This is a genomic window from Leisingera sp. JC1 (assembly GCF_001679925.1).
In the GTDB taxonomy this organism is placed as follows: domain Bacteria; phylum Pseudomonadota; class Alphaproteobacteria; order Rhodobacterales; family Rhodobacteraceae; genus Leisingera.
This window is the reverse complement of record NZ_LYUZ01000068.1, coordinates 1-92,903: the sequence shown is the minus strand read 5'-3', so window position 1 is coordinate 92,903 and position 92,903 is coordinate 1. Positions and strand designations below refer to the sequence as shown.

The following is a 92,903-nucleotide window of genomic DNA, read 5'->3' as shown; positions in this document are numbered from 1 at the left end:
TTTACACGACCAATGCCATTGAAGCGCTGAACTCGAAAATCCGCCGCGCGGTCCGAACCCGCGGCCATTTCCCCAGCGATGAGGCGGCGGCCAAGTTGATCTATCTGGCGCTGAATGCTACCTCAGCGGAGTGGAAGCGGTCAGTGCGCGAATGGCATGCGGTGAAAAGCCAGCTCGCCATCATGTTCGAGGAACGCTTCCCATTGGCGTAAGAAATGGCGCCGGGGCACAAAATTCCGCACAGTCTCGTTAGTACCATCTATCAGGCAACGACGGCCCACAACCACCATTCAGCATTAAGCCGTATGTTGCCGCGCGGCCTGTCATACTGGCCATTCGCTGCAGGCGCGAAATTCTGATTACGCCAAATTCACCCTGTGCGGACATCATGGCACTACAGCGCGGACTGTGGCAGCATCCTGGCATGATCGAATTCCGCACTCTCGCCGATGACCATCCCGACCTCGCGCATTCTCCGCTGCTTCGGGGCGCTCTGCTTACTCTGCAATATGCGCAGAAGCACGGATCAATCGGTTTGACCAAAACCAAGGCCTTCAAGCGCGTCTTCGTCCATTGGGCCGTCGAGCATTTCGACTGGCCGGGGAGAAGTGCAGAAGAGATGTTCCGCTACAACAAGGTGATCAATGAGTATGAGTTTCCCCCGCTCGAGGTTTTGCATTTCCTGCTGATCTCCCTGCGCCTGGGACGTCACNCTCGCGCATTCTCCGCTGCTTCGGGGCGCTCTGCTTACTCTGCAATATGCGCAGAAGCACGGATCAATCGGTTTGACCAAAACCAAGGCCTTCAAGCGCGTCTTCGTCCATTGGGCCGTCGAGCATTTCGACTGGCCGGGGAGAAGTGCAGAAGAGATGTTCCGCTACAACAAGGTGATCAATGAGTATGAGTTTCCCCCGCTCGAGGTTTTGCATTTCCTGCTGATCTCCCTGCGCCTGGGACGTCACATCAAGGGAGAATTTCGGCTGACCAAGAGTGGTACACAACTGGCACAAGCCCCTGGCCGCTTGTTTTCCAAGCTGATCCCATACTTTGTGTTCCGGATCGATCACGCTGCCTATGCGCGCTTCGACGACCGCCCCATAGGAGAATGGGACGTTTGGATGAACGTGATAAACGTAGAGGCTGATCAGGGAACGACCGAGGCTGCTTTGTTCGAAGCCTTCTATGGTGAGCCACAAGATTGGCACACCGCGGAGTGGCGAGAGATGGCCGCGTTCTCATCTTGCGTGCTGCGACCGCTCGGATGGGCGGGGTTGCTACTCGAGACCCGCGAAGACGGCCCTGACAAGCAGGTGTGTCATGTGTTTAAAAGCCCGCTCTGGCGCAGCGCACTTAACCTTGACACCGATGACATGCTGCGACCGATGTCCGTTCAGTGACGTGTATTTCACTGCTCCGAAGATCCAAGGCTGATTGCGTTTGATCCGGCCCAAAACGGCCGTTCAACCATAGTCACCGTCGCCGCGGTGCAGCCCCTCAGAGGAGACATTCGCTGCAAGCGCAACAAGGCGGGTTCAACGGACGGGCACTGAAGAAGTTCGCGATCTGTATGCAATGGAGCTATAGTATCTGCGATGAACAGCATTCGGCCAATTCCGTCATTCAATATCCATGCTTTGCGACATGGGGGAAAAATTATGTCTCTTCTTCGGCGCACTACGAAGCTTCTAGCGGTGCTTTTTACATGCCAACTGGCGCAAGCGTTGCATGCAGAGGAACTTCCAGATGTGACCATCTTGAGAAGCGCCCCAGATTCTTCCTGCCCAAAAATTGAGTTGGCAGTTAATGGAGTTTTTCGGGCCAACGGCCTCGAGTTTCGGAACGGTTCGGTGTCGTCTGTTCCCAATGGGGTCTACAAAGCCGACGTTTCCGAGGCGAATGGGGTTCTAAGGTTCGACATAACTGAGCCCATCACCAGATCATTCACTCTTCGCCTAAAGCCGAGCCTCGATGAGGAAGGCAATGCTCAGCTCAATTCAAGTGTGAAAGATTGGATCGGTTCAATCTCACCGCCTCAGGGTGGTATCCTAGCGGTCAGCTTGCATTCAAGAGAGTGTGAACTTTCAGTCGGTTGGAACCTAAGTAAACCAAATGGGATATTTGATGGGATATTTGGCTCTGGGAACACCAACCACGATCCTCGGCAGGTTCGGCTTACCTTTGAAAACTACGAAGAAGTCATACTGCGTTCTACAGAAAACGAAGAAGACTTTTTTGTGCAAAGGCGGGATGGAAAATGGGAGCAGGAGTCAAACGGGGCTATCGTGGCCACGTATGTAGAAACGAGTCGGCAACTCCAAGGCTTTCAGCTTCTCGATGACGTGCGAATTGTAACCGAAGTGCTGGGCATTGAAGTTGAGCATCCAAGGATTGTGATGGTGCCGCATGGGTTCGAAACTTGGGTTCCCACCTTGAATAAGCACGTCTATCAGTACAGGCCGGATAATGAATTCATATTCAATGCTCGCCGAGATCGTGTGGCTCATCTAACAGATTTTGAGTCTACCCTACATCAAGCAACGTTCATCGAGCAAATTCTGTCAGATTCTACGCTTGGCTCTCTATCAGTTTCAATTGAAAGCGATAATCGTTTGGGATTTGTTGGTAACACCAATAGGTTCCTTCTGTTGGCATTTGCCCAATCAATCGATAGCGAATTCTCACAATCTCCCGATACCGTCGAAGCTGGGGAATTCATGTCCCTGGCAAGCTTCAAAATTGAAGGAGAATGTGATGGAGACAACATTTCTACAGTGAGCCTTGAAGACATAAGCATAGAATTTGGCCCGGTCATCGATGGAAGCGAGTATGTAGAATTTCCCGATGATTTGAACGTTGAGGACGAGGTAGTTGAAGGTAAGTCAAGATCAGTGGTCAAATTTGAGGCTTGGATTCAATATCAGCCGTTACTTCCTAGACTCCCCGCCCTCGAAAATGCGATGCCCAGAGAGTGTAATAGCATCTGGCAGAAGTCGTCAGTTACCCTCTATTGTGATGAATCCAAAATAAGGTCGAGTTCAACCGTGTCCGCAAGTAATTTCGTTAGCGGCATGATCAACTTAGGGGCCGAAAACGTAAGCCACAAATTCAACGGCTTTGAGAGCCTGTGGCGTTGTAGCGAAACAGACCCCAGCCTGATCGAGTAGTCGAGTTGCTCGAAGTTAGCTCATTCGTCAGAACAGATGTATCGGCCATTTTTGAATACCAAGGAACCGCCTTCGAAACAGCTGTAACAGCCCACAGCTGGATTGTAGCTCAAATCGGACAAGCAACACAGGCAATTTCCTGCGTCCACAACCTTCCCAACGGTGCATTTGCAGCCTGAGTCACTTTTGATCCCTTCGGTTGCAGAAGACGTATATGGCGACGACTCATAGGCAAGTTGTATGTCGCCCTTCGACTGTGGGAGTTCTTGCCGTAGTTCATTCCCAACATCTAAGGTTAGCCGAGCCATCAAGTCTTCCGCATTTGCCACCGAAAACGTAGAAACCACAAAAAGCATACACGAAATCAGAATTCTCATTGTAATGTCGCCTTTATTATCCGTATTGTAGAAAGTTTCCATACAAACCATTATCATATTTTGGCCTATTTGTCACGCCGCGGCTGCATTGATTGACCCCGACTGTCCAGCCCCCAGTTTCAGTACCAGTGATTTGAGTTTTCTCTAAGAAGGTTTCAGGTACTGGTGGGCGCATGTTTAATGCGTGATGAGGTCTGACCCGATTGTACTGCCTGAGCCACAAATTGATGGCGCCCTGAGCCTGCCTGGTGCTGTGGAACCACTCGGCATTCAGGACTTCTCGTCTTAGCGTTCCGTTGAATCTTTCGTTGTATCCGCTCTCCCAAGGGCTCCCGGGGTAGATTTGTATCGGCTGGATGCCGACCTTCTTCAACCAATCCTGCAGATACCCGGCTATGTGTGAACAGGTGTGCAATTTTGCCCCCGAAGTGGACCTGTCGCGGCTTTGTTCCGCTCCTTTGACTTGGTGTTTTGCCACAAAGGAGAGACATCGATGGCATCGAAACCACGCCCGGAATTCCGGGCAGAGGCAGTGCGCGTTGCGTTGACGTTTTAAACGTCCGCTTTTCACTTCCACAAAGGAACCATCGCGGACGCAGCGAAAGTCCGCTTCCCGCCCTTCTTGTGGAAGAAAAGAAGGTCGAAAGGAAGTGGTCTTGTCCTCACCGGGTTGATTGCCGCCGTCTACAGGGGCGTTTGTAACCCGACGTGATGCCCAAGCAATGCAGCCTAAAGGCTATGCCGCTGCAATAGCATTTGCGAACGCAAATCCCAAGCATGCGTGAATTACTCTTACATCTGCAGGGTTTTTCTCGCAGGTGCCGCGTTTAGTGCTTCCTTGAAATCACTTCTGCGCACTGTCGCACTCGAAAAGGGGGCAAGCGCGAGTTTGGATACCCTTGGAAGCAGCCAGTTTTTTTCCACAATGAGGGGTGACCGCTCTCCATCAAAAGGGCCGTAGGTCACCCCTCATTGCATGCCGCGTTAGCGGCATTCGTTCCTAAAAGGCGCGTACTTTAGATGGTTGTGCTTTTACTGTGGAGGTCACCTTGTGAACACAAACATTGAATGAAGTTGCAGCCGGTAAGTAATAGAAAATAAAGGTAAAGGTCCAATATGAACAAAGTTCAGTGTGTATTTAGGGGGGCTGTATCTACTGTTTTGCGCGACCCACTCATGCCTATCTGGGGCTGTCGCCAGGGATGGATTTTGAGACCCGGCTGATTGCACGGCCCAATGCCGCCGAGGTGCTGCGCAAGGAGCTGTCAGCGCCGCGCTACAAGGCGGCCGCGATTGCGCTTGGCACCAACACGGATCCCTACCAGCCCTGCGAGCGGGATCTGCGTATTTCACGCGCCTGCCTGGAGGTGCTGAGCGACTTCAACCACCCGGTGGCAATTGTGACCAAAGGCGCCATGGTAGAGCGGGACCTGGATATCCTGGCGCCAATGGCGGCGAAGGGGCTGGTAAGGGTGGGTATTTCCGTTACCACGCTGGACCCGGACCTTTCCCGGCGGATGGAGCCGCGGGCGCCGCTGCCCGCCCGTCGGCTGGCCGCCATCCGGCGTCTGACAGAGGCCGGCGTGCCGGTGCGGGTGATGACATCGCCGGTGGTGCCGGGGCTGACGGATCATGAGCTGGAGGCGCTGCTGGCGGCCGGGGCAGAGGCGGGCGCGGATGCGGCCAGCTGGATCATGCTGCGTCTGCCGCGGGAGGTGTCGGAACTGTGGCAGGAATGGCTGGCAGAACACGAACCGGGCCGCGCCGCCAAGGTGATGGCGCGGCTGCGGGAAATGCACGGCGGGCGCGATTATGACCCGCGCTGGGGTCACCGGATGCGGGGCGAGGGGCGCTACGCCGAGATGACCGCGCAGCGGTTCAAGGCGGCTTGCAAGCGGCTGGGGCTGCAGGAGCGGACGGAGGCACTACGTTGCGACCTGTTCGCGCGGCCTCCGCAGCCGGGTGATCAGCTGGCGCTTTTCTGACCCTTTCTTGACCAGCCGGGCAGCGTTTTGTGCTATTCTGGAACCCTTCATGACGGAAAGGAAGGTGTCCCATGGCTCCTGTAGCTGTGACGGCGCGTGTCACAGGGCGCGTGCAGGGCGTGGCTTTCCGCACCTGGGCGCGGGCGGAGGCTTTGCGTCACGGGCTGTCAGGCTGGGTCCGCAATGAACCGGACGGCTCGGTTCGGGCCTTGCTGATAGGACCTGCAGCCAGCGTTGCGGATATGGTGCGCAGAATGGGCCGCGGCCCCGGGGCGGCCTCGGTCAAGGACGTTCTGACGGAAAGAACCGATCCGGACCCTGGGATCAGCGGTTTTCGTATCACCGGATAAGCTGAGCCGGAGGGGAATAGGCAGCGCCGCGTGTGAAGACGCGGCGCCAATCGTTCTGTCTGTGCCTGCTTGCGGTCAGGCGCGGCGGCGGCCGCGGCGGCCGCGGCGCTCACCGCCGGCGTTCGCATCTTCGCCGGTGCCGTCGCTGTCAGAAGTGAAGGGGCCCAGCACCTCGACGATTTTCTCCAGCGCCGGCGCGTCGCCGCGCGGGCGGCTGTCCAGCGCATCGCGCATGGAGCGGAGGTGATCGGGCATGGTGCCGCAGCAGCCGCCGACGATCTTGGCACCTGCATCGCGGGCCATCACCGCATATTCACCCATCAGCTCCGGGGTGCCGTCATAGTGGATGTGGCCGTCGACATATTTCGGAATGCCGGCATTGCCCTTGGAAATAATCGGGCGTTCAGTGCCTTGCGCGGCAAAGCCCAGCACAGTGCGCAGGATGTCGGAAGCGCCGGTGCCGCAATTGGCGCCAAAAGCCAGCGGCGCGTTTTCAAACTCTTCCACCAACTGCGCCAGGTCTGAGGAGGTCACCCCCATCATGGTGCGGCCTGCAGTGTCAAAGCTCATGGTGCCGCACCAGGGCATGTCCGCCAGCTTGAAGGCCTCAGCTGCGGCGCGGAATTCTTCGGGGGCGGAAATGGTTTCCAGCCACAGCACATCGGCGCCGCCCTCCTTCAGGGCATCGGCCTGTTCGTGGAACATCTCAACCGCAAGGGCGTGGGACATCTCGCCGACCGGCTCGAAGATCTCGCCGGTCGGCCCAACGGAGCCGGCAACGGCGATCTTGCGTTCCGCCTTGTCGGCAACTTCGCGGCCCAGCTCTGCAGCGACCCGGTTCAATTCGCGCACACGGCCCTGCGCGTCGTGTAGTTTCAGGCGCGCGGCTGTGCCGCCAAAGCTGTTGGTCAGAAACAGGTCGCTGCCGGCATCCACCGACCCCTGGTACAGCGCCAGGATCTTTTTGGGCTCATCAACGTTCCACAGTTCCGGCGCATCGCCGGATTGCAGGCCCATGGCAAAGAGATTGGTGCCGGTCGCGCCATCCGCCAGCAGCACGTCCCTGGTTTCCAGCAGGTGTTTGAAGGTATTGGTCATCGGTTCTGTTCCGTATCATCAGGCCGCCCCGGCGGACCGGGCGGCAAATAGGTCTGTTTCCCCTGTCTCACGCCAAGCGTGGAACGGCAATTTCATTTTCCTCATCTTCATTATGAGAGCGCTGCCCGGCTGCCGCAAAGCTGGCAGCCCGGAGAGGAATGCGGCGCGAAGCCGTGCAAGATCCACTGTATCCAGAGTAGATTTCTGCAACAGCAGCAAATAATAGGTAAAGGCGGTGCGCCGCTGGAAGCCGTTGGGCCTCAGCCGGTCTCGCTCAGGATCTGGTCCTTGGCTTGCGGCAGCAGTTCTGCACGTTTCGCCCTGATCTCATCGGCGGAGGCTTTTCCCTGCAGCTCGCCTTCCAGTTTGCGAACAACATCCTCGTGGCCGGCTTCTTCCAGATCCGCCGCTACAATTTCACCTGCAAAGGCTTCGGCGTCCTTGCCGCCGAGCCCCAGGAGGCCGGCAGCCCACAGACCCAGCAGCTTGTTGCAGCGGGCCTGCGCGTTGAACTGCATCTCCTCATCATGCGCGAACTTCGCTTCAAAGGCCTGCTCGCGCTCGTCAAATGTCGTCATATCGCGTCCTCATTAAACCTGTTGCACCCCAATATATGATAGGAGCATGATAGCAGCTTAGGGCAAGAAAAAATTGTGTCCGGTTAAACCCTTGTACAGCAGTGCAAGCGGAGCGGCGGGGTGCGGTCCATCCTCCGGGCACCAGACGTTGCGGCTCCTGGCGGGGGTGGCATTCACCCTGGCACTGCAGCACGCTTGCGGCTGAAGCCCCCTTGCACTATGAGAGCGGCACATCGCAGGGCCGGATTCCCGGCATTGACCCGAAAGGTTCCCAATGGCGCGTCGCAAGAAGATTTACGAAGGCAAGGCCAAGACTTTGTATGAGGGCCCCGAGCCCGGCACCATCGTGCAGTACTTCAAGGATGACGCCACCGCCTTCAACGCCGAGAAACACGACGTGATCGAGGGCAAGGGTGTCCTGAACAACATCCTGAGCGAATTCTTCATGCTGGGGCTGGCGCAGATCGGCGTGCCGACCCATTTCCTCAAGCGCCTGAATATGCGCGAACAGCTGGTGCGCAGCTGTGAGATCATTCCGCTGGAAGTGATCGTGCGCAACTACGCGGCCGGCTCGATCTCCAAGCGCCTGGGCATCGACGAGGGCACCCAGCTGCCGCGCCCGGTGGTGGAATACTGCTACAAGGACGACGCCCTGGGCGACCCGCTGGTCACCGAGGAGCACATCGCCGCCTTCGGCTGGGCCAGCCAGCAGGACATGGACGACATCCTGAGCCTGGCGCTGCGTGTGAATGATTTCCTGTCCGGCGTGTTCCTGGCCGTCGGCATCCGCCTGGTCGACTTCAAGATCGAGATCGGCCGGATCTACGAGGGCGACTTCCAGCGCCTGGTGATCGCGGATGAGATCAGCCCCGACAGCTGCCGCCTGTGGGACATCAAGACCGGGCAGAAGCTGGACAAGGACGTGTTCCGCCGCGACCTGGGCAGCCTGACGGATGCTTATTCTGAGGTCGCACGCCGCTTGGGCGTGATGCCGAACAATCCGCCTGCGCCGGGTAAGCCGACGCTGGTGAACTGAAATAGGGACCCGCAGCGCCTGCCGCGCCGCGGGTCTTTGAGTATTTTTGGAAAGATGAAGCCCGGCAGGGCTTCGCCATCGAAAACCTGAGGGATAATGCGATGAAGGCACGGGTGCATGTGATGCTGAAGAACGGGGTTCTGGATCCGCAGGGCGAGGCCGTGCGCCACGCGCTTGGCGCTCTGGGCTTTGACAAGGTCGAAGGCGTGCGCCAGGGCAAGGTGATTGACCTAGATCTGGCAGAGGGCGCCACCGAGGCAGACGTGACCGCAATGTGCGAGAAGCTGCTGGCCAACACCGTGATCGAATCCTACAGCATCGAGATGGCCTGATGAAGGCGGCGGTTGTTGTTTTCCCGGGCTCGAACTGCGATCGCGATCTGGCGGTAGCGTTTGAGCAGGCCGGTTTCGACGTGTCGATGGTCTGGCACAAGGACAGCACGCTGCCCGAGGGCGTGGACATCGTCGGCGTGCCGGGCGGGTTCTCCTATGGCGATTACCTGCGCTGCGGCGCAATCGCAGCCCAGTCCCCGATCTGCAAGGCCGTGATCGAGCATGCGGACCGCGGCGGTTATGCGATTGGCGTCTGCAATGGCTTCCAGATCCTGACCGAAACCGGCGTGCTGCCGGGCGCACTGCTGCGCAATGCAGGTCTGAAGTATATCTGCCGCACCGTGAACCTGAAGGTAGCGACCTCCGAAAGCGTCTTTACCCAGGGCTATAATGCAGGTGATGTGATCGGCGTGCCGATTGCCCACCACGACGGCAATTACTTTGCCGATGCGGAGACCGTGAAGGCGCTGCAGGACCAGGATCGCGTGGCCTTTACATACGAAGAAAATCCGAATGGGTCGGTAGCGGATATTGCCGGCATCCTGTCGGAAAACCGCCGTGTTCTCGGTATGATGCCGCATCCGGAGCGGGCTGCGGACGAGGGCCATGGCGGCACCGACGGTGCGGCAGTCTTCCGCGCATTGGCGGGGATGGTCACCGCTGCGTGACTTGAGGATATGCGGCGGCGGTCATAGGGTGTCTTTATGACCGCTCCGCGCTCTACTATGACCCAGGGCAAGTCCAAGTCCGGATCCCGCACGATTTCGTGGCGGGCGCGGCTGGCGCTTGTTTTGTTCATGGCTGTGGCTGCGGTCACGGTCTGGACCACCAACCGGGCGCTGACTCACAGATTCACCGAAAGCACCCGTAACCGCGCGGAATTGCGGCTGGCGCTGTACTCCGGCAACCTGCTGAGCGAGCTGCGCCAGCACGCCATCGTGCCGCAGCTGCTGGCCCGCGACCAGACGCTGATCTCAGCCCTTCAGTCCAGCGACTTCTCCTTGTCCACCCAGCGGCTGATTTCCTTTGTTGATGAAATCGGTGCCGCTTCGATCATGCTGCTGGCGCAGGACGGGCGGACGGTGGCGGCGACCGACCGCAACCGGCTGGGGGAGAGCCACCGCAACGCCGCCTATTTCGTCGATGCGGTGCGGGCAAAGTCGACGGTGTTTTCAGTCATCCCAAGGGAAGTGGGCGGGTACCGGTTCACCTATTCCCGCCGTGTGATCGACGCGACGGGGGTGCTGGGGGCGATTGTGGTTGAGGTCGACCTGCAGAAGTTCGAACGCGCCTGGGCCGGGATCTCGGATGCGGTTCTGGTCACCGACAGCACCGGCAATATCATCCTGGCAACAGAGGCGCGGTGGCGCGGGTTGCAGGAGGCCGACGCCCTGACCCTGCAAACACCCGAAGGGGCGATCCAGCGGGCGATCCGCGCCACCACCGACTGGACGGCGCTGCCGCCGGATGCCTACCTGCAGGGCGAAGCCGTGATGCGGCTGGAAACCCGGGTCCCGTTCCAGGGATGGCGCATGGCCACTTTCACCACCTATTCATCCGTCCGCGAACGGGTAAATGCGGTACTGGCGCTGGAAATCATGGGATTCGCCATCCTTCTGGCGCTGGCCTTCTATGCGCTCAGCCGCAAGACCGCGTTGCGCATGGCGCTGTTCCAGCGCGAGTCGGCAGAGCTTCGCGTATTGAATGCTCGCCTTCAGCGGGAAATCGCCGAGCGTGAACGCATGCAAAAGACCCTCGCCGTAGCGGAACAAAGCCTGGCGCAAAGCTCGAAGCTGGCCGCCCTCGGCGAGATGTCGGCCGCCGTCAGTCACGAGCTGAACCAGCCGCTGGCGGCGATGAAAACTTATCTGGCCGGTGCGCGGCTGCTGTTGAACCGGAACCGTCCGGACGAGGCGCTGGCCTCCTTTGGCCGCATTGATGACTTGATCGAACGGATGGGCGCAATCACCCGCCAGCTCAAGTCCTATGCGCGCAAGGGCGGTGACGCATTCAGCCCTGTAAACTTGGGTGATGCGCTGGCCTCCAGCCTGTCAATGATGGAGCCGCAGCTGCGTCAGCGGCATGTGAAAATAACCCGCATCCTGCCGGAAGAACCTGTTATGGTAATGGGCGACCGGATGCGGCTGGAGCAGGTGATGGTCAACCTCTTGCGCAATGCGCTGGACGCCACCAAATCCGTGGCGGACCCTGAGGTGGAAATCCTGCTGGCTGCGGGTGAGACAGCAACCCTGTCGGTGCGCGACAACGGGATGGGTATCAAGGACTTCGACAACTTGTTTGAGCCTTTTTACACCACCAAGCAGCCCGGCGACGGGGTTGGATTGGGGCTTGCCATCTCCTCGGGGATCGTCAACGACCTCGGGGGACGGCTGACCGCCCGCAACGGGCAGAACGGCGGGGCGGTCTTTGAAATGCAATTGCCGGTCCTGGTGGACGGTATCGAAGCTGCCGAGTAGGCGGCCCGGAGTGATTAGGAGTGAACGCGCATGGCCCAGGCTATGAAAATCGCGATCGTGGACGACGAACAGGATATGCGGCAGTCGATCAGCCAGTGGCTGGCGCTGTCTGGCTATGACACGGAGACCTTCTCCAGCGCCGAAGAGGCTCTGAAGGTTCTGGGTCCGGACTACCCGGGCATCGTGATTTCCGACATCAAGATGCCGGGCATGGACGGCATGCAGTTCCTGAAGAAGCTGATGGGCAGCGACAGCGCGCTGCCGGTGATCATGATCACCGGCCACGGCGACGTGCCTATGGCGGTGGAGGCTATGCGCGTCGGTGCCTTCGACTTCTTGGAAAAGCCCTTTAACCCGGACCGCATGTCCGAGCTTGCCAAACGCGCGACCGGCGCCCGCCGCCTGACACTGGACAACCGCGTGCTGCGGCGCGAACTGTCGGATGGCGGCCAGATCATGAAGAAGCTGATCGGTCAAAGCCCGGTGATGGAGCGCCTGCGCGAAGACATCCTGGATCTTGGCCAGGCTGACGGTCATGTGCTGATCGACGGCGAAACCGGCACCGGCAAGACGCTGGTGGCCCATGCCTTGCACGCTGTTGGCAGCCGGGCGGGCAAGAAATTCGTGCTGATCTCCTGTGCCGCATTGGAAGAAGAGGCGCTGGCCAAGCGTTTGTTCGGGCCGATGCTGCCCGAGGACAGCATGCTGCCCGCCATTGAGGAGGCCCGCGGCGGCACCTTGGTGCTGGAGGACATCGACGCGCTGTCGGAAACCCTGCAGGCCAAGCTGCTGAGCGTGATCAACGAGCAGGGCACCCCGGCGGAAACCCGGATTGTTGCGATCTCTAACCTGCAGGAAGCAGGCAAGACGTGTGAAGACGCGCTGCGCCCGGATCTGTTCTACCGTCTGGCAGCCCTGCGCATCACCGTGCCGCCGCTGCGCCAGCGCGGCGAGGATATCCTGACCCTGTTCACCCGCCTCTCGGAGCAATTCTCCGAGGAATACGGCTGCGACGCGCCGCAGGTGAGTGCGCAGGAGGCCGCGCAGCTGCTGCAAGCGCCCTGGCCGGGTAATGTGCGCCAGCTGATCAATATTGCCGAACGTGCAGTGCTGCAGTCGCGCCGGGGATCCGGCACTATCGCATCGCTCTTGATGTCTGATCACGAGGAAATGCAACCGGTGATGACCACCGAGGGCAAGCCTCTGAAAGAGTATGTGGAAGCGTTTGAGCGGATGCTGATTGATAATACCATGCGCCGCCACAAGGGCTCAATTGCCAGCGTGATGGACGAGCTGTGCCTGCCGCGGCGGACCCTGAACGAGAAAATGGCGAAATACGGCCTGCAACGGTCCGACTACTTGGCTTGAACCGGCGGTAACTGTTTCCTGGCGCGCCAAACGGTCCGGAAAACCTGTATTTTGCGAAGCGGAATTCGTGCCGAACTCCGCGTCTCTGCAGGAAAACTAACCTGAAATTAACGGCTTGCCTGATACGGGCAGGCCGTTTGCATTTTCAGGCCCCGTGGTGACGAATGTCCATTGTCATTACCTATCCACAGGCCTTATGCTGGCGCAACGGGCCGGAAACCGGCAAGTGGTTCCGCCCGTTCTGATGAGATTCGCTGGCTTCGGCTTTTGTCCGGCATGATCCGAGAAAGCTGCAGCCAGACCGATTGGCCCTCTTGAATAAAGGGGGCAGTTTAGCGCCCAAGCCGGGATTTAAGCCGGTGCAGGGATAACAAGGCAGGCACGGGCATACCCCGACTGCCGGAGAAGAACCGCGATGACGCGCGCGAGAGCGAAGAGCACTGAGGCAGGAAGGCCGGGCATTGACCCCGGGACCACCTGCTGCACCGCGCCGTCTAACATCGCCCTGACAAGACACCACCCGAAACGTGCGCGGCCGCCTGGAAGCAGGAGGCTTGCGGGCGCACAGGGCAGGTGCACCAAGGACCCATGGCAAAGAAGATGCTTATTGACGCCACCCACGCGGAAGAAACCCGCGTTGTGGTGGTCGATGGAAACAAGGTTGAGGAATTTGACTTTGAATCCGAAAACAAACGCCAGCTTGCTGGCAACATCTACCTCGCAAAAGTAACCCGCGTCGAACCGTCCCTGCAGGCGGCTTTTGTGGACTATGGCGGAAACCGCCATGGTTTCCTGGCGTTTTCCGAGATCCACCCGGATTACTACCAGATCCCCGTCGCGGACCGTGAGGCCCTGATGGAGGAAGAGCGCGCCTATGCCGAGGCGATGCGCGCCCGCGACGAAGACGAGGAAGAGAAACCGGCCAAGCCCAAGCGCTCGCGCCGTTCCAAGTCTTCTGCCAAGGCAGCCAAGGCGTCGTCCAAGGATGCCGTGGAAACAAAGGAGGTCGAGGCTTCTGAGACTGCGGCTGGCGAAATCGCCGGCATGGAAACCATTGACCTGACCGACAGCAGCGAGGCTGCGGACGTTCCGGCAGAACTGGCTGAGGTTCCGGAAGGTTCCTCGCCGATGGAGCGTGTCGCCGAAACCCCGGTTGAAGAGCCTGAAGAAGGTGAAGCCGCTGAGGCCGCGCCTGCAGCGGAAGCTGAAGAGCCTGCTACCGCAGCGGCCGAAGCTGCTGAAGAAGTTCCGGCTGAAGACGCCTCAGCTGAGGCAAGCGACGAGAGCGGCTCCGAAGCTGAGGCCGGAACTGCATCCGCGGATGAAGCGGCTGCGGTTGACGGCGAACAGACTGAAGACGGCGCTGCCGACAGCGACGAGGAGGGCGACGACGACGGCGAAACCAGCCGCGCTGATGCCACCTCCAAGGACGAGAGCATCGAGTCGGTTGCCGACGAGGACGACAGCGAGGACATCCGTCCGCCGCGCAAACCGCGTCCGCGCCGCTACAAGATCCAGGAAGTGATCAAGGTCCGCCAGGTGTTGTTGGTGCAGGTCGTCAAGGAAGAGCGCGGCAACAAAGGCGCAGCGCTGACCACCTACCTGTCGCTGGCCGGCCGCTATTGCGTGCTGATGCCCAACACCGCCCGCGGCGGCGGCATCTCCCGCAAGATCACCAATGCAGCTGATCGCAAGAAACTGAAAGACATCGCTACCGAACTGGACGTGCCGACCGGCGCGGGCCTTATCGTGCGCACCGCTGGTGCCAAGCGCACCAAGTCCGAAATCAAGCGCGACTATGAATACTTGCAGCGCCTGTGGGAGCAGATCCGCGAGCTGACGCTGAAATCCATCGCGCCGGCCAAGATCTATGAAGAGGGCGACCTGATCAAACGTTCGATCCGCGACCTCTACAGCCGCGAGATCGACGAGGTTCTAGTGGAGGGCGACCGCGGCTACCGCATCGCCAAGGACTTCATGAAGATGATCATGCCGTCCCACGCCAAGAACGTGAAGCACTACCAGGACGGGCTGCCGCTGTTTGCGCGCTTCCAGGTGGAAAGCTATCTGGCGGGCATGTTCAACCCGACAGTGCAGCTGAAATCCGGCGGCTACATCGTGATCGGCGTGACCGAGGCGCTGGTGGCGATCGACGTGAACTCCGGCCGTGCCACCAAGGAAGGCTCGATCGAGGAAACCGCGCTCAAGACCAACCTGGAGGCCGCCGAAGAGGTGGCGCGCCAGCTGCGCCTGCGCGACCTTGCCGGCCTGATCGTCATCGACTTCATCGACATGGACGAGCGCAAGAACAACGCCGCCGTCGAAAAGCGCATGAAGGACAAGCTGAAGACCGACCGTGCCCGCATTCAGGTGGGCCGCATCTCCGGCTTCGGCCTGATGGAAATGTCGCGCCAGCGCCTGCGTCCCGGCATGATCGAGGCGACCACCGCGCCGTGCCCGCATTGCCACGGCACCGGCCTGATCCGCTCCGACGATTCGATGGCGCTGTCGATCCTGCGCCAGATCGAGGAAGAGGGCACCCGCCGCCGTTCCCGCGAAGTGCTGGTTCGCTGCCCGGTCTCCATCGCCAACTTCCTGATGAACCAGAAGCGCGAGCACATCGCCCAGATCGAGGCGCGCTACGGCTTGTCCGTGCGCATCGAAGGCGACGCGCATCTGGTCAGCCCGGACTTTGTGCTTGAGAAGTTCAAGACCGCGTCGCGTACCGTTCCGGCGGCAACTGCGCCTGTGGTTTCTGTGGATACTTCGATCATGGATCAGGTGGACGCGGAAGAGACCAAGCAGGACGAGGAAGAGAGTGCTGCTGCGGCTGAAGCGGAAGTGCCAGAAGACTCATCTCAGGACGACAAGCCCAAGCGCAAGCGCCGCCGCCGCCGCCGCCGGAAGGGCGGCAATGGCGAGCAGTCTCAGAATGGCGAGACCGGCGATGAGGCATCCGAGGATCAGGAGCAGCCCAAGGAAGAGGCCGCAGAGGCGTCTGAGGCTGCTGCTGAAGGCGAAGAAGCCCCGGCGGAAGAGGTGAAGGAAAAGAAACGCACCCGCACCCGGACCCGCTCGCGCAAGCCGAAGGCTAAGCCTGTGGAGGCGGAAGCTGCTGATGGTGAAGAGGCTGCAGCCGAAGAAGCGGCTCCGGTTGAAACGCCTGAGGAACCTGCCGCAGTTGCGGCGGCTGCCGATGCAGCTGATGCGCCGGAGGCTGAGGCCGCAGAACCTGTGGCAGAGCCGGTATCCGAGGCTGAAGAAGCCACGGCAGACACCGAAGCAGCCACCACTGCGCAGGAAGAGGCCGCTGCGCAAGAGGTCGAGTCTGCAGAACCTGAAGAAGCCCCTGCGGTGAGCGCTGAAGAAGCTGCAGAGGAAAGTGCTGCTGCAGAGCCAGATGCAGAATCAGAGCCCGCTGCTGAGCAGCCTGTCTCGGAAGAGGCCGCACCTGCCGAACCTGCACCTGTGCAGGAGGAGAAACAGCCGGAGCCTGCGATGGCCGGTGCCGAGGCAGAACCGGAACCGGCATCCCCGCCGAAGCCCAAGCGCCGCGGCTGGTGGTCGATGGGCAGCTGAGGCTGACAAGCGATTTTGGAGAAGGCAGGCCGATCGGCCTGCCTTTTTTTGCGCGTGGTCTGTCTGCTAAAACAGAAGGCCTCGCTTGCCGCAGCCGTATTCCGAGCCAGAAGTCAGCCCGAATACCGGTTGCCTCGCGGCATGATGCAGGCTCTGTTTGCGGTTAGCTAGTCTTGCGGATCAAGTAGATCTGATGCTCTGGCCCGGCGCTGTAGCCAAGAAATTCATGGCCGGCCTCATTGCAGAAATGCGGCACGTCGATCACCGCTGCCGGATCATCCGCCAGCAGTTCCAGAATCTGGCCGGGCTGCAGCGATTTCAGCCGCTTGCGGGCCTTCAGGACGGGCAGGGGGCAAAGCAGCCCGATTGCGTCAACGGTCTCTTTGATCTCGGTCATGGTGTGCAGATAAGCGGGATGTTTCATGCTGTCCACAAGGATGTGACCAGCCGTCCCCGTGACGTTGGTCCGCGGCTGGCATAAGTGTTGGAACATGTTTGGAATCGAGATCATCGACGCAGGGCTGCTCCCTGCCATGCTGGTGGCGCTGCTGGGCGGCGTGATCAGTTTCCTGTCGCCCTGCGTGCTGCCGATTGTGCCGCCTTACCTGGCCTATATGAGCGGTGTCACCATCGGCGAAATGCAGGGCACTGTCGCCGCGCGCCGCAAGGCAATCATCGCCGCGCTGTTTTTTGTTCTCGGGCTGTCCACGGTGTTTTTGCTGCTCGGTTTCACCGCCTCAGCTTTTGGCGCATTTGTGCTGAAAAATCAGGAGCTTTTCGCCCAAGTTTCAGGCGTGGTCGTGATCATCTTCGGCCTGCATTTCCTGTCGGTATTCCGTATCCCCCTGCTGGACCGCGAGGCGCGGATGGAGGCAGGCGAGTCGGGTGGTTCGGCTCTTGGCGCCTATGTGCTGGGTCTGGCCTTTGCCTTTGGCTGGACGCCCTGCATCGGCCCGCAACTGGGGGCGATCCTGTCGCTGGCGGCATCGGAGGCCTCTGTCAGCCGCGGCACCATCCTGCTGGGAGTTTATGCTGCGGGGCTGGGCGTGCCCTTCCTGCTGGCAGCGATGTTCCTTAACCGGTCGATGACGCTGATGAACAAGATGAAGCGCCACATGGGGCTGATCGAAAAAGTGATGGGGGGTCTGCTGCTGTTTGTCGGCATCATGCTGGTCACCGGCTTGTTCACCACCTTCTCCTGGTGGCTGCTGGAAACTTTCCCAGCACTGGCAACACTGGGCTGAGACCAAGCAATGCGAGGGGCCTGCGGGCCCCTTTTCTTGAACCCTCCGGGCCTTACTCTTGCCGGATTGCGCTGTTAGTCTGCCCGCAGAGAGGCAGAGCAGGTCAGCGTGGATCAAAGCGGTTCCAATCCTCAGCAGGTGCGCAGACGGCGGGTGTTCTACATCCCCGGCTACGATCCGATTCACCCGCGCCGCTACCGGGAGCTCTACCGCAAGGAAGGTGCCGCGCAGGCGCAGATTTCCGGTTACAGCCTGACACTGGCTCCAAAACAGACCAAGGGTCCATATGGCTGGCATGTTGCCGCGGAGATGGACGGGCAGCGGGCTGAGGCGGACGTTGAGGTGCTGGTCTGGTCCGACATCGTGCGCGGTAGCATGGATGCCACGATACCGGGCACCTACTGGCAATTGGTGCGGACCGCCTGGATCTATATTTCCACCGGCGCGTTGCGGCGGCTGATGCGGTTGCGCAAGGGACCGGTGATCGCGGCGCTTTACCCTGTTGGGATGCTTCTGTTGCAGGCGCTGCTGGCGCTGCTGCTGGCGTGGGGTGTGGCTCGCGCGTTTGGGATTCTTGCCGGACTGCTGAGCCTTGGCGGCCCGCTGACCACTCTGTTGGGCTGGAACCTTGGACTTGGCGCAGGCTATGCGCTGTTGCGCTGGTTCAAGAGGCGAGATGGCAAGTTTTTTGCCTATTACCTGATGCATGACTACGCGCATGCTGCTGCCACCCGTGGTGCAATCGAGCCAGAGATGGAGGCCCGGATGGGCCAGTTCCGTGCTCTGATCGCAGAAGCCTTGCAGGATAAGGGGCTGGAGGAGGTGCTGGTTGTCGGCCATTCTTCAGGCGCGCATCTGGGGGTGTCGGTGCTTGCTGATCTGATCCGGGAAGGGGTGCCGCCGGAACGGCCGGCCCTGGGCTTTCTGACATTGGGACAGGTCGTGCCGATGGTTTCCTTCCTGCCGCGGGCGCGGAGGCTGCGGGCCGATCTGAAATACCTATGCCAGCGTGAGGAGCTCGCCTGGGTGGATGTCACGGCGCCGGGTGACGGCTGTGCCTTTGCCCTTTGTGATCCGGTGGCCGTCAGCGGCGTCGCGCCCGAGAACAAGCGCTGGCCGCTGGTGTTCTCCGCTGCTTTCACCCAGACACTCAGCCCGGAACGCTGGCAACAGCTGCGCTGGCGGTTCTTCCGGCTGCATTTTCAGTATCTCTGCGCGTTCGACCGCCCGGGCGACTACGACTACTTCCGCATCACCGCCGGGCCGCTGACGCTGGCGGAACGCTACAAGAACCGCAAACCTTCGCGGTCACGCATAGATGTTCCGGTTTCCAAATTCACGTCGGTTGCCGCTGAATGACCCAAGTGAAGCCTCCAAAACCATCTGCTCGGCCTGACCGGGTGTCGCTGTGGCGCTATGCGAAACTGTTCCGCCAGGACATCCTCTCGGCGCAGCCCGCCAAGCTCTACCGGGCCTGGATGGCGGAGTTCCGGACGCCGTTCTTTCGTTCCTACCTTGTAAACCAGCCGGATCTTGTAAAGCTTATGCTGAAGGAGCGTCCGGATGATTTTCCAAAATCGGACCGCATCGCCGAGGGGTTGAAACCCTTGCTCGGCAATTCGGTGTTCCTGACCAATGGCGAGGCCTGGAAGCGGCAGCGGCGGATCATTGATCCGGCCTTTGAGGGGGGCAGGCTGAAGGACACTTTTCCTGCAATGCGGTCTGCGGCGGAGGCCGCTGTGGAGCGCCTTGAAGAGCGGCAGGGGCCAGTGGAGATTGAGGAGCAAACCTCGCACGCGGCAGCGGACGTGATTTTCCGGACGCTGTTCTCGATCCCGATCGAACATGAGGTGGCCGGACAGGTCTTTGCCCGCTTTCGCGACTACCAGCGCAGCCAGCCATTATTGAATCTGGCCACCTTTGTGCCGCTTCCGCGCTGGATGCCGCGGTTCTTCCGCAGCGGCACCCGCCGGAACGCATCTGAGATACGGGCGCTGATTGCGCAGTTGACGGCCGAGCGCATGGCGGCAATCGAGGCCGGCACTGCGCCGGATGATCTGGCGACCAAGATCATGACGACCCGTGACCCGGAAACCGGCAGCACTTTTGATACGGCGGAGATGGTGGATCAGGTGGCGATCTTCTTTCTGGCCGGCCATGAAACCAGCGCCTCTGCCCTGGCATGGGCGCTGTATCTAATGGCGCTGAACCCGGACTGGCAGGAGAAAGTGGCGGCGGAAGCGGCTGCGCTGGAGGATGAGGCCTTTGCCGCGGTAACTAAACTGAAGATCAGCCGCGATGTGTTCCGCGAGACCCTGCGGCTCTATCCGCCGGTGCCGATGATGGTGCGCGAGGCCGCCTGTCCGGAGCGCTTCCGGAACCGGGACGTTCCGAAGGGCGCGCAGATGGTGCTGAGCCCCTGGCACCTGCACCGCCATGAGCGGTTGTGGGAGAACCCGGACGGTTTTGATCCTGGCCGCTGGGGGACGGAGAACGGCAAGCAATGCCAGCGCGACGCCTATATTCCGTTTTCCGCAGGCTCCCGGGTCTGCACCGGGGCGGGGTTCGCCATGGTGGAGGGACCGCTGATCCTGTCAATGATCCTGCGCCGGTTCCGGATTGAGCCGGTGGCAGGCAAGGCGCCGGTTCCCGTGGCGCATCTGACGGTGCGGTCGAAAAACGGGATCTGGCTACAGCTGATCAAAAGATAGCCAAGAAAATTCGAATTTTCTTGGCAAATTTCTTCGAAGAAATTTGCGTCATTGAATGAGACGCAAGGCATCCTGATTGCAGAAGATGACAACCTGGCCTGCATTCTCCACGGCGTGATAACCGCGGCGTTTCAACTCGAACCGGAAACGGTCCCAGCCAAGCAGCCGTTCAATGTCACGTTTCTGGCGGCGGACCACACCTCCCTTTGCAGCAGCTTGGGACTGAAAGAGCTGCTGCAGCCAAGCATCTGCTGAAAGAGGAGCGGGCATCGTCATGCAGCCACTGTCCGCGATCGTGGTTAACGCCCTCTTAACCGGCGCAGCACAAACAGCCGGATCGCGGAGGCGAGGCCGGAGTCTTCACCGCGGGTTTCATCAATTTCGGCTGCCAAGTCGTTGATTGCGCGGTTTTCCTCTGCGGCGATCTCGCGGAAGGCATCCCAAAAGTCATCTTCCAGCGACACCGAGGTCCGGTGCCCGCGCAAGGTCAGGGAATGCTTCCTGGGGCGCCCGGTCATTCGTCGCGCTTGTGTTCGTCCAGACGGCGGGCGTCCTGGTCATTGCGCGCTTTGTCCAGGTCTTTCTCTGCCTTGGTCCGCCCGAATGTCACGGAATTCTGGTCAGCGCGGGCCTTCTTCTCAGCCCGCGCTTTTTCTTTTCTGTACCGGTTCAGATTGACCGGCTTGCCCATCAGTCCTTGGGCCCGATCATCTGCTCGGGGCGAACTACGGCGTCAAAGGTTGCTTCGTCCACGAAGCCGAGCGCAATTGCCTCTTCCTTCAGCGTGGTGCCGTTCTTGTGGGCGGTCTTGGCGACCTTGGTGGCGTTGTCATAACCGATGGTGGGCGCCAGCGCGGTGACCAGCATCAGCGACTCCTTCATCAGCTTGTCGATGCGCGGCTCATTGGCCTGGATGCCGTTCAGCATCCGCTCGGTGAAGCTGTCTGCTGCATCACCCAGCAGCTGGATTGACTGCAGCAGGTTGTAGGACATCATCGGGTTGTAGACATTCAGTTCAAAATGGCCCTGGGAGCCTGCAAATTTGATCGCTGCGTCATTGCCCATCACATGGGCGGCCACCTGGGTCAGTGCCTCTGCCTGGGTCGGGTTCACCTTGCCCGGCATGATCGAGGAGCCCGGCTCGTTTTCCGGCAGGACCAGCTCGCCCAGGCCGGAGCGTGGGCCGGAGCCGAGGAAGCGGATATCGTTGGCGATCTTGTAGCAGCTGCCCGCAATGGTCGCGAGCGCGCCGGACAGGAACACCATGGCGTCATGGGCGGCCAGTGCTTCGAACTTGTTCGGCGCGGTGACAAAGGGCAGGCCGGTGATTTCGGCCATGTTCGCCGCCACGGTTTCGCCCCAGCCGGCTTGGGTGTTGAGGCCGGTGCCGACGGCGGTGCCACCCTGTGCCAGTTCGTAGATGCCGGGCATTGCCGCCTCGACCCGCGCCAGGCCCTGACGGATCTGATGCGCGTAACCGCCGAATTCCTGACCCAGGGTCAGCGGGGTCGCATCCTGGGTGTGGGTGCGGCCGATCTTGATGATGTCCTTGAACTCCTCCGCCTTGGCTTCCAGACCTTCAGCCAGTTTGGTCAGACCTGGCACCAGAACGTCGCGCACGGACATCGCAGTGGCGATATGCATGGCGGTGGGGAAGGTGTCGTTGGAGGACTGGCCCATGTTGCAGTGATCGTTCGGGTGCACCGGATCCTTGGAGCCGATGGTGCCGCCCAGGATTTCGATTGCGCGGTTGGCGATCACTTCGTTGGAGTTCATGTTGGACTGGGTGCCGGAGCCGGTCTGCCAGACCACCAGCGGGAAGTTGTCATCGAACTTGCCCTCGATCACCTCACTGGCTGCTTGGATCACCGCATCGGCGATTTTCGCGTCCAGCTTGCCGGAGGCCTTGTTGGCCATGGCACAGGCCTGCTTGATGACGCCAAGCGCGCGCACGATGGCCACCGGCTGCTTTTCCCAGCCGATCGGGAAGTTCATGATCGAGCGCTGGGTCTGCGCGCCCCAGTATTTTTCTGCCGGGACTTCAAGCGGGCCAAAACTGTCGGTTTCGGTGCGGGTTGCGGACATCCGTCTGTCTCTCCGTTGAGTATGCGATTGTATGCCGTTTAGCCTGCGCCGGGCTAGGGCGCAATTGGCCAGTTGCGCGCAGCATAGCCAAAAGGGCCGCAAGGTATAGTGTTGAATTGGCACAACCCTGCGCGTGCCATTGCCTGAGAACATGCTATGCTTAAGGTGCGGGAAACGGGTTATGCTGTATCCGGAAAGGAAATGAATGTGCCAATCCGCTTGTCTCTTGAAATGTCATTGAAATCCCTTGCCGCCTTGGTTGTGGCGGGCGGAATTCTCGCGGCTGCAGCAGGGCAGGGGATTGCAGCCGGGATTGCGCAGTTCGCAGGCGAGTACTCCGGCAGTGTCGAAATCGTCAAGGCTGACGGCGACACTGATCCGCGCGACATGAGCGTGGTTATCCGCGAGATGAAGAAAGGGTTCACCATCAAATGGACCTCCACGACGGAGCGGGACGACGGCAGCAGGAAATCCAAAACTTACGAGATTGAGTTCCAGACGTCCCGTCGCGACGGTGTCTATTCAGCAGCTATGAAGCGGAATGTTTTCGGTCATGAAGTGCCGCTTGATCCGATGGAAGGCGAGCCTTTTGTATGGGGGCGGATCAACGGCGACACCCTGACTGTGTTCTCGCTGTTCATTCATCCGAACGGCGACTACGAGATGCAGCAGTACGACCGGACGCTGGCGGAGGGCGGGCTGGATCTGGTCTATATTTCCCGTCTGAACGGCGAGCCGCAGCGGCAGCTGAAAACTTTCCTCGTCCGGCACTAACGTCCTGCGTTTGCCCTAACAAAAAAGGCAGCCCGCCGGGCTGCCTGATCCTGTGGCCTGAAAATCAGGCGGGTTATTTGCGGAAACTGTCAAGCGACACCACATCAGCGTCCTTTTTCTTGGGTTCCGGCTGGTCTTCAGCACTGACCGGCTCGTCCTCGGCGTCCGGTTCTGCAGAGTAGCCGTCTGCGTCTTCATCGGCGCTTTCAAACCGCAGACCGAATTCCACCGAAGGATCCACAAAGGTGCGGATTGCATCATAGGGGATATAAAGCGGCTCAGGCGAGTCACCGAAGTTCAGCGTGACCCCAAAGCCGTCTTCATCAACCGACAGATTGTCAAACCAGTGTTGCATGACCACGGTCATTTCACCCGGGTAGCGGTCGGACAGCCAATCCGCCAGTTCCACGTCCGGATGGGCAGTGTCGAAGGTTATGAAAAAGTGATGGTTGCCAGGCAAGCCATTCTCGGAAACGTCCTGCAGCACAGTCCGGATAAGGCCGCGCATGGCAGAGTGCATCAGGTTGCCATAGTCGATTTCACGGGACATGCAGTCACCCTTTGTTCATTTGCTGTTAAGCATAAGAGATTCTGCCGGAAACAAAAGAGCAGCCTTGCGGGCCGCTCAATTATTTTTGCTGCAGGGGAAACCCTATGACTATCCGCAGTCAGCTGATTGCAAACGGTAATTCCGCGATGGCCAGGCCAGCAGCCGCCATGATCGCCAGCAAGAGCAGCATATTGCCGCGCACAGCCCGCGCCACCAGCGGGGCAAGCAGAACCAGCACCAAGGCTGGCATGTTCACGCTGTTCCAGACAGGGACAGGAATGTGCAGAACGCCAGCCTCATAAACGCCGGTCCCGGCAAAGGCGACGTGCATCAGGAACCACATTGTCAGGTTCAGGATGACGCCCGCAACGGTGGCGGTTACGGCCTTCAGCGCCATTCCGAGGCGGGGATGCGATGCGATGCGTTCCACATATGGCGCAGCGGCAAAGATCCACAGGAAGCAGGGCATGAAGGTGGCCCAAAGCGCCACCGCGCCGGCGGCGAGGAACAGGCCGGCACCGCCCGCCTGCAGTCCAGACAGCATAGCAACGAATTGGGTAACGAGGATCAGCGGGCCGGGGGTGGTTTCCGCCAGCCCCAGCGCATCGATCATCTGGCCGGCGCTGATCCAGCCGAACTGGCTGACCACGGTCTGGCTGATATAGGCCAGCACTGCATAGGCCCCGCCGAATGTCACCACTGCGAGCTTGGAAAAGAACCAGCCGATATCCGCCAGGAATGACGCATCGGACAGGCTCAAGGCAATCAGCGGCAGCAGCCACAAGGCACCCCAGACGGCAATCGTCCGCACGGTGCCGCCATTGCTGGCGGGCGGGGKATGCAGCGCTTCGGGCGCATTGGCGTTCTGGCGCATCAGGCCGATACAGGCGGCGGCCAGCACCACCAGCGGAAACGGCAGGTTCAGCAGGAACAGCGCGGCAAACCCAAACCCCGCCAGCGCCCAGTCCAACGGTTGCTTGAGCGCCTTTCCGGCAAGCCGGCGCATGGCCTGCAAAATGATGACGACCACGGCCGCCTTGACACCCAGGAAAGCCGACTGCACCGAAGGCATCGTGCCGTAAAGCGCATACAGCCAGACCAGGGCTGCAATTACTGCCGCGCCCGGCAGCACAAACAGCAGCCCTGCCATCAGCCCGCCTGCAGTGCCGCGCATCCGCCAGCCGGTATAGGTGGCCAGCTGCATTGCTTCCGGTCCCGGCAAGAGCATGCAGAAGCTGAGCCCGCGCAGAAAACTCTCTTCGCTCAGCCAGGAGCGGTCCTCCACCAGTTCCTTGTGCATCACGGCGATCTGGGCTGCCGGGCCGCCAAAGCTCAGCACGCCGATGCGCCCGAAGACGCGGAGCATTTCCGTCCAGGAGGGCTGGCTCATGATTTCCGGTCCGCGGGCCAATCGTGGCCTTCCCCGCGCCCGTCCCGGGCCCAGCGGTACAATGCGTCATAAAGGATCATGCCTGCCTCAAGCTGCTGGTGGTCATCCTTGAACTGGCGCGACAGCCCGACCGAGAGTGCGAGAAGCCCCGCTGACTCAGGCGCCAGATCCTGCCGGTTGGTGTCGGCGCCTCTCACAACCCGGGCCAAGGTGTCAAGCGCCGGGGTTCTGAGGCCGAACTCATCCAGCATGGTGTCGAAGGTGCACAATTCGCCGCGGTGCGACCAGAACACATCCTCGACGTCAAAGGGCGTGGCGCCGAAACGCTCAGCCACTCCCGAGACTTCAGGAGGAGAAACAAACAGGAACCGCGCTTTTGGATCCACGAAACGGCGGATGAGCCAGGGGCAGGCGATGCGGTCGATCTTGGGGCGGTGGCGGGTCACCCACAGGGTGCTGCCGCCAATGGGTGCGGGCAGGGCGCCGGCTGGAATGCGCGGCGCGTCTTTGTGGTCACGCCAGCCAAACATGCCGCCTTGCAGGTATTCAGCCGCGATCCCGTCATGGCGCAGCCATGAAGCTACACCTTGCGACAGCTTCAGGCCCTTCTGGCAGATCACAATGCAGCGCCGCCCGCCAAGGTGTTCCTTGAGGTTTTCGATGCCGGTATGCGGGTGCTGGAAGGAGCCGGGGATCAGATAGGGATCCGAGGCAATGTCCTCATCGGTGCAGATGTCCACAAGAACCGGCGCGTCCGGCGTGCCAATCAGGCGCAAAAGCTGGGCAGGGGTGATTTCATTCGGGGCAGCCATGGGCATGTCTCCTCGCGAGCAAGGTTAACATGCGAACCTTGGGCTGTCGCCTCACGGGGCGTTCGCGGTTGTCCCCATATGCCTTTAAGAGCGTGTTTGCACCCGCGTTGTCAAGTATTTGCGGGCCCAGGCTACCGCAGCCGCTCACCCGTCATGCAGATGGCCATCGCCTCAGGCGGCAGCTGGCCAAGCTGTTCGAACATCTTGAAGTAGTCCATGTTGGAATGCAGTTCAGCGATCTTGCCGTCAGCCACTCGCGCCATCACTTGCCCGGTGATCTGAAAGTCATTTCCGTCCTTGGGGTCGCTGGTGTCAACCAGCAGCCGGACCGACACCCAGTCCCGGGTTTCCATTGCGTGAGTGAAGGTGACTTTCATGGGCCCCAGCAGATTGCGCAGTGCGGCGACCACTTCTCTGTAGTCGCATTCCGGTTCGGCGAGGGCCGAGACCGCACCGGAGATCAGCGTGTTTTGGGTCATTACCTGAGGCACTGCATCCAGATTGCCCTTGCACCAGACTTCCTCGAACCAGAAATGCAGCACGCGCGTCAGCGGCATGTCTGCGCTGCTGCCCGGGTCGAACGGTGCGGCCATGTTCGGGTATTCACCCGCCGAAGCGGGCACTTGGCCGCGCGCAGGGGAGGCCCGGCGCGGAGAGACTTGTGGAGTGCTGGTTGTCTTGGTCATTTCCACCTTTTGGGAGCCGGTGTCCGGCCGGGGACGCGGCAGCATCCGGTTGCGCATTAAACAAGCATCATATCGGGGGAAAGGTAAAGTGCAGGTTTCTGTTGCCAGGTACCTGCGAACCCCGCCTTACGCGGCTAGGCGCAAGGGCTTAGATTTCGATTCCTCGAACTGCTTACGCAGCCAGAGCAACCGGAGCACGATTGTCGTTTGCAATTGTACTGTTTGGGCCGGTACGGTGGCACCCCGCCGAGACAAAGCAAAACCCCTTTAGACGTCCGTCGATCCTGTTTCGGCCCCATGATCCCCAAACGAAGGATGTTGGTGGAGCCGCCGGGTACCGCCCCCGGGTCCGATCCGCTTATTACGAGCGCGTTTATGTCCATAGTTCCCGAAAGAACAGGAGTCATATAGTCGGCTTCATGGCGGTTGCAAAGGGGTGAAMCGGAATCCTGCGAGGATTCCGGCCAGTTTTCCGGCGCGGAAAACTGGCGTTTGCGGCAACTGATGCACTTAATAATCCTCGCAGGATTTTTGGCCGTTTCCCGCGTCGGGAAACGGCGGCCCTACTCAAGCATTCGGATCGGAGCGCTATTGCAGAAGATGATGACCTGCTCGCAGTTCTGCACCGCCTTGCAGGCGAAGATATCGCGCAGCCAGGTGTCTGGAGACAGAGCGGAATGGGGTTTGACCATACCGGAAGTGCCCGTATTCGCGGTTAGCAAACCATTACCGCTTAGCTCGTGCCGCAAAGACGTTTCTGGCAAGATTGCGGGTTTCATCTTCCAAGTCCTGCAGGCCCGTAACAGCTGCGCCGCCATCGCCTGCCTCGATAGAATCGGCAATCCGGGTATGAAGCCCGGTGATCACCGCGCGGTCGCGGGCAGTGAAGGTGATCATGTTCATCAGGGGTTGCATCGCCTCTACCGCGCCGGCCAGCTGATAAGACAGCACCGGGTTGCCGGCCCCGTCGACCAGCGCCCGGTGAAAGGCCACGTCGGAAGCGCAGAAGGCCACATCCGTCAGCCCCGGCTGCCCTTGCCGGAAAATCTCTGCCCGCATTGTCGCCAGATGATCAGCGCTGCGGCGTACGGCTGACAGCGGCGCACAGGCCCGCTCCAGCGCATAACGGGCTTCACAGGCGGTATCAAAGCTCACCGCGTTCATGCTCAGCAGCAGGGTCGAGGTGGTGACCTGCTGCGCATAGGCATCCTCAAAGCTTAAGCGGTTCACAAAGGCCCCGCCGGACGCCCCGCGCTGGGTTCGGATCAGCGATTGCGCTGCCAGCCGTTTCAGCGCCTCGCGCACTGTCGGGCGGGACACCTGAAAATGATCCGACAGCTCTGCCTCGGACGGAAGCCGCTCATCCACGATCAATTCGCCGGAGATGATGGCATCCTTGATAGCCTGGGCTATCTGAACCGAAAGATCGGCGGAACTGCTGGGGTCAATCTGCATGCCCGGTATCCTTGCAAACTGCGGCCCAGACGTGGCCCGGGCGAGAAATCATTTGTCTGACATTTAAAAGTCTGACATTTAAAGCCTAAGGCTTGAGTCGGAGGAGGGCAATGCCTGGTTCCCCGCACGCAGGCTTTTGCGGCGTTGGTTCTGCCGCGTGCAGCCAACTACCTGAAACGCTCAAACGGAGACTTGAGCATGGCAAGCATCTTTCCTTCCCGCCGCATTCGGCGCACGCCCTTTTCCCCCGGTGTCGAGGCCGCGGGCGTCAAGGGCTACACAGTCTACAATCACATGCTGCTGGCCACAGTGTTTGACAGCCTGGAATACGACTGCAGCCACCTGAAGGAGCACGTGCAGGTTTGGGACGTGGCCTGTGAGCGTCAGGTCAGCATCAAGGGGCCGGACGCGCTGCGGCTGATGAAACTGATCAGCCCGCGCGACATGGACAAGATGGCGGACGACCAGTGCTATTACGTGCCGACGGTCGACCACAACGGCGGCATGCTGAACGACCCTGTGGCGGTGAAACTGGCCGCGGACCACTACTGGCTGTCGCTGGCGGATGGCGACCTGCTGCAGTTTGCGCTGGGGATCGCCATTGCCAAGGGCTTCGATGTGGAAATCAAGGAACCCGACGTTTCACCGCTGGCGGTGCAGGGGCCCAAGGCGGATGACCTGATGGCCCGCGTCTTTGGCGATGCGGTGCGCGATATCCTGTTCTTCCGCTACAAGCGTCTGGATTTCCAGGGGGCAGAGCTGGTGGTGGCGCGCTCCGGCTGGTCCAAGCAGGGCGGCTTTGAGGTCTATGTCGAAGGTTCGGATCTGGGGATGCCCTTGTGGGATGCACTGTTTGCTGCAGGTGAAGACCTGAACGTGCGGGCAGGCTGCCCCAACGCCATTGAGCGTATCGAAAGCGGGCTGCTGAGCTACGGCAATGACATGACCCGGGAAAACACCCCTTATGAGTGCGGGCTGGGCAAGTTCTGCAACTCGCCGGAGGACTACATTGGCAAGGCCGCACTGGCAGAGCAGGCGGCCAATGGCCCCGCCCGCCAGATCCGGCCGCTGGTGATCGGCGGGGAGATTCCGCCCTGCCTGGACGCCTGGCCGCTTTTTGCGGACGGACGCCGGGTTGGTGAGGTTGGCTCGGCAATCTTCTCGCCTGAGTTCGGGGTGAACGCGGCAATTGGAATGGTGAACCGGTCCCATTGGGCGCCGGGCACTGCGCTGGAGGTTGAGACCCCGGCAGGCATGCGGTCTGCAACAGTGCAGGAGAAATTCTGGCGCTGACGCTGAACACCGGGGGCGCTGCCCCCGTCGCGGCAGGCCGTGGCGCCCCCGGGGATATTTTAGGCCAGATAAACATGGGATCTGGTTCGCGGAACAGGAAAGGATGGCACGATGTTCAATGCACTGGTGGTGAACAAGGACGAAGACAGCGGCAAGACTTCTGCCGCGGTGGAGCAGATCAGCCTGGATCGGCTGCCCGAGGGCGAGGTGACCGTGGCGGTGGAATACTCCACCGTGAACTACAAGGACGGGCTGTGCATCGGGCCGGGCGGCGGGCTGGTGCGAAAGTACCCGCATGTGCCGGGCATCGACTTTGCCGGCACCGTCGAAGCGTCCTCAGATGACCGCTACAAGCCGGGCGACAAGGTTGTGCTGACCGGCTGGCGCGTGGGCGAGGCCCATTGGGGCGGCTACAGCCAGAAAGCCAATGTACGGGCCGACTGGCTGGTGCCGCTGCCCGAGGGGCTGGACAGCCGCCAGGCAATGGCGGTGGGAACCGCGGGCTTTACTGCGATGCTGGCGGTCATGGCGCTGGAGGATCACGGGCTGGAACCCGGTCATGGCCCGGTGCTGGTCACCGGGGCGGCGGGCGGCGTCGGCTCTGTTGCCACTGCTATCCTGGCGAACCTGGGGTATGAGGTCGCCGGTGTGACCGGCCGTCCGGAAACGGCGGACTACCTGAAGTCCCTTGGCGCGACCCAGATCGTGGCGCGTGAGGAGATCAACGAGACCACCAAGCGCCCGCTGGAGAGCGAATCCTGGGCGGGTTGCGTCGACGCTGTTGGCGGAGCCATGCTGGCCCGCTTGCTGGGGCAGATGAAATACGGCGCTTCGGTTGCCGCTGTCGGCCTTGCGGGCGGGGCGGCATTGCCCGCCACCGTGATCCCGTTCCTGCTGCGCGGCGTGAACCTTCTGGGCATCGACTCGGTCATGCAACCTTTTGAAAACCGCGTCCGGGCCTGGCAGCGGATTGCTAGTGATCTGCCAATGGACAAGCTGGAAGCGATGATCCAGCCCGCAATCCTCAGCGACTTGCCGCAACTGGGCGCGGACATCCTCAAGGGGCAGGTCAAAGGCCGGGTGGTGGTGGACGTTAACGCCTAAATCATTGTAAAAATTGTATCTGCCGGAAGACGCGCGGCGATGCCCGCGCGTTTTTCATTGGGGCGGCCCCGGGCACGCAGCGGCGCTTGTGAGCGGTCCTGTTTGCTGCTGCGCCCAGTGGTGTCCGGGCCTATGCCCCGGAACCCTGAAAATCGAATTATGAGGTCTGGGCCCCCGTGGTTTTCAACGCCAGAGCACCGTTTCCTTCGCCCTGCACCGAAGGAGCGGCAGCATGCCGTCCGGTTTGAGCACGCAGGCCTTGGCTTGCAATGCAAATTAATTTGGAAAGCAGGCAGAAATGGCTGACGAAACCACCAATCAGGGTATCCCCTCCCCAGAGGGCGAAGCGGATGTCATCAATACCGGCGAGGAGATCGGTCAGGACTATGTCGAAACTCAGATCGGCCCGTCCGGGGCCGATACTCACAATCCGGTGTTCCTAGTGTCCGGCCTCGTCACTGTGGCCCTTTTGATCTGCGCGCTGGCGCTGCCGGAACAGGCCGCCGCCTTTTTCAACTGGCTGCGCCCCGAAGTCACCAGCAGTGTTGACAGGTTATTCTTCGGCGCCGCAGACCTGTTTGTCCTGTTCTGCCTGTTTCTGATTGTCTCCCCCTGGGGAAAGGTGCGCCTGGGCGGCAATGAGGCCACGCCGGATTACAACTATCTGGGCTGGTTCGCGATGTTGTTTGCCGCAGGCATGGGCATTGGCCTCATGCATCAGGTACTATCTGACGGCTTTACTGGTGCATAGGACGCGGTGCTTGAACTCAAGCTGTTCAAGATGCTGGGCCATCTTCAGCGGCCTGCAGACAAGGGCACGCTGAGGTGTCAAACAATGAATGACAGAACACCCCGGCAAACCCGCCGGGGTGTTTTCTTGTCAGCTATTGTATTTGAAAAACCCGAGAGAATTGCCATCCGGATCGGTAGCGTAGAAGAACCGCCCGGGCGGGATCTCGATGGTTTCGGAAACCACCTTGCCGCCCCCATCCGTTACCCGCTCCATTACGTCTTCCAGTTCGCCCTCGGCGGTCAAATGCAAGGTCGGGCCGCGGCCGTCGCCTGCAGGTTTGCCAGAGTAAAGATGCAGGGCAATGCCGGCGCACTCATCTGCCGGCTTGAACATCGCAATCGGGTTCGGGCCGCTGCTGTCGATGCTCAGGTCGGCGCCTGTCACCTTGCTGTAAAACGTAACCGCCGCGTCCAGGTCACTGACGGGCAGCTCGCCCCAAACCAGAAAATCCTTGGGGGTGAAACCCATATCGTATCCTCCATGATGTGATACCGCCAGACTGCCATGCCCTCCTGACAGTTTCCGGCATCAGTCTTGCCGCTTGACCGGACCGCCGCCGCTGCGTTACGACCCTCGTGTCCTGCTGCGGCTTTTCGCCTTGCAGGGCTGCCTGCGATCCCTCAATCCTTGTGCGGGAGCGCGGCTCGGCTGGAAGACCTGCCATGTTCGGGGTGATCCCTGGCATGTGCCGGTCGCCCCCTGAACCGCAGCGATTGAGGAGACACGCGATGAGCGTTTTGGATATTGATTTCGTCCGGGCACAGTTCCCCGCCTTTGCCGAACCCAGCCTTCAGGGGCAGGCGTTCTTTGAAAACGCGGGCGGGTCCTACACCTGCCGTCCTGTGATTGACCGGCTGACCCGGTTTTACACCCAGCGCAAGGTGCAGCCCTACGCGCCCTATGAGGCGTCCCGCCTTGGCGGCGAGGAGATGGACGAGGCCCGCACGCGTCTGGCCGCGCTGATGGGTGTCGCCGCGGATGAGCTGAGCTTTGGCCCCTCGACCACCCAGAACACCTATGTGCTGGCGCAAGCGTTCCGCAAGATGATGAAGCCGGGGGAGGCGGTCATCGTCACCAATCAGGACCATGAGGCCAACACCGGCCCCTGGCGGCGGCTGGCGGAGGAAGGGATCGAGATCCGTGAATGGCAGCTCGACCCGCAGACCGGCCATCTGGACGTAACGCAGCTGGAAGACCTCTTGGACGAAAACGTCCGCCTGGTCTGCTTCCCGCACTGCTCCAACGTGGTGGGCGAAATCAACCCGGTGGCAGAGATCACCGCAATGGCCCATGCCGCCGGTGCCTTTGTCTGCGTCGATGGTGTCTCCTATGCGCCGCACGGGCTGCCCAATGTGGATGAACTGGGCGCCGACATCTACCTGTTCTCCTCCTACAAGACCTACGGGCCGCATCAGGGCGTGATGGTCATCCGCCGCGCGCTGGGCGAGCTGCTGCCGAACCAGGCGCACTACTTCAACGCAGGCGACCTCTACAAACGTTTCACCCCGGCAGGCCCGGACCACGCCCAGGTGGCCGCCTCGGCTGGCATGGCGGATTATTTCGAAGCGCTGGCGGCCCACCACGGCCATAGCGGCAGCGCGGCGGAAACCGGCGCCTTTGTGCATGACCTGATGCGCGCGCATGAGATCAAGCTGCTGCAACCGCTGCTGGACGCAGTGAAGGACCGCAACGATGTGCGCCTGCTGGGTCCGTCCACAGCCGAAAACCGCGCGCCCACTGTGGCCCTTGCCCTCAGCCGCGCGGCTGAGCCGGTTGCGGCGCAGCTGGCAGAACATGGCATCATGGCAGGCGGCGGCGATTTCTATGCTGTGCGCGCGCTGGAGGCGATGGGCATTGATCCAACCGCAGGCGTGCTGCGTATCAGTTTCACCCATTACACGTCCGAGGCAGAGGTCGCCAAGCTGACCGAGGCCTTGGACAGGGTGCTGTAACAGGAACCGCACAAGGAAACGATATGAGCAGCCGTGCCCCGGTCATCTGGTGGATCAGGCGGGACCTCCGCCTGGCAGACAATCCGGTCCTTACGGCTGCGGTCAACAGCGGCGCTCCGGTGCTGCCCGTCTATATCCTGGACGAACAGGAGGCGGCGCTGGGCGCCGCCCCCAAGTTCCGGCTTGGTCTGGGGCTGGAGTGCTTTGCCAAGGCGCTTGAAAAGGCCGGATCACGCCTGATCCTGCGCCGCGGCGCGGCACTTGCGGTGCTTCAGGACCTCATCAAGGAAACCGGGGCAGGGGCCGTGCATTGGTCCCGCCTCTATGATCCTCAGGCCATTGCCCGAGATACCGAGGTGAAGCAGCAACTGAAGGCGCAAGGGATCACGGCCAAGTCCCACGGCGGGCGGCTGCTGTTTGAACCCTGGACCGTCGAAACCAAGACCGGCGGCATGTACAAGGTCTTCACCCCGTTCTGGAAATCCGTGCGGGTGCATTCTGTCGACGGCCTGCTGCCAGCGCCGGGCAAACTGCCCGCGCCGGACAACTGGCCGGCCATTGATGACCTGACTGCGTGGAACATGGGGGCTGCCATGCGCCGCGGCGCGGAGGTTGTGGCCCGCTACTGCCGCGTGGGCGAGGCTGCGGCGCAGGACCGCCTCGGCGAATTTCTGGAAGACAAGGTCTTAGCCTACAAAGACCGCCGCGATTTTCCGGGCGAGGATGCAACATCCGGCCTGTCGGAAAACCTCGCTTGGGGGGAAATCAGCCCCCACCGCCTGTGGCACCTGGGGCGCGCGGCAATGGAACAGGCCAGTCAGGGAGCGGAGACCTTCCTGAAAGAGGTGGCCTGGCGCGAGTTTGCCTATCACCTGATGTACCACTCGCCGCATATCCTGACCGAAAGCTGGCGCGAGGAATGGCAGGATTTTCCCTGGTCGCAGGAGGTTACGCCGCAGGTGCAGGCCTGGCAGCGCGGCCAGACCGGTTACAGCTTTGTCGATGCCGCGATGCGGGAACTTTATGCGACCGGCAAGATGCACAACAGGGCCCGGATGATCGTGGCAAGTTTCCTCACCAAGCATCTGATGGCGCACTGGAAAACTGGAATGGACTGGTTCGCGGACACGCTGGTTGACTGGGATCCGGCCTCCAACGCCATGGGCTGGCAATGGGTTGCGGGCTCCGGCCCTGATGCGGCGCCGTTCTTCCGGGTCTTCAACCCTTCGGGCCAGCTGGACAMATTCGACCCTGATGGCGCCTATACCCGCCGCTGGATTGCCGAAGGCCAGGGAAATCCGCCCCAAACCGCGCTGGATTTCTACGCTGCAGCCCCGCGGTCATGGAACCTCGCGTCTGACACGCCGAGGGCGGAGCCAATCATCAGCCTGCAGGCAGGGCGGCACCGGGCGCTGACGGCCTATCACGACAGCCGTGACAGCCGCTAACGCATAGTTTCCTTGCCTCAAAGCCCCCTGCGGCCTAGCTTTTTCCCATAGCACACCTGTTTCCTGCACAGGGGGAAGCGAATGAAGTTCACGTCCGTTGAGGGCCAAAAAGACCTGCCGCGCTACTTCCCGGCAGTGTTCGCCAAAGTGAAGGCCATGGAGGTCGGGCAGCTGGACATTCAGTTGCCGGACGGGCGTATTTTCACAGCCAGGGGCAGGAACCCGGGCCCCGCGGCGGATCTGATCATCCACCACCCCGATTGCTTTGCCCGCCTGATCCGCGAGGGAGACCTGGGCTTTTCCGACGCCTACCTGGAAGGCTGGTGGAGCACATCCGACCTGCAGGCGTTTATGGATCTTGTGCATATGGGCGCGGATACGGTCTATGACGGCTTCCCGGGGCAAGGGCTGGCGCGGGCCTATGAGCGCTTCCGCTTCTGGCTGCACCGCAACCACCGCCGCCAGGCAAAGAAAAACATCGCTCATCATTACGATCTGGGCAATGAGTTCTACCAGCTGTGGCTCGATGACACGATGACCTATTCTAGCGCTCTGTTCCGCAGCGGCCAGGACAGCCTTGAGGCGGCGCAAACCGCAAAATACGCCTCGATGGTGGATCAGATGGGGGTGCAGCCCGGCGACCACGTGCTGGAAGTCGGCTGCGGCTGGGGCGGCTTTGCCGAATACGCCGCCAAGGAGCGCGGATTGAAGGTTACTGGCCTCACGATCAGTAATGAGCAGTTAAGGTTTGCCCGACAGAGGATTGAAAATGCGGGTCTTTCCGGGCAGGTGGAATTGCGCCTGCAGGACTACCGGGATTGCCGCGGCCAGTTTGACGGCATCGCCTCGATTGAAATGTTCGAGGCGGTTGGGGAAAAATACTGGCCCGCATACTTCGGCGCGGTCCGCGACCGTCTGAAGCCCGGCAGCAAGGCGACACTCCAGATCATCACCGTGGCGGACCGGCGCTGGGAGGTTTACCGCAAGGGCGTCGATTTCATCCAGAAGCACATCTTTCCCGGCGGCATGCTGCCATCACCGGCGGTGCTGCGCGCCCAGGTGGAGAAGGCGGGCCTTGGCGTGGTCCGGTCAATCGAATTCGGCAGCAGCTACGACCAGACGCTCAGGCGCTGGCATGAGACCTTCAACACCCGGTGGGACCGGATCGCGGCCCTTGGCTTTGATGAGCGGTTCCACAAGATGTGGAACTTTTACCTCACTTCCTGCGCCGCTGCCTTTAAGACTGGAAATTGCGACGTGACGCAGATTACAGTTGCGCATCGCTAACTGAACTGCGCCACGGAATTGACCTGATATGCCCACCGGAGCCCGCCTTGCCGCCGCAATTTCCCTGGCAACACTGGCGTTCGTCGTATCCTTTCTGGTCATGCCCTTGCTGCCCGAGGGCACCAACTTCGGATATTTCGTGCATATAAACGTGGTGCTGGGGCTGCTTTGCGGCTGGATCTTCATGGGCAAACGCGCCGGCCGCGGGGTTGTTCCTGCAATCAACAATGGCCTGACTGGCATGGCTGTCCTGGTGCTGTGGGCGCTGTTTGTTCAGGGCGCTTGGGAAATGTTCCGCCTTGCCATGCGGCACCGCTATGGCGGCCCGTTCGAGGCGCTGTCGCAGATCTTTGTCATTGGCATGGAATACTTCTTTCTTATTGCCGTGCCGTCGGTGGTAATACCCTTGGTGGTTGGCGGGGCTCTGGCAGGTCTTGTAACCGAAAACGCCTCTCAGCGCTGGCGCTAAAACCCTTATAAACAACAGGTTGTCTTCCGTGTCTGATCTCTTCTTCTTTGGCACGCTGCGCCATTTGCCTTTGCTTGAACTGGTTCTGGGCCGCAGCGGGGACGCGCTGAAGGCGCAGCCTGCCGAACTGCCCGGTCACGGCGTCTATCAGGTTGCCGACCAGCCTTTTCCCGCAATCGAGGAACGTCAGGGGGCCACAGCAGATGGTGTGCTGGTGCGGGATCTTTCGCCAGCCGATCTGGATGCCCTGAATTTTTATGAAGGCGGCTTCGGTTACACGCTCAAGCCCGTTGCTGTGCATCTGGCGGATGGAAGCACGGCCGCGGCTGAAGTCTATTTCCCGGAGCCGGGGCTTTGGCAGGCTGCGGAGCCTTGGGACCTCGCGGCCTGGGTGGCAGACTGGGGCGCGCTGTCCCTGCGCGCAGCTGAGGAAGTGATGGCCTATCATGGCCGCATGAGCGCAGAAGAGGTGGCCCGCAGTTTCCCCTCAATCCGCCGCCGCGCCGCTGCCTGGCTGGCAGGTCAGGCCCGGCCCGGCGACGGGGTGCATGATCTCAGCCGCGACGTGATCGTCCATACCCACAAGCGTGCCCATCTGAATTTCTTCGCGATGGAGGAAATGGACCTGCAATTCCGCCGCTTCGACGGCAGCATGAGCCCGGTGCTGAACCGGTCGGCGTCCATGGCAGGCCACGCAACCGTTGTGCTGCCCTATGATCCTGTGCGCGACCAGGTGCTGCTGGTGGAACAATTCCGCGCACCGCCCTTCATGATGGGCGACGCCCACCCCTGGATGTGGGAGCCGGTCGCCGGCGTGATCGACCCGGGCGAGAGCGCCGAGGAGACCGCCCGGCGTGAAGCGGTGGAGGAAGCGGGCGTCACCATCCAGCACCTGGAGGCCGTGGCACAGGGCTACCCTTCCAGCGGGGCTTTGGGTGAATATATACATATTTTCATTGGTATAGCCGACCTTTCTGATGTCTCGGGCGGCGGCGGGGTTGCTGGTGAAGGCGAAGATATCCGCAGCAAGACTCTCAGCTACGAGGAGATGATGGCCGGGATCGACGCGCAGACCTACCAGGACATGCCGCTGATCACGGCAGCGCTGTGGCTGTCACGGCACCGTGATCGTCTGCGCGCAGAGCATTCCTGACCCGCTTCCCGCCTTGTGATCGGCAATCCGCTTGGATACACCATGGGGGAACGATCGAAAGGGATACCATGCGCATTGCACGCGATCTGGCTGATGCCGTCGGCCATACACCTCTTATCCGCCTGAACCGCGTCAGCGAAGAGACCGGCTGCGAGATCCTGGGCAAGGCGGAATTCATGAATCCGGGCCAGTCGGTCAAGGACCGCGCCGCGCTCTATATCATCCGCGACGCCATCGCCCGCGGCGAGCTGAAGCCGGGCGGCACCATCGTTGAGGGAACTGCCGGCAACACCGGCATCGGTCTGGCTCTGGTCGGCGCTTCGATGGGTTTCAAGACGGTCATCGTGATCCCGGAAACCCAGTCCGAGGAAAAGAAGGACATGCTGCGCCTTGCCGGCGCCCAGCTGGTTCAGGTGCCCGCAGCGCCCTACAAGAACCCCAACAACTACGTGCGCTATTCCCAGCGCCTGGCTGAGAAACTGGCCAAGACCGAACCCAACGGCGCAATCTGGGCCAACCAGTTCGACAATACCGCCAACCGTCAGGCACATGTGGAAACCACCGGCCCGGAGATCTGGGAACAGACCGGCGGCAAGGTGGACGGTTTCGTCTGCGCTGTCGGCTCCGGCGGCACGCTTGCAGGCGTCGCCGAGGCGCTGCAGCCCAAGGGCGTGAAGATCGGCCTCGCAGACCCGATGGGCGCGGCGCTCTATTCTTATTACACCAAGGGTGAGCTGGCCTCCGAAGGCAGTTCTATCACCGAGGGGATCGGCCAGGGCCGCATCACCAAGAACCTCGAAGGCTTCACCCCTGACTTCAGCTATCAGATTTCCGACGCCGAAGCGGTGCCTTACGTGTTTGACCTGCTGCACGACGAGGGCCTTGTCCTGGGCGGATCCTCCGCGATCAATATCGCTGGTGCCGTGCGCCTGGCCAAGGAGATGGGACCGGGCAAGACTATCGTGACCGTGCTGTGCGACTACGGCACCCGTTACCAGTCCAAGCTGTTCAATCCCGATTTCCTGCGTGAAAAGAACCTGCCGGTGCCGGAGTGGATGACCCACACGCCCGCTTCGATCCCCGGTGTTTTTGAGGACGTATGACACCTATTATAACCGCTTTGCGGAATATGCTGCTGGGGCTGGTCCTTCTGACCGGCCTCGCAGTGCCTGCGCTGGCGCAGCTGACTGCTGAATCCCGCGCATATTATCAGGAATGGCTTAAGACCGCGAACCGCGCGGAAGAAGTGATCGACGCCAGCCGCGCCTCCAGCGCCGCGCTGGAAACCCTGCGCAAGGATCTGACCAGCTACCGCCAGCGCTTTCTGGAAGCGCGGACGGAAAACGGCGACCGTATCAAAACACTCGAAGGCCAGATCAGCGCCCTTGGCAAGGCACCGGAAGAGGGCGAGAGCGAACCCGAAGATATCGCTCAGCTGCGCGCCTCTCTGGAAGAGCAGCTGCGCGACCTGAAGGTGCCGCGCATTGTCTCCGAGGAGGCCTACAGCCGCGCCAACGGCCTGATTTCCGAGATTGACAAGATCATCCGTGAGCGCCGCACCCGTACTCTGCTGGAGCGCGGACCTTCGCCGCTGAACCCGGAACACTGGCCTGGCGCGCTGCGCACCCTCAGCCGGTCGGTAAGCTCCATCTGGAACGAAACCGCCACCCGGATCGGCAGCGCAACCACAGCTGAGCGGGTGAGCAACAGCTTGCCAGCCTTGCTGCTGCTGCTGGCGATTGCCGCGTTCCTGCTGCTGCGGGGCCGCCCCTGGGCCCATGCGGCGGGCGACTACCTGCGCCAGTTCGGCAGCAGCGGCCGCGGTGTCTGGGGCTTCATCGTTTCGCTGCTCGAAGTCATTCTGCCGTATATCGGAATCATCTGCCTGCTAGCGGCGGTGGGATTGTCGGGAATAGTAGGTTCCCGCGGCTCGCTCTTGATCGTTTATGTTCCAGGCTGGGCGCTGCTGATCCTGTCGTTCCATTGGCTGGGCAACCAGTTGTTCTCCAACCGGCTCGACAATGATCTGGTGCCGGTGCAGGAGGGGCGGCTGAATGAAACCCGGCTGATGGTCGATATCCTGGCGGTGATCCTGGTGCTGCAGGACGCGCTGGTGAAGCTGGAGAATATCGAGAACATCCCGTCCTCCGTCCATGCGGTTGCCAGTTTCCCGCTGATCACCGCGGCGGCGCTGGTGATGCTGCGGCTGCACCGGATCGGCGCCAAGCGGCGCCAGAAGCAGGCGGCGGACACCGCAGACGACGGTGCCATTGCCGCCGGGGCCAACCGCATCCTGACCTTTGCGCGGCGCGCCAGCTATTTGCTGGGCTTTGTTTCTCCGCTGCTGGCCGCGCTTGGCTATGTCAACGCGGCTGAGGCGCTGATCTACCCGGCGGTATCCACCCTGGCCCTGCTGGCCGCTCTGCTGGTGGTGCAGCGGTTCCTGGGCGACGTCTACGGCTGGCTGTCCGGCAAGGGCTCCGCCGCACGCGAGTCACTGTTTGCGGTCCTGATCGGCTTCCTGCTGGCCGCCCTGGCGCTGCCGCTGCTGGCGCTGATCTGGGGCGCGCGGGTCGCGGACATGACCGAGCTTTGGTCGCGATTCCTTGAGGGCTTCCAGATCGGCGATACCCGAATTTCGCCCACCGCCTTCCTGACCTTTGCCGTGGTCTTTGCCGCAGGCTATGCGCTGACCCGTCTGATCCAGGGCTCCTTGCGCAACTCGCTCCTGCCCAAGACCAAGATCGACCCGGGCGGCCAGAACGCCATCACCTCAGGCCTTGGCTATGTCGGTATCTTCCTGTCGGCAGTGATTGCCATTTCCATGGCGGGGCTTGACCTGTCCTCCCTCGCCATCGTTGCCGGTGCGCTGTCGGTTGGCATCGGTTTCGGCCTGCAGACCATCGTGTCGAATTTCGTTTCCGGCATTATCCTGCTGATCGAGCGCCCGGTCTCCAAGGGCGACTGGATCGAGGTTGGCGGGCTGATGGGCTACGTGCGCGACATCTCTGTTCGCTCCACCCGGATCGAGACCTTTGACCGCACTGATGTGATCGTGCCGAACTCGGACCTGATCAGCGGAACCGTCACCAACTACACCCGCGGCAACACCGTTGGCCGGGTGATCGTGCCGGTGGGTGTCGCCTATGGCACCGAGCCGCGCAAGGTCGAAGCCATTCTGACCGAGATCGCCAAGGCTCATCCGATGGTGCTGCTCAACCCGGCGCCTTATGTGGTTTTCCAGGGCTTTGGCGCCGACTCCCTGGATTTTGAAATCCGCGCCATCCTGCGCGACGTGAACTGGGTTCTGTCGGTGAAATCCGACATGAACTATGAAATCGCCAAGCGGTTCCAGGAAGAGGGGATCGAGATCCCCTTCATGCAGCGCGACATCTGGATCCGTAATCCAGAGGCGCTTTCACCTGCTGGCTCGCCGCCTGACAGCGCTAGCGCGGCGCCTGGCAGCGCTGCCGATGGCAGCCCTCCGGCCCCGGCGGTACCGCCTAAGCCGGACGTGAGCGATTTGCAGCAGGACCAGGAGGGAGAAGGGGAAGCCGATGCCGACAAGTGAACCGCTGTTCCGCAAGGACGCCTATGCCCGGATGACTGAGGCCGAAGTGGTGGCCCACTCTGATCAGGGCGGGATCGTTCTGGACCGGACATTATTCTATGCCACAGGCGGCGGCCAGCCCGGCGACAGCGGCCAGCTTTTGTGGGCTGGCGGCCAGTAGTGCTCCATCGCAACCACGGTCAAGGGTGAGGATGGCGCGGTCATTCTGGTCCCGCATGAAGGCGAGCCGCTGCCTGCCGTGGGCACCACGGTAACCCAGACGCTCGACTGGAACCGCCGCTACGGCCACATGCGGGTCCACACCGCGCTGCACCTTTTGTCGGTGGTGATTCCGCTGGAGGTCACGGGCGGCTCGATCGGGGCTGAGAAGGGGCGCCTGGACTTCAACATGCCCGAGGCGCCAGAGGACAAGCAGGCGCTGCAGGACCAGCTGCAGGCGCTGATCGACCGCGATCTGGCGGTGACGGAGGACTGGATCACCGATGCCGAACTGGATGCCAACCCGCAGCTGGTAAAGACAATGTCGGTGTCACCTCCGCGCGGGGCAGGGCAGGTGCGTCTGGTACGGATCGGCACTGAGAAGGAACAGGTGGACCTGCAGCCCTGCGGCGGCACCCATGTGAAGCGCACCGGTGAAATCGGCCGCATCCGCCTTGGAAAGGTTGAGAAAAAGGGCAAACAGAACCGCCGCGTCTACCTGCATCTGGAGGCCTGAAAAAGTTTTGGGGGTAAGTGAAGTTTTTGCAGTTTCAGCCCTTGCAATTCCCCGGCTGATCCTTCAAAAGCCCCCTCAACGGAGAGGTGGCCGAGTGGTCGAAGGCGCACGCCTGGAAAGTGTGTAGGCGGGAAACCGTCTCCAGGGTTCGAATCCCTGTCTCTCCGCCATAACCCTGACATCGATGCTGAATGCCGCGGGCCTGCGCGGGGCTAAGGCGTTGCTGGTTGCTGCGGGTTTGAATAAATTCCCCTCGACTATTTCCTTGTACAACGATCCGCGGCTTGCTGCCCTTTTGCTGCCTTGATTCGTGTCTCGTCGGGCGCTCTTCACTCAATCCGGGAAACAAAAACCGCAAATCGCGTAGAATTGATTGCCGTTTGGCCCCTAATGTCAGGGCTGCACTGGCAGAATAGGGCAGAGGTCGCTGGCTGTGCCTGGAAAATTCCACGTTTCGCAAATGGAAACCTAACCAGTGCTGAAACTGCCTGTATATGGCGGAAATAGCATGTTTGGCCCCAGCAAGGACGCGATTTCGGGCGGAAACTGGAAACAGTCGCCGGAAACCAAGCCCGAAGCAGGGGGCAATTTTCCTGCCGAGTGGCGAAATGAGGGGAAATTTAGACAATTTTTTGGCTTTGTCGCCCCGCGCGCCTAAAGTATGCATGAATAAGCCCATTGGGGGGGCAAGTTCTGCAAGCTGCTGGACTGTGGTGGACTGTTAAAACTTTATTTTAAGTCTTTGTGCCGCGATAGGCGCACTCCACTGATCCGAAAAGCGACTGCAATCCGGCTGCGTGCTGCTTGAGCACGCAAACCAGAACGTGTGTGCGGTCTGGCCCTCTCGCTGCATGGGCAGGTGTTTTTGACTGCGGCATTCCGCATGGCTGTGCGGCTGCCCGGCTGGCCCGAACGATGGGGCTCGGGGCCAATCCGGCGAGGAGAAGGTAATGAAAAAAGGTTGTGATGGGCAGAAACCGGCGCTGGACGGAATCGTAGAGGGTACCGCAGGCAATGACCTGATTGATGCGGCCTACACCGGCGATCCCGAAGGCGACATGGTCGATAATGCAGACGCGATTGATCCGGGGGCGGGGCCTGACGACGACGTCATCGTTGCCGGCAGCGGCAATGACACTGTCTACGCCGGTTCGGGCAGCGACACTGTGGACGGCGGCAGTGGCAACGACCTGATCCTCGGTGATGGGGTCTCAGGTGTCTATGAACCTGTAAAGATCACCATTTCCTCGACCAGCTCGGCTTTTCAGAACCAGGTCTTTGCCTACACGATCGACCCGGAAACCGGCGAGATCAGCAATGTCGTCGTGCTGTCAGAGAACGCCAAAGCGGATGCGGGCGAGACCTTCACTTATGACGCGCCCGCAGGTGCGGTGATCGGCGTTGGCATCATCAGCCCGCAGGGAACATTCTATTCCTCGGGTTACGGCGACAATGCGGACCTGAACCCGGACGGGCTGGTCCATACCAAAGGGATCTATGAGTTCCCCGACGGTTCGGTGCAGCTGGGGTTCGAGGATCTGAACAATCTGGGCGACCGGGACTTCAACGACGTCAAGCTGATCGTTGATCTGGGCACCTCCGGCACGACGCTGGACAACGCGCACTACGACTATTCTTCCGACCCCGTGGACCCGGTTGTGCCGGGCGACGACAGCCTGAGCGGCGGCGAGGGCGACGACACCATCCTGGGCGGCGGCGGCAATGACACCATCGACGGCGGCGACGGCTCGGACTCGGTGGAAGGCGGCGATGGCGACGATGTGATCGACACCTCCAGTGACAGCGGCTACCCGCTGCCCGACCGCGGCTTCCCGGGCTACACCGGCACCGATCCGGATATTCCGTTCATCCCGGCCGATGCCGATCCCTATGACGACCGCGATACGGTTCTTGGCGGTGCTGGCAACGACACCATTTCCACCGGGGATGATGCCGATCTGATCGACGGCGGCACCGGCATGGACGTGATTGATGGCGGGATCGACGACGACACCATTGATGGCGGCGCGGATGCCGACCTGATCACCGGCGGCGAGGGGTCCGACCTCATCGAAGGCGGCAGCGGCGACGACACAATCTACGGCGGCCTTGACCCGGCGTTCCCGGACGGGCTGAACATCACCGATGACGGCGGCGACGGGCGTCCGGCAGACCCCGATCCCACCAACGGGATGGACACGATCTACGGCGGTGACGGCAACGACGTGATCTATGGCCAGGATGACGATGACGAGATCTATGGCGGCACCGGCAATGATACCATCGATGCAGGCATCGACGATGACTATGTCGAGGGCGGTGACGGCAATGATGTGATCACCGGCGGCCACGGCGCCGACACGCTGTCAGGCGGTGACGGCCGTGATACCTTCATCGGCGGCAATGCCGGTGATGTCGTGGACGGCGGCTCAGGCGGTGATGACTTCGACACCCTGGACCTGCGCGGTTCCGGCCCGTTCGAACTGACTGGCGTCACGGTTGACCCGGACGGCAACAGCCTGTCGGGTACTGTGAACTTCCTCGATGAGGACGGCGACGTTACCGGCTCGATGACCTTTGGCGAGATCGAGCAGATCATACCCTGCTTCACGCCGGGCACGCTGATCGCAACCCCGCAGGGCGAGCGCAAGGTCGAGGATCTGCAGGCTGGCGACCGGGTGATCACCCGCGACAACGGCATTCAGGAAATCCGCTGGGTCGGCACCCGCACGCTGCAGGCCGGAGAGCTGAAAGGCGCCGCGCATCTTCAGCCGGTTCTGATCCGCCAGGGTGCCTTGGGCAATGGTCTGCCGGAGCGTGACATGATGGTCAGCCCGAACCACCGGGTGCTGGTCGCCAACGACAAGACCGCGCTTTACTTCGAGGACCGCGAAGTGCTGGTTGCAGCCAAGCATCTGACCGGCCTGGCAGGTGTGGATCCGGTTGAGGTCGCCAGTGTGACCTACATCCACTTCATGTTCGACCAGCATGAGGTTGTGCTGTCCGACGGCGCCTGGACCGAAAGCTTCCAGCCTGGTGACCAGTCCCTGCGCGGGCTGGACAACGCACAGCGCAATGAACTGTTCGAACTGTTCCCGGAACTGAAGTCGCAAAAAGGCCGCGAGGGTTACACTGCCGCGCGCCGCTCTTTGCGGAAACACGAGGCGCATCTGCTTGTGCACTGAAAGGTGCAGCTGCCGTCTTGGGGGAGGCGGTGGATAAGAGCGTAGCGCAGGAAGGCAGGGTCTAGTGCCCTGCCTTCTCTGCATTTGCAGGGGATGTCAGCGGTTCCGGCGCCAGGCGTCCCAGTCTTCGGGCGTGTCCAGATCGGTCAGCGCGCGGCGGCCAGGCAGCGGAATGGCCTGGACCGTCTCAGCCTTCAGGACGCTGCGGGCGCCTTGATCTCCGCTCAAGGTCCTCAGGGCTTTGAAACAGCGTTGCGGAAACAGCACCGGATGGCCCGGCGTGCCGTCCTCTGCCGTTGCGCGCAGGACAGGGCTGTCTTGTCCGCTGAAATGCGCAGCAAGGTGCAGCATGTCCTGGGCCATCACTTCCGGCATATCGGCGGGCAGGATCATCACTGCCTCAGTTCCTTCCGGCAGCGCGGCGGTTCCGCGGCGGATGGAGGCGGCCATGCCCTCAGCCGCGTCCGGCACCGGAACCTGGATTGCATCGCCTGTTGCGGCTGCCCGCGGGTGGGATGGGCCTGGCAGAGTGACGTAGACCGGCAGGCCGGTCAGCGCGGCGCGGCGGCACATCAGGGTGAGCAGGGGCTGGCCGTCCACCTCCTCCATCAGCTTGTCACAGCCCTGCATCCGCGAGGACGCGCCGGCGGCGAGCAGGAGAATGGCGATGGCGGTCATGCAACCCCGGTCCTTGGTTCTAGGCCGCGATGGCGGATGCCTCCGGCGGGAGTATTTTTACAAAGATGAAGGACGAGGGCCAGTGAAAGCCGCATAGGTCAGTAGGGTTGACCGAATGTTTCGCGCGCGAAACATTCGGGTGCCGGCACTGACGTATGTGTTGCGCAAGTTTCGCGGCGTCAGCGTGCGCTGCCTAGGCAACAGGGCGGATTCAGGTCAGGCGGGCTGACCTGAATCCGGTGTTTTTCAAACTCAGCCGCGCATCCGGGCACCGTCGGCGTCAAACAGCGGCTCAGTAATGAGCCGGGCCTTGTACATTTTACCGAGGATTTCGATCTCCACTTCCAGCCCTTCCCTGGCTTTCTCCGTGGGGACAAACCCCAGCGCAATGGATTTCTGCGCATGGTGCGAATAGCCGCCGGAGGTGCAGAAGCCGACAACCGCGCCGTCGAGCCAGATCGGTTCATAGGCTACCACATCGGCGTCGTCTGCCGCGACCTCAAAGGCGCAGAGCTGGCGGGCAGGGCCTGCGTCGCGTTCGGCCTCAGCGGCAGCGCGGCCGATGAAGTCCACTTCCTTCTTGAAGGAGATGAAGCGGTCCAGACCGGTCTCCGCGGCCGTGTAGTCGGGCGAGAATTCCCGCAGCCAGGAGCCGAAGAATTTGTCCAGGCGCAGCGACATCATTGCCCGCATTCCAAACGGTTTCATGCCGTGCGGCTGGCCAGCGGACCACAGCGCATCCCACAGGGCGCGCTGGCTGGGCAGGTCGCAGTAGATCTCATACCCGAGGTCGCCAGTGTAGCTGACCCGCTGCACGATGCAGTCGGCCATGCCCACCGTCAGGCGGCGCACATCCATGAAGCGCATGTCCGAGATGTCCTGACGGGTGCAGGCTTGCAGGACCTCGCGTGCCTTGGGGCCAGCGATCTGGAAGCCGTTGCGGGTGTCGGAGATGTTGTCCAAGCTCACGCCGTCGTCCAGGTTCTGCAGGAACCAGCGCATGTGGTAGGCCTGCGAGCCGTAGGAGGCGGTGAGCTGGAACTCGTCCTCTGACAGGCAGGAGATGGTGAAATCGCCGATCAGACGGCCCTTGGGCGACAGCATCGGGGTCAGCGACAGGCGGCCCGGCTGCGGCACCCGGCCCGCCATGATGCGGTCGAGCCAGGCGCGGGCGCCGGCGCCCTTTACCAGGTACCTGCCGAAGTTGTGTACCTCGTTGATGCCCACGTTTTCGCGCACGGCCTTGACCTCGCGCGCGGCGGCCTCGAAGGCGTTGGAGCGGCGGAACGACGGGGTCTCATACCGCGGCTCGTCGCCTGTCGCGAAGTAGTTCGGGACCTCCATGCCGTATTGCGCGCCCCAGACCGCGCCCATGCCATCAAAGATGTCGTACATCGGGGTGGTGCGGAACGGGCGCGCCGCGGGCAGCTCCTCGTTCGGGTAGGCGATGGAGAAGCGTTTCTGATAGTTTTCAATGACTTTGGGGCGGGTGTAGCCCGGGGTGATCCAGTCGCCGAAGCGGGCGCAGTCCATCGCGAATGTGTCTCGCTCGCATTCGCCCTCGACCATCCACTGGGCTAGCATCAGGCCGACGCCGCCGCCCTGGGAGAAGCCAGCCATGACCGCGCAGGCGGACCAGTAGTTGCGCATGCCGGGCACCGGGCCGACCAGCGGGTTGCCGTCGGGGGCAAAGGTGAAGGGGCCGTGGATTACGGATTTGACGCCTGCGGCCTCCAGCGCCGGGAAGCGTTTGTAGGCAAAGGCGATCGAGTCCTCGATCTTGTCGAAATCATCGGGAAGCAGCTCGTGGCCGAAGTCCCAGGGGGTGCCGTCCACCGCCCAGGGCTTGCAGGGCTGCTCGTAGAAGCCGATGCAAAGGCCGCGGCCCTCCTGGCGAAGGTAGCTTTCGCCGGCCGGGTCCATCACATGCGGATGCTCGCCGCCGCCGTCGATGATCTCGGCGATCATCGGCACCTCATCGGTGACGATATACTGGTGCTCCATCGGGTGCAGCGGGAAGTAAACACCGGCCATGGCGCCGACCTCGCGCGCCCAGAGGCCGCCTGCGTTGACCACATGTTCGGCGTGGACGGTGCCCTTGTTCGTCACCACATCCCAGGTGCCGTCGGGGCGCTGGTTGGTCTCGATCACCTTGCAGTGGGTTTCAATCGTGGCGCCGCCCATGCGCGCGGCCTTGGCATAGGCGTGGGTGGTGCCGGAGGGGTCGAGGTGGCCGTCCAGCGGGTCGTACAACCCGCCGATGATGCCGTCCACGTTGGTGACGGGGGCGATTTTCTTGATCTCCTCGGGGGAGACGATTTCGGTTTCCAGCCCCATGAAGCGGTGCTTGGCGCGTTCGGCCTTCAGCATGTCGAAGCGTTCCTGGGTTTCCGCCAGGGTGACGCCGCCGACGTGGTGCAACCCGCAGGACATGCCAGTGATCTCTTCCAGCTCTTTATAGAGCTTGATGGTGTAGCCCTGCAGGGCGGCCATGTTGGTATCACCATTGAGGGTGTGGAAACCGCCCGCGGCGTGCCAGGTGGAGCCGCTGGTCAGCTCGGAGCGTTCGATCAGCATGACGTCGGACCAGCCGAGCTTGGTCAGGTGGTAGAGGACAGAGCAGCCGACGACGCCGCCGCCGATCACTGCCACGCGGGTGGTGGTTTTCATGTGGGCCTCCCTGATTGGCGTTTCCTGCATTCTGGACATAAGTGAACAGTAGTCCAGAAGAAAAACGGCATGGCGTGCCGCTTATGGGCTGCGTGGTTATTCGGAGGTGCGGAAGCGGCTGTTCTGGATGAGGAAAATCGCGGTGAGCGGGGCTGCCAGGAGAATGACGCCAACGGTGATCAGGAGCATCCCCAGCTGGGAATAGTCCGCGGGCGTGGTGACGGCACCTGCCGAATCTGTGACTTCGCGGGTCACAACGAAGATCTCGTTCAGGTATTTGGTGCCCAGGCTGGAGGCCGAGAGCGCCAGATTGGTGAAGGAGGCCATGACCGCAAAGAAGGTGGCCTTGAGCCCGGAGGGCGCGTTGCGGGCGATCCAGGCGAGCATCGGGATCATCGCGACCTGGCCCAGCGGCGATTCCACCGCGGTGTCGACGATGGCAATGAAGCGGGCATCGACCACGCCGCCGGTCATAGCCGCGGTCCAGTGGTGGGCGCCGTAGTACAGCGCGATGTTGGGCAGGCTGAGGACAGCCTCTGTGATCGCCAGGAAGGCAACGATCCAGGCGATGGGGCGGCTGGCCATCAGCGGGCGGAAGATCAGCATGCCCGCGAGCGTCAGCAGGGAAGTGATCAGGGACAGGACCGACAGGAACTGCTGATCAAAGCCCAGCACGTCGATCTCGAACCAGGTGGCGCCAGGGCCGCGGAGCGGCGTTGCTCGGTAGACAAAGATGATGATGGCGGTGCCGATGAGGGCGCGGGCGTGGTCCGTTGGCAGTACCGCGACCAGCTGGCGCATCAGGAACAGCACGATGGCCATGGATCCGGCAAAGACGATTTCCTGCGAGTAGGGAACATCGCCGAGGCCCACGGTGAGCGACAGCGCAACAAAGGCGCCTCCGCCAATGAAATACCAGTGGTTCGGGGTCACCTGGTCGCGGGGCGGCTCGATGCGGCTGCGGATGTCGGCTTCGGCCAAGCCTTCGCGGCGCAGAGCGGCGGCCTTGCGCCATTTCTGCCAGATCGCCAGAGCCACGCCGGAAAGCGAAATGACCGGGATAAAAAGGGCGAGGGTGAAGACAAAGCCGTAAAGCGCGCCTTTGTCGGCCTGGGGCATGGCATCGGCACCGTCGAACAGGGCAACGTTCAACGCGGCAGCGGCGCTGGAACCGCCGATCAGTGCGATGCGGCCGAAGGTCTGCATGGTGGTGTGCAGAGACTTGGTTTCTGCCTCGGGCAGGGGATTGCCCTGGGCATCCAAATGCGGCACGGCCTCTACCGACATGGCGTCCGCCACCACGTCCTGCAGCACGAAGCCGCAGGGAGCCAGCAGGGCGGCGGTGACGTACCAGGCATTGAGCGGCATCAGCGCGCCCATCGTGTCCGGGTGCAGAACGATGGCGGCGAGGATGCCATAGCTGGCACCCATCAGCGCAGCGCCTGCAAGGATCAAGAGGTATTTCCAGCGCCATATCAGGTCGACCAGATGACCCAGCGGCATCTTCAGCGCCCAGGGCAGCCCGACCCAGAACGCGAGACCTGCGAGGAAGGCCGCGGAGAGGTCGAGGTATTCTTTGACGTAGAACGAGGCGGCAACGGTGCTGATGCCCTGCGCGCCATAGGCGAAGTATATCAGCAGCGGCGGCAGGAAGGACCAGCGCAGCTGCCGGAACAGTTCCAGCACGATGCTGTCGAACCAGCCCCAGGCCATCAGAGCTGCACGGGTCATTGCCGGCCTCCCGTCAAGAGAGCGGCCGGATCTTCAGCTCAGTCACGCGGTTGCCTTCGCGCGCGGTGACTTCGAAGCGGAAGCCGTGGAAGGAGAACACCTGGCCCTTGACCGGGATCATCTGCGCCTCGTGGATCACCAGCCCTGCGACGGTGTTGGCCTCGTCATCCGGCAGGCTCCATTCGGTGGCCCGATTCAGGTCGCGGATGGTGGTGGCACCCTCGACCAGATAGGATCCGTCGGCGGTCTTCCGGGCAGCGCTTTCCTCTGCCGGGTCGAATTCGTCGGTGATCTCGCCAACGATTTCTTCGAGGATGTCCTCCAGCGTGATCAGCCCCTGCAGGGCGCCGTATTCATCCACCACCAGTGCAAAATGCGAACGCATTCGCAGGAACTGGCGCATCTGCTCGTCCAGCGTGGTGGTTTCGGGGATGAAATACGGGGCTTTGGCGACCTGGGCGACGTCGAAGGTTTTCAGCTGGTCGGAATCCCCGCCTGCGCCGCCGGCCTGCTCATACATGGCCCGGAACAGGTCCTTGGCGTGAACCACGCCGATGATGTTCTCCTGCTCGCCGCGGAAAACGGGCAGGCGGGTGTGCTGGCTTTGCAGGCATTGCTCCAGGATGGTCTCAGGCTCTGCATCCGCGTCGATCATCTCGATGTTGGAACGGTGCAGCATGATCTCCTCGACAAAGCGGTCGGAGAGGTCTAGCGCGCCAAGGATGCGGTCGCGGTCTTCCTTTTCCACCACGCCCTCGGAATGGCCCAGCTGCAGGGCGCCTGCGATTTCCTCGCGCACCGCCATGATGTGGCTGTCGGGGTCAATCTGCACGCCGAAGACGCGCAGCACGCCGCGTACGAACAGCCGCACCGCGCCCACGACAGGCGACAGGATCATGACGAGGATGCTGATCGGTGCAGATACCGCCGAGGCGGCCTTCTCGGCGTTGGAAATGGCGTATGTCTTGGGCAGAACCTCGGCAAAGACCAGCACCAGGAGGGTCATCACCAGCGTTGCCATCGCGACACCGCCTTCACCGAAAATCCGGGTGAAGAGCGCGGTGGCGAGCGAGGCTGCGAGGATGTTGACGACGTTGTTGCCCAGCAGGACCGAACCGATCAGGCGCTCATTGTCTTCGGTAATGAACAGCGCGCGCTGAGCACCGCGGGAGCCCTTGTCGGCCTGGGCGCGCAGCTTGCCGCGCGACGCGGCGGTCAGCGCCGTTTCCGAGCCGGAAAAGAAGCCGGAAAAGACGAGTAGCAGCACGATAGCCCCGGCAGTGGTCCAGAAGGCGCTGTCGAGAACGGTGGAGGCGGTGTCCATGAGAGGGCAGATGTCCGGTCTGTTGATTGTTCGCTGTATTTATGGGGCCTTAGCCCCGCCGCTTCAAGCGCTGCGGTCAGCCGCGCTTGGCAAGGGGGTGGTGTTCCAGCACCAGTTCCTGCAGCCGAGCGTCCAGAACATGGGTGTAGATTTCGGTGGTGGCGATGTCGGCGTGGCCCAAGAGCGCCTGGATCGCGCGCAGATCGGCGCCGTTTGCCAAGAGGTGGGTGGCAAAGGCGTGGCGCAGGGTGTGCGGTGTCACCTTATCCGGGGAGATGCCGCCGGTCACCGCCAGTTCCTTGATCAGCAGATAGAAGCGGTGGCGGGTCAGATGGCCGGATTTGCCGCGGGACGGAAACAGGAAGCGCGAGGGCGGGTGCCCCTTGGCTTCGCGCTCTGCTTCGGCGCCGTCGCGTACCAGCAGCCATTGCGCCAGTGCTTCGCGCGCAGGCGGCGACAGCGGCACCATGCGTTCCTTGCCGCCCTTGCCCAGGATCAGCAGCATCCGCGGGTCGCCGCGGGCGGCGGATACCGGCAGCGAGACCAGTTCGGTGACCCGCATGCCGGTGGCATAGAGCAGCTCCATCAGACAGGTATTGCGCAGCCGGTCGCCTTCGCTGCGGCCGGTTTGGCGGGCAGCGTCCAGCAGGCGGTCGACTTCGATCACCTCGAGGGTCTTCGGCAGCCGCTTTTCCCGTCCGGGGCCGCGGATCTGAATGGCGGGATTGTCTTCGCGCCAGCCTTCTTCAAATGCGAAACGGTAGATCTGCTTGACGGCAGACAGCCGCCGGGCGCGGGTGGCGCGGGCGAGGCCCTGGGCGTCGCAGTTGATCAGATAGGCCTCAATATCGTCCTGGCTGGCAGTCAGAAAGCCCAGTTTGCAGTGCTCCAGCCAGGCGGTCAGATCCTTGAGGTCGCGGCCATAAGCCAGGAGCGTGTTCTGCGAGGCGCCGGTTTCCGCCGCCTGGGCATCCAGGAAAGTGGAGATCCACTGGTAATTGTCGCGCGGGGCTGCCATGTCAGCCGTGCTCCAGCAGCATCAGCTGAAGGGCGGCGCGGCGGGCGGTGTCCTCCAGGCCGACGGCGCGGAAGGCGGCGAGGGCGGCGCTGAGGTCGCCAAGATTGCCGTCGGCACCCTGGGCAAACAAACTCATGCTGCGCAAAATTGCCTCGCCAAGCTGGCCGTTGTCCAGCAGCCGGCGGATGGCAGGCGGGGCGGCGGCCTCCGCGGCAAACCCCAGCGAAATGGCGTCTGCCAGCGGCGAAGGCGCGGCGGCATCGCCGGGGCGGCCCTGGGCAAGGGCCGCCAGGAAATGATCGGCCGCGCCTGAGGCCTGTGCGTCATGGGCGGCGGTTTCGTAAGTCGGTGACAGCAGTCGGATCCGCCAGGCAAGCTGTGCCGCTGGCCCTGTCAGTTCTGCGCGCGCCAGCGGCTCGGCAAAGAGATCCGCAAAGACGGTTTCGGTGCCGGCTTCCTGCATGGCCTTCCAGGCGCGGGGCAGGGATCTGGCAATGGCGTCAGGGCTGCCGGAACTCAGGTCGTCTTCGAGTTTCTGCACCGCCGAGACCCGGTCCCAGATACCGCCGGAGGCGGCGGGTTTGCGGGCGCTGAACAGGCCCAGATACTGGTTCGGGTTGAGCGCGCCGGCGCGGGACAGCCGCTCTGCGGCTTCCAGCTGCGCCTTCCAGCCGGCAATGTCGCGCAGGTCAGCGGCGGCAAAGGCCGGCGGCAGCGGGGCGGTCGGCATGCTCTCGCCAATGGTTTCAAACAGCCGGAAGGTCAGCGGGTCAGGATGCGCCGGGCGGCGCAGCGGCGGGGCCAGTTCGAACAGGTCCGGATTCAGGAACCTGTCGAGCAGATCCATCTGATCCTTGGGCAGCAGCTCCAGCGCGTGGGCCGTTTCCAGCATCAGCGCCGCGGTCGGCCAGTCGCCGCGCCGGGCTGCGCAGAAAATCCGCACGGCGTAGCTGTCCGACAGATGCGGCGACGCGGTGAGAGCCGCGCAAGAGGCATCCTCGCTGCCGGTGAGCAGGGTGGCGTCGAACCAGCGGGAAAAGCGGTCCTTGCTGTCCGCCGGGCCTGCGTGTTCCACCAGTGCCTGCGAGGGATCGGTGGCCCCCAGTGCCAGCAGCCGGTCGAGCCGGGCCAGCAGGATGCGGTCGCCGGTGGCGGCGGGCGGGCGGGTTTCCGACAATAGCAGGGTGAACAGCAGCGCCTGCATCGCCGGGCTGCCGCGCACCGGCACGGTTTCGATCAGATGGGTGATGTCATCGGCGGAACTGCCGCGCCAAAGGTCGGCAGGCAGGCCGGTTGCGGCAGCAGGCACCAGCCCGACCGGAGGCAGCAAGGTTTCCAGCGGCGTGACGGATATTTGGGGCAAAGCAGCGGTTCCCGCGACGGGCGGTTCCAGCAGCACCGTGCCCGGCAGCCCGTCCCGGGGTGCCGGCTGGTTCAGCCAGTCAATTGCCGCTAGCGGTTCGTTGGCAAGCGCGCTGCCTGCCAGCATCACCCCGGCGGCAGCCGCCTTAATCCGCATTCAGCACCACCGGTTTGCGCACTTCGCTGCTGGGAGCGCTGAAATCGGCACCGAACCAGGGGCCGACATAGGCATATCCCACCAGCCCGATTGCAGCCAGAACCAGCAAGTAGACCAAATACTTAATCAATCGCCCCATAGTGCATCCAATGCCTGTTTCCTGCTCTTTTGCCCAAGTTATATATTCCCTTTTCGGCAAGATCACGTCATTCACTGAAGAATGAGCGAAAAAGAGCAAATCAGCGGCCAGAAGGCAGCAGCGCCGGTGCCGGGGAAATTGAAGAAGACCATCGTGATGGTGGGTATGATGGGGGCGGGCAAGACCGCCGTGGGACGGGCGCTGGCGGCACGGCTGAATGCGCCGTTTCTGGACAGCGACCACGAGATCGAAGCCGCTGCCAACATGACCATTCCGGAGATCTTCGCGCGCGACGGCGAGCCGTTCTTCCGCCAGAAGGAGCGCCAGGTGATCGCGCGCCTGCTGGAAGAGGAGCGCGGCGTGCTGTCCACCGGCGGCGGGGCCTTCCTGGCAGAGGAGAACCGGCAGGTGATCACCGCCAAGGGTGTCTCGGTCTGGCTGAATGCCGACCTTGAGGTGCTGTGGAACCGGGTGCGCCACCGCGATACCCGGCCTCTGCTGCGCACCGCTGATCCGCGTGCGACACTCAGCAACCTGTATCACCAGAGGGTGCCGCTGTATTCCAAGGCCGATGTGTCAGTGGTCTCGGACGGGCAGGCCTCGATTGAAACCATGGTGGACCGCGTGCTGGACGCCTTGAAGGCACGCCCTGATGTATTGGAGTGGAATTGATGGAGCGCACGGTTCATGTGCCCCTGGGCGAACGCGCCTATGATGTGGTGATCGGCCCGGGCCTGCTGGCGCAGGCGGGGGAGCGGATCAAGCCGTTCTTGAGCCGGCCGCAGGTGGCGGTGCTGACGGATGAGACCGTGGCGGAGAAGCACCTGGAAACCTTGCGTGCCGGGCTGGCTGCCGCGGGCGTGGAGATGACCGCGCTGGCGCTGCCGCCGGGCGAGGCGACCAAGGGCTGGCCGCAGTTCACCCGCGCGGTGGAATGGCTGCTGGAGCAGAAGGTGGAGCGCGGCGACGTGATTGTTGCCTTTGGCGGCGGCGTCATTGGCGATCTGGCAGGATTTGCCGCTGCGGTGCTGCGCCGGGGTGTGCGGTTCGTGCAAATCCCGACGTCGCTGCTGGCGCAGGTCGACAGTTCGGTTGGCGGAAAGACCGGCATCAACGCGCCGCAGGGTAAGAATCTGATCGGGGCTTTCCACCAGCCGTCACTGGTGCTGGCCGATACTTCGGTGCTGGAGACGCTGACCGCACGCGATTTCCTGTCCGGCTATGGCGAAGTGGTGAAATACGGCCTGTTGGGCGACTCGGAGTTCTTTGCCTGGCTGGAAGAACACGGCCCTGCACTCGCCGAAGGCGACGTGGCGGCGCGGGTAGAAGCCGTGGCGCGCTCGGTTCAGATGAAAGCCGACATCGTGGTGCGCGACGAGACAGAGCAGGGTGACCGGGCGCTGCTCAATCTGGGCCATACCTTCTGCCACGCACTGGAAGCGGCGACGGGGTATTCGGACCGGCTGCTGCATGGCGAAGGTGTGGCGATCGGCTGCGCGCTGGCGTTTGAGCTGTCGTCGAAGCTGGGGCTGTGTTCGCAGGAGGACCCCAGCCGGGTGCGGGCGCATCTGAAGGCGATGGGCATGAAGACCGATCTGGCAGATATTCCGGGCGAGTTGCCGGGAGCAGAGGCGCTGCTGGATCTGATGGGCCAGGACAAGAAAGTGGTGGCCGGCCAGCTGCGCTTCATCCTGGCGCGCGGCATTGGCGAGGCCTTTGTCACTGGCGACGTGCCGCCGGACGCGGTGCTGGAGGTGCTGCGCAGCGCGGGCGCCTGAACCGGGCCGCAGGCCTCAGACAGTCAAAGGGCAGCCGCTGGGGCTGCCCTTTTTTGCTGTTCCGGCAGTGCCTGAATCAAGCGGCGCTGATGTTCAGGTCCTGGTCCCAGCTTTCGTCTTCATCGAAGTCGATAGCCATCGGCGGATGCGCTTCGGGCGCAGGCAAGGCGCTTGCCGTGGAGCCCAATGTGAACTGGGTGACCTGTTCCCGCAGCTCCTGCGCCTGATCGGACAAGGATGTCGTCGCCGCGGTGGTCTCTTCGGCCATGGCGGCGTTTTGCTGCGCCATCATCTCCAGCTCGCCCACGGCGGTGTTGACATCGCTCATCTGTGCCGACTGGTCCTTCATGTTGCCGGCAATCTCGACCACCAGCGAGGAAATCTCGACCACCTGTTCGCTCACGGTGGCCATGGCCTGTCCGGCCTGATCCACCAGAGCCGCGCCGTTCTTGACCTGTTCAGAGCTGCGGGCGGTCAGTTCGTCGATTTGCTGTACCGCATCGGCACAGCGCTGTGCCAGCATCCGCACCTCCGAGGCGACAACCGCGAAGCCGCGGCCTGCTTCACCTGCGCGGGCGGCCTCAACCCCGGCGTTCAGCGCCAGCAGGTTGGTCTGGAAGGCGATGTCCTGGATCACCTTGGTGATCTGGGAAATCTCCTGTGAGGATTCCTGCAGCTTGTCCATCGCGGTAATGGTGTCCTTGACCACGGCGTCGCAGGATTTGACCCCGTGCTGGGCGCTGTCCGCCAGCTCTTCGGCGCGGCCGGCGTTTTCTGCAGTCCGTTTCACATTGCCGGTCAGCTCGCCCACCGCATGGGTGGTTTTTTCCAGCGTCGCCGATTCCGCCTCTGTCCGGTGGGCAAGGTCCATCGAGGCCTCGGCAATCGACTTGGTGCTTTCATCGACGCTGCTGGTCAGTTCGGCGATCACGGAAACCGCTGCACTGAGGGCTGTCAGGGAGTCGTTGAAGTCCATCCGGATCGATTTGAATTCTGCCGGGAAATACTCCTGGATCGGGTTGTCCAGGCGCTTGTGCTGCAGATCCGCAAGAGCGCTGCCGATGCGGCCGGTCACTTTCAGGATTTCCTCGCGGCGCTCTCTCTCCTCCTGCACGCGTTCTTCCTGCTTGCGCTGGGTGACGGTGCGCAGGTCCACCACATTGCGGGCAACCGCGCCGATCTCGTCCCGGCGTTGCGCGCCTGGAACCTCAACCTCGGTCTCGCCGGAGCCGAGCTTTTTCAGCGCGACGTTCAGGATCGACAGGTTCTTGGTCATGTCGCGGGCTATCACCGCGCTGAGCAGCAGAACCAGCCCCAGCATGACAGCGGCAAAGATGGCCATCTCTGTCAGCATCAGCTTGTTGTGGGCATCAAAGGCCGCCATGTCGCGCTCCAGATGCTCAATCAGCAGCATTTCCTTCTTTTGCAGGACCTCGATGGCTTTGGTTGCGGCTGCAAACCAATCCTCGGCGGTCACGGCGTCACCGCCAGAGCCGTGCAGAATCGACTCGCGCATCTCGTCGAATTTCTTCATGGCAGGATCGCTGAACAGGCCTTTGACGGCGTCGCGGTCCTCTGCGGTTGCAAAGTTCTTGAAGGTGCGCAGGCGTTCCTTGAACAGCTCATGATCGGCAACAAAGGCTTCGCGGTCTTCCGGTTTCCAGCCGTGTTTGAATCCCACGGCACCGGCTGCACGCTCCAGCCCTGCGGCGTCGATTGCGCGCATGAAGAAAGACAGTGCCACGGCCTCCTGCGAGATCAGCGGATCATCAATGCCCTTGGCCATCGCCAGGCCGGTCTGAATGAGGGCCCCGTTCAGGTCCGTGTAGTAGGCAATCAGGGCCTTCAGCTTCAGGGAATGGGTGTCGATCTTCTGGCGGATGTCTTTTTTGCGGGCCAGTTCGGACTTGGCAAACGCGATTGCCTCTGCGGACTCGGACGGCAAAGATGCGGGATCGATACGGCTGATCTCTTCGAGGTAGGCAGCCATCTTGGCGTCATTTTGCTGGCGCACCTTGACCAGCTTTTCCGGCGGGGAACTGGCGGCACTTTCGAGATAGCTTGCGCTGAGCCCGCGTTCCAGCTGCAGATTGTGGACCAGGCTGCTCATATGTTCCATCACCTCGCCGGCGAGGACCGTGTCGGCCTGGGCTTTCCGTTGCAGGTCGAGCAGGGTTTGCCCGATGAACCAAAGGCTGAGCAGCAGCGGTGCCGCCAGGAGCATCCCGATCTTGGTTCTGATCGAGAGATGCTGCAGAAAACGCATTCCCATATTCCGAATCCTTGATGTACCTTTTCACGACATATCCATTCAGCATCCGTTATGTGTCTTAATTTTCGCCTAGCGCTGCGTACGCAGGGCGGGCCTGGAACCTGTGTGACGGGCCCGGATGTGGGCAGCTGCAAGCGCTCGCAAGTCCAAGCCTGCGCATTGAAAAGACAGTAGAAATGGGATTTTGAAGGGGCCAGTATGCGCGCTGCGGGAAACGGCTGGCCGGGTGTTGCGCGGAGGGTGGCAGCCTGCTGGAAGCGTATGCCTGGCGCGCAATGTTTTCATGAAAGCACAGCAAAAAAGCCCCCAGGAGGTGTTTCTCCCGGAGGCTTCGCAAGATTGTGGTTCAGGGAAACGGCAGCTTGCCGCTTAGAACGGGATTTCGTCGTCGTCGATGTTGTGGGAGGCACCGCCGCCAAAGTTGCCGCCGCCGCCGCCTTGGGAGCCGCTGTCATATCCGCCGCCATAGCCGCCGCCCTGGCTGCCGCCGCCATAACCGCCGCCCTGGCCGCCACCGCCGCCGCCTTCGCCGCGGCCATCCAGCATGGTCAGGGTTCCGCCGAAGCCCTGCAGCACGATTTCGGTCGAGTAACGGTCCTGGCCGCTTTGGTCCTGCCATTTGCGGGTCTGCAGCTGGCCTTCGACGTAGACCTTGGAGCCCTTGCGCAGATACTGTTCGCACACGCGGACCAGGCCTTCGCTGAAGACCGCGACGGAGTGCCATTCAGTCTTCTCACGGCGCTCGCCGGTATTGCGGTCCTTCCAGGTTTCCGAGGTGGCAATCCGCAGGTTGCAGACCTTGCCGCCGTTCTGGAAGCTGCGCACTTCCGGGTCGCGGCCCAGGTTGCCGATGAGCATGACTTTGTTGAGTGAGCCGGCCATAGGGTTCCGTCCTTTATTTCCTGAATATCCTGTCATTGACCGGACCGGTGCGAATCCGTCCGGGCTGTTTTGCCAGCACACTATAGACCCCGGCAGGGTGAGGAAAGCAGCTCTCTGGGGATGGTTTTACGCTTGTTTCAACCTCAATCTCGGGTTCTTGCGCCTGTGTTGCTTTAAATTTGCTCCGCATTAGTTATATTTGCGCAAAGTGGGACAGTGTCGGGACAGCGGAAATGCGCAAGACCGTTGCGGGTTTGGTTATTGCCATGGTTGGGGCAGGGCAGCCTGCGGCTGCTGATATGTTCAGCACAAAGAACCGGCGGGATCTGTTTGCCGCCCACACCAGGGTGCTGGATGGCCGTGCCGCGACCCAGTACAAGAACTCTGTCCGGCTGCAGCCCAAGACCTTCAGTATCCCGTCCGCCGGCGGCACGCTGCCTTACAGCGGCAAGTACCGCGGCCAGTATCTGGAAATGGCACGCAGCGCGGCGCGGCAGCATGGGGTGCCGGAGGATCTGTTCCTCCGCCTGGTTCAGCAGGAGAGCAACTGGAACCCCAATGCCAAGTCGCACAAGGGCGCGCTGGGTCTGGCCCAGCTGATGCCGGCCACGGCGCGGGCGCTGGGGGTGAACCCGGCAGAGCCGAAGCAGAACCTGGAGGGCGGCGCCCGCTATCTGGCACGCCAGTTCCGCAAGTTCGGCTCCTGGCGGCTGGCCCTGGCGGCCTATAACGCCGGTCCGGAAGCGGTGCAAAAGTATGGCGGGGTGCCGCCCTACAAGGAAACCCAGAACTACGTGCGGAAGATCTGGGGCAGCTAGGGTCCTGACCCTAAGTCGGCGCAGGCGTTAACCTGTGGATAACTTTCCTTAATGCCGCGTTAACTCCGCCGGAGTGTCAAGCATTTGCCTTAATTTTTCGTGAATCTGTGCGCAGGTTCTGGAGGGAATGCCTTGTACATCAACAGCTTTGACGAACGTCTTGAACGCATCGACTGGCAGCCAAGCGCGGTGCCGACCCGGCATATGATCGACAGCGTACTGGCCGGCCGTCTGCCGGTGCAGCCGCGCAGTGCGATGCTCAGCCTGGCTGGTGCGGTAACGGGTATCCTGATCGGCGTCGGGCTCAAGGGCATGACAGTAGCGGACTCTCCGTGGGGACCGGACGCCGGCTTGGCAGGGCTGGCTGGCAGCGGTCTGGCCCTGGCCGGTCTTGCGGTTTCAGTTGCTGCGGCCTTGATGGCGGCAGCCAAGGGCAGCAAGGCGCCGCGGCTGATGCAATTCGCCTCGATCAACCTTCTGATGATTTCGGTCCTGCTGTTGAGCTGAGTTCACCCCGTGGGAGTGGGGGGACTGCTGTGAAGCTGTGCGCATGAAAAAGCCGGGGTGCTGAACCCCGGCTTTTCTGTTGCGCGTTGTTCTGGCGCGTTACTCGGCGGCGACCTTGATCACCGGCTTCATGCGCTCCAGCACGTCGTCGCTGAGGTGGCATTTGATCTGGTGGCCGCCGTCCAGTGTGCGGACCGGCGGAACCTCCTTCTCGCACAATCCGCCCGGCACCTCGGATTTCCAGCGGCAGCGGGTCTGGAACGGGCAGCCCGGCGGCGGGCTCATGGCTGACGGAATGTCGCCTTCCAGAACGATGTGCTCTTTCTCCACGGAGGTGTCGGCAATCGGCACCGCGCTCAGCAGCGCCTCGGTATAGGGGTGGTAGGGCGGTGCAAACACCTGGTCGGTGTCGCCCAGTTCCACCACATGGCCGAGGTACATCACCATCACCCGGTCGCTGAGATAGCGCACAATCGACAGGTCATGGGAGATGAACAGAAGCGTCGTCTTCTCGTTCCTCTGAATTTCCATCAGGAGGTCGGTGACCGCAGCCTGCACCGACACGTCGAGCGCCGAGACAGGTTCGTCCGCAACCACAATCCGCGCACCGCCGGCAAAGGCGCGGGCGATGCCCACACGCTGCTTCTGGCCGCCCGACAGCTGCCGCGGCATGCGGTCGGCAAAGGCGCGGGGCAGTTTCACCAGGTCCAGAAGTTCCAGCATCCGCTTGCGGCGCTCGGCCTCGGAGTTGCCGATACCGAAGATTTCCAGCGCCCGCATGATCTGGCGCCCGACGGTCATTGACGGGTTCAGGGTGTCGAAGGGGTTCTGGAACACCATCTGCACGTCGGAGACGGTCTTGGTATCGCGTTCCTCGATCGGGATCTGCTCAATGTTGCGGTTGTCGAGCAGGATCTGTCCCTCGGTGGCGGTCTCAAGTCCCATCAGCACCTTGGCAAATGTGGACTTGCCGCAGCCGGACTCGCCGACGATGGCGAGGGTTTCGGACTCGCGGGCCTCGAAGCTCAGCGTCTCGTTGGCTTTCACCACCTTGGTGTCGCCGCCGCCGAACAGGGCGTTGGCAGCCACCTCGTAGTATTTCTTGAGGTTGTCCATCTTCAGGACGACCTTGCCGGGCGCGGTCTTTTCCTTCTGCTCGCCGACCGTGATCGGGGCGTTCCAGTCGATTTCCTGGAACTTGAGGCAGCGGGTTTCGTGCCGGTCGTTGCCGTGCACCGGCGACATCGGGATCACCATGTCCTGATCGCAGCGGCCTTCCTCGAAGTAATCGCAGCGGGGGCCGAAGTTGCAGCCGGGCGGGCGTTCATGGGGCAGGGGGAAGTTGCCCGGGATCGCCACCAGCGGGCGCGAGTTCTTGTCGGCGCCCGGCAGCGGGATCGAGCGGAACAGCGCCTGGGTATAGGGGTGCTGCATCTCGTCGAAGACGTCGTGGATCGAACCGCGTTCCACCGCTTCGCCGGAATACATCACGCACAGGCGGTCGCAGGTTTCCAGAACCAGCCCGAGGTTGTGCGAGATGAACAGCATCGAGGTGCCGTATTTCTTGCCCAGGTCCTTGACCAGCTCAACAACCGCGGCCTCCACCGTCACGTCGAGCGCGGTGGTGGGTTCATCGAGGATCAGCAAGGCAGGCTTGGACATCAGCGCCATCGCAATCACGATCCGCTGCTGCTGGCCGCCCGACAGCTGGTGCGGGAAGGAATTCAGCATCCGCTCCGGGTCGGGCAACCGCACGTCTGTAACCACTTCCAGCGCGCGGGCATAGGCTTCCTTTTCGCTTACGCCCTCGTGGATCATCGGCACTTCCATCAGCTGCTTGCCGATTTTCATTGCCGGGTTCAGCGAGGCCATCGGCTCCTGATAGATCATTGCGATCTCATTGCCGCGGATGTCGCGCAGCTCTTCGGCGCTCATCTCGGCCAGGTCGCGGCCCTTGAACTTGATGGTGCCGCCGACGACACGGCCGTTCTTGCCCAGGTCCTGCATGACGCCAAGCGCCACGGTGGATTTGCCGCAGCCGGACTCGCCCACGAGGCCCACCGCCTCGCCGGGCTGAACGGTGACCGAGAAATCCATCACCGCGGGGATTTCGCGCAGCCGGGTGAAGAAGGAGATCGACAGCTTGTTAATCTCGAGGATCGGGCCGTCGTAGTCTGCCAGTTTGTTCATTTTGTTTTCTCCCTGTTGGAGCGGGAAATCCATCTTTCCTCTTGCTCCAAGTATCCCGGGGGACCGGGGGCCAGCCCCCGGTCCCGCCGGTTTGGATCAATCCTTCAGGCTTTCCTCGCGCAGGCCGTCGGCCAGCAGGTTGAGGCCCAGAACCAGCGTCAGCAGCGCAAACGCGGGCGGCAGTGCCGGGTGCAGGTAGATCGACAGCAGCTTGCGGCCGTCATTGATCGTGGAACCCCAGTCCGGGCTTTCCGGCGGCAGGCCAAGGCCGAAGAAGCCGAGGGTACCCAAGAGGATGGTGGTGTAGCCGATGCGCAGGCAGAAATCGACGATCAGCGGCCCGCGGGCATTCGGCAGGATTTCCCACAGCATGATGTACCAGGGGCCTTCGCCGCGGGTCTGGGCAGCCGCCACATAGTCGCGGGTTTTGATGTCCAGTGTCAGGCCGCGCACGATACGGAACACCGTGGGCGAGTTGACGAAGACCACCGAGACGAACACCACCAGGATACCGCCGGGAATGTCGAACATATCCATCACGCGGGGCAGGCCCGGGATCGAATAGGCGGGGGTGTTGATCAGGTAGCCGCCGTTGGAGACCAGCTGCAGGTAGAACCAGATGATAATCCCCAGAACCAGCGGCAGTACCAGGTTGCGCACCTTGGGCCGGGTGTAATAGCGCGAGTTCAGCAGCACCCCGACAAAGACGATCGGGAAGATGAACAGAACGATCGCCATGTAGTTCGGAACACCGGTGGCGACGATTTCAGGCGTGACCAGCAGGTAGAACAACAGGATCACCGGGAAAGCCAGGATCAGGTTGGCGGCAAAGGACAGCGTGGTGTCCAGGCGTCCGCCGTAGTAGCCCGCGGGCAGGCCCAGGGTGATCCCCACCATGAAGGCAAAGACGGCTGCCATAGGGGCGATCTTGATAACTTCCCAGGCGCCCTTGACCAGGCGGCTGAACACGTCGCGTGCCAGGTTGTCGCCGCCCAGCAGGTAATAGGGGTAGTCCGCTTCGGTGGCGCCGTTCATCGGGGTGCCGGGGACCTTGTTCTTCATGCCCGAGACCTGCACCAGCGGGTCATGGGTAATGATCATGTCCATGGCGCCGTAGATGCCGGTGAACACCCAGAACATCACCAGGCCAAAGCCGATCATGCCGATGGGGCTGTCAAACAGCTTGCCGTAAAGGCCCAGCCGCCGTTTGAAGCCGATGGAGGCTGCGTAGAGGATTACCAGTGAAAACCAAACCGGGGACAGCTGGTAGATGATACGCCCCGCAATTTCGAGTGTGCTAAGAGGTTCCATGCTCTGCTGCCTTCCTTAAGAGATCCGGATACGCGGGTTCAGATACACATAGCCGATGTCGGAGATCAGCTGGGTGATCAGCACCACGAAGACTGAGACCACGGAAACGGCCAGCAGCAGTTCAATGTCGTTGTTGCCCGCGGCTTCCACCAGGATCCAGCCGAAGCCCTTGTAGTTGAACAGGGTCTCGACAATCACCACGCCGTTCAGCAGCCAGGGGAACTGCAGCATGATGACGGTGAAGGGGGCAATCAGTGCGTTCCGCAGCGCGTGCTTCAGAACGATGTTGTGAAAGCTCACGCCCTTGAGCCGGGCGGTGCGGATGTATTGGGCGGTCATCACCTCAGTCATCGAGGCGCGGGTCATCCGGGCGATATAGCCCATGCCGTAAAGCGCGATGGTCAGCACCGGCAGAAAGAAGTTCTCGAAGTTCGGGTTGTCCATCGCCGAGGTGGCGGTGCCCTTGAACCACTTGAGGCCCACGGTGGAGGATGTGAACACGGCGATGAAGATCACGCCGGAAACATATTCGGGTGTTGCCGTGGTCAGGATAGAGGCGGTTGAAAGGCTTCGGTCGGTGACAGAGCCTTCTCGCATGCCCGCCAGCACCCCGATGATCAGGGCAGAAGGCACCATCAGCACCAGCACCCAGAACATCAGGCGGCCTGTATTGCCGAGCCGTTCTGCGATGATGGTGGAGACTTCATCCTTGAACCGGGTCGAATAGCCCCAGTCGCCTTGCAGAATGCCGCAGAAGGTCGGCGCTTCGGCGGCTTCCTCAGCGCTGACCGCGCCGGTCATGCAGCGGCCGGTGAACCCTTTCTCGGTCTCGCGGGTCCAGCCTGGCAGAACGCCCAGCCATTGCCCGTATTTCGAAACCATGGATCCGCCATAGCCGTTGGCGTCCAGCCAGCTGGCCACGGCCTCATCCGACATGCGGAAGTTGCCCTGGGTTTTGGCGAGTTTTTCGAGGTTTGGGTAGAGGTTCGTGAGGAAGAACACGATGAACGTCAGGCACAGGGCCGTCAGCAGCATCACGCCCGAACGGCGGAGAATGAAAAGTCCCATTTGGGTCCCCTGTCAGTCTGGCGGATCGGACCCGGCTCAAGGGGCGGGTCTCTTATCTTTTGAGCTGGAAAGCACCGCCCCGGAGGAGGGGCGGTGCAAGAGTCAGGAGCCGGTCGGGCTTAGGCTGCCCAGCCCCACTTGTAGTGGTGATGCTCGAAGGAGATGTGCATGTCGGCACCGACAACACCTTCGCGCATGTGGCGGTAGAGCGAGCGCCAGTAGGGCTGGATGGTCACGCCCTCTTCCTGGATCAGAGCCTGGCCCTTGGCAGAGATTTCGCGGCGCTTGTCAGCGTCAGCAATGGACAGGGCTTCTGCTAGCAAGGCGTCGAACTCCGGGTTTTCCCAGCCGAATTCGTTCCAGGCTTCGCCGGATTTGTACGCCAGCGCCCAGATCTGAACGCCCAGCGGGCGGTGGTTCCAGTTGGTCGAGGAGAACGGGTATTTGGCCCAGTCGTTCCAGAAGGTCGAGCCGGGCAGAACGGTCCGTTTCACCTTGAAGCCAGCGTCGCGCAGCTGTGCTGCCACCGCGTCGGTGGTGTTCCGGCGCCAGTCGTCGTCGATCGACAGGATCTCATGCTCGAAATCCATCATGCCGGCTTCTTCCATCAGCGCCTTGGCACCGGCGGGATCAACCTTCTGCGGCGGCAGTTCGGCGTATTCCGGGTGGATCGGGCCGACATGGTGGTTTTCCGCAGTTTCGCCGCGACCGCCGTAGCCAAGCTCCAGGCAGACGGAGTTGTCGACCGCCATCTGGATCGCCTTGCGGACGCGCTTGTCAGCATAGGGTTTCTTGCCGTCGATTTCCGCCAGCTGGTTGGTGCGGATCACGATCGAGGACATGGTCACAACTTCGGACTTCTTGTAGCCGAGGCCGTCCATCACGTCGATGAATTCGCCGACCGATTCATAGAGCATGTCGACTTCGTCGGATTCCAGCGCCGCCAGCCAGGAGGACGGGTCGGTGCCGAAATCGACGTATTCGATGGTGTCGAGCGCCGGCTTGCCATAGATTGCCTCGCCCCACCAGGTGTGGTCGTCGTTGCGCTGCAGCACCGCGCGCACGCCGACTTCCAGCTCGGTCAGCAGGAACGGGCCGGTGCCAACATTCTGGGTGAAGTCGTTGGTCTGGAAGGAGGAATGCACGATGGCCGCCGGATAGTCGGCCATGCCTGCGATCAGCGAAATGTCGGAGGCCGGCAGGTTCAGTTTGACCGTGTGGCTGTCGACCACCTCGATCGCGCCTTCGGCTGCCTGGCCGGTTTCAGTGTCGATCAGGGTTGCGAAACGGCCGGCCATAGAGTTGCCTTCCAGGCCCTTGTCGCACCAGCCGGCGATGTTGCGGGCAACATCTTCGGCGGTGAAGTCGTCGCCGTTGTTCCACTTGACGCCCTGGCGGACGTTCAGGGTGTAGACGGTGGCGTCTTCGTTGATTTCCCAGCTTTCCAGCAGCATGCCGGTGAAGGAGCCGTCATTGTTGTATTCCACCAGGTATTCGATGGTGCCGCGGGTCTTGTTGGCCATTTGCGACCAGTCAAAGGTGCGCGGGTCCTTCAGCGGGCGGACTTCGGTCTGCACACGCAGGGTGCCGCCTTGCTGCTTTTCTTCTGCGGCTTTCACAGGGGCAGCCAGGCCGATCATGCCATAGGCCGCTGCTGCGGTGACGCCAAGCGAGGTGGCGCGGGTCAGGAATTCCCGGCGGTCCAGCTTGCCGTCCAGCACTTCTTTGGCGTGCATCTTGGCGGCCCAATGGATCGGGGCTCCGTTGATTGTGTCTTTGGTCATTTAGGTCTCCCTGTCATACCGTTCTGTCTTTTTGCGAAACGGGTATTGGCCCAGCGGCTGGCCGGGCGATTATGGTTCGAGTTTTGGATTAAAGTTTCCCCATGCCTGCATTCCGGCAGAGATACAGCGTTTCGTCAATGCACAGTTTCGTCGTTTCCGTGTAAAAATACGACATTTCCGGCGTCGGTTTTATTATTCGGGGCGGCATACATCCGCATACTGTTCAAAACTGCCCAGTACTGGAGGCAGGCAATCGGGGGAAATTACGGCCCGCACGGCGGTGTGGCGGGAAACTGCTGAGGGATCAGGCTATTGCGGTCTTCTGCGGGCAGATTCGCGCAATTCGCTGGGAGGCTGGCCGGTGTGCTGAGAGATAAAGCGGGTGAAATAGGCGGCGCTGCCAAAGCCCAGCCGGACAGCGATGTCGCGAATAGGCAGTTCGGAAGAGATCAGCAGGGTGCGCGCGGCATGCAGCTGGCGCTCTGTCAGCAGGGCGGCTGCGGTCTTGCCGGCCGCGGCCTTGCATACCCGGGTCAGATGCGTCGGCGTCACATTCAGGGCCGCCGCGTGTTCTGCCATGCTGAGCTGACCAGCCTGGAGGCCGGCAATGCGCTGGCAATAGGCCCGGCAGAGGCGCTGCGCTGCGGTCAGCTTGCCCGCTGCCCCCGGCTGGCGCTGAAGGGCAATGGCGGCGAGCTCGCACCGGGCCTGCACGGCACGGTTCCAATGCGGTTCGCGTGCGGACTGTTCGCGGCTGATGGCCTCGAAGTGCCCGGCCAGGCTGGTCTGCTCCTGCAGGCTGGCGAACCTCTTGTGCATCGGCTCCCCGGGGAATGGCGGCAGCAAGGGGCCCGACATCGCCAGCACCTGTCCCAGGCACTGGCGGCCGAAATCCGCGGACCACAGGGTGCCGGCGGGAATGAAGATGACGCTATGCAGCCCGAAGCCGCGCTGCTCGCCGTTCAGGAAAAGACGCCCCTGACCGCGGGTGATCCAGATCAGCAGGTGGTCGCAGCGGCTGTGTGCAAGACGGGTCTGCCAGCTGCCGTCCGGAGCTAGCCGCACCAGCGGTGCAGCGTGAAACTCTCTCGGGAAATCTGAATCGAATGGCATGAGCAAATTTTGGCAGAGGATCCGGTGTCGGTGGCTGAAACAGCTCATGGATTGCTGATTCTGGCAAGTTTCCGCTTGCCGGCACCGGAAATGCTGAAAACTTTACGGGCTGGCGGCTGACACCTCCTTCTCAGCCCAGTGTGATCTGGTGCCAGTTTTTCATCCGGGCGCGGAACCAGCTGCGCTGGCGTTTGGCAAACTGCCGGGTGGCGACGGCGGCGCGCTCTTCAGCTTCCTCCAGCGTGAGATGCCCTTCGGCGTAGCCCACCAGTTCCGGGACGCCGATGGCCTTGCAGGAGGGCAGAACCGGATCGTAGCGGCCGCGCATGGCCTCGATTTCTGCCATGGCACCCTGATCCAGCATCAGGCCGAAGCGCCGCCGGATGCGGTCCTCCAGCCAGGTTTTGTCAGAGTTCAGAACCATTGGCGTGCAGTTCTCCAGGGGCAGGGCAGGGGCAGGGGTGTCGTCCTGCCAGCGGGCTAGGGGGCGCCCGGTGGTTTTCAGCACTTCCCAGGCGCGCTGCACCCGGGCGCGATTCATCAGATCGATGCGGCTCGCGGTTTCCGTATCAAGTTCTGCCCGCAGCGTCTCCAGCGGCAGGCTGTCAGCTTCGGCCCGCACCGCGGGCGGCGTGGCGGGGATCTCGGCCATGCCCTCTGTCAGGGCGGTGAAATAGAGGCCGGTGCCGCCGACGATGATCGGCCGGTCCGGCCCGTTCAGAAGCGGCAGCACCTCGCGCAGCCAATGGCCGGCAGAATATTCCGCGTCAAAGGGCACATGCCCGTAAAGCGCATGCGGCGCCTGGGCCTCTTCCACCGCTGAGGGGCGGGCGGTGATCACGCGCCAGCAATCGTAGACCTGGCTTGCATCTGCGTTGACGATGACACCGCCCTGACGGGCAGCAATATCCAGCGCCAGCGCGGACTTTCCTGAGGCTGTAGGGCCAGCAATCAGCACAGGTTTGCCGGGATCAATGTCGGGCAGGTTCATCGGGATGCGGTCCGTCTCTTGGGCGTGTTCCGCAAATATGCGCGGAAACTGCGCTGCGCGGATTGAAACCGCCAGCGATTTACTTCATTTTGCCGCGCAAATTAACCCTCACATCTTCTGGAGCGCAACATGCCTCAACCGCAAGAAAAGCCGGAACTGGATCCGGCCGCCGCCTATAAACGCGTCATGCTGAAAATTTCGGGCGAGGCACTGATGGGCGACCAGGGGTTCGGCCTGCATCCGCCGACAGTGCAGCGCATCGCCCGCGAGGTGAAGACCGTGCACGATATGGGGGTGGAAATCTGCATGGTGATCGGCGGCGGCAACATCTTCCGCGGCCTCTCGGGCTCGGCGCAGGGGATGGAGCGCACCACCGCCGATTACATGGGGATGCTGGCCACGGTGATGAACGCGCTGGCAATGCAGTCGGCGCTGGAAGGGCTGGGGGTGTTCACCCGGGTGATCTCAGCGATCCGCATGGATGAGGTGGCGGAGCCCTACATCCGCCGCCGCGCCGTGCGCCACCTGGAGAAGAAACGGGTCTGCATCTTTGCGGCAGGCACCGGCAACCCCTATTTCACCACCGACACTGCCGCGACCCTGCGCGCCAATGAGATGGCCTGCGAGGCGATCTTCATGGGTAAGAACGGGGTGGACGGGATCTATGACAAAGATCCCAAGGAACACGCCGATGCGGTCCGTTATGATGAGATCAGCTATGACGACGTATTTGCCAAGCGCCTGAAGGTCATGGACGCCTCTGCCATCGCCCTGGCGCGCGACAACAACCTGCCGCTGATCGTCTTCCCGCTGGATGAACCGGGCGGCTTCCGCGGCATCCTGTCAGGTGAAGGCACTTATACCAAGGTGCAGGGCTGAGGTTCTGAAACGGCCCTTGTGAAACCGCTGGCGTTCAGAACGCTGGCGGTTTTGCTTGTCAGGCCAAAGCCTGAGCCAATGCGGCAGGATCAAAACAGTGAATTCCGCCGCGGGCAGGCTAAATCTTGCAGCACCGGCGGCGGCGAATCCTCCGCTTGATCGCTATACATCAGCCTTCCAATGGCTTATGAGCCAATGGAAGACCGCCTCAGATAAGGGGAGAGAGCAGCATGTCTGATGATTTTGAACTGGATACCGACGATCTGAAACGCCGCATGGAAGGCGCCATGGCCAACCTGCGCACCGAATTCGCCTCGCTGCGCACCGGCCGGGCCTCGGCTTCGATGCTGGAGCCGGTGATGGTGGATGCGTACGGCTCAATGACGCCGATCAACCAGGTTGGCACCGTGAACGTGCCGGAGCCGCGCATGGTCACCATCAACGTCTGGGACAAAGGCCTGGTAGGTAAGGTGGAGAAGGCGATCCGCGAATCCGGCCTGGGCATCAACCCGCAGCTTAACGGCACCATCATCATGCTGCCGATCCCGGAGCTGAACGAGGAACGCCGCCGCGAGCTGGGCAAGGTTGCCGGCCAGTACGCCGAGCACGCCCGGGTGTCGATCCGCAACGTGCGCCGCGACGGCATGGACCAGATCAAGAAAGCCAAAGCCGATGGCATGTCGGAAGACGACCAGAAGTTCTGGGAAGCCGAGGTTCAGGACCTGACAGACGCCATGATCAAGCATGTGGACGAGGCGCTTGAGACCAAGCAAGCCGAGATCATGCAGGTCTGACGGGCTGTAATGCCAGGAGACGCAAACCCGCAAGTGCGTGCAGCCGGAGAAGCTCCGGCGGCCCGCACCGGCCCGCGCCATGTTGCCATCATCATGGATGGCAATGGCCGCTGGGCACAGGCCCGGGGGCGGCCGCGGCTGTTCGGCCACCATGCCGGCGCGCGCCGGGTCCGTGAAGTTGTCGAGTGCTGCCCTGATTTGGGCGTGGAATACCTGACCATTTTTGCCTTCTCGACAGAGAACTGGAAGCGCACGCAAACCGAAGTTACCGGTTTGATGAGCCTGTTCCGCCGTTATATCTCCAAGGAAATGAATGCCCTGGCGGAAAAAAATGTGCGGGTTCGGTTCATTGGCGACCGGGTGCGGCTCGACGCCAAACTGACCGGTCTCATGGACAAGCTGGAGCGCAAGACCGAGGGCAACAGCGGCACCCAGCTGACCATCGCGCTGAACTACGGCGGCCGCGACGAGGTGGCCCGCGCCACCAAACGGCTGGCACGGGATGTGGCTGAGGGCCGCCTGAACCCCGAGGACGTCGATGAGGAAACACTGCCGCGCTATTTGGACACACATGTGCTGCCGGACCCGGATCTGGTGATCCGTACCAGCGGCGAGGCGCGGATCTCCAACTTCCTGCTGTGGCAGTCGGCCTATGCAGAATACGAATTCATTGACACGCTGTGGCCCGATTTCACAGCGGAAGAAATGGAGCGGCTGTGCAACAGCTTTGGCCGCCGCGACCGCCGGTTCGGGGCGGTTAAGGCATGAACGGCGCCAAGGACCGCTGGGCGGATCTTTTGCCGCGCGCCTTGTCTGCTGCGGTCATGATAGCGGCAGGTGGTTTTGCCGTCTGGACTGGCGGGGTGGTCTTCAATGCAGTGATCGCGCTTTGCTGCGGCGGCATGGTGTGGGAACTGGTGCGGATGCTGGCGCCTGCGCGCAGCGGCACGGCCCTGCAGCTGGGCGCCATTTCAGCTGTCGCGGTGCTGCTGGCGTCCCTGCTGCCCGCCTTGTGGGTGCTGCCGGTCCTGGCGGCACCAGTAGCTGCCGGGTATAGCCAGATCAGCGAACGGCGGCAGTACTTCACAGGTTTTGCCCTTTGGGTGCTGCTGGCGGGCTTTGGCTTCATCTGGCTGCGCGGTCAGATGGGCATGGCTTGGATGCTGTGGCTGATCTGCATCGTTGTGGCCACGGATGTGGCCGGGTATTTTGCAGGCAAGGCTATTGGCGGGCCAAAGTTCTGGCCCCGAGTCAGCCCCAAGAAAACCTGGAGCGGCACCGCCTCGGGTTGGATTGCGGCCGCCATCGTCGGGGCAATCTTTGCCGCGCAGATGGGGCAGGGATTTGGCTTTGTCGTGCTGTCGGTTCTGCTGTCGATGGCCAGCCAGGCCGGCGACGTGGCGGAAAGTGCCCTGAAGCGCAAGATGGGCGTCAAGGATTCCAGCGCGCTGATTCCCGGGCACGGCGGTCTGTTCGACCGGTTCGACGGTATGCTGGGAGCAGCGGCCATGTTCCTGGCCGTAGCCGCCTTCTGGGGATAACCAGTCAGGAATGACCATGCGGAAAATCTCGATCTTCGGCGCCACCGGGTCGATTGGCCAGAACACCATCGACCTGATCCGCCGCGCGCCTGATGCCTATGACGTCGTGGCTCTGACCGGCGGCGCAAATATCACGCGGCTGGCAGAAGACGCCATTGCCTTGCGCGCAGATGTGGCTGTGACAGCATTTGACGACCGTTTGCCGGATCTGCGGGCCGCACTGGAGGGGACCGGCGTGGAAGCAGCTGCAGGCCAAGCTGCGCTGGTTGAGGCAGCTGCGCGGCCTGCAGATTGGATCATGTCGGCGATTGTCGGCGCTGCAGGACTGGCGCCGGGGCTTGCGGCGCTGAAACATGGTACCACGCTGGCGCTGGCCAACAAGGAATCGCTGGTCTGCGCAGGGAAACTGCTGCTGGAAACCGCAGAAAAGCACGGCGCCCGGCTGCTGCCGGTGGACAGCGAGCATTCGGCGGTGTTCCAGGGGCTGGCAGGCGAGGACATCGAGGCGGTGGAGCGGATCGTCATAACCGCGTCAGGCGGCGCTTTCCGCGACTGGCCGCTGGAGGAACTCCCCAAGGCAAGCCTGGCGCAGGCGTCCTCGCATCCCAATTGGGATATGGGGCAGCGGATCACAATCGACAGCGCGTCCATGTTTAACAAGGCTCTGGAAGTCATTGAAACCCGGGAGTACTTTGGCGTTCGGCCAGAGCAGATCGAAGTGTTGGTGCACCCGGAATCGCTGGTCCACGCTTTGGTTGGCTTCAACGACGGTGCGCTGATGGCGCATCTGGGCGCTGCAGATATGCGTCATGCCATCGGCTATGCGCTGCACTGGCCCGCGCGGCAGAATCTGCCGGTGGAGCGGCTGGATCTGGCCCGCATCGGCCAGCTGAATTTCCGCGCCCCCGATCCGGCGCGCTATCCGGCGCTGCGGCAGGCTTATGAGGTGATGGAGCGGGGCGGCCTGATGGGGGCGGCCTTTAATGCCGCCAAGGAACAGGCGCTGGATGAGTTCATTGCCGGGCGCATCCGCTTCACTGATATGGCTTCTGTGACGGCGGCGGTGCTGGAACGGATTGAGGCGGATGGCGGCCTCATAGATGCCGCAATGACACTTGATAACGTGACCCGGGTTGACCATGTCGCCAGGAAACAGGCAGCACAGGCCGCCGAAGAATGCATAGGGTAGAATTTTGGACGTACTTTCTTTTGTCCCGCAGTTTGGCGGTTTTCTGTATACCATCGCCAGCTTTGTCATCGCCTTGTCGGTGATCGTGGCGGTGCACGAATACGGCCATTACATCGTTGGCCGCTGGTCAGGCATCCATGCAGAGGTGTTCTCGCTGGGCTTCGGCCCGGTGCTGTGGAGCAGGATGGACAAGCACGGCACCCGCTGGCAGGTCGCTGCGCTGCCGTTTGGCGGCTTTGTGAAGTTCCTTGGCGATGCCGATGCGGCCTCGGGCAAGGACGCCCAGGCGATGGAGGCCGCTGCGGCGGATCCGGCGGCGTTGCGGCGCACCATGCATGGCGCGCCTCTGTGGGCGCGGGGGGCAACGGTTGCAGCAGGCCCGGTGTTCAACTTCGTGATGTCTGCGCTGATCTTCACTGCCATTGCGTTCTCGCAGGGAACCATGCGTGATCCCCTGACGATTGGTACCCTTGAGACGCTGCCGGGAGCTGAAAACGGGCTTCAGCAGGGCGATGAGCTTATTGCAGCGGGAGGACTGACAGTGCCTGATTTCCTGGATTCAGACGCCTGGGACGCGTTCCGGGAGGCACTGCCGCAGGAGCAGCCGCTGGACTATACCGTGCGCCGGAAGGGCGAGGAGCTGACGGTCAGCGGCCCGTATCTTTATCCGCCTTTTGTGCGGGGCGTGGTGCCGCGCAGCGCTGCCGCTGATGCGGGGCTGCAGCCGGGTGATGTGATCGTTTCGGTAGATGGCGCGCCCTTGGTGTCCTTCGATCAATTGAAGGAACTGGTTGAGGCAGCCGACGGCCGGGTGCTGGTGCTGGATGTGTGGCGCGGCGGCGAAACTGTCGCGATGGCGCTGGCACCGCGGCGCACGGATGAACCGCAGCCGGATGGCGGCTTTGCCACCCGCTGGCGGATCGGCATTGTTGGCGGTCTGGCGTTTTCCCCGGCAACCGAATCCGCGGGGTTCGGAGAAGCGCTGGCGGCGGGCACCTACCAGGTCTGGGCCGTGGTCGAGACTTCTTTGTCGGGCTTGAAGCACATGATCACCGGCGCGATCAGCACCTGCAACCTGTCCGGGCCGATCGGTATTGCCGAAACCTCCGGTGCGATGGCCAGCCAGGGGGCGGAAAGCTTCATCCGGTTTATCGCGGTTTTGTCGACGGCCGTTGGCCTGCTGAACCTGTTCCCCGTGCCAGCGCTCGACGGCGGGCATCTGATGTTCTACGCCTATGAGGCAGTGACGGGCCGTCCCCCCAGCGACCGGGCTGTGCGGGTTCTGATGACTTTTGGCATTGCGGTGGTCCTGTCGCTGATGCTGTTTGCTCTGGGCAATGACCTGTTCTGCTGATTCAGTTCAGATTTGAATGACCTGGCCAAGGGCGGCCTCAGCGCCGCCCAAGTGCTGCCACATTCCCGCGTTAACTTTTCTTCAAACCGCTGGCGGACTTTTCGGTTGCTTGCCGGCGGCTGGGTGAAGAACTGGGGAAAGCGATGCACGTACTCTCGCAATCATACCACGGCCTTGGCCTTCTGGTCCGGCTGAACTGGGACCGGGCACTGACCGGTTTCGCGATCTTTGGCTCCCTCGCTGCAGGCGCCTGGCTCGCCTCTTTGTGATTCCCGCAACCGGCGCGGCAGCCCGCTGTGCGCCTTGCCCCCATGAAGCGCCCTAGTTGGTTTTGACAAGCGCTTTCAAACCCGGTACGCACGTCCCAAAGCTGCTAAAAAAATCGGGTTCTGAAAAATGGTTTGGGGGAAAATCGCAGGCAAGTCCTGTGTCGAGCGAAAGTCGGGCATCAATATCTTGTACCGCAAAGTTTCTGCTATTTCTCTGGCAGTTGCGTTGGGATACGCGCTGGCACCGCTTCCGGCAGAGGCGCAAAGCTATCGTTTCAATTCGGTGCAGGTCGAAGGCAACCAGCGCATTCAGACATCCACGGTTGTGGCCTATACCGGCATTGAGCGCGGCCAGACTGTCAGCGCAGGCGAGCTGAACGATGCCTACCAGCGCATTCTTGACAGTGGCGTATTTGAAACAGTGGAAATCGTGCCGCGCGGCAGCACGCTGGTGATCAAGGTCACTGAATTCCCGACCATCAATCAGATCAGTTTCGAAGGCAACAAACGCCTGAAAGACGACGCACTCACCCAAATCATCGAATCTGCACCGCGCCGGGTGTTCAACCCCAGCCAGGCCGAGCGTGACGCGGCTTCCATTGCCGAAGCCTACAGTGTGCAAGGGCGCCTGGCCTCACGCGTGACCCCGCGGATCATCCGCCGCAGCAACAACCGCGTTGACCTGGTCTTCGAGATCTCAGAAGGCGATACCATCGAAGTGGAGCGCGTTTCCTTTACCGGCAACCGGGTCTATTCGGACCGACGCCTGCGCCGGGTGCTGGAAACCAAGCAGGCCGGCCTTCTGCGCGCCTTCATCCGGTCCGACACCCTGATTGAGGACCGGCTGGAGTTCGACAAGCAGGTGCTGCGGGATTTTTACCTGTCGCGCGGCTATGTTGATTTCCGGGTCAACAGCACCAACGCCGAAGTGACCGAGGAACGCGACGCAGTATTCCTGGTTGTCGACGTGACAGAGGGGCAGCAGTTCAAATTCGGCAATATCACGGTCACCAGCGAAATGGCTGAGGCGGACGCGGACGAGTTCGCGTCGACCCTCAAGATCAAGCCGGGTGTCACCTACACGCCGACGCTGGTTGAAAATGCAATCGACCGGATGGAAGGCCTGGCAGTCCGCAATGAGATCGACTTCCTGCGGGTCGAACCGCGGGTGACCCGCAATGACCGCGATCTGACGCTGGATATCGAATTCGTGCTGACCCGCGGCCCACGCGTCTTTGTCGAACGGATCGACATCGAGGGCAACACCACCACGCTGGACCGGGTCATCCGCCAGCAATTTGCCTCTGTCGAGGGCGACCCCTTCAATCCGCGTTCCATCCGCAACAGTGCGGAGCGGATCCGGGCGCTTGGCTTCTTCGCCAATGCGGATGTCGAAACCCGCGAGGGCAGCTCAGCGGATCAAGTGATCGTTGATGTGGATGTCGAAGAACAGCCAACCGGCTCGCTGAACCTCGGCGGTGCCTACTCGGTCACCGATGGTTTCGGCCTCAGCATCGGCCTGACGGAAAACAACTTCCTGGGCCGCGGTCAGCGTTTGTCTTTCAACATCGCAACCGCGACTGAGTCCGACTCATATGTTCTGGGCTTCACTGAGCCTTATCTACTGGGCCGAAAACTGCGTTTCGACCTGGATCTGGGACTGAATGAAACGGATTCCAGCTTCTCGGAGTACCGAACCAAGCGGGTGTTCTTCCGTCCGGCGCTGACATTTGACACCGGGGAAGATACCTCCCTGCAGGTCCGCTACACTTGGGATGCGGACGAGATGCTGTTTGATGACGATGACACCAACCAGAACCTCCCAGGTCCGGTGGTGCGGAACGAAATCGCACAGGGCGAACGCAACGCCAGTGCGATCGGTTTCACCTACCGCTATGACAGCCGCCTGACCGGTCTGGATCCGACCGCCGGTTTCCTGGTGGAGATCGGCGCGGATTATGCCGGTATTGGCGGGGATTCCGAGTACATCAAGGCAACAACCAAGCTGGTCGCCCAGAAGCAGATCTTTAACGAGGAAGTGACAATCCGTGCGACGCTTGAGGCCGGAGCCTTCCAGTGGGAAGGCAGCGGAAGCAGCCGCTCGATCGACCGTTTCGTTCTGACGCCTTCTGTCATGCGCGGCTTTGAGCCCGGCGGTATTGGTCCGCGGGACCAAAGCCCCGGCAACCCGGGCGGCGGCAATTACAACGACTTCCTTGGCGGCAACTACTACGCTGTTGCCCGTTTCGACGCGGAGTTCCCGCTAGGCCTGCCTGAGGAATTGGGCATGCGCGGCGGCTTGTTCTACGATGTCGGCGGCCTCTGGGGCCTTCAGGATGCTGACACCGCAGGCGCCACCATTGTGGGCCGTGACAGGTCATTCCGTCATGTGGTTGGCGTCTCTCTGCTGTGGACCACGGGATTCGGCCCGCTGCGGTTCAATTTCTCCAAGGCCCTCCAGAAAGAGGACTTTGACGAGGAGCAGACCTTTGACCTGACCTTGCAGGCGAGGTTCTGATCTGGTGCCGCGGTTTGCGCCCGGAAGCTGGGCAGCGTTTGGCCTTGCCCTGGCGCTGAGCTGGTTTTCGGCGCCGTCCGGCCACGCCCAGGACGCCAATGCCAACGGAGGCACCGAGTTCCAGCTGGGGCTGCCGCAGAGCGGCATCCTCACAATTCAGCCGGACCGCCTGTTTTCCGAAAGCGCCTTTGGCAAGCGGGTGGAGCGCGAGATCGAGGCCGAAGGCGCAGTGCTGACCGCCGAGAACCGGCGGATCGAAGCGGAGCTGCGCCAAGAGGAACTGGAACTGACCGAACGGCGCAACGGGATGGAACCTGAAGCATTCCGTGCCTTGGCGGATTCCTTTGACGAGAAGGTGCAGGAAACCCGCCGCCGCCAGGATCAGAAACTGCGGGAAATTTCCCAGATGGGAGAGGACGCACGGCGGGAGTTCATTGCGGCGTCACTGCCGGTGCTTCAGCAGATCATGCGTGAAACCGGGGCGGGGGCGATTCTTGACCACTCCTCGGTCTTTCTGAGTGCCGATGCCGCCGACATCACGTCATTGGCAATTGCGCGGATTGATGCTGTTCTTGGAGATGGTGCCGCGGATGAGGCTGGCGAGCACTGAGTGTGCGGAACTTGCTCAATGGCTGTTCGCTTGCTAGGGACAGCGCAGTATTCTTGACGTAGATGGGAAACCACGCATGACCACCGAGCTGCAAAGCGCTGACATTCAACTGATCCAGCGGATCCTGCCGCACCGCTATCCGTTCCTGCTGGTCGACAAGGTGGTCGATATCGACAGCTATAAGTCGGCCCGCGGCATCAAGAATGTCACCATGAACGAGCCGCATTTCCAGGGTCATTTCCCGGGCACGCCGATCATGCCGGGCGTCACCATCGTCGAGGCAATGGCGCAGACCGCAGGGGTGATGCTGGGCGTTGGCATGGATATGGTCGACACCGACCTGCTGATCTACTTCATGAACATCGACAAGTGCAAATTCCGCCGCAAAGTGGTGCCCGGCGATGTGCTGGAGATGCATGTGGAAACCCTGCGGGGCAAGCCCGGCGGCAAGATCTTCAAGTTCCTTGGCCGCGCGACGGTTGAGGGCGAAGTGGCTGCAGAAGCGGAATTTACCGCAATGGTCGACCGTCAGGCCGAGGGCAGCTGAGATGAGCAAGATCCACCCCAGTGCTGTGATTGAAGAGGGCGCCAAGCTTGGAAAGGACTGCGAGATCGGCCCGTTCTGCGTGGTCGGCTCTGAGGCTGTTCTGGGGGACCGGGTTGTTCTGAAATCCCACGTTGTTGTCACCGGTGACACCGAAATCGGTGACGAGACCGTGGTGTTCCCCTTTGCCGTGCTGGGCGAGATCCCGCAGGACCTGAAGTTCAAGGGCGAGAAGTGCAAGACCGTGATCGGCAAGCGCAACCGCATCCGCGAGCATGTGACGGTGAATGCCGGCACTGAGGGCGGCGGCGGTGTGACGAGGATCGGCGATGACGGGCTGTTCATGGCCGGCTGCCACATCGCCCATGACGCCCAGGTTGGCGACCGGGTGATCGTGGTGAACTCCGCCGCGGTGGCGGGTCACTGCGTGCTGGAGGATGATGTGATCATCGGCGGTTTGTCCGGCATCCATCAATGGGTGCGGATCGGCAAGGGCGCTATCATCGGCGCGGTCACCATGGTGACAAATGATGTCATTCCCTATGGCTTGGTGCAGGCGCAACGGGGTGAGCTGGACGGCTTGAACCTGGTGGGTCTCAAACGTCGCGGTGTCGCCCGCAGCGACATCACCGCCTTGCGCGCGGCCTTTCAGATGCTGGCACAGGGCGAAGGCACCTTCCAGGAGCGTGCCAAGCGGCTGGGGGACGAGACCGAAAGCCAGTACGTGCAGGAAATCGTTGCCTTTATCACCGGTGAGAGCGACCGGTCTTTCCTGACCCCGGGGGGCTGAAGCGATGCTGGCTGTGATTGCAGGCACCGGCGCGCTGCCGGCAGAAGTCGCCGCGCATGCGCCGGGCCGTCCGCTGATCTGCGCAATGGCAGGGGCAGAGCCGGATATGGTCGATCCCGAGATCACCTTCCGCTTTGAACAGCTTGGCAGCTTTCTGGAGCGGCTGAAGGCGGCAGAGGTGACGGAGATTTGCCTCGCCGGCGCCGTGCGCCGTCCGCACATTGACCCCTCTGCTATTGATGCGGCCACGATGCCGCTGGTGCCGGTGCTGCAAGCCGCGCTGGCGGCCGGTGACGATGGCGCCTTGCGCGCGATTATCGGGATTTTCGAACAGGCAGGCTTTGCCGTCCGCGCGGCTCATGAGGTGGCCCCGGATCTGCTGATGGCCGCCGGGGTGCCGACCAAAGTGCAGCCGGGCGAGCTGGACAAGGCGGATGCGGAACGCGGTGCCGAGATCGTGGCGGCCATGTCCGCGGCCGACATCGGCCAGTCCTGCGCCGTGCGCAAGGGGCAGGCGATTGCGGTTGAGAACCTCTTTGGCACAGATTGGATGCTGGCCTCGCTGCAGCAGCGCCCGGACGGGCAGGGCGGTTTGTTGTTCAAGGCGCCGAAACCGGCACAGGACCGCCGCGCCGATCTGCCCACCATTGGTGTGGAGACAGTTGAGGCCGCGGCTAAGGCCGGGCTGTCCGGCATTGTGCTGGAGGCGGGTGGTGTCATCGTTCTGGATCAGGACGCGGTGACTGCAGCCTGCGACCGGCTGGGCTTGTTCCTCTGGTTGCGCGAGGCATGAGCCTTCGGGTCTTTATCCTGGCTGGCGAGCCTTCGGGCGACCGGCTGGGCGGGGCGCTGATGGCAGGCCTGAAACAGCTGGAACCGGGTGTCAGCTTTGATGGCATTGGTGGCGCACTGATGGCAGAGCAAGGGCTGGCCTCGCGCTTTCCCATGGATGAGCTGTCGGTGATGGGACTGGCAGAAGTGCTGCCCAAGTACCGCCACCTGAAGCGCCGGATCCGCGAAACGGCGGAGGCTGTCATCGAGGTAAAGCCGGATGTGCTGATCACCATCGACAGCCCGGATTTCTCCCTGCGCGTGGCGAGGCTGGTCAAGGACCGCAGTGATATCCGCACTGTGCATTACGTTGCCCCGTCGGTCTGGGCGTGGCGGCCCAAGCGGGCACAGAAGATGGCGGAAGTTATCGACCACGTGCTGGCTCTGCTGCCGTTTGAACCGCCCTATATGGAAGCGGCTGGCATGGACTGCGATTTCGTCGGCCACCCGGTGGTGGCGGAGCCACGGGCAACGGAAGTGGAGATCGAAGTCTTCCGTAGTGAATTCAGCTTGGGGGATGCACCATTTGTGCTGGCGCTGCCCGGATCGCGGCGTTCGGAAGTTTCACGGCTGGCCCCGGAGTTCGGCAAGGCGCTGGTGCAGTTCACCGCCAAGCATCCGGACTACCGGATTGTGGTTCCTGCCGCCGCGCCCGTTGCGGGCTTGGTGCAAGACGCACTGAAGGATTGGCCGGCGGGCACCGTCATGATCGATCCGAACCGCTACACCCCGGAACGTGCAAAGGCCTTCAAACGCGCAGCTTTTGCCTCTGCCAGTCTGGCGCTGGCTGCCTCGGGAACGGTGTCCTTGGAATTGGCCGCCGCCCGTACGCCGATGGTGATTGCCTACAAGTTCCAGTGGCTCACCTGGCAGATCATGAAGCGCATGGCGCTGATCGATACTGTGACGTTGGTCAACCTGGTGAGCGACACCCGAGTGGTGCCGGAATGCCTGGGGCCGGATTGCACGCCGGAGAACATCTCCACCCGGCTGGAAGCACTCGCAGAGAACCCGGACGACCAGATGCACGCGATGGAACTGACTATGCAGCGACTGGGCCAAGATGGAGAGGCTCCGGGGCTGCGGGCCGCGCGGGCGGTTCTCGACCGGCTGCCCGGCAGGTAAGGCGGAAGCGCACCGGAAGCAAAGCCTCCGCCGCGCGGCTTCTGGTGGCGCGGGCGCTGCGCTCCCGCGCGGAGTGCGCCGCTCCGCAGCCGCAGAACGCAGACGGTTGGCAAAAGTACAAATGCCGGAAATTTTTGTGCTGAGAAGCGCCTAAGGGCAGGTATGCACTCAGGCGCGCAGTCCATTTTGGAAAGGTTTGCCGCGTCAAGGGCAAGCCGCGCGTGCCGCGCGGAGGCTGCGCCTCCCTTGACCCGGCGGGAAGGGGATCAGTAGCCGCGCCAGATCCAGCCGCCGCCGAAGATGCGGCTGCCTTCATTGGCGTAGAACACGCAGGCCTGGCCGGGGGAGACGCCTTCTTCGGGCGTCAGCAGCTCCACCTCGGCAGTGGTCTCCGTCAGCGGCCGGATGATCGCCTCGCGCGGTGGGCGGGTGGAGCGGACCTTGACCTTCAGATGCCATTCTTCGCGGCTGGTGAATGGTTCATCCCCCAGCCAGTTGATTTCACGCACCGGGATGGTGCGGGTGGTCAGCAGCTCCTTGGGGCCGACAACCACCTGTTTCTTGTCCACGTCCAGTTTCACCACGTAAAGCGGTTCGCTGAGCCCGCCGATACCCAGCCCCCGGCGCTGGCCGATGGTGTAGTGGATGACGCCCTCGTGGCTGCCCAGCACCCGGCCATCGGAATGCACGATCTCGCCCGGTTCCGCCGCGCCGGGGCGCAGTTTCTCGATCACGCTGGCGTAGTTGCCGTCCGGCACAAAGCAGATGTCCTGGCTGTCGGGCTTGTCCGCCACTGCCAGGCCGTATTGCGCCGCCATCTCGCGGGTGGCGTCCTTGGAGGGCAGGTGGCCCAGCGGGAAGCGCAGGTAATCCAGCTGCTCGGGCGTGGTGGAGAACAGGAAATAGCTCTGGTCGCGGTTGGCGTCCTCGGCCGAGTGCAGTTCCGGTCCGTGCTCGCCCATCTTGCGCTGGATGTAATGACCGGTCGCCATGCAGTCGGCCTCCAGATCCTTGGCGGTTTCCAGGAGGTCCTTGAACTTCACCCGCTCATTGCAGCGGATGCAGGGCACCGGGGTTGCACCAGCCAAATAGCTGTCGGCGAACTCGTCAATCACCGCATCCTTAAAAATGTTCTCATAATCCAGAACGTAATGCGGGAAGCCGCGCTCCTCTGCCACGCGCCGCGCATCATGGATATCGATGCCCGCACAGCAGGCGCCTTTTTTCGCCAGTGCCGCACCGTGATCGTAGAGCTGCAGGGTCACGCCGACCACGTCATAGCCCTGATCGGCCAAATATGCAGCAACAACAGAGCTGTCGACGCCGCCGGACATGGCCACAACCACCCGGGTTTCCGAGGGCGGTTTGGCAAAGCCGAGCGAATTGAGTTCCAGATCTTGGTCCAGCGCCATGGGGCAGCTCCTAAAGGCAAGGGGGCAGGCGCCGCAGAATATATGAAAATCCTAAGGACTCTCAAGGGGCGTGGTTCATGCGGCGTTAAGCCTGTTCGTAAATCCTGTTGCCAGACCCAACGAACAAGATCTTCAGAGGGAAGAAAGATGTTTTTGAAAAAAGTCGACGGGCCGCGGGCAGTCACCCTGCCGGACGGCTCCATCATGACCCGGGCGGATTTGCCGCCGGAAACCACCAAGCGCTGGGTTGCCTCCCGTAAGGCGGCTGTGGTGCGCGGGGTGCTCTACGGGCTGCTGCCGCAGAAGGAAGCGATGCGCCGCTATGGGCTGAGCGAGGAAGAGTTCCGCAGCTGGGTTGCGGCTGTTGCCGATCATGGCGAAGAGGCCCTGAAAACCACACGTCTCAAGAAATTCCGTGATCAGGACGCAAAATAAATCAGGCCGCCCTTGAGTTGAAATTCTAAATTAACCATCATGGTAACGAGGCATTAACTTTTTTCCACCAAGGTTAACGCGACCTGAGGGAAACAGTGTACAGGCGGAGAAAATAATATGCGCATTCTGCTGGTTGAGGATGATCCGACCACGGCAAAAAGCATCGAGCTGATGCTGACCCATGCCAACCTGAACGTTTATACGACGGATCTGGGGGAAGAAGGGATCGATCTGGCCAAACTTTACGACTATGACCTGATCCTCTTGGATCTGGGGCTGCCGGATATGAACGGCCATGAGGTTCTGCGCCAATTGCGCATGTCCCGCATCGAAACCCCCATTCTGATCCTGTCCGGTGCCGATGATACCGACAACAAGATCAAGGGCTTCGGCTTTGGCGCGGATGACTATCTGACCAAACCCTTCCACCGCGAGGAACTGGTGGCGCGGATCCATGCGATCATCCGCCGGTCCAAGGGCCACTCGCAGTCGATCATCAAGACCGGCAAGATCGCGGTCAATCTGGATGCCAAGACGGTGGAGGCCGGCGGCAAAGCCGTTCATCTGACCGGCAAGGAATATCAGATGCTGGAGCTTCTTTCCTTGCGCAAGGGCACCACGCTGACCAAGGAGATGTTCCTGAACCACCTTTACGGCGGCATGGATGAACCGGAACTGAAGATCATCGATGTTTTCATCTGCAAGTTGCGTAAGAAACTCAGCAACGCGACCGATGGTGAAAACTATATCGAAACTGTCTGGGGCCGCGGCTATGTGCTGCGCGATCCGCAGGAAGATCATATGTCGGGCGGTCAAAGGATGGCTGTCGGCGCCTGAAAGGATGAACATCCGGGTGGCGCGTAACACTGCGCCACCGGTTGCAAAGACCTGCCTTTGGGCGGGTCTTTTTGTTTTTGCGGCTTCCGCACGCTGACTGTCAGATGCGCTGGACGCGGACCGCGCGGCACCTTATCACCGGAGGGGAGAACGAAGAGGGACCGCGCGTGGCAGGAATGACAGAAAAAGACGTGGCCGGCCTGACGGCAGAGGACGCAAAGGCAGAGTTTCTGAAGCTGGAAGAGCAGCTGCGCGCGGCGGATCTGGCTTATCACCAGGAAGACGCGCCGGAGATCAGCGACTCGGAATATGATTCGCTGAAGCGGCGCTACCGGGCCATTGCGGACGCCTTTCCAGACTTGGCCAAAGCAGCCAGCCAGCTTGATGCAGTCGGCGCACCGGCGGCCTCCGGCTTTGGCAAAATCGCTCATTCCGTACGGATGCTGTCGCTGGGCAATGCCTTTGAGGATGAAGACGTCGCGGATTTCGACCGCAGCATCCGCAAATACCTCGGCCTCGGGCCGGCGGATGCGCTGGCCTTCACCGCGGAGCCAAAAATTGACGGGCTTTCGCTGTCCCTGCGCTATGAAAACGGCACACTGACCCAGGCCGCAACCCGTGGGGATGGCAGCATCGGCGAGAACGTGACTGCCAACGCGCGCACCATTGCCGACATCCCGCAGCAGCTGGAAGACGCGCCCGAGGTGCTGGAAGTGCGCGGCGAGGTCTACATGAGCCACGCGGATTTCGAGGCTCTGAACGCCCGCCATGAAGAACGCGGCGGCAAGACCTTTGCCAACCCGCGCAATGCGGCTGCGGGGTCCTTGCGGCAGCTGGATGCGGAAATCACCCGTGCGCGGCCATTGCGGTTCTTTGCCTACAGCTGGGGAGAGCTGAGCGCACCGCTGGCAGAGACCCAGATTGAGGCGATTGACCGGCTGAAGTCCCTGGGCTTTCAGACCAATCCGCTGACCCGGCTGTGTGCGACGACCGAAGACATGATCGCGCATTACCGCAGCATCGAGGAGCAGCGCGCGACGCTCGGCTATGACATCGACGGCGTGGTCTACAAGGTCAATGATCTGGCGTTGCAGGCGCGGTTGGGCTTCCGCTCCACCACACCTCGCTGGGCGATTGCGCACAAATTCCCGGCCGAACTTGCCTGGACCCGGCTGGAGGCCATCGACATTCAGGTCGGCCGCACCGGCGCTCTCAGCCCGGTGGCGCGGCTCACCCCGGTGACGGTTGGCGGGGTGGTGGTGTCAAACGCCACGCTGCACAACGAGGATTATATCCAGGGCCGCGACTCCAAGGGCGAGGAGATCCGCGGCGGCAAGGACATCCGTATCGGCGATTGGGTGCAGATCTACCGCGCGGGCGACGTGATCCCCAAAGTCGCCGATGTGGACCTGTCCAAGCGTCTGGAAGGGGCAGAGCCCTACCAGTTTCCGCATATCTGCCCGGAGTGCGGCAGCCCGGCGGAGCGGGAAGAGGGCGATGCGGTGCGGCGTTGCTCCGGCGGCATCATCTGCCCCGCCCAGGCGGTGGAGAAGCTGAAGCATTTCGTCTCCCGTGCGGCCTTCGACATCGAGGGTCTGGGCGCCAAGCAGGTGGAGCAGTTCCACAGCGATGGCTGGATCAGGGAGCCTGCCGATATCTTTGATCTGCAAGAGAAATACGGCTCCGGCCTGCAGCAGTTGAAGAACCGTGAGGGCTGGGGGGGAAAGTCCGCAGAGAACCTGTTCGCGGCGATTGAAGAAAAACGCACCATCCCGCTGGCCAAGCTGATTTTTGCCCTTGGCATCCGCCACGCGGGCGAGGTCGCAGGCCGCGATCTGGCGCTGCACTATCTGGACTGGCAGGCAATGGCCGGCGCAATTGACACGGCTCGCCCCGCCGCCTTGGCGCACCGGGCCGCGGATGAGGCAGAGGAGGCCGAACGCCAAAAGGCAGCCAGCGAGGGCCGCCGCGCGAAGATCTCGGAAACCCGCGCTGCAGCCGTGGCGGCTTGCGAAGTTCCGGCGGAGGCTTCCGCAGCCTGGGCCGACCTCATCGGTGTCGACGGGATCGGCGCGGTTCTGGGACTGTCCCTGTCCGACGCCTTTGCCAACGCAGAGGAGCGCGCAGCTTTTGACCGGCTGATCGCAAAACTGACCATCGTGCCGCCGGACGCCCCTGCTGCGGACAGCCCGGTGGCAGGCAAAACCGTTGTCTTCACCGGCACGCTGGAGAAGATGACCCGGGCCGAAGCCAAAGCACGGGCTGAGGCACTGGGGGCCAAGGTCTCAGGCTCTGTTTCCAAGAAAACCGACATTCTGGTGGCCGGCCCTGGGGCAGGCTCCAAGGCCAAGAAGGCGGCGGAACTGGGTATCCGGACGATGGACGAAGACGGCTGGCTGGAGCTGATCGCAGAGGCATGAGCGGGCGTCCCGAGATCCTGTTTCCGTTGTTTGCCGGCGCCGAGACCCTGCAGGGTGTCGGCCCGAAAACGGCGCAGAACCTCAGCCAGATTGATATCGAAACGCCGCGCGACCTGCTGTTTTCCCTGCCGTATTCGGTGGTGGACCGCCGCCGCCGCGACACCATCCGCGGGGTGGAACTGCCCGCCACTGTGACGGTCGAGGTGACCATTGGCCGTCACCGCCCGGCGCGCAACCGCGGCGGGGCTTACCGCATTCATGTGGAGGATTCGGAGACCGAATTTCAGCTGGTCTTCTTCCACGGCCGCAGCCGCTATCTCGAGGCGCAGCTGCCCGAAGGCGCCCGCCGGGTTGTCTCCGGTAAACTGGAGCTGTTTGATGGCCTTGCGCAGATGGTGCATCCGGACCACATGCTGCCTGTGGAAGAAGCGCACGGGATCCCCGAGTTTGAACCGGTCTACAGCCTGACCCATGGGGTCACGCAAAAGACCATGTACAAGGCGGCGCAAAGCGCGCTGTCTCGGATGCCGGAACTGGTGGAATGGATCGACCCGGCGCAGATTCTGAAGGAGAACTGGCCCGCATGGTATCAGGCGCTGCAGTCTGCCCATGCGCCGCAGGGACCCGATGACCTCAGCCCGCAGGCACCGGCGCGGGCACGTCTGGCTTATGATGAACTGTTTGCCCATCAGCTGACCCTGGCGCTGGCCCGCCAGAATGAGCGCAAGGCCCGCGGCATTCAAAGCGCGGCAACCGGGCGCTTGCAGTCCAAGGTGCTGCAAACTCTGCCGTACCGGCCGACAGGCGCGCAGGCCCGCGCGATCGAGGAAATCTCAGCAGACATGGCCTCGGACAAGCGTATGAACCGGCTGCTGCAGGGGGATGTAGGCGCCGGCAAAACCCTGGTTGCTTTCATGGCCTTGCTGGTCGCTGTTGAAGCGGGCGGGCAGGGGGTGATGATGGCCCCGACCGGCATCCTGGCGCAGCAGCATATGGAAGGCCTCGCGCCGCTGGCGGAAGACGCGGGCGTGGTGATCGAGATCCTGACAGGACGCGACAAGGGGGCTGAGCGCAAGGCAAAACTGGCGGCGCTGAAGCGCGGCGATATCCACATCCTGGTCGGCACCCATGCGGTGTTCCAGCAGGACGTGGAATTCCGCGACCTGCGGCTTGCCATCGTTGACGAACAGCACCGCTTCGGCGTGCGCCAGCGGATGGAGCTGGCGGAAAAGGGCAAGGGCGCTGATGTGCTGGTGATGACTGCGACCCCGATTCCGCGGTCGCTTGCACTGGCACAATACGGCGATATGGATGTCTCGGTGCTGGATGAGAAACCGCCGGGACGCAAGCCGGTCAAAACCGCCGTCATCAGCACCGAACGGATGCAGGAGGTGGTTGACCACCTGCGCAAGGCGATCTCTGAAGGGCGGCAGTGCTACTGGGTTTGCCCTCTGGTGGACGAATCCGAGCTGAGCGACCTGACCGCGGCGGAGGAACGCTTCAAGCACCTGCGCGCCATCCTAGGCGACGGCACGGTTGGGCTGGTGCATGGCCAGATGCCGCCTGCCGAGAAGGACGCGGCGATGGCGACCTTTGTCGAAGGCAAGACCAAGGTTCTGGTTGCCACTACAGTTATCGAGGTCGGGGTGAACGTGCCCAATACCTCGATCATGGTGATTGAGCGGGCAGAGATCTTCGGCCTCGCTCAGCTGCACCAGCTGCGCGGCCGGGTCGGGCGCGGCAGTGCCGAGTCGACCTGCCTCTTGATGTATCAGCCGCCGCTGACCGAGGGCGGCCGCAAGCGGCTGGAGGTGCTGCGCGAGACAGAGGACGGGTTCCGGATCTCGGAGACTGACCTGCAGATGCGCGGGGCGGGCGACATGATCGGCACCGCGCAATCCGGTTTGCCGCGATTCCAGATTGCCGACCTGGAGCGCCAGGCGGGGCTGATGGCGGTGGCGCAAAGCGATGCGCGGGCGCTGCTGGCCGCGGATCCCAAGCTGGAGAGCGAACGCGGCAAGGCAGCGCGTGTTCTTCTATGGCTGATGAAGCAGGATCAGGCAATCCGTTTGATTTCAGTGGGTTAAGCTTCCGTCACGCGGGTGTTCCGCCTGGGTGTTCTTCTGTGTTCGCAAATGTTCTCAAAAAGTTCTTTACAGGTGTTCTTAAAAATGAGAACAAAGAGGCAACAAGAATGCCAGAGAGCAGCATCGCAGACTGGAGGAGGCCCGAGCCATGATTGCACAGATCAAGACCACCATTCAAAACGCCCATTCAACCCTGCTGCAGGACGCCATCGGCGCGGCCTCGCTGATGGTGATGCTGGTGGCGGCGCTGCATCTGCCGGGCCTGTTCTGATCCCCGCACCGTTTTCCTGAATGCTTCTGTTGTGCCGGGCCGGCCCTTTCCTGTCCCGGACTGTTTCCGGGGATCAACCGCCTGTCCCGATCCCCGTTTGGATTGCCTCAAGATCCTGCCTGGCCCGCCCGGGTCCCGCACCGCAGAGCAAAACTGCCGCCGCCATCTGCCCGGATGCGCGGCGGTTTTTTCATTTGTGCGGAGCATAGAAAACCAAAAGCCCTGCAAAGGAGCAGGGCAGTCTGATGATCATTGCTGTTTGCGTGTTATTTGCGCGGGCCGAAAGCCTCAGGCGCACTGCTCCTTGGCGGCAGTCTGCATCGCTTCCAGCGTCGCCTCCAGCGCCAGCATGATCGAGGCATGGCGGTTCTTGAATTCCTTTGCAGGCTGCAGCACTTCCAGTTCGTCAAACGGCGCATCAGGGACCGGTCCGCCCTGGGTCAGCATGGCCTTGAGCTGATTGCGGGCGGTTTCAACCTCTTCCTGCGAGCGGCCAATGATATTGGCGCCTACCACCGCGGCAGAGGCCTGACCCAGGGCACAGGCCTTCACGTCCTGACCGAAATCCGTGATCCGGCCGTCCTCAACCTTGATGTCGACAGTCACGGCAGAACCGCACAGCGGCGAGCGTTTCTTGACAGTGGCATCCGGCGCCTGCAGCCGGTCCAGGTGCGGAATGTCGGCTGCCAGCGCCAGAATGCGCGAGGAATACAGCTTGATCAGATCACTATCGCCAGACATCGCTTTCCCGGTCTTTCCCATTTTGCAGGTTCCCCATACATAGGGAGCCGAACAGCAGATGCAAAAGGTTTTTCCCCCATGTCCTCGCCCGAGTCCTTTGATCCCGCCAGCCTGACCTACAATGACGCCGGGCTGATCCCCTGCATTGCGCAGGATGCAACCTCCGGCGAGGTGCTGATGATGGCCTGGATGAACGCCGATGCGGTGGCGAAGACGCTGGAGACCGGCAAGGTCACCTATTGGTCGCGCTCGCGGCAGTCGTTCTGGATCAAGGGGGAGACCTCAGGCCACGTGCAGGAACTGGTGGACCTGCGGATCGACTGCGACCGCGACTGCCTGCTGGCGCTGGTGCGCCAGACCGGGGCGGCCTGCCACACCAACCGGCGGACCTGTTTCTTTACCGCTGTGCGGGACGGGGAAGAAGTTGAGCTGATGAAGCCGATGGAATAACGGCCCTGGCGGGCCGTGCTTCCGGCGGGGGTATTTTCAACCAGAAAGAAGCGGCAGGCCCAACATTTCGCGGATGTCATGCGGGGTGGCCCCTTCGGCGCGGTATTTGGCGATGGCACGGGCATCGTCGCGTTTGGCAAGGCGCTTGCCGTTCTCATCGCGGATCAGACGGTGGTGGTGGTAAATGGGTGTGGGCAGGTCCAGCAAGCATTGAAGCAGGACGTGGATTTGCGTCGCCTCGAACAGGTCAGCACCGCGCACCGCATGTGTAATGCCCTGGTCTGCGTCGTCCGCCACAACCGACAAATGGTAAGAGCTGCCCATGTTGCGGCGCACCAGAATGATGTCGCCAACACCTGAGAAAAGCGCATCAGCGTCCAGGGAGTGCGTGCCCTGGTAGTCCGGTCCCGTTTCCGTGAAACTGCGCAAGTTCGCGGCATGGACCGCTTTTTCCATGTTCAACCGAATTACGTCCCGGCCTGTGGCCTCAGATGGCAAGCGGTTGCGGCAGGTGCCGGGGTAGATGCGACCGTCGGGTCCGAATTGCGGAACGCCTTCCTGCGGTGCGCCAGCAGCCGCCTCGATATCAGCACGGTTGCAGCAGCAGGGATAGGTGAGGCCCATGGAGGTCAGCTGGTCCAGCGCTGTCCGGTAGCGGGGCAGCCTCTCTGACTGGCGCATCACCGGCTTCGGCCAGCTGAGACCAAGCCAGCGCAGGTCCTCATAGATTTGCGCCTCCCATTCAGCGCGCGCGCGCGACTGGTCGATGTCTTCGATGCGCAGCAGGAAAGTGCCCCCCTCGGCCATGGCCATATCATGCGCCAGCATGGCGGAATAGGCATGGCCAAGGTGCAGCGGTCCGGTTGGCGACGGCGCGAAACGTGTGGTGAATGTCACGCTTTCTCAATTACATAAACGGTGGACTTCAGGTTGATGCCGGGGAGGTGGTCCCCGTGCTCCCGGAATAGCAGCCGCGCTGCTGAACAGTCCAGCCATTCATTGAGCTTGCCGGAATAGGCATGGTCGGCCAGCGCGTGGTCGTTATAGGAAAAGGCAAACAATCCGCCGCGCGGCAGCGCATGCATGACAGTGTCGAACACCGCAGGCGGGGCTGCGCCCGTGCCCAGAACACCGCAGCCGGTGATCAGGCGGTAGGCGCCACGCGGGATCGGCTGTTTATCTGCAGGATCTATCCGCGTCAGCGTGCGGTAGGCGTCTTTGCTGCGGGCCTGGGCAAGCATTTCCTCCGACGGCTCCATGCCGTCCACCGTTTCAAACCCCTGCAGCCGCAGCGCAAGGCCGGCCAGACCGGTGCCGCAGCCGAAATCCAGCACAGGCTCGCTCATGTCCGTCTGGTATTTTGCCAAAGCCCGGGCAATCCGCCCCGGTGTCGCGTAACCGTTTTCGGCAATCTCCGCGTCATAGGAAGCGGCCCATTGGTCATAGTGCTCCAGGGTCGCTTCCGGTGTTTCAAGGCCGTACGCCTTGTCCAGAAACTTTTCGCTCATGGGAAAAGTTTAGGCGCGGGCAGGGCTTTTCGTCTAGGAAAAGTTTTTCAGCCACTCCTGCCAGACATCCTTGGCGCGGTCGGTATAGGCCTTGTAGCGGTCCTTGCGGCCGCGGCGGCCGCCCTTCAGGCCATCGACCGGGCGGAACAGGCCGAAGTTCACGTTCATCGGCTGGAAGGTCTTGGCCTCGGCGCCGCCGGTGATGTGATGGATCAGCGCGCCCATGGCGCTGTCCTGCGGCACTTCGGGCAGATCCTGTCCTAGGATTTCAGCCGCTGCGAGGCGGCCCGCCAGCAGGCCCATGGCGGCGCTTTCCACATAGCCTTCAACCCCGGTGATCTGGCCGGCAAAGCGGATGTTGGGCTTGGACTTCAACCGCATCTGCGCGTCCAGCAGTGTGGGCGAGTTGATGAAAGTATTACGGTGGATGCCGCCGAGCCGGGCAAAGCTGGCGTTTTCCAGTCCGGGGATCATCTTGAAGACTTCCGTCTGGGCGCCGTATTTCATCTTGGTCTGGAAACCCACGATATTGAACAGCGTTCCCAGCGCGTTGTCGCGGCGCAGCTGCACCACCGCATGGGCCTTGACCTCAGGCTGGTGCGGGTTGGTCAATCCCACCGGCTTCATCGGCCCGTGGCGCAGGGTCTCGTGGCCGCGTTCGGCCATCACCTCGATCGGCAGGCAGCCGTCGAAATAACCTGCGGTCTCGCCCTCGTGGAACTCGGTCTTGTCGGCGGCCAGCAGCGCGTCGATGAAGGCCTCGTACTGATCCTTGTCCATCGGGCAGTTGAGGTAGGCGGTGCGCTCTTCCTCGGTTTCGCCCTTGTCATAGCGCGACTGCATCCAGGCCTTCGACATGTCGATCGACTCGGCATAGACAATCGGCGCGATGGCATCAAAGAAGGCCAGCGCCTCAGCCCCGGTTTCCGCCTGGATCGCCTTGCCCAGCTCTGGCGAGGTCAGCGGGCCGGTGGCAAAGATCCAGTGGCCGTCTGCGGGCAGTTCAGTGATTTCTTCATAAGAAACAGTGACATTCGGGTGCGCCTTCAGCTTGGCAGTGACAGTCTCAGCAAAGGGATCGCGGTCCACCGCGAGGGCGCCGCCGGCAGGCAGGCGGTGCTCATCCGCGGTGGTCATGATCAGCCCGTTTGCAGCCCGCATCTCCCAATGCAGAAGGCCCACGGCGTTCTGCTCGTCATCATCGGAGCGGAAGGAGTTCGAACACACCATTTCGCCCAGGTTGCCGGTCTGGTGGGCAAAGGTTTCCACCTTGGGGCGCATTTCGTGGATTACCACCTCAACGCCCATGTTTGCCGCCTGCCAGGCCGCTTCCGAGCCGGCCATGCCGCCGCCCACGATATGCAATGTCTGTGCCGAATGATCTGTCATGCCCGCCACATAGGGCAGGGGGCGGGATCGTGCAACAGGCTTGGGGCGGGCATGACAGATCATTCGGCACAGACATTGCATATCGTGGGCGGCGG

82 protein-coding genes, 1 tRNA gene, 1 other RNA gene and 3 pseudogenes are annotated in these 92,903 nt (G+C 62.0%); 52 read left to right on the top strand and 35 right to left on the bottom strand.

All coding sequences use genetic code 11. The annotated features are described in order from the left end of the window. The 3 genes from A9D60_RS06910 to A9D60_RS06895 all read left to right on the top strand — a co-directional run. A partial coding sequence (locus tag A9D60_RS06910; RefSeq protein ID WP_141117855.1) for a transposase occupies positions 1-212 on the top strand: 212 nt, incomplete at its 5' end. 501 nt (positions 213-713) lie between these two features. Continuing rightward, the coding region (locus A9D60_RS06900) for a hypothetical protein (protein WP_141117859.1) at positions 714-1,397 on the top strand (684 nt) is incomplete at its 5' end. Positions 1,398-1,592: 195 nt separating this feature from the next. Beyond that, the gene (locus A9D60_RS06895; protein WP_217492040.1) at positions 1,593-3,164 is read left to right on the top strand and encodes a hypothetical protein; all 1,572 of its coding nucleotides are present in this window, start codon (positions 1,593-1,595) and stop codon (positions 3,162-3,164) included. A 393-nt stretch (positions 3,165-3,557) separates the two neighbouring features. On the opposite strand, the gene A9D60_RS27340 is transcribed toward A9D60_RS06895, so the two are convergent. Beyond that, positions 3,558-4,019, bottom strand: a complete 462-nt coding sequence (locus tag A9D60_RS27340; protein WP_368072341.1) for a transposase — start codon at positions 4,017-4,019, stop codon at positions 3,558-3,560. A gap of 667 nt (positions 4,020-4,686) precedes the next feature. Here A9D60_RS27340 and A9D60_RS06890 point away from each other — a divergent pair. After that, a pseudogene (locus A9D60_RS06890) lies at positions 4,687-5,526 on the top strand (PA0069 family radical SAM protein); the annotation flags it as partial. A gap of 71 nt (positions 5,527-5,597) precedes the next feature. Then, on the top strand, positions 5,598-5,876 hold the full coding sequence (locus A9D60_RS06885; protein WP_065266891.1) for an acylphosphatase: 279 nt from the start codon (positions 5,598-5,600) through the stop codon (positions 5,874-5,876). 75 nt (positions 5,877-5,951) lie between these two features. Here the strand turns inward: A9D60_RS06885 and bmt are convergent, their stop codons facing one another. Both bmt and A9D60_RS06875 read right to left on the bottom strand, forming a co-directional pair. After that, positions 5,952-6,974 (bottom strand): betaine--homocysteine S-methyltransferase, encoded by a 1,023-nt coding sequence (gene bmt / locus A9D60_RS06880; protein WP_065266890.1) that lies wholly within the window; start codon positions 6,972-6,974, stop codon positions 5,952-5,954. 260 nt (positions 6,975-7,234) lie between these two features. Continuing rightward, the gene (locus A9D60_RS06875; RefSeq protein ID WP_065266889.1) at positions 7,235-7,552 is read right to left on the bottom strand and encodes a DUF1476 domain-containing protein; all 318 of its coding nucleotides are present in this window, start codon (positions 7,550-7,552) and stop codon (positions 7,235-7,237) included. 274 nt (positions 7,553-7,826) lie between these two features. Between A9D60_RS06875 and purC the strand changes: the two genes are divergently transcribed. The 6 genes from purC (at position 7,827) to A9D60_RS06845 (ending at position 16,344) form a co-directional block, all read left to right on the top strand. Then, on the top strand, positions 7,827-8,588 hold the full coding sequence (gene purC / locus A9D60_RS06870; protein WP_019297459.1) for a phosphoribosylaminoimidazolesuccinocarboxamide synthase: 762 nt from the start codon (positions 7,827-7,829) through the stop codon (positions 8,586-8,588). Between the two features lie 101 nt (positions 8,589-8,689). Further along, positions 8,690-8,920: a phosphoribosylformylglycinamidine synthase subunit PurS gene (purS, locus tag A9D60_RS06865; RefSeq protein ID WP_019297460.1), complete on the top strand. Its 231-nt coding sequence runs from the start codon at positions 8,690-8,692 to the stop codon at positions 8,918-8,920. Then, positions 8,920-9,588 (top strand): phosphoribosylformylglycinamidine synthase subunit PurQ, encoded by a 669-nt coding sequence (gene purQ / locus A9D60_RS06860; RefSeq protein WP_039178401.1) that lies wholly within the window; start codon positions 8,920-8,922, stop codon positions 9,586-9,588. The genes purS and purQ overlap by 1 nt, the downstream gene beginning before the upstream one ends. Positions 9,589-9,624: 36 nt before the next feature. Further along, a complete protein-coding gene (locus tag A9D60_RS06855) occupies positions 9,625-11,397 on the top strand; it encodes an ATP-binding protein (RefSeq protein WP_065266888.1) in 1,773 nt (590 codons plus the stop codon). Positions 11,398-11,427: 30 nt separating this feature from the next. Then, the gene (locus tag A9D60_RS06850) at positions 11,428-12,765 is read left to right on the top strand and encodes a sigma-54-dependent transcriptional regulator (RefSeq protein ID WP_039178395.1); all 1,338 of its coding nucleotides are present in this window, start codon (positions 11,428-11,430) and stop codon (positions 12,763-12,765) included. A gap of 588 nt (positions 12,766-13,353) precedes the next feature. Further along, positions 13,354-16,344, top strand: a complete 2,991-nt coding sequence (locus A9D60_RS06845) for an Rne/Rng family ribonuclease (RefSeq protein ID WP_065266887.1) — start codon at positions 13,354-13,356, stop codon at positions 16,342-16,344. A 163-nt stretch (positions 16,345-16,507) separates the two neighbouring features. Here the strand turns inward: A9D60_RS06845 and A9D60_RS06840 are convergent, their stop codons facing one another. After that, positions 16,508-16,741 (bottom strand): sulfurtransferase TusA family protein, encoded by a 234-nt coding sequence (locus tag A9D60_RS06840; protein WP_065266886.1) that lies wholly within the window; start codon positions 16,739-16,741, stop codon positions 16,508-16,510. Between the two features lie 94 nt (positions 16,742-16,835). Here A9D60_RS06840 and A9D60_RS06835 point away from each other — a divergent pair, with 94 nt between their 5' ends. From A9D60_RS06835 to A9D60_RS06825, 3 genes are all read left to right on the top strand, one after another. After that, positions 16,836-17,588: a cytochrome c biogenesis CcdA family protein gene (locus A9D60_RS06835; RefSeq protein WP_039178387.1), complete on the top strand. Its 753-nt coding sequence runs from the start codon at positions 16,836-16,838 to the stop codon at positions 17,586-17,588. A 138-nt stretch (positions 17,589-17,726) separates the two neighbouring features. Further along, complete coding sequence (locus tag A9D60_RS06830) at positions 17,727-18,947, top strand: hypothetical protein (protein WP_065266900.1); 1,221 nt, start codon at positions 17,727-17,729, stop codon at positions 18,945-18,947. Next, a complete protein-coding gene (locus tag A9D60_RS06825) occupies positions 18,944-20,299 on the top strand; it encodes a cytochrome P450 (protein WP_065266885.1) in 1,356 nt (451 codons plus the stop codon). Before A9D60_RS06830 ends, A9D60_RS06825 begins: the two co-directional genes overlap by 4 nt. Before the next feature lie 48 nt (positions 20,300-20,347). Here A9D60_RS06825 and A9D60_RS25435 read toward each other — a convergent pair whose 3' ends face one another. The 4 genes from A9D60_RS25435 to fumC are packed head-to-tail and all read right to left on the bottom strand — an operon-like array spanning position 20,348 to position 22,384. Continuing rightward, on the bottom strand, positions 20,348-20,575 hold the full coding sequence (locus tag A9D60_RS25435; RefSeq protein ID WP_083194116.1) for an N-(5'-phosphoribosyl)anthranilate isomerase: 228 nt from the start codon (positions 20,573-20,575) through the stop codon (positions 20,348-20,350). Between the two features lie 23 nt (positions 20,576-20,598). Beyond that, complete coding sequence (locus A9D60_RS06815) at positions 20,599-20,817, bottom strand: ribbon-helix-helix domain-containing protein (protein ID WP_065266883.1); 219 nt, start codon at positions 20,815-20,817, stop codon at positions 20,599-20,601. After that, complete coding sequence (locus A9D60_RS06810; RefSeq protein ID WP_065266882.1) at positions 20,814-20,990, bottom strand: DUF4169 family protein; 177 nt, start codon at positions 20,988-20,990, stop codon at positions 20,814-20,816. Before A9D60_RS06810 ends, A9D60_RS06815 begins: the two co-directional genes overlap by 4 nt. Continuing rightward, positions 20,990-22,384 (bottom strand): class II fumarate hydratase, encoded by a 1,395-nt coding sequence (fumC, locus tag A9D60_RS06805; RefSeq protein ID WP_065266881.1) that lies wholly within the window; start codon positions 22,382-22,384, stop codon positions 20,990-20,992. The genes A9D60_RS06810 and fumC overlap by 1 nt, the downstream gene beginning before the upstream one ends. A gap of 231 nt (positions 22,385-22,615) precedes the next feature. On the opposite strand from fumC, the gene A9D60_RS06800 reads away from it, so the two are divergent. Then, positions 22,616-23,158 (top strand): hypothetical protein, encoded by a 543-nt coding sequence (locus A9D60_RS06800; RefSeq protein WP_254656638.1) that lies wholly within the window; start codon positions 22,616-22,618, stop codon positions 23,156-23,158. A 73-nt stretch (positions 23,159-23,231) separates the two neighbouring features. Here A9D60_RS06800 and A9D60_RS06795 read toward each other — a convergent pair whose 3' ends face one another. The 6 genes from A9D60_RS06795 to A9D60_RS06770 all read right to left on the bottom strand — a co-directional run bounded on the left by A9D60_RS06795 (position 23,232) and on the right by A9D60_RS06770 (position 28,051). Next, complete coding sequence (locus tag A9D60_RS06795) at positions 23,232-23,708, bottom strand: SspB family protein (protein ID WP_065266880.1); 477 nt, start codon at positions 23,706-23,708, stop codon at positions 23,232-23,234. 118 nt (positions 23,709-23,826) lie between these two features. Then, positions 23,827-25,098 (bottom strand): chromate efflux transporter, encoded by a 1,272-nt coding sequence (gene chrA / locus A9D60_RS06790; RefSeq protein WP_065266879.1) that lies wholly within the window; start codon positions 25,096-25,098, stop codon positions 23,827-23,829. Beyond that, complete coding sequence (locus tag A9D60_RS06785) at positions 25,095-25,910, bottom strand: chromate resistance protein ChrB domain-containing protein (protein WP_065266878.1); 816 nt, start codon at positions 25,908-25,910, stop codon at positions 25,095-25,097. Before A9D60_RS06785 ends, chrA begins: the two co-directional genes overlap by 4 nt. Before the next feature lie 131 nt (positions 25,911-26,041). Next, positions 26,042-26,596 (bottom strand): nuclear transport factor 2 family protein, encoded by a 555-nt coding sequence (locus A9D60_RS06780; protein ID WP_254656637.1) that lies wholly within the window; start codon positions 26,594-26,596, stop codon positions 26,042-26,044. Positions 26,597-26,683: 87 nt separating this feature from the next. After that, positions 26,684-27,033: a transfer-messenger RNA gene (ssrA, locus tag A9D60_RS06775) on the bottom strand. A gap of 289 nt (positions 27,034-27,322) precedes the next feature. Then, positions 27,323-28,051, bottom strand: coding sequence for a FadR/GntR family transcriptional regulator (locus tag A9D60_RS06770; protein ID WP_065266877.1), 729 nt, complete (start codon positions 28,049-28,051; stop codon positions 27,323-27,325). A gap of 198 nt (positions 28,052-28,249) precedes the next feature. Between A9D60_RS06770 and A9D60_RS06765 the strand changes: the two genes are divergently transcribed. From A9D60_RS06765 to A9D60_RS06755, 3 genes and pseudogenes are all read left to right on the top strand, one after another. After that, on the top strand, positions 28,250-29,344 hold the full coding sequence (locus A9D60_RS06765; protein WP_065266876.1) for a dimethylsulfoniopropionate demethylase: 1,095 nt from the start codon (positions 28,250-28,252) through the stop codon (positions 29,342-29,344). Between the two features lie 111 nt (positions 29,345-29,455). Beyond that, positions 29,456-30,448, top strand: coding sequence for an acryloyl-CoA reductase (gene acuI / locus A9D60_RS06760; RefSeq protein ID WP_065266875.1), 993 nt, complete (start codon positions 29,456-29,458; stop codon positions 30,446-30,448). Between the two features lie 298 nt (positions 30,449-30,746). Next, positions 30,747-31,181 (top strand): annotated as a pseudogene (locus A9D60_RS06755) (BCCT family transporter); the annotation flags it as partial. A 147-nt stretch (positions 31,182-31,328) separates the two neighbouring features. On the opposite strand, the gene A9D60_RS06750 reads toward A9D60_RS06755, so the two are convergent. Then, complete coding sequence (locus tag A9D60_RS06750; RefSeq protein WP_065266873.1) at positions 31,329-31,709, bottom strand: VOC family protein; 381 nt, start codon at positions 31,707-31,709, stop codon at positions 31,329-31,331. A 260-nt stretch (positions 31,710-31,969) separates the two neighbouring features. Between A9D60_RS06750 and A9D60_RS06745 the strand changes: the two genes are divergently transcribed. The 11 genes and pseudogenes from A9D60_RS06745 to A9D60_RS06700 all read left to right on the top strand — a co-directional run bounded on the left by A9D60_RS06745 (position 31,970) and on the right by A9D60_RS06700 (position 45,021). Continuing rightward, the gene (locus tag A9D60_RS06745; protein ID WP_065266872.1) at positions 31,970-33,193 is read left to right on the top strand and encodes an aminotransferase class V-fold PLP-dependent enzyme; all 1,224 of its coding nucleotides are present in this window, start codon (positions 31,970-31,972) and stop codon (positions 33,191-33,193) included. A 23-nt stretch (positions 33,194-33,216) separates the two neighbouring features. Further along, positions 33,217-34,641, top strand: a complete 1,425-nt coding sequence (locus tag A9D60_RS06740; RefSeq protein WP_065266871.1) for a cryptochrome/photolyase family protein — start codon at positions 33,217-33,219, stop codon at positions 34,639-34,641. Between the two features lie 81 nt (positions 34,642-34,722). Continuing rightward, positions 34,723-35,928, top strand: a complete 1,206-nt coding sequence (locus tag A9D60_RS06735) for an SAM-dependent methyltransferase (protein ID WP_065266870.1) — start codon at positions 34,723-34,725, stop codon at positions 35,926-35,928. Positions 35,929-35,956: 28 nt separating this feature from the next. Next, a complete protein-coding gene (locus A9D60_RS06730; RefSeq protein WP_065266869.1) occupies positions 35,957-36,397 on the top strand; it encodes a TrgA family protein in 441 nt (146 codons plus the stop codon). Between the two features lie 28 nt (positions 36,398-36,425). Continuing rightward, on the top strand, positions 36,426-37,550 hold the full coding sequence (locus A9D60_RS06725) for an NUDIX domain-containing protein (RefSeq protein WP_065266897.1): 1,125 nt from the start codon (positions 36,426-36,428) through the stop codon (positions 37,548-37,550). Positions 37,551-37,618: 68 nt separating this feature from the next. Further along, positions 37,619-38,653, top strand: coding sequence for a cysteine synthase A (locus A9D60_RS06720; RefSeq protein ID WP_065266868.1), 1,035 nt, complete (start codon positions 37,619-37,621; stop codon positions 38,651-38,653). After that, a complete protein-coding gene (locus tag A9D60_RS06715; RefSeq protein WP_065266867.1) occupies positions 38,650-41,121 on the top strand; it encodes a DUF3772 domain-containing protein in 2,472 nt (823 codons plus the stop codon). The genes A9D60_RS06720 and A9D60_RS06715 overlap by 4 nt, the downstream gene beginning before the upstream one ends. Next, a pseudogene (locus A9D60_RS06710) lies at positions 41,108-41,836 on the top strand (alanyl-tRNA editing protein). Before A9D60_RS06715 ends, A9D60_RS06710 begins: the two are co-directional and overlap by 14 nt. Before the next feature lie 80 nt (positions 41,837-41,916). Continuing rightward, positions 41,917-42,006, top strand: a tRNA-Ser gene (locus tag A9D60_RS06705). 305 nt (positions 42,007-42,311) lie between these two features. Then, positions 42,312-42,494, top strand: a complete 183-nt coding sequence (locus tag A9D60_RS26020; protein ID WP_141117854.1) for a hypothetical protein — start codon at positions 42,312-42,314, stop codon at positions 42,492-42,494. Positions 42,495-42,786: 292 nt separating this feature from the next. Beyond that, positions 42,787-45,021 (top strand): Hint domain-containing protein, encoded by a 2,235-nt coding sequence (locus A9D60_RS06700; protein WP_065266866.1) that lies wholly within the window; start codon positions 42,787-42,789, stop codon positions 45,019-45,021. Positions 45,022-45,117: 96 nt separating this feature from the next. Here the strand turns inward: A9D60_RS06700 and A9D60_RS06695 are convergent, their stop codons facing one another. The 7 genes from A9D60_RS06695 to A9D60_RS26525 all read right to left on the bottom strand — a co-directional run bounded on the left by A9D60_RS06695 (position 45,118) and on the right by A9D60_RS26525 (position 54,100). Next, on the bottom strand, positions 45,118-45,699 hold the full coding sequence (locus A9D60_RS06695) for a nucleotidyltransferase family protein (protein ID WP_065266865.1): 582 nt from the start codon (positions 45,697-45,699) through the stop codon (positions 45,118-45,120). A gap of 252 nt (positions 45,700-45,951) precedes the next feature. Further along, complete coding sequence (locus tag A9D60_RS06690) at positions 45,952-48,369, bottom strand: GcvT family protein (protein WP_065266864.1); 2,418 nt, start codon at positions 48,367-48,369, stop codon at positions 45,952-45,954. A 96-nt stretch (positions 48,370-48,465) separates the two neighbouring features. Beyond that, entirely contained in the window at positions 48,466-50,100 is a 1,635-nt protein-coding gene (locus A9D60_RS06685) for a hypothetical protein (protein ID WP_065266863.1), read from the bottom strand. A 13-nt stretch (positions 50,101-50,113) separates the two neighbouring features. Next, a complete protein-coding gene (locus tag A9D60_RS06680) occupies positions 50,114-51,424 on the bottom strand; it encodes an HlyC/CorC family transporter (RefSeq protein WP_065266862.1) in 1,311 nt (436 codons plus the stop codon). A gap of 76 nt (positions 51,425-51,500) precedes the next feature. Beyond that, a complete protein-coding gene (locus A9D60_RS06675; RefSeq protein WP_065266861.1) occupies positions 51,501-52,442 on the bottom strand; it encodes a site-specific tyrosine recombinase XerD in 942 nt (313 codons plus the stop codon). 1 nt (position 52,443) lies between these two features. Next, positions 52,444-53,961: a hypothetical protein gene (locus A9D60_RS06670; RefSeq protein ID WP_065266860.1), complete on the bottom strand. Its 1,518-nt coding sequence runs from the start codon at positions 53,959-53,961 to the stop codon at positions 52,444-52,446. Further along, positions 53,951-54,100, bottom strand: coding sequence for a hypothetical protein (locus tag A9D60_RS26525; RefSeq protein WP_175392908.1), 150 nt, complete (start codon positions 54,098-54,100; stop codon positions 53,951-53,953). The genes A9D60_RS06670 and A9D60_RS26525 overlap by 11 nt, the downstream gene beginning before the upstream one ends. Before the next feature lie 81 nt (positions 54,101-54,181). Here A9D60_RS26525 and A9D60_RS06665 point away from each other — a divergent pair, with 81 nt between their 5' ends. Both A9D60_RS06665 and aroB read left to right on the top strand, forming a co-directional pair. Continuing rightward, entirely contained in the window at positions 54,182-54,772 is a 591-nt protein-coding gene (locus tag A9D60_RS06665) for a shikimate kinase (protein ID WP_039178287.1), read from the top strand. Continuing rightward, positions 54,772-55,878: a 3-dehydroquinate synthase gene (gene aroB / locus A9D60_RS06660; protein ID WP_065266859.1), complete on the top strand. Its 1,107-nt coding sequence runs from the start codon at positions 54,772-54,774 to the stop codon at positions 55,876-55,878. Before A9D60_RS06665 ends, aroB begins: the two co-directional genes overlap by 1 nt. A 76-nt stretch (positions 55,879-55,954) precedes the next feature. Here the strand turns inward: aroB and A9D60_RS06655 are convergent, their stop codons facing one another. Together A9D60_RS06655 and ssb are read right to left on the bottom strand one after the other, a co-directional pair. Next, positions 55,955-58,150: a methyl-accepting chemotaxis protein gene (locus tag A9D60_RS06655; RefSeq protein ID WP_083194115.1), complete on the bottom strand. Its 2,196-nt coding sequence runs from the start codon at positions 58,148-58,150 to the stop codon at positions 55,955-55,957. A 369-nt stretch (positions 58,151-58,519) separates the two neighbouring features. Continuing rightward, a complete protein-coding gene (ssb, locus tag A9D60_RS06650; protein WP_065266857.1) occupies positions 58,520-59,032 on the bottom strand; it encodes a single-stranded DNA-binding protein in 513 nt (170 codons plus the stop codon). A 233-nt stretch (positions 59,033-59,265) separates the two neighbouring features. Between ssb and A9D60_RS06645 the strand changes: the two genes are divergently transcribed. After that, on the top strand, positions 59,266-59,850 hold the full coding sequence (locus A9D60_RS06645; RefSeq protein ID WP_065266856.1) for a lytic transglycosylase domain-containing protein: 585 nt from the start codon (positions 59,266-59,268) through the stop codon (positions 59,848-59,850). A 132-nt stretch (positions 59,851-59,982) separates the two neighbouring features. Continuing rightward, entirely contained in the window at positions 59,983-60,357 is a 375-nt protein-coding gene (locus A9D60_RS06640) for a hypothetical protein (RefSeq protein WP_065266855.1), read from the top strand. 99 nt (positions 60,358-60,456) lie between these two features. Here A9D60_RS06640 and A9D60_RS06635 read toward each other — a convergent pair whose 3' ends face one another. The 6 genes from A9D60_RS06635 to miaA form a co-directional block, all read right to left on the bottom strand. Continuing rightward, the gene (locus tag A9D60_RS06635) at positions 60,457-62,547 is read right to left on the bottom strand and encodes a dipeptide ABC transporter ATP-binding protein (protein WP_039178270.1); all 2,091 of its coding nucleotides are present in this window, start codon (positions 62,545-62,547) and stop codon (positions 60,457-60,459) included. 96 nt (positions 62,548-62,643) lie between these two features. Next, positions 62,644-63,858: an ABC transporter permease gene (locus A9D60_RS06630; RefSeq protein ID WP_039178267.1), complete on the bottom strand. Its 1,215-nt coding sequence runs from the start codon at positions 63,856-63,858 to the stop codon at positions 62,644-62,646. A gap of 15 nt (positions 63,859-63,873) precedes the next feature. Continuing rightward, positions 63,874-64,926 (bottom strand): ABC transporter permease, encoded by a 1,053-nt coding sequence (locus tag A9D60_RS06625; RefSeq protein ID WP_019296151.1) that lies wholly within the window; start codon positions 64,924-64,926, stop codon positions 63,874-63,876. A 119-nt stretch (positions 64,927-65,045) separates the two neighbouring features. Next, on the bottom strand, positions 65,046-66,710 hold the full coding sequence (locus A9D60_RS06620) for an ABC transporter substrate-binding protein (protein WP_065266854.1): 1,665 nt from the start codon (positions 66,708-66,710) through the stop codon (positions 65,046-65,048). 309 nt (positions 66,711-67,019) lie between these two features. Further along, on the bottom strand, positions 67,020-67,823 hold the full coding sequence (locus A9D60_RS06615) for a helix-turn-helix transcriptional regulator (protein ID WP_065266853.1): 804 nt from the start codon (positions 67,821-67,823) through the stop codon (positions 67,020-67,022). A gap of 130 nt (positions 67,824-67,953) precedes the next feature. Further along, on the bottom strand, positions 67,954-68,814 hold the full coding sequence (gene miaA, locus A9D60_RS06610) for a tRNA (adenosine(37)-N6)-dimethylallyltransferase MiaA (protein ID WP_065266852.1): 861 nt from the start codon (positions 68,812-68,814) through the stop codon (positions 67,954-67,956). A 129-nt stretch (positions 68,815-68,943) separates the two neighbouring features. Here miaA and pyrH point away from each other — a divergent pair, with 129 nt between their 5' ends. The 13 genes from pyrH to lpxB all read left to right on the top strand — a co-directional run bounded on the left by pyrH (position 68,944) and on the right by lpxB (position 81,258). Then, positions 68,944-69,693, top strand: a complete 750-nt coding sequence (pyrH, locus tag A9D60_RS06605) for a UMP kinase (protein WP_065266851.1) — start codon at positions 68,944-68,946, stop codon at positions 69,691-69,693. A gap of 230 nt (positions 69,694-69,923) precedes the next feature. After that, a complete protein-coding gene (gene frr / locus A9D60_RS06600; RefSeq protein WP_065266850.1) occupies positions 69,924-70,487 on the top strand; it encodes a ribosome recycling factor in 564 nt (187 codons plus the stop codon). Between the two features lie 9 nt (positions 70,488-70,496). After that, complete coding sequence (locus A9D60_RS06595; protein WP_065266849.1) at positions 70,497-71,255, top strand: isoprenyl transferase; 759 nt, start codon at positions 70,497-70,499, stop codon at positions 71,253-71,255. Continuing rightward, the gene (locus tag A9D60_RS06590) at positions 71,252-72,028 is read left to right on the top strand and encodes a phosphatidate cytidylyltransferase (protein WP_065266848.1); all 777 of its coding nucleotides are present in this window, start codon (positions 71,252-71,254) and stop codon (positions 72,026-72,028) included. Before A9D60_RS06595 ends, A9D60_RS06590 begins: the two co-directional genes overlap by 4 nt. Before the next feature lie 16 nt (positions 72,029-72,044). Continuing rightward, positions 72,045-73,217, top strand: coding sequence for a 1-deoxy-D-xylulose-5-phosphate reductoisomerase (gene dxr / locus A9D60_RS06585; protein WP_065266896.1), 1,173 nt, complete (start codon positions 72,045-72,047; stop codon positions 73,215-73,217). Between the two features lie 4 nt (positions 73,218-73,221). Continuing rightward, positions 73,222-74,571 carry an RIP metalloprotease RseP gene (gene rseP / locus A9D60_RS06580; RefSeq protein ID WP_065266847.1) on the top strand — a complete coding sequence of 450 codons (1,350 nt, stop codon included), beginning with the start codon at positions 73,222-73,224 and terminating at the stop codon, positions 74,569-74,571. Positions 74,572-74,714: 143 nt separating this feature from the next. Then, positions 74,715-74,840, top strand: a complete 126-nt coding sequence (locus A9D60_RS27215) for a hypothetical protein (protein WP_275041630.1) — start codon at positions 74,715-74,717, stop codon at positions 74,838-74,840. Positions 74,841-74,967: 127 nt separating this feature from the next. Continuing rightward, entirely contained in the window at positions 74,968-77,358 is a 2,391-nt protein-coding gene (bamA, locus tag A9D60_RS06575) for an outer membrane protein assembly factor BamA (protein WP_065266846.1), read from the top strand. A 4-nt stretch (positions 77,359-77,362) separates the two neighbouring features. After that, entirely contained in the window at positions 77,363-77,968 is a 606-nt protein-coding gene (locus tag A9D60_RS06570) for an OmpH family outer membrane protein (RefSeq protein WP_065266845.1), read from the top strand. Positions 77,969-78,044: 76 nt separating this feature from the next. Continuing rightward, positions 78,045-78,515 (top strand): 3-hydroxyacyl-ACP dehydratase FabZ, encoded by a 471-nt coding sequence (fabZ, locus tag A9D60_RS06565; protein WP_065266844.1) that lies wholly within the window; start codon positions 78,045-78,047, stop codon positions 78,513-78,515. Position 78,516: 1 nt separating this feature from the next. Continuing rightward, the gene (gene lpxA, locus A9D60_RS06560; protein WP_065266843.1) at positions 78,517-79,302 is read left to right on the top strand and encodes an acyl-ACP--UDP-N-acetylglucosamine O-acyltransferase; all 786 of its coding nucleotides are present in this window, start codon (positions 78,517-78,519) and stop codon (positions 79,300-79,302) included. A 4-nt stretch (positions 79,303-79,306) separates the two neighbouring features. Next, positions 79,307-80,095 carry an LpxI family protein gene (locus A9D60_RS06555; RefSeq protein ID WP_065266842.1) on the top strand — a complete coding sequence of 263 codons (789 nt, stop codon included), beginning with the start codon at positions 79,307-79,309 and terminating at the stop codon, positions 80,093-80,095. Further along, positions 80,092-81,258 (top strand): lipid-A-disaccharide synthase, encoded by a 1,167-nt coding sequence (gene lpxB / locus A9D60_RS06550; protein WP_065266841.1) that lies wholly within the window; start codon positions 80,092-80,094, stop codon positions 81,256-81,258. Before A9D60_RS06555 ends, lpxB begins: the two co-directional genes overlap by 4 nt. A gap of 266 nt (positions 81,259-81,524) precedes the next feature. Here lpxB and mnmA read toward each other — a convergent pair whose 3' ends face one another. Then, positions 81,525-82,670, bottom strand: a complete 1,146-nt coding sequence (mnmA, locus tag A9D60_RS06545) for a tRNA 2-thiouridine(34) synthase MnmA (RefSeq protein ID WP_065266840.1) — start codon at positions 82,668-82,670, stop codon at positions 81,525-81,527. Between the two features lie 147 nt (positions 82,671-82,817). On the opposite strand from mnmA, the gene sciP reads away from it, so the two are divergent. The 5 genes from sciP to A9D60_RS27210 all read left to right on the top strand — a co-directional run bounded on the left by sciP (position 82,818) and on the right by A9D60_RS27210 (position 88,720). Then, positions 82,818-83,105 carry a CtrA inhibitor SciP gene (gene sciP / locus A9D60_RS06540; RefSeq protein ID WP_065266839.1) on the top strand — a complete coding sequence of 96 codons (288 nt, stop codon included), beginning with the start codon at positions 82,818-82,820 and terminating at the stop codon, positions 83,103-83,105. A gap of 117 nt (positions 83,106-83,222) precedes the next feature. Beyond that, positions 83,223-83,942, top strand: a complete 720-nt coding sequence (gene ctrA / locus A9D60_RS06535; protein WP_019296170.1) for a response regulator transcription factor CtrA — start codon at positions 83,223-83,225, stop codon at positions 83,940-83,942. Positions 83,943-84,118: 176 nt separating this feature from the next. After that, positions 84,119-86,362: an NAD-dependent DNA ligase LigA gene (ligA, locus tag A9D60_RS06530; RefSeq protein WP_065266838.1), complete on the top strand. Its 2,244-nt coding sequence runs from the start codon at positions 84,119-84,121 to the stop codon at positions 86,360-86,362. Beyond that, on the top strand, positions 86,359-88,449 hold the full coding sequence (recG, locus tag A9D60_RS06525) for an ATP-dependent DNA helicase RecG (protein WP_065266837.1): 2,091 nt from the start codon (positions 86,359-86,361) through the stop codon (positions 88,447-88,449). Before ligA ends, recG begins: the two co-directional genes overlap by 4 nt. A gap of 148 nt (positions 88,450-88,597) precedes the next feature. After that, positions 88,598-88,720 (top strand): hypothetical protein, encoded by a 123-nt coding sequence (locus A9D60_RS27210; protein WP_019296173.1) that lies wholly within the window; start codon positions 88,598-88,600, stop codon positions 88,718-88,720. A 288-nt stretch (positions 88,721-89,008) separates the two neighbouring features. On the opposite strand, the gene A9D60_RS06520 is transcribed toward A9D60_RS27210, so the two are convergent. Beyond that, positions 89,009-89,461 carry an iron-sulfur cluster assembly scaffold protein gene (locus tag A9D60_RS06520; RefSeq protein WP_065266836.1) on the bottom strand — a complete coding sequence of 151 codons (453 nt, stop codon included), beginning with the start codon at positions 89,459-89,461 and terminating at the stop codon, positions 89,009-89,011. A 78-nt stretch (positions 89,462-89,539) separates the two neighbouring features. Between A9D60_RS06520 and hisI the strand changes: the two genes are divergently transcribed. Then, the gene (gene hisI / locus A9D60_RS06515) at positions 89,540-89,911 is read left to right on the top strand and encodes a phosphoribosyl-AMP cyclohydrolase (RefSeq protein WP_065266835.1); all 372 of its coding nucleotides are present in this window, start codon (positions 89,540-89,542) and stop codon (positions 89,909-89,911) included. Between the two features lie 36 nt (positions 89,912-89,947). On the opposite strand, the gene gluQRS is transcribed toward hisI, so the two are convergent. From gluQRS to trmFO, 3 genes are read right to left on the bottom strand one after another with little or no spacing between them, the layout of a single operon-like run. Then, complete coding sequence (gene gluQRS, locus A9D60_RS06510) at positions 89,948-90,808, bottom strand: tRNA glutamyl-Q(34) synthetase GluQRS (protein ID WP_065266834.1); 861 nt, start codon at positions 90,806-90,808, stop codon at positions 89,948-89,950. After that, a complete protein-coding gene (locus A9D60_RS06505; RefSeq protein WP_065266833.1) occupies positions 90,805-91,419 on the bottom strand; it encodes a class I SAM-dependent DNA methyltransferase in 615 nt (204 codons plus the stop codon). Before A9D60_RS06505 ends, gluQRS begins: the two co-directional genes overlap by 4 nt. 33 nt (positions 91,420-91,452) lie before the next feature. Further along, entirely contained in the window at positions 91,453-92,808 is a 1,356-nt protein-coding gene (gene trmFO, locus A9D60_RS06500) for a methylenetetrahydrofolate--tRNA-(uracil(54)-C(5))-methyltransferase (FADH(2)-oxidizing) TrmFO (RefSeq protein ID WP_065266895.1), read from the bottom strand. Positions 92,809-92,903: the final 95 nt, after the last annotated feature.

Coding starts and splice junctions, on each gene's coding strand:
- A9D60_RS06895 (WP_217492040.1), top strand. CDS start 1,593: ATGAACAGCATTCGGCCAATTCCGTCATTCAATATCCATGCTTTGCGA.
- A9D60_RS06885 (WP_065266891.1), top strand. CDS start 5,598: ATGGCTCCTGTAGCTGTGACGGCGCGTGTCACAGGGCGCGTGCAGGGC.
- bmt (WP_065266890.1), bottom strand. CDS start 6,974: ATGACCAATACCTTCAAACACCTGCTGGAAACCAGGGACGTGCTGCTG.
- A9D60_RS06875 (WP_065266889.1), bottom strand. CDS start 7,552: ATGACGACATTTGACGAGCGCGAGCAGGCCTTTGAAGCGAAGTTCGCG.
- purC (WP_019297459.1), top strand. CDS start 7,827: ATGGCGCGTCGCAAGAAGATTTACGAAGGCAAGGCCAAGACTTTGTAT.
- purS (WP_019297460.1), top strand. CDS start 8,690: ATGAAGGCACGGGTGCATGTGATGCTGAAGAACGGGGTTCTGGATCCG.
- purQ (WP_039178401.1), top strand. CDS start 8,920: ATGAAGGCGGCGGTTGTTGTTTTCCCGGGCTCGAACTGCGATCGCGAT.
- A9D60_RS06855 (WP_065266888.1), top strand. CDS start 9,625: ATGACCGCTCCGCGCTCTACTATGACCCAGGGCAAGTCCAAGTCCGGA.
- A9D60_RS06850 (WP_039178395.1), top strand. CDS start 11,428: ATGGCCCAGGCTATGAAAATCGCGATCGTGGACGACGAACAGGATATG.
- A9D60_RS06845 (WP_065266887.1), top strand. CDS start 13,354: ATGGCAAAGAAGATGCTTATTGACGCCACCCACGCGGAAGAAACCCGC.
- A9D60_RS06840 (WP_065266886.1), bottom strand. CDS start 16,741: ATGACCGAGATCAAAGAGACCGTTGACGCAATCGGGCTGCTTTGCCCC.
- A9D60_RS06835 (WP_039178387.1), top strand. CDS start 16,836: ATGTTTGGAATCGAGATCATCGACGCAGGGCTGCTCCCTGCCATGCTG.
- A9D60_RS06825 (WP_065266885.1), top strand. CDS start 18,944: ATGACCCAAGTGAAGCCTCCAAAACCATCTGCTCGGCCTGACCGGGTG.
- A9D60_RS25435 (WP_083194116.1), bottom strand. CDS start 20,575: ATGACGATGCCCGCTCCTCTTTCAGCAGATGCTTGGCTGCAGCAGCTC.
- A9D60_RS06815 (WP_065266883.1), bottom strand. CDS start 20,817: ATGACCGGGCGCCCCAGGAAGCATTCCCTGACCTTGCGCGGGCACCGG.
- A9D60_RS06810 (WP_065266882.1), bottom strand. CDS start 20,990: ATGGGCAAGCCGGTCAATCTGAACCGGTACAGAAAAGAAAAAGCGCGG.
- fumC (WP_065266881.1), bottom strand. CDS start 22,384: ATGTCCGCAACCCGCACCGAAACCGACAGTTTTGGCCCGCTTGAAGTC.
- A9D60_RS06800 (WP_254656638.1), top strand. CDS start 22,616: ATGTCATTGAAATCCCTTGCCGCCTTGGTTGTGGCGGGCGGAATTCTC.
- A9D60_RS06795 (WP_065266880.1), bottom strand. CDS start 23,708: ATGTCCCGTGAAATCGACTATGGCAACCTGATGCACTCTGCCATGCGC.
- A9D60_RS06785 (WP_065266878.1), bottom strand. CDS start 25,910: ATGGCTGCCCCGAATGAAATCACCCCTGCCCAGCTTTTGCGCCTGATT.
- A9D60_RS06780 (WP_254656637.1), bottom strand. CDS start 26,596: ATGACCAAGACAACCAGCACTCCACAAGTCTCTCCGCGCCGGGCCTCC.
- A9D60_RS06770 (WP_065266877.1), bottom strand. CDS start 28,051: ATGCAGATTGACCCCAGCAGTTCCGCCGATCTTTCGGTTCAGATAGCC.
- A9D60_RS06765 (WP_065266876.1), top strand. CDS start 28,250: ATGGCAAGCATCTTTCCTTCCCGCCGCATTCGGCGCACGCCCTTTTCC.
- acuI (WP_065266875.1), top strand. CDS start 29,456: ATGTTCAATGCACTGGTGGTGAACAAGGACGAAGACAGCGGCAAGACT.
- A9D60_RS06750 (WP_065266873.1), bottom strand. CDS start 31,709: ATGGGTTTCACCCCCAAGGATTTTCTGGTTTGGGGCGAGCTGCCCGTC.
- A9D60_RS06745 (WP_065266872.1), top strand. CDS start 31,970: ATGAGCGTTTTGGATATTGATTTCGTCCGGGCACAGTTCCCCGCCTTT.
- A9D60_RS06735 (WP_065266870.1), top strand. CDS start 34,723: ATGAAGTTCACGTCCGTTGAGGGCCAAAAAGACCTGCCGCGCTACTTC.
- A9D60_RS06730 (WP_065266869.1), top strand. CDS start 35,957: ATGCCCACCGGAGCCCGCCTTGCCGCCGCAATTTCCCTGGCAACACTG.
- A9D60_RS06720 (WP_065266868.1), top strand. CDS start 37,619: ATGCGCATTGCACGCGATCTGGCTGATGCCGTCGGCCATACACCTCTT.
- A9D60_RS06715 (WP_065266867.1), top strand. CDS start 38,650: ATGACACCTATTATAACCGCTTTGCGGAATATGCTGCTGGGGCTGGTC.
- A9D60_RS06700 (WP_065266866.1), top strand. CDS start 42,787: ATGAAAAAAGGTTGTGATGGGCAGAAACCGGCGCTGGACGGAATCGTA.
- A9D60_RS06695 (WP_065266865.1), bottom strand. CDS start 45,699: ATGACCGCCATCGCCATTCTCCTGCTCGCCGCCGGCGCGTCCTCGCGG.
- A9D60_RS06690 (WP_065266864.1), bottom strand. CDS start 48,369: ATGAAAACCACCACCCGCGTGGCAGTGATCGGCGGCGGCGTCGTCGGC.
- A9D60_RS06685 (WP_065266863.1), bottom strand. CDS start 50,100: ATGACCCGTGCAGCTCTGATGGCCTGGGGCTGGTTCGACAGCATCGTG.
- A9D60_RS06680 (WP_065266862.1), bottom strand. CDS start 51,424: ATGGACACCGCCTCCACCGTTCTCGACAGCGCCTTCTGGACCACTGCC.
- A9D60_RS06675 (WP_065266861.1), bottom strand. CDS start 52,442: ATGGCAGCCCCGCGCGACAATTACCAGTGGATCTCCACTTTCCTGGAT.
- A9D60_RS06670 (WP_065266860.1), bottom strand. CDS start 53,961: ATGCGGATTAAGGCGGCTGCCGCCGGGGTGATGCTGGCAGGCAGCGCG.
- A9D60_RS26525 (WP_175392908.1), bottom strand. CDS start 54,100: ATGGGGCGATTGATTAAGTATTTGGTCTACTTGCTGGTTCTGGCTGCA.
- A9D60_RS06665 (WP_039178287.1), top strand. CDS start 54,182: ATGAGCGAAAAAGAGCAAATCAGCGGCCAGAAGGCAGCAGCGCCGGTG.
- aroB (WP_065266859.1), top strand. CDS start 54,772: ATGGAGCGCACGGTTCATGTGCCCCTGGGCGAACGCGCCTATGATGTG.
- A9D60_RS06655 (WP_083194115.1), bottom strand. CDS start 58,150: ATGGGAATGCGTTTTCTGCAGCATCTCTCGATCAGAACCAAGATCGGG.
- ssb (WP_065266857.1), bottom strand. CDS start 59,032: ATGGCCGGCTCACTCAACAAAGTCATGCTCATCGGCAACCTGGGCCGC.
- A9D60_RS06645 (WP_065266856.1), top strand. CDS start 59,266: ATGCGCAAGACCGTTGCGGGTTTGGTTATTGCCATGGTTGGGGCAGGG.
- A9D60_RS06635 (WP_039178270.1), bottom strand. CDS start 62,547: ATGAACAAACTGGCAGACTACGACGGCCCGATCCTCGAGATTAACAAG.
- A9D60_RS06630 (WP_039178267.1), bottom strand. CDS start 63,858: ATGGAACCTCTTAGCACACTCGAAATTGCGGGGCGTATCATCTACCAG.
- A9D60_RS06625 (WP_019296151.1), bottom strand. CDS start 64,926: ATGGGACTTTTCATTCTCCGCCGTTCGGGCGTGATGCTGCTGACGGCC.
- A9D60_RS06620 (WP_065266854.1), bottom strand. CDS start 66,710: ATGACCAAAGACACAATCAACGGAGCCCCGATCCATTGGGCCGCCAAG.
- A9D60_RS06615 (WP_065266853.1), bottom strand. CDS start 67,823: ATGCCATTCGATTCAGATTTCCCGAGAGAGTTTCACGCTGCACCGCTG.
- miaA (WP_065266852.1), bottom strand. CDS start 68,814: ATGAACCTGCCCGACATTGATCCCGGCAAACCTGTGCTGATTGCTGGC.
- pyrH (WP_065266851.1), top strand. CDS start 68,944: ATGCCTCAACCGCAAGAAAAGCCGGAACTGGATCCGGCCGCCGCCTAT.
- frr (WP_065266850.1), top strand. CDS start 69,924: ATGTCTGATGATTTTGAACTGGATACCGACGATCTGAAACGCCGCATG.
- A9D60_RS06595 (WP_065266849.1), top strand. CDS start 70,497: ATGCCAGGAGACGCAAACCCGCAAGTGCGTGCAGCCGGAGAAGCTCCG.
- A9D60_RS06590 (WP_065266848.1), top strand. CDS start 71,252: ATGAACGGCGCCAAGGACCGCTGGGCGGATCTTTTGCCGCGCGCCTTG.
- dxr (WP_065266896.1), top strand. CDS start 72,045: ATGCGGAAAATCTCGATCTTCGGCGCCACCGGGTCGATTGGCCAGAAC.
- A9D60_RS27215 (WP_275041630.1), top strand. CDS start 74,715: ATGCACGTACTCTCGCAATCATACCACGGCCTTGGCCTTCTGGTCCGG.
- bamA (WP_065266846.1), top strand. CDS start 74,968: ATGGTTTGGGGGAAAATCGCAGGCAAGTCCTGTGTCGAGCGAAAGTCG.
- fabZ (WP_065266844.1), top strand. CDS start 78,045: ATGACCACCGAGCTGCAAAGCGCTGACATTCAACTGATCCAGCGGATC.
- lpxA (WP_065266843.1), top strand. CDS start 78,517: ATGAGCAAGATCCACCCCAGTGCTGTGATTGAAGAGGGCGCCAAGCTT.
- A9D60_RS06555 (WP_065266842.1), top strand. CDS start 79,307: ATGCTGGCTGTGATTGCAGGCACCGGCGCGCTGCCGGCAGAAGTCGCC.
- lpxB (WP_065266841.1), top strand. CDS start 80,092: ATGAGCCTTCGGGTCTTTATCCTGGCTGGCGAGCCTTCGGGCGACCGG.
- mnmA (WP_065266840.1), bottom strand. CDS start 82,670: ATGGCGCTGGACCAAGATCTGGAACTCAATTCGCTCGGCTTTGCCAAA.
- sciP (WP_065266839.1), top strand. CDS start 82,818: ATGTTTTTGAAAAAAGTCGACGGGCCGCGGGCAGTCACCCTGCCGGAC.
- ctrA (WP_019296170.1), top strand. CDS start 83,223: ATGCGCATTCTGCTGGTTGAGGATGATCCGACCACGGCAAAAAGCATC.
- ligA (WP_065266838.1), top strand. CDS start 84,119: ATGACAGAAAAAGACGTGGCCGGCCTGACGGCAGAGGACGCAAAGGCA.
- recG (WP_065266837.1), top strand. CDS start 86,359: ATGAGCGGGCGTCCCGAGATCCTGTTTCCGTTGTTTGCCGGCGCCGAG.
- A9D60_RS27210 (WP_019296173.1), top strand. CDS start 88,598: ATGATTGCACAGATCAAGACCACCATTCAAAACGCCCATTCAACCCTG.
- A9D60_RS06520 (WP_065266836.1), bottom strand. CDS start 89,461: ATGTCTGGCGATAGTGATCTGATCAAGCTGTATTCCTCGCGCATTCTG.
- hisI (WP_065266835.1), top strand. CDS start 89,540: ATGTCCTCGCCCGAGTCCTTTGATCCCGCCAGCCTGACCTACAATGAC.
- A9D60_RS06505 (WP_065266833.1), bottom strand. CDS start 91,419: ATGAGCGAAAAGTTTCTGGACAAGGCGTACGGCCTTGAAACACCGGAA.
- trmFO (WP_065266895.1), bottom strand. CDS start 92,808: ATGACAGATCATTCGGCACAGACATTGCATATCGTGGGCGGCGGCATG.